At 61.0% G+C, this 115343-nt stretch carries 100 protein-coding genes, 4 tRNA genes and 1 riboswitch (2 of these 105 running past the window's edge); of the genes, 43 read left to right on the top strand and 61 right to left on the bottom strand.

The window, feature by feature from the left end; genetic code table 11:
• From DKK66_RS13465 to DKK66_RS13485, 5 genes are all read right to left on the bottom strand, one after another.
• On the bottom strand, positions 1 to 1892 hold the 5' portion of the coding sequence (locus tag DKK66_RS13465; RefSeq protein WP_131358935.1) for a PAS domain-containing hybrid sensor histidine kinase/response regulator. The gene continues 883 nt to the left of window position 1, outside the view; 1892 of the gene's 2775 nt are visible here — the first part of the coding sequence; it begins with the start codon at positions 1890 to 1892; the stop codon falls past the left edge of the window.
• 75 nt (positions 1893 to 1967) lie between these two features.
• Positions 1968 to 2336: a response regulator gene (locus tag DKK66_RS13470; protein WP_062790120.1), complete on the bottom strand. Its 369-nt coding sequence runs from the start codon at positions 2334 to 2336 to the stop codon at positions 1968 to 1970.
• Positions 2333 to 4021, bottom strand: coding sequence for an ATP-binding protein (locus DKK66_RS13475; RefSeq protein ID WP_165494176.1), 1689 nt, complete (start codon positions 4019 to 4021; stop codon positions 2333 to 2335). The genes DKK66_RS13470 and DKK66_RS13475 overlap by 4 nt, the downstream gene beginning before the upstream one ends.
• A 264-nt stretch (positions 4022 to 4285) precedes the next feature.
• On the bottom strand, positions 4286 to 5107 hold the full coding sequence (locus DKK66_RS13480; RefSeq protein WP_131358942.1) for a hypothetical protein: 822 nt from the start codon (positions 5105 to 5107) through the stop codon (positions 4286 to 4288).
• Between the two features lie 408 nt (positions 5108 to 5515).
• Positions 5516 to 7105 (bottom strand): EAL domain-containing protein, encoded by a 1590-nt coding sequence (locus DKK66_RS13485; RefSeq protein ID WP_207389783.1) that lies wholly within the window; start codon positions 7103 to 7105, stop codon positions 5516 to 5518.
• 694 nt (positions 7106 to 7799) lie between these two features.
• On the opposite strand from DKK66_RS13485, the gene DKK66_RS13490 reads away from it, so the two are divergent.
• A complete protein-coding gene (locus DKK66_RS13490) occupies positions 7800 to 9767 on the top strand; it encodes a lipopolysaccharide assembly protein LapB (RefSeq protein ID WP_131358945.1) in 1968 nt (655 codons plus the stop codon).
• Between the two features lie 1571 nt (positions 9768 to 11338).
• Positions 11339 to 12007 carry a BRO family protein gene (locus DKK66_RS13495; RefSeq protein WP_131358948.1) on the top strand — a complete coding sequence of 223 codons (669 nt, stop codon included), beginning with the start codon at positions 11339 to 11341 and terminating at the stop codon, positions 12005 to 12007.
• On the opposite strand, the gene DKK66_RS13500 is transcribed toward DKK66_RS13495, so the two are convergent.
• The 3 genes from DKK66_RS13500 to DKK66_RS13510 form a co-directional block, all read right to left on the bottom strand.
• Positions 12004 to 13191: a DUF1501 domain-containing protein gene (locus tag DKK66_RS13500; protein WP_131358951.1), complete on the bottom strand. Its 1188-nt coding sequence runs from the start codon at positions 13189 to 13191 to the stop codon at positions 12004 to 12006. The two genes, DKK66_RS13495 and DKK66_RS13500, sit on opposite strands and share 4 nt — an antisense overlap.
• A 21-nt stretch (positions 13192 to 13212) precedes the next feature.
• Positions 13213 to 14655, bottom strand: coding sequence for a DUF1800 family protein (locus DKK66_RS13505; protein ID WP_242673495.1), 1443 nt, complete (start codon positions 14653 to 14655; stop codon positions 13213 to 13215).
• A 108-nt stretch (positions 14656 to 14763) separates the two neighbouring features.
• Positions 14764 to 15099 (bottom strand): hypothetical protein, encoded by a 336-nt coding sequence (locus DKK66_RS13510; protein ID WP_045846113.1) that lies wholly within the window; start codon positions 15097 to 15099, stop codon positions 14764 to 14766.
• A gap of 179 nt (positions 15100 to 15278) precedes the next feature.
• A riboswitch (TPP riboswitch) is annotated at positions 15279 to 15370 on the top strand.
• Positions 15371 to 15426: 56 nt separating this feature from the next.
• Between DKK66_RS13510 and DKK66_RS13515 the strand changes: the two genes are divergently transcribed.
• The 4 genes from DKK66_RS13515 to DKK66_RS13530 are packed head-to-tail and all read left to right on the top strand — an operon-like array spanning position 15427 to position 19502.
• Positions 15427 to 16434, top strand: a complete 1008-nt coding sequence (locus DKK66_RS13515; RefSeq protein WP_045846112.1) for a thiamine ABC transporter substrate binding subunit — start codon at positions 15427 to 15429, stop codon at positions 16432 to 16434.
• Positions 16434 to 17003 (top strand): GNAT family N-acetyltransferase, encoded by a 570-nt coding sequence (locus tag DKK66_RS13520; protein ID WP_052693866.1) that lies wholly within the window; start codon positions 16434 to 16436, stop codon positions 17001 to 17003. Before DKK66_RS13515 ends, DKK66_RS13520 begins: the two co-directional genes overlap by 1 nt.
• Complete coding sequence (locus DKK66_RS13525; protein ID WP_131358960.1) at positions 17000 to 18547, top strand: iron ABC transporter permease; 1548 nt, start codon at positions 17000 to 17002, stop codon at positions 18545 to 18547. The genes DKK66_RS13520 and DKK66_RS13525 overlap by 4 nt, the downstream gene beginning before the upstream one ends.
• Before the next feature lies 1 nt (position 18548).
• Positions 18549 to 19502 (top strand): ABC transporter ATP-binding protein, encoded by a 954-nt coding sequence (locus tag DKK66_RS13530; protein ID WP_131358963.1) that lies wholly within the window; start codon positions 18549 to 18551, stop codon positions 19500 to 19502.
• Positions 19503 to 19510: 8 nt separating this feature from the next.
• Here the strand turns inward: DKK66_RS13530 and DKK66_RS13535 are convergent, their stop codons facing one another.
• The 3 genes from DKK66_RS13535 to DKK66_RS13545 form a co-directional block, all read right to left on the bottom strand.
• A complete protein-coding gene (locus DKK66_RS13535) occupies positions 19511 to 20020 on the bottom strand; it encodes a YbaK/EbsC family protein (RefSeq protein ID WP_131358966.1) in 510 nt (169 codons plus the stop codon).
• Between the two features lie 102 nt (positions 20021 to 20122).
• The gene (locus DKK66_RS20700; RefSeq protein ID WP_131358969.1) at positions 20123 to 21247 is read right to left on the bottom strand and encodes a methyl-accepting chemotaxis protein; all 1125 of its coding nucleotides are present in this window, start codon (positions 21245 to 21247) and stop codon (positions 20123 to 20125) included.
• A gap of 245 nt (positions 21248 to 21492) precedes the next feature.
• On the bottom strand, positions 21493 to 21981 hold the full coding sequence (locus tag DKK66_RS13545) for an Lrp/AsnC ligand binding domain-containing protein (protein WP_045846107.1): 489 nt from the start codon (positions 21979 to 21981) through the stop codon (positions 21493 to 21495).
• Positions 21982 to 22116: 135 nt separating this feature from the next.
• On the opposite strand from DKK66_RS13545, the gene DKK66_RS13550 reads away from it, so the two are divergent.
• The 3 genes from DKK66_RS13550 (at position 22117) to DKK66_RS13560 (ending at position 25140) form a co-directional block, all read left to right on the top strand.
• Positions 22117 to 23427 carry a D-amino acid dehydrogenase gene (locus DKK66_RS13550; protein WP_131358973.1) on the top strand — a complete coding sequence of 437 codons (1311 nt, stop codon included), beginning with the start codon at positions 22117 to 22119 and terminating at the stop codon, positions 23425 to 23427.
• Positions 23428 to 23431: 4 nt separating this feature from the next.
• Positions 23432 to 24499, top strand: coding sequence for an alanine racemase (alr, locus tag DKK66_RS13555; protein ID WP_131358976.1), 1068 nt, complete (start codon positions 23432 to 23434; stop codon positions 24497 to 24499).
• Between the two features lie 227 nt (positions 24500 to 24726).
• Positions 24727 to 25140 (top strand): hypothetical protein, encoded by a 414-nt coding sequence (locus DKK66_RS13560; RefSeq protein ID WP_131358980.1) that lies wholly within the window; start codon positions 24727 to 24729, stop codon positions 25138 to 25140.
• 231 nt (positions 25141 to 25371) lie between these two features.
• Here DKK66_RS13560 and DKK66_RS13565 read toward each other — a convergent pair whose 3' ends face one another.
• Both DKK66_RS13565 and DKK66_RS13570 read right to left on the bottom strand, forming a co-directional pair.
• Positions 25372 to 25980: a response regulator transcription factor gene (locus DKK66_RS13565; protein ID WP_131358983.1), complete on the bottom strand. Its 609-nt coding sequence runs from the start codon at positions 25978 to 25980 to the stop codon at positions 25372 to 25374.
• Positions 25977 to 28622: a PAS domain S-box protein gene (locus DKK66_RS13570; protein ID WP_131358988.1), complete on the bottom strand. Its 2646-nt coding sequence runs from the start codon at positions 28620 to 28622 to the stop codon at positions 25977 to 25979. Before DKK66_RS13570 ends, DKK66_RS13565 begins: the two co-directional genes overlap by 4 nt.
• Positions 28623 to 28832: 210 nt before the next feature.
• On the opposite strand from DKK66_RS13570, the gene DKK66_RS13575 reads away from it, so the two are divergent.
• A complete protein-coding gene (locus DKK66_RS13575; protein ID WP_131358991.1) occupies positions 28833 to 30014 on the top strand; it encodes an ABC transporter substrate-binding protein in 1182 nt (393 codons plus the stop codon).
• Positions 30015 to 30019: 5 nt separating this feature from the next.
• Here DKK66_RS13575 and DKK66_RS13580 read toward each other — a convergent pair whose 3' ends face one another.
• Entirely contained in the window at positions 30020 to 30895 is an 876-nt protein-coding gene (locus DKK66_RS13580; protein ID WP_131358994.1) for a pirin family protein, read from the bottom strand.
• Between the two features lie 63 nt (positions 30896 to 30958).
• Complete coding sequence (locus tag DKK66_RS13585) at positions 30959 to 31813, bottom strand: pirin family protein (RefSeq protein ID WP_131358997.1); 855 nt, start codon at positions 31811 to 31813, stop codon at positions 30959 to 30961.
• 125 nt (positions 31814 to 31938) lie between these two features.
• Here DKK66_RS13585 and DKK66_RS13590 point away from each other — a divergent pair, with 125 nt between their 5' ends.
• Positions 31939 to 32859 (top strand): LysR family transcriptional regulator, encoded by a 921-nt coding sequence (locus DKK66_RS13590; RefSeq protein ID WP_131359002.1) that lies wholly within the window; start codon positions 31939 to 31941, stop codon positions 32857 to 32859.
• 54 nt (positions 32860 to 32913) lie between these two features.
• On the opposite strand, the gene DKK66_RS13595 is transcribed toward DKK66_RS13590, so the two are convergent.
• The 5 genes from DKK66_RS13595 to DKK66_RS13615 all read right to left on the bottom strand — a co-directional run bounded on the left by DKK66_RS13595 (position 32914) and on the right by DKK66_RS13615 (position 34179).
• The gene (locus DKK66_RS13595; RefSeq protein WP_062789410.1) at positions 32914 to 33585 is read right to left on the bottom strand and encodes a GntR family transcriptional regulator; all 672 of its coding nucleotides are present in this window, start codon (positions 33583 to 33585) and stop codon (positions 32914 to 32916) included.
• 166 nt (positions 33586 to 33751) lie between these two features.
• Positions 33752 to 33827: transfer RNA gene (locus DKK66_RS13600), tRNA-His, on the bottom strand.
• A gap of 50 nt (positions 33828 to 33877) precedes the next feature.
• A tRNA-His gene (locus DKK66_RS13605) sits at positions 33878 to 33953 on the bottom strand.
• A 53-nt stretch (positions 33954 to 34006) separates the two neighbouring features.
• A tRNA-Arg gene (locus tag DKK66_RS13610) sits at positions 34007 to 34083 on the bottom strand.
• Between the two features lie 19 nt (positions 34084 to 34102).
• Positions 34103 to 34179: transfer RNA gene (locus DKK66_RS13615), tRNA-Pro, on the bottom strand.
• A gap of 261 nt (positions 34180 to 34440) precedes the next feature.
• Between DKK66_RS13615 and folD the strand changes: the two genes are divergently transcribed.
• From folD to DKK66_RS13630, 3 genes are all read left to right on the top strand, one after another.
• A complete protein-coding gene (gene folD, locus DKK66_RS13620; RefSeq protein WP_045846097.1) occupies positions 34441 to 35292 on the top strand; it encodes a bifunctional methylenetetrahydrofolate dehydrogenase/methenyltetrahydrofolate cyclohydrolase FolD in 852 nt (283 codons plus the stop codon).
• A gap of 156 nt (positions 35293 to 35448) precedes the next feature.
• The gene (gene purU, locus DKK66_RS13625) at positions 35449 to 36312 is read left to right on the top strand and encodes a formyltetrahydrofolate deformylase (RefSeq protein ID WP_062789409.1); all 864 of its coding nucleotides are present in this window, start codon (positions 35449 to 35451) and stop codon (positions 36310 to 36312) included.
• A 9-nt stretch (positions 36313 to 36321) separates the two neighbouring features.
• The gene (locus tag DKK66_RS13630) at positions 36322 to 36927 is read left to right on the top strand and encodes a hypothetical protein (RefSeq protein ID WP_207389784.1); all 606 of its coding nucleotides are present in this window, start codon (positions 36322 to 36324) and stop codon (positions 36925 to 36927) included.
• A gap of 260 nt (positions 36928 to 37187) precedes the next feature.
• On the opposite strand, the gene DKK66_RS13635 is transcribed toward DKK66_RS13630, so the two are convergent.
• The 19 genes from DKK66_RS13635 to recA all read right to left on the bottom strand — a co-directional run bounded on the left by DKK66_RS13635 (position 37188) and on the right by recA (position 56110).
• Positions 37188 to 37544 (bottom strand): co-chaperone YbbN, encoded by a 357-nt coding sequence (locus tag DKK66_RS13635; RefSeq protein WP_231588836.1) that lies wholly within the window; start codon positions 37542 to 37544, stop codon positions 37188 to 37190.
• Positions 37545 to 37550: 6 nt separating this feature from the next.
• On the bottom strand, positions 37551 to 38024 hold the full coding sequence (locus DKK66_RS13640) for an NUDIX hydrolase (protein WP_131359005.1): 474 nt from the start codon (positions 38022 to 38024) through the stop codon (positions 37551 to 37553).
• 161 nt (positions 38025 to 38185) lie between these two features.
• Positions 38186 to 39013, bottom strand: coding sequence for an undecaprenyl-diphosphate phosphatase (locus tag DKK66_RS13645; RefSeq protein WP_045846094.1), 828 nt, complete (start codon positions 39011 to 39013; stop codon positions 38186 to 38188).
• Between the two features lie 52 nt (positions 39014 to 39065).
• A complete protein-coding gene (locus tag DKK66_RS13650) occupies positions 39066 to 40136 on the bottom strand; it encodes an alginate lyase family protein (RefSeq protein WP_131359008.1) in 1071 nt (356 codons plus the stop codon).
• Positions 40137 to 40248: 112 nt separating this feature from the next.
• The gene (locus tag DKK66_RS13655; protein ID WP_131359011.1) at positions 40249 to 40872 is read right to left on the bottom strand and encodes a YecA family protein; all 624 of its coding nucleotides are present in this window, start codon (positions 40870 to 40872) and stop codon (positions 40249 to 40251) included.
• 71 nt (positions 40873 to 40943) lie between these two features.
• The gene (locus DKK66_RS13660; protein ID WP_062789405.1) at positions 40944 to 41678 is read right to left on the bottom strand and encodes a proteasome-type protease; all 735 of its coding nucleotides are present in this window, start codon (positions 41676 to 41678) and stop codon (positions 40944 to 40946) included.
• Positions 41679 to 41724: 46 nt separating this feature from the next.
• Positions 41725 to 42513: a transglutaminase family protein gene (locus tag DKK66_RS13665; protein WP_131359014.1), complete on the bottom strand. Its 789-nt coding sequence runs from the start codon at positions 42511 to 42513 to the stop codon at positions 41725 to 41727.
• A gap of 37 nt (positions 42514 to 42550) precedes the next feature.
• Positions 42551 to 43483 (bottom strand): alpha-E domain-containing protein, encoded by a 933-nt coding sequence (locus DKK66_RS13670; RefSeq protein WP_131359017.1) that lies wholly within the window; start codon positions 43481 to 43483, stop codon positions 42551 to 42553.
• Positions 43477 to 44922: a circularly permuted type 2 ATP-grasp protein gene (locus DKK66_RS13675; protein WP_131359021.1), complete on the bottom strand. Its 1446-nt coding sequence runs from the start codon at positions 44920 to 44922 to the stop codon at positions 43477 to 43479. Before DKK66_RS13675 ends, DKK66_RS13670 begins: the two co-directional genes overlap by 7 nt.
• A gap of 359 nt (positions 44923 to 45281) precedes the next feature.
• Positions 45282 to 45644 (bottom strand): roadblock/LC7 domain-containing protein, encoded by a 363-nt coding sequence (locus DKK66_RS13680; RefSeq protein ID WP_045846088.1) that lies wholly within the window; start codon positions 45642 to 45644, stop codon positions 45282 to 45284.
• A 49-nt stretch (positions 45645 to 45693) separates the two neighbouring features.
• Positions 45694 to 46329, bottom strand: coding sequence for a peptidase M23 (locus DKK66_RS13685; protein ID WP_231588835.1), 636 nt, complete (start codon positions 46327 to 46329; stop codon positions 45694 to 45696).
• The gene (locus DKK66_RS13690) at positions 46329 to 46871 is read right to left on the bottom strand and encodes an ATP/GTP-binding protein (RefSeq protein ID WP_045846087.1); all 543 of its coding nucleotides are present in this window, start codon (positions 46869 to 46871) and stop codon (positions 46329 to 46331) included. The genes DKK66_RS13685 and DKK66_RS13690 overlap by 1 nt, the downstream gene beginning before the upstream one ends.
• Before the next feature lie 18 nt (positions 46872 to 46889).
• A complete protein-coding gene (locus DKK66_RS13695; RefSeq protein WP_131359024.1) occupies positions 46890 to 48341 on the bottom strand; it encodes a hypothetical protein in 1452 nt (483 codons plus the stop codon).
• Positions 48342 to 48353: 12 nt separating this feature from the next.
• A complete protein-coding gene (locus tag DKK66_RS13700) occupies positions 48354 to 49871 on the bottom strand; it encodes a hypothetical protein (RefSeq protein WP_131359026.1) in 1518 nt (505 codons plus the stop codon).
• A gap of 11 nt (positions 49872 to 49882) precedes the next feature.
• Positions 49883 to 50650 carry an MBL fold metallo-hydrolase gene (locus tag DKK66_RS13705; protein ID WP_045846084.1) on the bottom strand — a complete coding sequence of 256 codons (768 nt, stop codon included), beginning with the start codon at positions 50648 to 50650 and terminating at the stop codon, positions 49883 to 49885.
• A gap of 333 nt (positions 50651 to 50983) precedes the next feature.
• The gene (locus tag DKK66_RS13710; RefSeq protein WP_131359029.1) at positions 50984 to 51724 is read right to left on the bottom strand and encodes an ABC transporter substrate-binding protein; all 741 of its coding nucleotides are present in this window, start codon (positions 51722 to 51724) and stop codon (positions 50984 to 50986) included.
• 96 nt (positions 51725 to 51820) lie between these two features.
• The gene (gene alaS / locus DKK66_RS13715; RefSeq protein WP_131359040.1) at positions 51821 to 54454 is read right to left on the bottom strand and encodes an alanine--tRNA ligase; all 2634 of its coding nucleotides are present in this window, start codon (positions 54452 to 54454) and stop codon (positions 51821 to 51823) included.
• A gap of 135 nt (positions 54455 to 54589) precedes the next feature.
• Positions 54590 to 55048, bottom strand: coding sequence for a recombination regulator RecX (recX, locus tag DKK66_RS13720; protein WP_062789400.1), 459 nt, complete (start codon positions 55046 to 55048; stop codon positions 54590 to 54592).
• A 15-nt stretch (positions 55049 to 55063) separates the two neighbouring features.
• Positions 55064 to 56110, bottom strand: coding sequence for a recombinase RecA (recA, locus tag DKK66_RS13725; protein ID WP_045846081.1), 1047 nt, complete (start codon positions 56108 to 56110; stop codon positions 55064 to 55066).
• 160 nt (positions 56111 to 56270) lie between these two features.
• On the opposite strand from recA, the gene hrcA reads away from it, so the two are divergent.
• The 6 genes from hrcA (at position 56271) to recR (ending at position 61984) form a co-directional block, all read left to right on the top strand.
• The gene (hrcA, locus tag DKK66_RS13730; RefSeq protein WP_045846080.1) at positions 56271 to 57287 is read left to right on the top strand and encodes a heat-inducible transcriptional repressor HrcA; all 1017 of its coding nucleotides are present in this window, start codon (positions 56271 to 56273) and stop codon (positions 57285 to 57287) included.
• Between the two features lie 31 nt (positions 57288 to 57318).
• Entirely contained in the window at positions 57319 to 58362 is a 1044-nt protein-coding gene (mltB, locus tag DKK66_RS13735) for a lytic murein transglycosylase B (protein WP_131359044.1), read from the top strand.
• A gap of 75 nt (positions 58363 to 58437) precedes the next feature.
• Positions 58438 to 60390 (top strand): DNA polymerase III subunit gamma/tau, encoded by a 1953-nt coding sequence (dnaX, locus tag DKK66_RS13740; protein WP_131359047.1) that lies wholly within the window; start codon positions 58438 to 58440, stop codon positions 60388 to 60390.
• Position 60391: 1 nt separating this feature from the next.
• Positions 60392 to 60730, top strand: a complete 339-nt coding sequence (locus DKK66_RS13745; RefSeq protein WP_045846077.1) for a YbaB/EbfC family nucleoid-associated protein — start codon at positions 60392 to 60394, stop codon at positions 60728 to 60730.
• Between the two features lie 174 nt (positions 60731 to 60904).
• Entirely contained in the window at positions 60905 to 61309 is a 405-nt protein-coding gene (locus tag DKK66_RS13750; RefSeq protein WP_131359050.1) for a GFA family protein, read from the top strand.
• Between the two features lie 45 nt (positions 61310 to 61354).
• Complete coding sequence (recR, locus tag DKK66_RS13755; protein ID WP_045846075.1) at positions 61355 to 61984, top strand: recombination mediator RecR; 630 nt, start codon at positions 61355 to 61357, stop codon at positions 61982 to 61984.
• An 18-nt stretch (positions 61985 to 62002) separates the two neighbouring features.
• Here recR and DKK66_RS13760 read toward each other — a convergent pair whose 3' ends face one another.
• From DKK66_RS13760 to DKK66_RS13790, 7 genes are all read right to left on the bottom strand, one after another.
• Positions 62003 to 63382 carry a PLP-dependent aminotransferase family protein gene (locus tag DKK66_RS13760; RefSeq protein WP_165494177.1) on the bottom strand — a complete coding sequence of 460 codons (1380 nt, stop codon included), beginning with the start codon at positions 63380 to 63382 and terminating at the stop codon, positions 62003 to 62005.
• 26 nt (positions 63383 to 63408) lie between these two features.
• Positions 63409 to 64749, bottom strand: coding sequence for a cytochrome c oxidase accessory protein CcoG (ccoG, locus tag DKK66_RS13765; protein ID WP_131359057.1), 1341 nt, complete (start codon positions 64747 to 64749; stop codon positions 63409 to 63411).
• 201 nt (positions 64750 to 64950) lie between these two features.
• Positions 64951 to 65580, bottom strand: coding sequence for a MarC family protein (locus DKK66_RS13770; RefSeq protein ID WP_062791510.1), 630 nt, complete (start codon positions 65578 to 65580; stop codon positions 64951 to 64953).
• A gap of 124 nt (positions 65581 to 65704) precedes the next feature.
• Positions 65705 to 67621 carry a cation-translocating P-type ATPase gene (locus DKK66_RS13775; RefSeq protein WP_207389785.1) on the bottom strand — a complete coding sequence of 639 codons (1917 nt, stop codon included), beginning with the start codon at positions 67619 to 67621 and terminating at the stop codon, positions 65705 to 65707.
• Positions 67618 to 68661, bottom strand: coding sequence for an SPFH domain-containing protein (locus tag DKK66_RS13780; RefSeq protein ID WP_131359060.1), 1044 nt, complete (start codon positions 68659 to 68661; stop codon positions 67618 to 67620). The genes DKK66_RS13775 and DKK66_RS13780 overlap by 4 nt, the downstream gene beginning before the upstream one ends.
• Entirely contained in the window at positions 68658 to 69635 is a 978-nt protein-coding gene (locus DKK66_RS13785; protein ID WP_207389786.1) for an SPFH domain-containing protein, read from the bottom strand. Before DKK66_RS13785 ends, DKK66_RS13780 begins: the two co-directional genes overlap by 4 nt.
• Before the next feature lie 10 nt (positions 69636 to 69645).
• Positions 69646 to 71625: an SPFH domain-containing protein gene (locus DKK66_RS13790; RefSeq protein WP_165494178.1), complete on the bottom strand. Its 1980-nt coding sequence runs from the start codon at positions 71623 to 71625 to the stop codon at positions 69646 to 69648.
• Positions 71626 to 71716: 91 nt separating this feature from the next.
• On the opposite strand from DKK66_RS13790, the gene DKK66_RS13795 reads away from it, so the two are divergent.
• Positions 71717 to 71953 carry a hypothetical protein gene (locus DKK66_RS13795; protein WP_131359066.1) on the top strand — a complete coding sequence of 79 codons (237 nt, stop codon included), beginning with the start codon at positions 71717 to 71719 and terminating at the stop codon, positions 71951 to 71953.
• A 4-nt stretch (positions 71954 to 71957) separates the two neighbouring features.
• On the opposite strand, the gene dapE is transcribed toward DKK66_RS13795, so the two are convergent.
• From dapE to DKK66_RS13815, 4 genes are all read right to left on the bottom strand, one after another.
• Positions 71958 to 73088 carry a succinyl-diaminopimelate desuccinylase gene (gene dapE, locus DKK66_RS13800; protein WP_045846068.1) on the bottom strand — a complete coding sequence of 377 codons (1131 nt, stop codon included), beginning with the start codon at positions 73086 to 73088 and terminating at the stop codon, positions 71958 to 71960.
• Positions 73085 to 73435, bottom strand: a complete 351-nt coding sequence (locus DKK66_RS13805) for an ArsC family reductase (protein ID WP_131359070.1) — start codon at positions 73433 to 73435, stop codon at positions 73085 to 73087. Before DKK66_RS13805 ends, dapE begins: the two co-directional genes overlap by 4 nt.
• A gap of 13 nt (positions 73436 to 73448) precedes the next feature.
• Positions 73449 to 74606: a PilT/PilU family type 4a pilus ATPase gene (locus DKK66_RS13810; RefSeq protein WP_131359073.1), complete on the bottom strand. Its 1158-nt coding sequence runs from the start codon at positions 74604 to 74606 to the stop codon at positions 73449 to 73451.
• Positions 74607 to 74747: 141 nt separating this feature from the next.
• Positions 74748 to 76427 carry a long-chain-fatty-acid--CoA ligase gene (locus tag DKK66_RS13815; RefSeq protein WP_045846065.1) on the bottom strand — a complete coding sequence of 560 codons (1680 nt, stop codon included), beginning with the start codon at positions 76425 to 76427 and terminating at the stop codon, positions 74748 to 74750.
• A 307-nt stretch (positions 76428 to 76734) separates the two neighbouring features.
• On the opposite strand from DKK66_RS13815, the gene rimP reads away from it, so the two are divergent.
• From rimP to DKK66_RS13905, 18 genes are all read left to right on the top strand, one after another.
• On the top strand, positions 76735 to 77163 hold the full coding sequence (gene rimP / locus DKK66_RS13820) for a ribosome maturation factor RimP (RefSeq protein WP_045846116.1): 429 nt from the start codon (positions 76735 to 76737) through the stop codon (positions 77161 to 77163).
• Between the two features lie 51 nt (positions 77164 to 77214).
• Positions 77215 to 78693 (top strand): transcription termination factor NusA, encoded by a 1479-nt coding sequence (nusA, locus tag DKK66_RS13825; protein WP_045846064.1) that lies wholly within the window; start codon positions 77215 to 77217, stop codon positions 78691 to 78693.
• A gap of 39 nt (positions 78694 to 78732) precedes the next feature.
• Positions 78733 to 81699, top strand: a complete 2967-nt coding sequence (gene infB / locus DKK66_RS13830) for a translation initiation factor IF-2 (protein WP_131359076.1) — start codon at positions 78733 to 78735, stop codon at positions 81697 to 81699.
• Positions 81700 to 81832: 133 nt separating this feature from the next.
• Positions 81833 to 82252 (top strand): 30S ribosome-binding factor RbfA, encoded by a 420-nt coding sequence (gene rbfA / locus DKK66_RS13835; RefSeq protein WP_131359081.1) that lies wholly within the window; start codon positions 81833 to 81835, stop codon positions 82250 to 82252.
• Positions 82249 to 83172 (top strand): tRNA pseudouridine(55) synthase TruB, encoded by a 924-nt coding sequence (gene truB, locus DKK66_RS13840; RefSeq protein ID WP_131359084.1) that lies wholly within the window; start codon positions 82249 to 82251, stop codon positions 83170 to 83172. The genes rbfA and truB overlap by 4 nt, the downstream gene beginning before the upstream one ends.
• 80 nt (positions 83173 to 83252) lie before the next feature.
• Entirely contained in the window at positions 83253 to 83522 is a 270-nt protein-coding gene (gene rpsO, locus DKK66_RS13845; protein ID WP_045845302.1) for a 30S ribosomal protein S15, read from the top strand.
• A gap of 182 nt (positions 83523 to 83704) precedes the next feature.
• The gene (pnp, locus tag DKK66_RS13850; RefSeq protein ID WP_045845301.1) at positions 83705 to 85852 is read left to right on the top strand and encodes a polyribonucleotide nucleotidyltransferase; all 2148 of its coding nucleotides are present in this window, start codon (positions 83705 to 83707) and stop codon (positions 85850 to 85852) included.
• 369 nt (positions 85853 to 86221) lie between these two features.
• Positions 86222 to 87436, top strand: coding sequence for an aspartate aminotransferase family protein (locus DKK66_RS13855; RefSeq protein ID WP_045845300.1), 1215 nt, complete (start codon positions 86222 to 86224; stop codon positions 87434 to 87436).
• A gap of 108 nt (positions 87437 to 87544) precedes the next feature.
• Positions 87545 to 88564 carry an arginine/ornithine succinyltransferase subunit alpha gene (gene aruF / locus DKK66_RS13860; protein WP_131359090.1) on the top strand — a complete coding sequence of 340 codons (1020 nt, stop codon included), beginning with the start codon at positions 87545 to 87547 and terminating at the stop codon, positions 88562 to 88564.
• An 11-nt stretch (positions 88565 to 88575) separates the two neighbouring features.
• Positions 88576 to 89610: an arginine N-succinyltransferase gene (gene astA / locus DKK66_RS13865; protein ID WP_045845298.1), complete on the top strand. Its 1035-nt coding sequence runs from the start codon at positions 88576 to 88578 to the stop codon at positions 89608 to 89610.
• The gene (gene astD / locus DKK66_RS13870) at positions 89607 to 91067 is read left to right on the top strand and encodes a succinylglutamate-semialdehyde dehydrogenase (RefSeq protein ID WP_131359093.1); all 1461 of its coding nucleotides are present in this window, start codon (positions 89607 to 89609) and stop codon (positions 91065 to 91067) included. The genes astA and astD overlap by 4 nt, the downstream gene beginning before the upstream one ends.
• A complete protein-coding gene (gene astB, locus DKK66_RS13875; RefSeq protein ID WP_131359096.1) occupies positions 91064 to 92410 on the top strand; it encodes an N-succinylarginine dihydrolase in 1347 nt (448 codons plus the stop codon). The genes astD and astB overlap by 4 nt, the downstream gene beginning before the upstream one ends.
• A gap of 717 nt (positions 92411 to 93127) precedes the next feature.
• The gene (locus DKK66_RS13880; protein ID WP_131359099.1) at positions 93128 to 94057 is read left to right on the top strand and encodes a branched-chain amino acid ABC transporter permease; all 930 of its coding nucleotides are present in this window, start codon (positions 93128 to 93130) and stop codon (positions 94055 to 94057) included.
• Between the two features lie 17 nt (positions 94058 to 94074).
• On the top strand, positions 94075 to 95157 hold the full coding sequence (locus tag DKK66_RS13885; protein ID WP_131359102.1) for an ABC transporter ATP-binding protein: 1083 nt from the start codon (positions 94075 to 94077) through the stop codon (positions 95155 to 95157).
• Positions 95158 to 95160: 3 nt separating this feature from the next.
• Positions 95161 to 95931, top strand: coding sequence for an ABC transporter ATP-binding protein (locus tag DKK66_RS13890; protein ID WP_131359106.1), 771 nt, complete (start codon positions 95161 to 95163; stop codon positions 95929 to 95931).
• Positions 95928 to 96638, top strand: coding sequence for an ABC transporter ATP-binding protein (locus DKK66_RS13895; protein WP_045845292.1), 711 nt, complete (start codon positions 95928 to 95930; stop codon positions 96636 to 96638). The genes DKK66_RS13890 and DKK66_RS13895 overlap by 4 nt, the downstream gene beginning before the upstream one ends.
• Positions 96639 to 96653: 15 nt before the next feature.
• Positions 96654 to 97445, top strand: a complete 792-nt coding sequence (locus DKK66_RS13900) for a YdcF family protein (protein ID WP_131359109.1) — start codon at positions 96654 to 96656, stop codon at positions 97443 to 97445.
• A gap of 33 nt (positions 97446 to 97478) precedes the next feature.
• Entirely contained in the window at positions 97479 to 98231 is a 753-nt protein-coding gene (locus DKK66_RS13905) for a molybdopterin-binding protein (protein ID WP_131359112.1), read from the top strand.
• Between the two features lie 62 nt (positions 98232 to 98293).
• On the opposite strand, the gene DKK66_RS13910 is transcribed toward DKK66_RS13905, so the two are convergent.
• The 7 genes from DKK66_RS13910 to DKK66_RS13940 all read right to left on the bottom strand — a co-directional run bounded on the left by DKK66_RS13910 (position 98294) and on the right by DKK66_RS13940 (position 106532).
• Positions 98294 to 99385, bottom strand: a complete 1092-nt coding sequence (locus tag DKK66_RS13910) for a polyamine ABC transporter substrate-binding protein (RefSeq protein ID WP_131359115.1) — start codon at positions 99383 to 99385, stop codon at positions 98294 to 98296.
• Positions 99386 to 99553: 168 nt separating this feature from the next.
• Positions 99554 to 100444: a 3-hydroxyisobutyrate dehydrogenase gene (gene mmsB / locus DKK66_RS13915; protein WP_131359118.1), complete on the bottom strand. Its 891-nt coding sequence runs from the start codon at positions 100442 to 100444 to the stop codon at positions 99554 to 99556.
• Positions 100445 to 100468: 24 nt separating this feature from the next.
• Positions 100469 to 101590, bottom strand: coding sequence for an enoyl-CoA hydratase/isomerase family protein (locus tag DKK66_RS13920; protein ID WP_131359121.1), 1122 nt, complete (start codon positions 101588 to 101590; stop codon positions 100469 to 100471).
• Positions 101591 to 101601: 11 nt separating this feature from the next.
• Entirely contained in the window at positions 101602 to 102384 is a 783-nt protein-coding gene (locus DKK66_RS13925; RefSeq protein WP_062790491.1) for an enoyl-CoA hydratase, read from the bottom strand.
• A 487-nt stretch (positions 102385 to 102871) separates the two neighbouring features.
• A complete protein-coding gene (locus tag DKK66_RS13930) occupies positions 102872 to 104032 on the bottom strand; it encodes an acyl-CoA dehydrogenase family protein (protein WP_131359125.1) in 1161 nt (386 codons plus the stop codon).
• Positions 104033 to 104132: 100 nt separating this feature from the next.
• Positions 104133 to 105635 carry a CoA-acylating methylmalonate-semialdehyde dehydrogenase gene (locus DKK66_RS13935; RefSeq protein WP_131359128.1) on the bottom strand — a complete coding sequence of 501 codons (1503 nt, stop codon included), beginning with the start codon at positions 105633 to 105635 and terminating at the stop codon, positions 104133 to 104135.
• Positions 105636 to 105680: 45 nt separating this feature from the next.
• Positions 105681 to 106532 (bottom strand): 3-hydroxybutyryl-CoA dehydrogenase, encoded by an 852-nt coding sequence (locus DKK66_RS13940; protein ID WP_131359133.1) that lies wholly within the window; start codon positions 106530 to 106532, stop codon positions 105681 to 105683.
• 144 nt (positions 106533 to 106676) lie between these two features.
• Between DKK66_RS13940 and DKK66_RS13945 the strand changes: the two genes are divergently transcribed.
• A complete protein-coding gene (locus tag DKK66_RS13945; RefSeq protein ID WP_045845282.1) occupies positions 106677 to 107069 on the top strand; it encodes a MerR family DNA-binding transcriptional regulator in 393 nt (130 codons plus the stop codon).
• A gap of 35 nt (positions 107070 to 107104) precedes the next feature.
• On the top strand, positions 107105 to 108292 hold the full coding sequence (locus DKK66_RS13950) for an acetyl-CoA C-acyltransferase (RefSeq protein WP_131359136.1): 1188 nt from the start codon (positions 107105 to 107107) through the stop codon (positions 108290 to 108292).
• A 73-nt stretch (positions 108293 to 108365) separates the two neighbouring features.
• Here the strand turns inward: DKK66_RS13950 and DKK66_RS13955 are convergent, their stop codons facing one another.
• The 3 genes from DKK66_RS13955 to dsbD all read right to left on the bottom strand — a co-directional run bounded on the left by DKK66_RS13955 (position 108366) and on the right by dsbD (position 113058).
• A complete protein-coding gene (locus DKK66_RS13955) occupies positions 108366 to 109478 on the bottom strand; it encodes an AI-2E family transporter (RefSeq protein ID WP_131359139.1) in 1113 nt (370 codons plus the stop codon).
• Positions 109479 to 109611: 133 nt separating this feature from the next.
• On the bottom strand, positions 109612 to 111009 hold the full coding sequence (locus tag DKK66_RS13960; protein WP_165494179.1) for a methyl-accepting chemotaxis protein: 1398 nt from the start codon (positions 111007 to 111009) through the stop codon (positions 109612 to 109614).
• Between the two features lie 264 nt (positions 111010 to 111273).
• Entirely contained in the window at positions 111274 to 113058 is a 1785-nt protein-coding gene (gene dsbD, locus DKK66_RS13965) for a protein-disulfide reductase DsbD (protein WP_131359145.1), read from the bottom strand.
• A 164-nt stretch (positions 113059 to 113222) separates the two neighbouring features.
• Here dsbD and DKK66_RS13970 point away from each other — a divergent pair, with 164 nt between their 5' ends.
• Both DKK66_RS13970 and DKK66_RS13975 read left to right on the top strand, forming a co-directional pair.
• The gene (locus DKK66_RS13970) at positions 113223 to 114017 is read left to right on the top strand and encodes an alpha/beta fold hydrolase (RefSeq protein WP_131359147.1); all 795 of its coding nucleotides are present in this window, start codon (positions 113223 to 113225) and stop codon (positions 114015 to 114017) included.
• 234 nt (positions 114018 to 114251) lie between these two features.
• Positions 114252 to 114926, top strand: coding sequence for a methyltransferase (locus DKK66_RS13975; RefSeq protein WP_131359150.1), 675 nt, complete (start codon positions 114252 to 114254; stop codon positions 114924 to 114926).
• Here the strand turns inward: DKK66_RS13975 and DKK66_RS13980 are convergent.
• Positions 114923 to 115343, bottom strand: the 3' portion of a protein-coding gene (locus tag DKK66_RS13980) for an MgtC/SapB family protein (RefSeq protein WP_131359153.1). It continues 872 nt past the right edge of the window; the window shows 421 of its 1293 coding nt (coding positions 873-1293); the start codon falls outside the window, past its right edge; its stop codon occupies positions 114923 to 114925. The two genes, DKK66_RS13975 and DKK66_RS13980, sit on opposite strands and share 4 nt — an antisense overlap.

Genomic DNA, 115343 nt, shown 5'->3' on the forward strand with positions numbered 1-115343 from the left:
TTCATCGGCTTGTGCAGCACGGCAATGCCTTGCTGGGCCAGGCTGGTCTTGCGCTGGTTGTCTTGTCCTTGCAGGCAGACCACCAGCGGGATGCCTTCCACCGCCAGGGTTTGTGCTGCCTGCTCCAGCGTGGCATCCGGCAAGGGTTCCACCAGCAGCAGCACATCGGGCTTGCTACCGGCGGCATCCAGTCGGCGCAGGGTTTCCAGCAGACTTGCCAGGCTGTCGGCGCAGTGGTGCGGTATGGCCCAGCTGTCCAGATAGTGATGCCACGGGGATTGCTGACAGGCATTGTCGCCAGCCAGCAGCACCAGGTGCTGGTCAAGCTGCGGGCCTGCCAAGAGGCAGCTGTCACCCTTGATGGCATGCAGCGGGATGCTGATCCAGAATTCCGAGCCTTGGCCCAGCGTGCTTTCCACCCCGATGCTGCCACCCATGGCCTCGGCCAGCCGTTTGCAGATGGCCAGTCCAAGGCCGGTGCCGCCGTATTTGCGCGTGGTGGAGCTGTCGGCCTGGGAGAAGGGCAGGAACAAGCGGCTTCTGGCCTGATCGGACAGGCCGATGCCGGTGTCCTTGACGCACAGCCGCAGCTGCTTGTCGTCATCGCTGCCTTCGACGGTGGCGGAAACCAGCACCATGCCCTGTTCGGTGAACTTGATGGCATTGGACAGCAGGTTCAGCAGGATCTGGCGCAAGCGGGTAGGGTCGCCTTGCAGGCTGTCCGGTACTTCCGGCGTGGCAAAGCTGGCCAGGGTCAGGCCCTTGCCATGTGCCTTGTTGGCCAGGATGTCCACCGTGCCTTCCAGCAGCTGGCGCAGGGAGAAATCGATGGTTTCGATTTCCAGCCCGTCAGCTTCAATCTTGGAGAAGTCCAGGATGTCGTTGATGATGGACAGCAGGGTGTCGGCGGACATCTTGATGGTGCGGGCAAAGTCGGATTGCTCGGCATCCAGCGGGGTGTCCATCAGCAGGTCTATCATGCCGATTACCCCGTTGAGCGGCGTGCGGATTTCATGGCTCATGGTGGCCAGGAATTCGCTTTTGGCCCGTGCGGCGGCTTCGGCTGCGCGCGTGGCCTGCAGCATTTCCTGTTCGCGCAGGCGCAGGGCGCTGACATCGGCAAAGGTGGTGACACTGCCCACCATCTGGCCTTCCAGCAGCAAGGGAGTGTTGCTCACCCGCACCGCCACCATGCTGCCATCCTTGCGGAAGAACACTTCATCGCTGGAGTGATAGGTACTTTTCTGGCGCACTGCGTCGTAGATCGGGCAGTCTTCCACAGACAGTGGCGCACCGTCAGCACGGTGGTGGTGAATGTGCTCGTGCACGTTCTTGCCGTGCAGCTCTTCCAGCTGCCAGTGCAAGATGCGTTCGGCCTGCTGGTTCATGTAGGTCAGCAGCCCGTCCGTGTCCATGGCGATGATGCCATCGTCCATATTGTCCAGCAGGGTGGACAGCCACAGTGCCTGTTTCTTTTGTGCGGTCAGATCGCGCAACACCACCTGCACACCATGACCGGGCAAGGGAAAAAAGCAGGCCTGCATCGACAGTGCCTGGCCCATGCGGTCGTGCATCACCAGCGCAATGGCTTGTGGTGTCTGGCCTGTTTGCAAGCGTTGGCACTGGGTGCGGAATGCCGTGCGGCTATCCTCGGCCAGCAAAGGGTAGATGTTGAGCGCGCCCAGTTCCGACGCGCAATAGCCCAGGCTTTCCAGCCAGGCTTGATTGGCGTGCAGCAGTTGTCCGTCCTGCCGGCAGGCGAGTATCAGGTCGCCCAGTTGCTCCAGCTGTTGCAAGGCGGCTTGCTGAAAGTCGAAACCTGCCGCCGGTGCAGGTGCCGGGCCGGTTTCGGCGCGTGTTGTGGTATCGGGCTGTCTGTTTTGTTCTTGCACGGCCAGCGGTGCTCCACCTGGGTTTATCAGGCAAGGGTTGTCATGGTTATTCTGCGGGTGTTTGCCAGCACAACATCACTTGATGCTGTCCAGCGCCGCCACCAGGCTGTCGCGGGTCAGCGGCTTGGTGACAATGGCGTTGAAGCCCGCTTGCAGAATGGTTTGTTGCTCGTCGCTCATGGCGTGTGCGGTGTAGGCAATCAGGTGCAGGTTTTGCCAGCGCGGCTCCTGACGCAGTTGGCGGCACAGTTCGATGCCGCTCATGCCCGGCATGCTGATGTCCAGCATCACACAGTGGTAATCGTGCTGCTGCAGATGTTCCAGTGCTTCGAAGGCGCTGGCGGCCTGATCGGTCTTCCAGCCCATGCGTTGCAGAAACAGGCCTGCCACCTTGCGATTGATTTCGTCATCATCAACGACAAGAATGGTGTCCAGCTTGCTCATGCTTGTTTCCCTTCCAGCGGAATGCTGACGTGAAATACTGTTCCCACGCCGACTTGTGATTCGAAACTGACCTTGCCTTCCATCAGCCGCACCAGCTCCTTCACCAGTGCCAGCCCCAGGCCGGAGCCGCTTTGCGCCCGGGTGAGGAAGGCTTCTGCCTGACGGAATTGCTCGAATACCAGTTGTTGCTGGTCCGCCGGAATACCGCAGCCGGTATCGCGGATAGCCAGCTGCAACTGGTGGGCGCTCACCTTGGCCGTCACCTGTATGCTGCCTTGTTCGGTAAACTTCACTGCATTGTGCATCAGATTGTTCACCACCTGCGTCAGTTTGGTCTGATCCAGCCGGAAGTGTTCCGGGCAGCCAGCGGCCTGCTGGTAGTCAAATTCCAGCTGCAAACCCTTGCCTTCCGCCTTGGGCCGGAACAACTCCACCGTGTCACGCAACATCCGCGCCAGATCCACCTCCACCATTTCCATCGGCATGCGGCCGGCCTCGATGCGCGCCATGTCCAGAATGGAGTTCACCAGCGTCAGCAAATGCTGGCCACTCTTGTGGATCATGCTGGCGGTTTCCAGATCCCCCGGGTCACTCAGGGTGGCTTGCAGGAATTCCGAGCAGCCCAGAATGCCGTTGAGCGGGGTGCGCAACTCGTGCGACATGTGCGCCAGGAATTCCGACTTCATGCGGTTGGCCGATTCGGCTTGCGCCTTGCTGTTTTTCAGCCGTACCGCCATCTGGTACATCACGAAACCGGCGGCACAAATCAGCAGGCTGACTACACTGGCCACCAGGAAGTAAGCGTTGCGGTGTTCGTAGTAGTCGGCCATGGCTTCGCTTTCGCCCACTCCCATCAATACGGCAAGCGGATAGCCTTCCACCGCACGGAAGCTTACGGTGCGCTGAATCTGGTCGATGCTGCTCAACTGCTGGTACTGGCCGTGGTCCTTGCCCGGCCATTGCCTGAACAGCCCGCTGGTGTGGATGTCCATGCCGATGCCGGAGCTGCCTGCGCTGGTACGGGCCCGGACAATGCCGTCCTGGCCTACCAGGGTCACCACCCCGGTCTTGCCCAGGTGGAGGTCCTTGTAGAAGCTGGTGAAGTAGAAGGGGTCGACCGATACCACCACCACACCGCCAAAGCTGCCATCCGGCTTGTTGATGCGGCGGGTGAATTGCAAGGACCATTTCTTGGAAGCACGGCCCTTGACCGGCTTGCTGATGAACAGCTGGCCATTGTCCTGGCCGATATGCACCTTGAAGTGTTCCCGGTCACTCAGGTCAACCCGCTTGAAGTTGGGCACGCTGGACATTTCCAGCATGCCGTCCGGGCCGATGATGGCAATCTGCACAAACAACTGGCTCTGGATGATGCCCTGCTTGATGTAGTGCGGCAGGTCCATCTTGTTGCCTTCGGACTCGTACTCGTACTTCAGGAAAAGTACCGACTGGTCCACCGCGCGGATGGTGCGCGAAATGTGTTCCTCGAACACCCGGACCAGGTTTTCGCTCTGGCGCTGCATTTCGCGCTGGCTGCGTACCTTGTCGGTATTCACCTGCCACAACACCGCGCTCCAGATCATGGCAATCAGGAACAGGCTGAACAATGGAATCATCCATTCCAGGTTCAGCACGCCAAGCCCGTGCTCAAACAGCCGGGTAACGCCCCGTTTCTCTTGTTTCATCTCTCTCCCGCCCGCAGTATCCGCAGGCAACCAGAATCTTGTTTTATCCATCTGGCAGGTACTGCAAGAACCGACAGGTAAACGTCACCCTGTCCTGATGCCTTGCTGTCATGCGCTGTGTGATCTGGTTTGCACCACGGTATGTTTTTCAGCTTTGCGGCATGCTACCTCGCCTGCTGTATGGCGTACTTTGACATAAGGCATGCTCCTGTCTTTTATAGGATTCATCTTTAAAAACCGACAGGAATTTCAAGCAATGACTATTTAAATCACCGCCCACAAGGCCAGCATCACCCCGATGATCAGCACGCCCATCAGGATTTGCGAGGTATTGCGTTCCTTCTGCAGGGCCGACTTCATACTGCTGTGCGCAGCCTCCAGCCGATTGACCTTGTCCTCCAGCGCCACGCGCGACTCGTCCTGCATGGCCAGCGATTGCAGCATGGCTTCGCCGCCCACCTCCTGGATATGGTCCTTGTCCCACACGCCCAGCAAGCGGTTGATCTTGTCCTTGAAAAACAGGCCGGTGCGTTGCGCTGCATCCTGCCAGTCAAACTGGAAACCCTGGCTGGCGTAAAAGGCGTTGCGCCGCAGCTTTTCTTCTTCGCTGGCATTACCGGTAATGGCAATCAGGCCAGGGCTGATGGCGTAGTCCGGGTAGGCGCCCTTGACCCAGGTGATGGTCTGGGCAAACAAAAAGGTATCCAGCCCGAGGTTCTGAAAAGCCTCGGTGCAGTTGATGCCGTTTTTGGGGCCGAAGGTAACCGAACGGCTGGGGTGGTCCACCCGCACCCAGGCGCAGTTGTAGGCAACGTGGAAGCGGGCATCGTCATTGGCATAATGCTGCCACTGGCTGCCTTCTATCCTGGCAAAACCACGAAATTGCAGTCGGAAGAAATCTGATTGACTTGTCATGGCACGGCTGCGATGCAGGATGCCATAGACCGGTGCCGAGCCTGCGGTCAGGGTAAGCACGGATTCCCCCAGCGGCATGGCCAGGGTGGCGAGGGTATTCTCGCTTTCCGGGGCGCGCAGCTCGGGCTCGGGCGGCGGGGCCGGTTTACTGGTATTGGCAGGCGTGTTCATGCGCTAATCATAGCGTACTCATGCAACAGCGTTGTGCAGGAAATCCTGAAATCGGTGCATGAAGGGCGTGCTATTGGTGCGGCGCAGCAAAAATTGTCTGGTTTTACTGACGATTTATCCCGAAAAAAGCTGGCACGGTGTTTGCATAGTGGTAGGGGCATACCCGGTGGCGCCGGGTTTGCGAGTGAGTCTGTCCCGTTGCAATCTGCGGCTTTAATCGTGCATCAAGCCAGGCCTGGGCAATTTGCCCAGGCCCTTTTTTTGTCTGCATATGGCTGCAATGCTTCGCCAGTTCTCCACCGTGTTGCTGGCTGCCAAGCGCCATCAACCGGATAACAAGGTCCTTGCATCTGGGCCCGGCAATCGCCGTGCTTGTCTTTCAGGTGGAAAAAGCCTTATCCCGCTGCGCTAGCAAGAGGCGCTGGACTGAAGTTTGTGCAGCTGCTGTTCCAGCGCCACCACGCGCAGTGTCAATTCATGCTCGGTCGTGACATCGGAAATGATGCCGTACCAGGCCAGCACCTCGCCTTGTCCGTTCAGTGATGGAAAGGCACGGCTGCGCATCCAGCGCCAGCTGCCATCCGGCCACAAAATGCGGAATTCAATCAAAAACGGCTGCTTGCTGGGCAGGTGCTTCAGCCAGGTTTCGCGTACACGCACCCGGTCATCCGGATCCATCCGCGCCAGCCAGCAAGCGTGACGTTCCTGATAACTGGCATCTGCCGGGCAATCGACGAATTCACCCATATAGTCAACCAGCCCGTCGCAATTGGCGCGCCAGGTGACATTGGGGCCCAGCTCCAGCACTGTCCGGAAGTGGGTTTCGCTTTGCCGCAACTGGCTCTCTGCCTCTACACGGCTGGTAATGTCCACCAATACCAAGGACACACCCAGCGGAAGTTGCTGGGCATCGACAATGCGCTGATGGGCAATCAGGAAAGTCGTACCGCTGGGTTGATGGCGGTACTCGGTGGTTTCACAGACTTCACCCGCCATCACCCGCACCAGCACCGCCATCAGGTTGGGGGTCATTTCATGGCCGAATATCTGGCTGGCCGGCTTGCGCAGAATGTAGTCCAGCTCCACACCCAGATAGTGGGCCAGCAGCTGGTTGGCACTGACAATGCGCATCTGGCAATCGATGAAGCACAAACCAACCGGGGAATCTTGGTACAGCGCTTCCAGCTGGTGCAGGCGCTGGAAGGGCGACAGGTCCAGCGTGGTCTGGGTTGGCTCCACGCCCCATTGCTGCAACAACTGCAAGGCTTGTGCCGCTGGCACCGCAGGGGACCACAGAAAGCCCTGTCCGGCATCGCAACCCAGTTTGCGCAGTACGGCGGCCTGTTCCGTGCTTTCCACGCCTTCGGCCACCACGGTGAGCCCCAGGCTTTGGCCAAGCCCCAGCACGGCAGTCACGATCCGCAGCGATTGCGTATCGCTGCTTAAGGCCGCCACGAAACTGGCATCAATCTTCAGTTCATCAAACGGTAGTGAATTCAGCCGGGTCAGACTGGAATAGCCGGTGCCAAAATCGTCCAGCGACAGCGCCATGCCGTGTCGTTTGAGGTCATCCAGCACCTGCTGCACCGAGGCGTTATCGTGGAACAGCTCGCTTTCGGTGATTTCAATCACCACCCGTGACAAGGGAAAACCACTGCTACCCACGGTGTTAAGCAGGTCGCTCACCAGTGTCGGTAACAAAAACTGGCTGGGTGCCAGGTTGAATGCCAGCGAGAACTGACCCGGCCAGCTTGCCGCCACGCGGCAGGCTTCGCCCATCAGTTGCAGCAGCAGGGCATGCAACATGCCGCTGCGCTCGGCCAGCGGAATGAAAATGGCAGGGGAGACGCGTCCATATTGCGGTGAGTCCCAGCGCGCCAGCACCTCGAAGCCACAAACGTGTCCGTTGACCAGATTCAACTGGGGCTGGAAGGCGGGCCAGAATTCACCAGCCGCCAGGCCATGCCGCAAGGCGGCTTCGGATACATTGTCGGTCACATTATCTCCCCGTTCTTCCTCTGCAGCGTGAGGACGTGAGAAACCACAGCATCATCAAAGTATTCTATGGTAATTGACTACTTTACGTGAGCTTGATTGAGCGGTGGGACGGTGACGTATTTGAATCATGCATCGGGCGGTTGTGGAGCAGGGGGAGCCCGCTTCGGTGCTGACTCACTGTCCGGTCATTCCTGTCATCTTCACCATCACAGTAAAACAGGTTGTATCCGCTAATGCGGATGGTGATTTGGATGCCGCTTCCGCGCGGCGGACGGGAATGAGGGCTTGCCTGGCCAAGCCCTCATTCACCTCCAAGGCCACCCCACAAGCATGGCCTGCGGCTACCCGACAGGGCCCGACCGGTGCGAGGCGCGCCTGAACTCGCGATTTGCTAACGTCAAATCGCTCAGACATTGCAGGCGCTTAAAACCTCGCCCCGGCCACCCATCGGCATGCTTGATGGGGCCCAGTGGGCGCGTTGGTGCGGTGCTTGCGGTAGCGAAGTGCGGTGTAGATGGGGTGCTGATTTAGGCTAGGGATATGTTAATGCCATTGTGTTAGTGTGACGGGTGTCGGCCAGAAGCGGCTATTGATCGATTTTGCACAGACCAGAAATTTATGAGCTGCATTAAGCGAATGCTCTTAAATGGCGATATTTACTTCTTGTTCGCGGTCATATCTTCACAAACAATCCATGTTCAAACGCATCCTCTCCGCCTTGAGCGGCAAAAAATCTCCCTCATCTCAGGTGGCATCTGTTACCCCCGCTCCTGAGGCTAATAACGAACCCATTACGGTCTATGACGCCTACGGTCGTGAAATCAATATCACGCGCAGCGAGTGGCGCGACAAAGTCTTCCTGCCGAACCTGCAATTGAAATGGAATGAAGCAGGTGAAATTTATAACCTGATCATCTCTGGTCTTAATGATGGTTTCGCGGTAGACCTGCTGCCGGCAACTGAACGTTTGCTGGAGATTGACGACATCCCCGAGCGCAGCTACACGATCCGCGGCATCGTGTTAATGAAAAACGGCCTGTTAAACGAAGCAGAAGACGTGTTACGCACAGGAATAACCAAAGCTGGCGAAACTGCTACTCTGCTGACAAATCTGGCCAAGGTATTTGCCGAACGTGGCAATCAGACCCGAGCAGATGAAATCCTCTGGCAAGCGCTAAAAACCGATCCGAATTTGGAAAATGGCCTGCTCTGGTGGGCCTCTGTCCAGCGAGAGCGCGGTGGCGAAGCTGGTTATTTGCAGGCGCTACATAGTGTCGCAGCGCTGCCCGGTAGTTGGCGCGCGAAGCTATGGTTGGCCCGCCATCATCTAGAACGCGAGGAGACCCAAGCAGCCCGTGCACTATACGTCCAAGTACTGACAGATGGCCTGTATGATGGCAGCTCGCTGATGATGATCTCTGGCGACTTGGGTAATAACGGGCAGATTCCGCTGATTTTGGAGCTGATCGGCCCAATCTACGACGAACACAAACACGACCCAATGGCAGGTCTCAACCTGCTGAAAGCCTGCCTTGAGCTCGGCAAGGTGGATGAAGGTGATGCTCTACTCTCCCGTATGTATGCGCTGGGCTTGGTGCCTTTCAAGCAGTACCTCGACCAATTCGCACAAGCCTTTCAAGAAATGCGCGAGCAGGCTGCACAAAGCATGCCGGTTGATCCGGATAATCTGAAAGTCACCACCCTTGCCCTGAGTCAGCCAATATGGCACTACGGCCTGCGCAATGCGGACTGGCTCTTCGCGCAGAAGCCTGAAAATGCGCCGAAAGTTGGATTCTTCGCACTTTCAAAAATCATGGATGGCAGCGAACGCGTCGAATCTCAACGCGAAGACGATCTTGGCCGCCTCTCTCGGGCCATCCCGCTTTATCTAGCTGAGGCTGTACATTACTGGAGCGACTATGCGACTAGCTGCTACATCATGATCGTTGAAGGGGGCGGGCCGGTTGTATCGGGAGGTGAAAACGATGGTAATGCACTCTTCGACTTCGTGCCGCCCGAGATGAAGTATTTCGTAACCGGGGAAATTGGCAGTTCCGGTGAGGGTGATGCCATTCAATGGCAGATTTCCCTGAGTCTCTGGGACTGCAGTACCCGCGCTAAACAAGCCAGCGAAAGCGGCAAGGCGACTCAGGCAGAACTCGGGGCCATGGTACTTAAACTGGAGAAGCGTCTGTTGACCCGTATCGGCCTCAAGCGTGAGCAAGCACTGGATACCTTCTATCAACACCCCAACGCCGAGGTTATGCTGGTTTATCTGACCGAGCTTGGACAGGCATTCATGCTGACGCTGCTAGCTAACAAGCACGTGCCCAAGTCCGGCTTGTGGGGCGAGCGCGCCATGCTCGAATGGCCGCTCAATATGGCGCTTCATTGGCCTACGGTAGAAATACCAAAGCTGATGTATTTTTCCGGGCTGGGCAAAGCGCTCGATTACAAATCCGACGTACTTCCCGAGTACAAGGAACGCAGCATGCAGTTGCTTCGTGAAGCCGAGAGGTCGAACAGCCACGCAACACGACTGGCACCACTGGTGTGGAAGATATTCGGCATGTCGGACGAGCTTCAAGCACATATGGACGCTCAGTCGACTGATGCCACCCCGGAATATCAGGCGTGGCTGCAAAGAGTGTCAGAGCAATAGAGAATCGTCTGTCTCGCAGGGCAGACCAACTCGCTTCACTTCAAATTTTGAATGACAGCTTTCTGCAAGCTCGACAGTCTTCAATCGGTCGAAAGCAGAATTTTCACATTCAGTAGTTTTGATTCGGCACACGAAGCCACCCACATTGCTTGATTTTCCACCGCACCAACGCGCCCCTTGGCCCCGTCAAGCATGCCGACGGGTGATGCTGCTGCGGTTTTAAGCGGCTGGCTGTCTGAGCGATTGGACCTTAGCCAATCGCGAGTTCCAGCCGTGCCGCAGCAGTGTCAGGTCCCGGAGGGCAGCCGCAGGCCATGCTTGCTGGGGTGGCCTTGGAGGTGAAGGAGGGCTTGGCCAGGCAAGCTCTCCTTCCCGTCTGCCGCGCGGAAGCGGCAATGCAAAACATCATCCGTGTGAGCGGATACTTGCTTCGGTGCTCACCACCTTAAAGCCAACAAAACTCAAAGCAAAATCAACTTCGCGGGTCTCGCCCCGCCGTCGAGGTACTTTCTTTTGCTTCGCCAAAAAAGAAAGTACCCAAAGAAAAGGCGACCCGCAGCGCGTCGAATTCCCGCCCCAGCCGCACCGCTCAGGGCGCGGCCGGAACTTGCGGCGCGCTAGCGTCGCGCCGCTGCGGACAGCCGACCGCTTAAGACCCTGAGCGGCACGTCTGCGTCGGCTCGCGCTGACGGGACTGTGCCAGCTCCGACAGGTGTGTCAGAGAAGAAAATGGCTGTGCTGTTTTTGGGATTTTATTTGGCGCTGGACCAACAGCGGCGGAACGCTTTCGAATAAACGCATTTTCCCAGCTGGAAAGCCACCGCACCGATGCGACCCTTGGCCCCGTCAAGCATGCCGACGGGTGGCGCTGCTGCGGTTTTAAGCGGCTGGCCGTTTGAGCGATTGGACCTTAGCCAATCGCGAGTTCCAGCCGTGCCGCAGCAGTGTCAGGCCCCGGAGGGACGCCGCAGGCCATACGATGTGGTTAGCTTTTCCGTAGTGGGGATCTTTGGCCAAGCAAAGATCCCTTTCCCGTCTGCCGCGCGGAAGCGGCATGTAAATCATCATCCGTGTTTGCGGATGCAAAACCCTGTGATTTCCGCTGCGTAAGCTGGATGCATCTGGTCGGATCGTGGCGGAACGCCCCGGTAATTCCGGGGCTTCCGCCCTACGGACTGGTACTTTGCCAACGCCATGTGCGGTGAGGATTTTTCCTGCAAGGTGCAGGCATGTGCCCGGAGGTGTCAGCGGTAAATCCGAAACGCTGACATACCTGCACATCTTGCCAGTGTTTGCGGCGGTCCTTACCCTTGTTCTCCTGTTGTCAGGTTCTTAGTCTTGGCCTCCTGTGCGTAACAACACAGCATGGGTTTGGCGACCCTGGCATATGGCAGGCAACTGCTCCGGTAGTTGCTTGTTGCACTCGTGTACCTTCATGTCTTCAATGGCGGGCCGGGTGGGGAGACCTTACGGTCTGCCGGGTCCATGTGCCGGTTCGCCAGCCCCGCTTTGGCTTGCCACCCGTCTGGCGAAGGATGGCAATGACTCGTCTGCCACATGGAGCTTCTGACATGAAAAAAGCACCGCCTCTCCGTAGTACCTCCCCGCCCATCCAGTTGCGCTTCAACAAGAAAACCCTTGGTGTCTTTCCATTGGCACAAGGCCCGCGCTTTGTCGCGGCCGATATCGCCAAACTGCTCAAATACCGGGATGAAACCGCCCTGCAAACCGCGCTGGGCAAGAAGGCCGGTTGCCTGCTGACGCCCGCCAGCGGCCCGGCCCTGCTTACCCTGAGCGAAACAGAACTGCGCGATGTCCTGCGCACGTGTGGCAAACCACAGGCCCAACCGCTGCAACACTGGCTGGAGCACACCCTGCTGCCGGTCTTGCACAAGGACATGCCGCCGGGCCACGACAAGCTGCAACTGGCTTATGCCCTGGCCGATGAAGCGGCGCGGCAGGTGGGGCAGGCGGTGTGGGAATCGGTATTGGCAGGGGAGGCGGAGTGGCAGCAGTCGCGCTGGCTGGTTTCCCTGCACTATCAGGCCGAGCAGGGGCAGCGCAGGCCATCCGGCAAAACGGTGGCCTTGCAGACCGAGGTCAGCACGCTGGCGGCTTTGGCTGAGCGCGTGGCGGCGGGCGGGACGCTGCCGGTCAGCACGCGCGAGCTGATCAAACTGGCGGCAGCTTGCCATTTGCGCCTGGCCGAGCGCATGCAAAAGCAGGCGCTGCGGGCTTAGGCGCGTAGCAGCGGCAGCCGGCCAAAGCGCTGGCCGAACAGGCTGGTGGCGTCTTTCCCCCACCAGTCCTGCACCACGGTGCTGTACAGCTGGCGGAAGTCGATGGCGTAGGGCAGGTTGCCGTCGGTCAGCCCGGCCAGCGGGGCGGTCTGGCCGTACAGGCCACCCTTGACGCGTCCACCCAGCAGGAAGTGGCTGTTGGCGGTGCCGTGGTCAGTGCCGCGATTGCCGTTTTCGCGCGGGCGGCGGCCAAATTCGGCATAACTCAATACCAGGGTGTCGTCCCAGCGGCCTTGGGCCTGCATGCGGGCTTTGAGCAGGGCCAGGCCGTCGGCCAGTTCGCCCAGCAGGCGGGCCTGGGTGGGCTGCTGGTTGCCGTGGGTGTCAAAACCGGTAAGGGTGATGCGCGCCACGGCTATACGGGTGCCGTTTTGCAGGATATCAGCCAGGGTGTTGATGGCCTGGGCAAAGCCGCCGACTGCTTTGGGGGGCGCGGTGGGGGCGTCGGCCGGGTTGGCTGGTGGTTTCATCACCGGTTGTTGCAGGGCGCTGGCGGCGGTGCGGATGTCACCTTCCACTTTCAGGATGTGGGACAGCGCGCTGCTGTGCGCGCCGGCTTGCTGGTCCGCTGCCAGCTTGGCCTGCCGGGCAAAGTCTTGCGGATTGTTCAGCACCACGGCGCGGGCACCACCATCCAGCGGGCCCAGGTTCTGGCTGGACAGCACCACGCCATCGGCAGCAAAACCGGGCGGGGTGGGCTGGCTGCGAAACAGGCGGGTGAGCCAGCCTTCGCCCAGATACTGGTTGCTGGCCGAGGCGGTTTCCCAGATTTCGATGGAACGGAAGTGGGACAGATTGGGTTCCGGGTAGCCTACGCCTTGCAGCACGGCCACTTCCTGCTTTTGCCACAGTGGCAGCAGGCTTTGCATGGCCGGGTGCAGGCCCACTTGTTCGCTCAGTTGCAGTACTTGCGGGCGGGCAATGCCGATGCTGGGGCGCAGGCGGTAATAGTCGTCGCTGTTGTAAGGGATGACGGTGTTCAGCCCGTCATTGCCGCCCTTGAGTTCCACCAGTACCAGCAGACGCTGGTAGCCGGCCGGGGCCAGTGCATAGCTGAGATTGGGCAGTACCGATACCAGCAGGCCGGCACTCATGGCTTTGAGAAATTCTCGGCGTTGAAACATGGCAGTGTCCTTGTGGGCGGTTCAGTGCACCTGGTAGGCCGGGTCCAGCAGCAGCGGGGCAATGGCTTGGGCACCATTCATGTCGGCTGGCAGCGGCTGGGCAGGGGGCACGGCCAGCAGCAGGCGTGTGGCATCGGCAGCAGTGTTGACGTGGTAGATGGCGGCCCATTCGTCCGGTTGCAGCTTGATGGGGCGCAGACCGGCCTGCACCAGGCGGCGGATGCGGGCTTCGCGGCCACGTTGTTCGTCCATCTGGCCATCGGCCATGACAAAGCTGTTGCGGATGGGAGCGGCGTCGTGGCTCAGGCGGTCGAGAAACTGTTTGCGGGTGAGCAAGGTGGTGCTGTTGATCCAGCTATCGCCACCGGGCCAGCCCTTGACATTGGGCGGGTTGAACACGTCCTGCCCCAACTGGCGGTTAAGTCCGGCCAGCGCGCGCCAGTCCGGCGGGGTGAGGTCGAAGGTCACCAGCGTGCCCACGGTCAGTTCCACCGGCGATTTCACCAGCTGGCCCTGGCTGTTCCAGAAAGCAGGGCTCAGCAGCATGGCACGCAGCAACGGGCGGATTTCGTAATTGTCGCGGTAGAACAGCGCGGACAGGCGCTGGATGTCGGCCTCGTTCGGAGTGGGGGAAACCAGGTATTTCCACAGCTTGAGGGTGACAAAGCGGGCGGTTTGCGGCTTGCGCAGCAGCATGTCCAGCACGTCGTCGCCATCAAAATTGCCTTGCTGGCCAAAGATGGTCTTGTCGCCGTTGTCATGCAGGTTCGGCCGGTAGACAAACTGGAAGTCCTTGTCCAGCGACCAGCCGGTAAAGGCGCGGGCGGCTTCGCGGATGTCCTGTTCGCTGTAATGGCCTTCGCCCAGGGTGAACAGTTCCATCACCTCGCGGGCAAAGTTTTCATTGGGCTGGCCCTTGCGGTTATTCACCGTGTCCAGGTAGCGCATCATGGCCGGGTCGCGCGCGATGGCGTGCAATAGCTGGCCGAAGTTGCCCACCGCCTGCTTGCGCAGCAAAACATTCTGTTGATATATCAGCTGCGGCACGCCCACCTTGTCCAGGCCGGAAACAAGATGGTTGTGCCAGAACAGGGTCATTTTTTCGGTCAGCGGGCTGGGGCTGATGCGCATTTCTTCCAGCCACCAGCCGCGCAGTTCCAGCGCATGTTCGTTGCGCTCTTTTTGCAGGGCTTTCTTTTCGTCTTCAGTCAGATTGGGTTTGCCCGGTCGTTCAAACGGTTCGTTGACCCAGGCGGGCGGGGCGGTGAGGGCGGTATAGCTGACGTGATCGAGCAGCCGGTCCACCGCCTGCTGGCGACTGAGCGGTGCATACAGGGCAATTTGCGCCGGATTGGCCCCGAAACCGGTACGGGACAGCAAATGACGCGCACCAGCCTCGCCGATGCCGGCCCAGGCTTGCAGCGGCAGCATGGCAAGCAGAAGCAGACGGATGACAATGTTCACGGATGGCCTCGCAGCAAAAACCGGCCCGCAACACGGCCTGGTAGCTGCTGCCAGTGCTGTGGGGGACGGTAAGAATGGGCTGGCGGGCGGCCAGCCCATGGCTGGATTTTACTTGCCGATTTCCTTGCTGACCGTGTTTTCTTCCTGGTTCAGGGTTTTTTGTTCCTGCTTGGTAATGTGGCCGTGGTGCAGGCGGGCATCGGCACGTTCCTGCTGGCGGATGGCGCGGTCTTGCTGGTGCAGTTCGTGTGCTTGTTGCTTGCTGATTTCACCTTCCTTGCGTTCCTGATGGATGCGCTTGTCCTGATTGGCCAGACGGTGGTTCACTTCGGCGCGGCGCGGGTGCTGTTTTTGCCATTCGGTTTCGGCCGATGCGCTGGCGGACAGGCTGGCGAAGGTGACGGCGGACAGGCTGATCAGCATGATGCGGGTAGACAGTTTCATGGTGGTACTCCCTGGGTTATCTGTTGTTGCTGCGGTTGAACAAGCGTGCTGTTGTTGTGAATTCATCATGGCGGGAAAGTGTGTACAATCCATTGTTTGTTGGCGGCAGGGTGTTAATTTTCGTGAAAAACGGGTAACGCCTTGTAAGCGGACATGTCGGCAGGTATCTGAAGGATGCCGCCAATCACCAGGGGTGCCCCGCGCGGGCTGAGAAACACCCTAGAACCTGAACTGGATAATGCCAGCGGAGGGAGCGTGATGCAGAAGGCCAACCCGTCTGTTGTTTCGCTTGCTCCTGCGATTGCGCTTTGTCGCACGGAGAATGTCATGCAATTGTTCAAAACCACCACCTTGCTGGCCGCACTGCTGGCCGCAGGACTGTCCCACGCTGCCGAGTTGCGCGTACTCACCCATAGTTCTTTTGCCGTGGCCAAGCCGCTGCTGGCCGAGTTCGAGAAGCAGAACGGCGTCAAGCTGAGCATCATCAAGGCGGGGGATGCCGGGGAGATGGTCAACAAGCTGATCCTGACCCGCGCCAACCCGATTGCCGACGTGGTGTACGGCATCGATAACACCCTGATTGGCAAGGCCGAAACTGCCGGTGTGCTGCTGCCGATGAGCGACAAGGGCGGCGCGGTGTCGCTGCCCGGCGCGGTGAGCATCGATTACGGCTATGTCACGCTCAACTACGACAAAGCCTGGTTTGCCAAAAAGCAGCTGCCGCTGCCCAAAACCCTGGATGACCTGACCCGCCCGGCCTACAAGGACCTGCTGGTGGTGGAAAACCCGGCCACCTCCAGCCCCGGCCTGGCATTCTTGCTGTCCACCATTTCCGCCATGGGCGAAGCCAAGGCCATGGCCTTTTGGGGCAAGCTGCGTGATAACGGGGTGAAGGTGAGCAAGGGCTGGACCGAAGCCTATTACACCGACTTCTCCCGCAATGGCGGTGCCCGCCCCATCGTGGTGAGCTATGCCACCAGCCCGGCGGCGGAAGTGTTCTACAGCAAGGAAAAACTGACGGCCTCGCCGACCGGTAACCTGTTGCTGCCCGGTGCCGTGTTCCAGCAAGTGGAAGGCGCGGCGCTGGTGAAGGGCGGCAAGGAAGCGGCGCTGGCGCGCAAGTTTGTTGAGTTCCTGCGTTCGGACGCGGTGCAGAAGGATATTCCCACCAGCATGTGGATGTACCCGGTACAGCCAGGCATCGCGCTGGACCCGGTATTCCAGCATGCGGAAAAACCGACGGCGCACACCACGCCGGATAGCCGCCAGATTGCCGCCAAGACCACCGCCTGGGTAGGCAAGTGGACCCGCATCGTGTTGAAGTCCGGCCAGTAATGCACACCAGCCCCCCGATTGCCGACATCCTCAGCCCGCGGCTGATCCTGCGTCATCTGACGCCGGACATGCTGCGGGCCTGTATTGATGCGCGCCTGGCCGAGGCGGCCGTGGCACTGGGTAGTGAGGTGCCGCTGGACTGGCTGGAAGAAGCGGCCGTGATGTCGCTCCGGCTGGAGCAGATGGCCAGCGAGCCGGATTACGCGCCGTGGTCGATGCGCGCCATGCTGCTGCGCGAAACCGGCCAGCTGGTAGGGCATATCAATTTCCATACCTGCCCCGGTCATCCTTATCTGGCCGGACGCGGTGATGTGGAGCTGGGCTACACCGTGCTGCCGGCATTCCGTCGTCAGGGCTATGCTACCGAAGCCTTGACCGCCTGTGCCGACTGGGCGGTACACACCGCCGGGGTAAAGCGTTTTGTCTTGTCCATCAGCCCGGACAATCTGCCCTCGCAGCAGCTGGCGGCCCGGCTGGGCTTTCGCTGGCTGGAGCGGGTGGAAGACCCGGAGGACGGCCCGGAAGACGTGCTGGTGGCCGACTGGCCTTTCCAGCAGGACCATGCATGACAGCGCGCCGCCGTACCCTTGCGCTGGCGCTGTTGCCGCTGGCCTTTCTGCTGCTGATGTCCATCCTGCCCTTGCTGCGTTTGCTGCAAGAGGGGCAGGGGCAGTTTTCTGTTGGCCTGCTGGCCGATTCCTACCTGCAATGGCGTATTGTCTGGTCCCTGCTGCAAGCGGCCGCCAGCTGTGTGGCCGCGCTGCTGGTGGGCCTGCCGCTGGCCTGGTGTCTGGCGCGCTATCAGTTTCCGGGACGCCGCCTGACTCTGCGCCTGCTGATGCTGCCCTTTGTCATGCCCACGCTGGTGGCCGGCATGGGCGTGCTGGCGCTGTTCGGCCCGCAAGGCTTGCTGGGTATCAATCTGCAGGACACGCCCTGGCTGCTGCTGTACGGCAATCTGTTTTTCAATCTGCCACTGGTGATTCGTGCCGCGTGTGAAGGCTTGTCGCTGATACCGGCCAGCCGGATTGCCGCTGCGCGCACGCTGGGTGCCACGCCGTGGCGGGTGTTCTGGCGGGTGGAGTGGCCGGCGGTGCGGCCCTGGTTGTGGTCTGCGTTGTGTCTGGTGTTTTTGTATTGCTTCTCCGGTTTTGGTCTGGCGCTGCTGCTGGGCGGACAGCGTTATGCCACGGTGGAGGTGGAAATCTACCAGTTGGTGGCTTACGAGCTGAATCTGGCCGATGCCGGTGCGCTGGCCGTGCTGATGCTGCTGGTGACCGGGCTGATGGCCACGTTGTATGCCTGGCTGGAACGCAGCCTGGCCGCACCGCTGAAAGTGGACCCGCTGCCGCCGCGCCCACCGCAAGGCGCACAATGGCTGCAACTCTTGGCGGCACTGGCGGTGCTGCTGCTGTTTGGCGGCTTGCCGCTGCTGGCCGTGCTGTGGAAGGCGGCCCAGGCCTTGTGGCTGTTGGGGCCGGAAATGCTGGCGGATGAAGATGTGCGTCTGGCCTTGTTCAATTCGGCCCGCTTCAGCGCACTGGCGGTGCTGCTGGCGGCGGGGCTGGGCTGCCTGCATGCGCTGGCCGCGCGCACCAGCCTCGCTTTGCGGGCCTTGGCTTTTCTGCCCTTCATCGTGTCGCCGGTGTGCCTGGCGTTTGGCCTGTTGCTGCTTTATCCGCAATGGACGGCCAGCCTGGCCTTGCTGCTGGCCACCTATGCCTTGCTGGCCTATCCCTTTGTGGCGCGTAGCCTGGCCGGTGCGCTGGACAGCCTGCCGCCGCATTGGCCGCAGGCGGCGCGCAGTCTGGGCGCATCACCGCTGCGAACCTTTACCCGTGTGCTGTGGCCCTTGTTGCAACCGGCTTTCCGCCGGGGCCTGGCCTTTGCTGCGGCCACCGCGCTGGGCGAGTTTGCCGTCACCCTGTTTTTGTCCCGGCCGGAGTGGCTGACGCTCACCACACTGATTTACCAGCGGCTGGGTCGGCCCGGGCCGGATAACGCCGCGCTGGCCATGTTGTTGTCCGCCGTGCTGATGCTGCTGGCCTTGCTGGCGTTTGTGGCGATCGAATGGCCATCGGCCGCCGAGCGCCCATTGAAGAAGGAGTCCTGAGATGCTGCAACTGGATCGTGTTTGCAAGCGCTTTGGCGACAAGCTGGTGGCCGACAGGCTGAGCCTGCAACTGGCCAAGGGCGAGGTACTGGCCTTGCTGGGGCCGTCCGGCGGCGGCAAAAGCACCATGCTGAAGATGATTGCCGGGCTGGAGCCGGTAGATAGCGGCCGCATGCTGTTTGACGGGCAGGACCTGGCTGCCGTGCCGGTGGAGCAGCGTGGCTTTGCGCTGATGTTTCAGGACTTTGCCCTGTTTCCGCATCTGGATGTATTAGGCAATGTCTGTTTCGGCCTGCGTGAGCGCGGCCTGGCACGCGCGGCGGCACAGCAGCAGGCACGTACCTGCTTGCAGCAACTTGGTCTGGCCGGTATGGAAACCCGCAAGGTGTGGACCTTGTCCGGCGGCGAGCAACAGCGCGTGGCACTGGCGCGGGCGCTGGTGACGGCACCACGGCTGCTATTGCTGGACGAACCGTTTTCCAGTCTGGATGCCGACTTGCGCCGCCAGTTGCAGCTGGAATTCCGCCAGCAATTACAGCGCCAGCGCATGCCTGCCATTCTGGTGACCCACGACCGGGAAGAAGCCTTTGCCCTGGCCGACCGCGTGGCCGTGCTCAAGGATGGTCGCATTGTGCAATGCGCCAGCCCGGCGCAACTGCTGGCGGCACCGGCCACGCCCTGGCTGGCGCGCTTCATCGGCTATGAAAACGTGTTGGAGGAGGGGGTGGTGCCGGAGCAGGCCCTGTGCCTGGGCGCGGACCAGCCGCTGGCACAGGTGCAACGCATCATCCAGCTGGCGGACGGCGTGCGGGTGACGGTGGCCAGCAGGGACGGGGAGTTGACGCTGACCCTGTCAGCGCGAGAGCTGGCGCGCTATGGTGCCAACTTGCAGGTAGGTGGCACGCTGGCGGTGGGCATAGACCGCAGCGCCATGCTGCGTTACGCCGTCGCCTGAGCAGCAGCCTAGCTGGTGGCCGTCGCGCTGAGCGTGCTGGCACTGCCGCTATCGGCGCTGGGCTGGCACACATCCACCCAGCGGGCGTCGGTAATCTCGGCCATCAGTGCCGGGGTGATGCGTACCGCGCTGTGAATGGCCCCGGCTGCCGGAAGAACCTCGTCAAAGTCGCGCAGCGAGGCATCCATATATACCGGTAGCGGCTGGGCCAGGCCAAACGGGCAGACACCGCCTACCGGGTGGCCGGTCAGCTCCACCACTTCTTCCACGGCCAGCATCTTGCCCTTGCCGAAGGCTTCCTTGAACTTGCGGTTGTCGATGCGCGCATCGCCACGGGTGACCAGAATGATCACCTCACCGCCATTCAGGCGAAAAGACAGGGTTTTGGCAATGCGCCCCGGCTCCACGCCGTGGGCTTCGGCGGCCAGCGCCACGGTGGCGGTGCTGACTTCCAGCTCGATGATGGGAATATCCAGATTGCGGGCGGCAAAAAAGTCGCGGACGGATTGCAGGCTCATGGGGCAAACGGAGAAGGTTGGGATGGCACATCACACTAAACGCTGACTGGCTGGCTGGCAAGTCGTGCGCGGTGTCATCCCCGCTGGCTTGTCGGCAAGGCTTCAGTGGCTGGCGATCTCTGCCAGCTTGTCGCTGATGTCCTGCGCGGTGGCGGCTTGTTCTTCTGCGGCATTGGCAATTTCGATGACAAAATCGCGCACATGGTTGATTTGATCGACAATGTCAACAATGGCGGCTTCGGCTTCGGCAAAGTCGCGCTCGGTGGCTTTTACCTGATCGCGCCCCTTGTCCATCGAACTGATATTGCTGTGCACTTCCTGCTGGATATCCCGGATCATGCTGCCGATTTCCTGCGTTGCCTTGGTGGTGCGCTCGGCCAGCTTGCGCACTTCATCGGCCACCACGGCAAAGCCACGGCCCATTTCCCCGGCACGGGCCGCTTCGATGGCGGCGTTCAGCGCCAGCAGGTTGGTCTGGTCGGCAATGTCCTTGATCACGCTGACGATCTGGCCAATGGTTTCCGATTGCTTGCCCAGCGAGCCCAGATTGTCTGCTGTGCCGCTCACCAGCTCGCTCACAGCCCGCATGGCAGATGAGTTGTTTTCAATCATGCTCTTGCCCTTGCGTGCCCGGTTCAGCATTTCATTGGACGAGTCCGAGGCGGATGCCGTGCGTACGGCGACCATTTCGATGGTGGCCGTCATGGCCTGGACATTGCCGGAAAGCTCGCCAATGCGTTCTTCCAGAAACAGGCGACGCTGGTCATTGGCATCGCGCAGCCTCTGGGCTTCCACTTCGGCTGAAATGTCCTGGAAACTGGCCATGAAACAGAGCAGCTTGTTGTTGTCCTGTGCATCCCAGATGGGAAACACCTTGGTCTTGAAGGTGACGCCGGCCACCGGAATCAAGGCTTCATGATGGGTAATGCGCTGTGCGGCAATGTCGTTCAGGATGCGGCGGATGCGTTCCGGGTCGCGGTGAAACTGGTGAATGCTGTGCTGGAAGGCGTTGTTGACATCAACCCCGGCACGGAATTTCTCGTTCATTGCGCTGCGGTGATGGGCCAGTACATCCCGCGCGGTGCGGTTCATGTAGAAGATGACGTTATCGGCGCTGGTATCAGCCAGCATGATGAGGTTGTCCACATGGTCCAGCATGGCCGTGAACTGGTAGAGCTGCTTTTCGCTGTCCTGCTGGGCCTGATTCTTGTTGCCGAATCCGAACATGATGCACTCCTGTCAGTGGGGTCCGCCAAGCGCTTGTGCCGGCCATGTGTAGCGGCAGGAGGGCAAGCGCAAGTGCTGGAGGACTGAATGCAAAAGGGAACGAGCCAGGTTTTACCGGGAAACCAGAAAAATTAATCAGGTATAAACGGCGGGATGCTTGAAAAGCAAGAATGATTATCATCTCCTTCCCACAAGTACAGGTAGCCCGCCCGAGGGGCGGGACTTGTGGACCGGCAAGGCAGGGATTACTCCGGCAGGGCCAGCATATGGGTTTCCTTGACTTCTTCCATTACCACATAGCTGCGTGATTCATTGGCATTGGGCAATTGCAGCAGGATTTCTCCCAGCAGCTTGCGGTACATCGACATGTCCGGAATACGGGCTTTGATCAGGTAGTCGTATTCACCGGATACCAGATGGCATTCCAGGATTTCCGGGATGTTCTGGATTTCACGGCGGAAGGCGTCAAAGATATTGCCCGACTTGGCCGACAGCTTGATCTCCACGAATACCAGCAGTGACGCGCCCATGGCATGCGGGTTCAGCCGGGCGTAATAGCCTTCGATCACGCCGTCGCGCTCCAGTCGCCTTACCCGTTCGGTGCAGGGCGTGGTGGAGAGCCCCACCTTTTCCGCCAGCTCCGTCATGGCGATGCGGCCGTTTTTCTGCAACCATTTCAATATCTTAAGATCGATCTTGTCCAGTTCTCTGGCGTGCGTGTGTTTTACTTTCATGATTCACTATCAAAGTGTAATTTCGCAGGAAAATAGAATGTGACTTTGTATTAATTTGGTGAAAAAAACTGCATTGAAATAAATATACTACACAAAATCACTAAGCGCATGATGCGCGGCACGGAGAAAGAGGAAATGAAGGTAATCGTTCTGGGTGGTGGCGTGGTGGGTGTATCCACTGCATGGTATCTGGCCAAGGCTGGTGTGGACGTGACTGTTCTGGAGCGTCAGGACGGTGTGGCACTGGAAACCAGCTTCGGCAATGCAGGCCAGATTTCCCCGGGTTATTCCGCACCGTGGGCGGCTCCCGGCATCCCGACCAAGGCCATCAAGTGGATGTTCCAGCGCCATGCGCCGCTGGCCATTCAGCCGGATGGCAGCGTTTACCAGTTGCAGTGGATTGCCAAGATGCTGGCCAACTGCAATGAAAAATCCTACGCCATCAACAAGAGCCGCATGATGCGCCTGGCGGAATACAGCCGCGACAAGATCAAGGAACTGCGCGCCGAAACCGGCCTGGATTATGAAGGCCGTCAGGGCGGCACCCTGCAGCTGTTCCGCTCGCAGGCACAAGTGGAAGGCATGGCCAAGGATATCGCCGTACTGAAAGAATGCGGTGTGGACTTCAATGTGCTGGACCCGGACGGCTGCGCCCGTGTGGAACCGGCACTGGCCAAGGTAAAGCACAAGCTGACCGGCGGCCTGCAACTGCCGAACGACGAAACCGGCGACTGCAACCTGTTTACCAGCCGTCTGGCCGAACTGGCTGCCGCCAAGGGCGTGAAGTTCCGCTTTGGCGTCAACATCAGTGCCATCGAAACCCATAACGGCCGCATCACCGGCGTGCGCATCGGCGACGAAATGCTGACTGCCGACCACTACGTGGTGGCGCTGGGCAGCTACTCGCGTGACCTGCTGCAAAACCTCGGCATTGATATTCCGGTATACCCGGTCAAGGGCTATTCGCTGACCGTGCCGATCACCAATGCGGCCATGGCACCGGTTTCCACCATTCTGGACGAAACCTACAAGGTGGCCATCACCCGTTTCAACGACCGTATCCGCGTGGGTGGTATGGCCGAGCTGGCCGGTTACAACCTGGACCTCAACCCGCGTCGTCGTGAAACGCTGGAGATGGTGGTGGGCGACCTGTACCCGGATGGTGGCGACATTCCGGCAGCCACCTTCTGGACCGGCCTGCGTCCGATGACCCCGGATGGCACGCCCATCATCGGTGCCACCCGTTATGCCAACCTGTCGCTCAATACTGGCCACGGCACGCTGGGCTGGACCATGAGCGCCGGTTCCGGCAAGGTGCTGGCCGACCAGATTGTCGGCGTACAGCCGGAAATCAGCGTGGACGGCCTGTCCATCCAGCGTTACGCCAAGCAGGGCGAAACCCTGGTTGTGCCGATGCACTCCCGCACCGCCAACGCAGGGGCCTGAGCGCATGCGCCCGCTGATTGCCAGTATCCGTCTGGACAAGCTGCGCCATAACTACCTGCTGGCCAAACAGCAGGCCGGTGGCCCGACTCTGGCGGTGATCAAGGCCAATGCCTATGGCCACGGCGCAGTGCGCTGTGCCCAGGCACTGGCCGATGTGGCCGACGGTTTTGCCGTGGCTTGTCTGGAAGAGGCCATCCAGCTGCGCGAAGGCGGGGTGACCTTGCCCATCGTGCTGCTGGAAGGCGTGTTCGAAGCGGCCGAACTGGCCGATGTCGAACAGCATGATCTGTGGTTTGTGGTGCAAAGCCAGCAACAGCTGGAGATGGTGCTGCAGGCCAATCCGGCCAAGCCTTACACCGTGTGGCTGAAGATGGATTCCGGCATGCATCGCGCCGGTTTCTTCCCGCAGGACTACGCTGCCGCGCATTGCAAGCTGATGGCCAGTGGCAAGGTAGGCAAGATCGTCAAGATGAGCCACTTTGCCCGTGCCGACGAACCGCAGTTGTCTGCCACCCATGCCCAGCTGGAAGCGTTTGACAGCGTATGCCGCTATCTGTCCGGCGAGGAGAGCATTGCCAACTCAGCAGGCATCCTGTGCCACGAACGCTCGCACCGCCAGTGGAACCGCGCCGGCATCATGCTGTACGGTGCCTCGCCGCTGCCGGCCGGTTTCGATCAGGGCGCTGCCTTGCAGCCGGTAATGCGTTTGAGCACCCGCGTGTTTGGTGTGCGCGAACTGGCCGCTGGCGAACCGGTGGGCTATGGCGCCAGCTTTGTCGCCGAGCGTCCCACCCGCGTGGGCCTGATTGCCTGTGGTTATGCCGATGGCTATCCGCGTCTTGCTTCCACCGGCAGCCCGGTGGCGATTGATGGCGTGCGCTCGCGCGTGATTGGCCGCGTGTCGATGGACATGATGACGGTGGACCTGACCGATCTGCCGCAAGCCGGCATCGGCAGCGAGGTGGAGCTGTGGGGCGACACCATCCACATCAATGAAGTGGCGGCCCAGGCGGGCACCATTTCCTACGAAGTGCTGTGCAATGTGAAACGCGCACACTTTAGCTACGACTGATTTTCCTTGTGCTTTGTGTAGTACTTTGTCTCTCGCCCGGCGTTGCCGGGCATTTTTTTGCCTGCCGCGCATTATTGCACTTGTCATTGCCCTGTGACATGCTGCCATTTAATGACAAATAAATTTAAATCACCTGTGCTGCCACTCACTGCGTTTGGGCTATGGCTGGCGGTGCTTATGGCCGGCCTGTCATTGTCAGCAGGGCGGATCGCAATGAATACGGGGGCATGATGCGTCTGGCCAAATGGAATCTTTTTATACCGGTACTGGTACTGGGCGAGTTGGTATTCAGCACGGTGCTCTTTGTTTTGGGGCCGCTGTCCTACCTGCTGGTGTTTATTGCCGTGCTGGTACTGTTTGCCAAACACGAAGTTTCGCCCCTGGTCCGGCAACCGGCGCGTGAACAGCGCTATCGACGTGGGCATTGGCTGCTGGCCAGCATGAATGTGCTGGTAGTGCTTGCCCTTGGCCTGCCGTCGCTGCTGTCGGCCTTGTTGCATGACCAGAACATGATGATGCTGATGTGGTATTCCATGCTGCTTTATCCCATTGCCCCTCTGGTATGGGCGATCGGCCTTGTCATGGTGTTGAGTTCGCGCGCAGTCCCGCCTGGTGCGGCGCTGCCTGGGAGTCCGGAGTGAGGGTACGGGCAAAAAAACACCCCGCCAGTCTGACTGGTCGGGGTCTGCAGGGTCAGAGCCAGGCTCCGACGGAGGGTTAACTTTCACCCCATGTCAACGCCGTGCAAGCGCAGCCTGCATCCGCGGTCAAGGGTGCGGAAACAGGCAGGGTGAACTGAGATGTTACGCAATGGAAAGCTCTGTTTCCATTAGGGATTATCCTGATTCCGCAGGGCTGCCCCGGACCAGCCTCTAGCGATTGGCCATCACCGCCTGTACCAGGTCGGCAATCGAGCGCACTTTCATCTTGTCCATCATCTTGCCCCGGTGGGCTTCCACCGTCTTGATGCTGATGCCCAGTTCGTCGGCAATCACCTTGTTCATCTTGCCTTCCACCACCTTGTCCAGCACTTCGCGTTCGCGGATGGTGAGCGAGGCCAGGCATTCGGCAAAACGGTCGCGCGCGGCACTGCTGGCCTGCTGCTGCTGGCTCAGTGCCAGTGCGCTGTCCACGGTATTGAGCAGGGCCTGCTGGTTGAACGGCTTTTCCAGAAAATCATGCGCGCCACGCTTGACCGCCTGCACCGCCATCGGCACGTCGCCATGGCCGGTGATGAAGATGACCGGCCAGGGGTTGTGGCGGGCGCTGAGTTCATCAAACAGTTCCAGTCCGCTCATGCCGGGCATGCGGATATCCACGATCAGGCAACCGGCACCACGCGGCTGGAAGTCTTCCAGCAGTGCTTCGGCACTGGCATGACAGGAAATGGCGTAGTCGTGGCTTTCCAGCAGGAAAACCAGCGAGTCACGGAATGCTTCGTCGTCATCGACGATGTGAACCTGGGGAGAGCTGGCACTCATGTTTCGGACACCGGTAGCGTGAATCGGAAAATACTACCACCACCGGGCTTGTCTTCCACCCACAATTGGCCTTCGTGGAACTCGATGATGGTGCGGCAGATATTCAGGCCCATGCCCATGCCTTCTGCCTTGGTGGTGAAGAAGGCATCGAACAGGCGTTCTTTCAGGTCCAGCGGCACGCCGTGGCCGTGGTCGCTGATGGCCACTTCGATGCGGCGCGGGTTCAGCTGGCGCGCTTCCACATGCAGCACGCGTTCGGCCGGGGTGCAGTCCTGCATGGCTTCGATGCCGTTCTTGATCAGGTTGAGCAGCACCTGTTCCACCAGGATGGGGTCGACATAGAGTGGCGGCAGGTCCTTGTCCAGCCGGATGTCGATGGTGGCGGCCTGACGGCGGGCTTCAATATCGGCAATGGCCAGCGAGGCTTCGATGATGTCGGTGAGCTGGCAGGTCTTGCGGTCCGGCTCGCTTTGTTTGACAAATTCGCGGATGCGGCGCACCACGGTGCCGGCGCGCTCGGCCTGGGCGGTAATCTTTTCCATCACCGGCAGCAGCGCTTCCGGCGTGGCCTTGCCCTGGCGGATGCGCTCGATACAGCCTGCCTGGTAGTTGGCAATGGCGGATAGCGGCTGGTTCAGTTCGTGCGCCAGGGTGGAGGCCATCTCGCCCATGGTGACCAGGCGCGAGGTGGATTGCAGCTGCTGCATCTGCTGCTGGTAGCGTTCTTCGGCGTCGTGCTGCTGGGTGGTGTCGGTGAGAATGGTCATGGAGACAATGCGGCCATTCACCCAGCGAATGCTGCGGCGGCGCATGGAAATCCAGCGCGAGGGCGGGTCCATCCACACTTCCATGTCCACGTCGCGTGCGCTGCGCATCAGCTCCACCAGCCGCAGGTCGCAATAGCCCAGCTGGCTGTCGGCGGGCTGGTCCGGCGTGAACCACTGCTGATAGCGCTGGTTGCAGAATAGCAATTCCAGCGATGCCGGGTCCACCACGGCCACGGCAGCGTCCAGTCCTTCGATGACGGTGACAAAACGGTCGTGCGAGGCTTCCAGCCGGCGCTGGGCTTCCAGCCGCTCGGTGATGTCGGTCAGCACCGCCATCCAGCCGGTATGGTGGCCGTGGGCGTCGATCAGCGGCGAAGCCAGGATGTGGGCGTCGAATACTTCGCCATTCTTGCGTTGCAGGATGGACTGGAAGCCCTCCGGTGGCGCTTCGCCTGCCAGCGTGTCTTCCAGGTCGCGCCGGTTGCCTTCGCTGAGTACCCCTTGCCGCCAGTAGGGGTAGGGGGCGGCCTGGCCGATCAGCTCCTGCTCGCTATAGCCGGTGATGGCACAAAACGACGGATTGACATAGGTGATGCGGCCTTGCAGGTCGATGGCGCGGATACCCACCACCAGTGAGTCTTCCATCGCCTTGCGGAAGGCGGACTCCTGACGCAGCGCCTGTTCGGCCTGTTTTTCTGCCGTGATGTCACGGCCGGACACATAGGCCACGCCGCTGTCTGCCAAGGGACTTAGCGCCCACACGATCCAGCGCACCTCGCCTGATTTGGTGAGGATGCGGGTTTGCACAAAGCGGTCAGCCCCGCCGGTATCAAACAGCCGCTCGAAGCTGTCGCGTGCACTTTCACGTTCTTCGGGCAGCAGGTAGTTGAGGAAGGACGTGCCCAACAGTTCGTCTGCGCTATAACCCAGCCCTTTTTCAAAGGCCGGGTTCAGTTGCAGGATGGTGGTGTCGCGCCGCACCACGCCCAGCATTTCCTGCGACAGCCGGTATACCCGGTCTCGTTCGCGTTCTGCTTCCACCCGGCCACGGATATGACGGTTGAGGCTGAGCAGGCTGAGCAGGGTGAGCAGTACCATGCCGGCAATCAGCCCCAGTTGCAGCAGCCGGGCCTGGGTCATCGCACCCTTTACCGGCCGGGCGGTAATCACCAGCCCGGTGCCGGGCAGTTCCAGTTTTTCTGCCACGCCGCCGCGCAGGCGGCTGACGGCATTGGCGGCAATGGTTTTGCCGTCGCGGGTTTGCAGTTCCAGCTGGTATTTTTCGCTGAACCAGGCCGGTGGCAGGCGGCGGACCACATTGTCGGCATCGAACATGGCCACCAGCATGCCGTTGAACTGGCCGTTCTGGTACAGCGGGATATCCAGTTCGTAGCGCCAGCTGCCGTTGCTGCGCTGAAACGGCGCACTGTAGGCAAAGCGCCCGTTCTGCTGGGCCAGCTTGAAAGCGGCCGGTGCCTGGATGCTGGCGCCGGGGGAGAGCGGGCCATCTTCGTAGGGGGCAGTCCAGCGCAGGATGCCGTGACTGTCGCTGCGCGCCAGCGCCAGCATTTCCGGGGTATTGGCCAGCAGTTGGGAAGCCTGGGTCTGGAAGCCGGCTTCGTCGGTTTCACCGCTACCCATGCTGCGCGCCAGGTCGGTCAACTGGGCCAGATTGTCTTCCAGCTTCAGTTGCAGGGTTTGTTCGGCCCACAAGGCATCGCGGGCCAGATTGCTTTTTTGCTGCTCTGCCTCGCGCGCGTCCAGCGTCCACAGCATCACGCCCATGGTGAGGAAGAACAGCACGATGGTGGTGTTGGGAAACAACTGATACCAGCCACTGCGTTTGCGTAAGGCGTAAAAGCGGGGTGTGCGCATAGGAAGGCGGTAGGCTAGAGGTGGCAAAAGCCAGCAATACGTACTGGCCGGTATGATTTTCTCCAGTTTACGACAAGTGGGAGAACCTGACTGTAAGGGTTGGCCCGCAGTTGTGGCGCTTGCTGGTGCAAATTCGCGTGCTACTTGAGTCCATACCCTTGCCGGGGGTAATCTCGCGGCTGGTTTTGATCAGGTAGGAAGACAAGCGGCATGCGCAGCATCAGCATCATCTGTGGGATAGGGTTGGGCCTTTTGTGCAGCCTGGTGCTGGCTGCACCACAACCCATCCGTATTGGTGTGCCAGGCGCCTTTACCGGCGGTTCTGCCCCCATGGGCCTGAGCATGCGCAACGGCATCCGTCTGGCCGCGGCCGAAATCAACAAGGCCGGTGGTGTGCTGGGGCGGCCCATCGAGCTGGTGGAGCGTGACGATGGCGGCATCCCGGCGCGTGGCATCAAGGTGGCGCAGCAATTGCTCACCCAGGACCGGGTGGTGGCGGTGGTGGGCTTCGTCAATACCGGGGTGGCGCTGGCGGCCAGCAAGAACTATCAGGATGCGCGGGTGCCGGTGATGCTGGCGGTGGCCACCGCAGCCATCTTGACCCGGCAGTTTCCACTGCATGGCAATACCGACAACTATATTTTCCGGGTGGCGGCAGCGGACGACCTGCAAGCGCCCTTGATTGTGCGCGAGGCGGTGCAGCGTTCGGGTTATCGCAAGCTGGCCATTTTTGCCGACAACACCAATTACGGCTATCAGGGCCTGATGGAGCTGGAGCGTGCGCTGGGGCAGAACGGCCTGAAGCCCAGCTATGTGGCGCGCTTCAACCTGCAGGAGCGGGACATGGCCAATGCACTGTTGCAGGCACGCAATGCCGGCAGTCAGGCCATTCTTACCTATGCCATCGGCCCGGAACTGGCCGAGCTGGCCAATACCATGTCACGCATGGACTGGAAAGTACCCATCATCGGCAGCTGGACCTTGTCCATGTCCAACTTCATCGATAATGCCGGCCCCAATGGCGAAGGCGCGCGCATGGTGCAAAGCTATATTCCGGCCGAAGATGACACCCCCAGACGGCGGGACTTTCTGGATGGCTACCAGTGGTTGTTCCACACCCGTCGCATTCCTTCACCACCTTCGGCAGCGCAAGGCTATGACGGCATGAAGCTGATGGCCGAAGCCATCCGTCAGGCCGGTTCGCTGGATGGCATTGCCATTGTGCGTGCGCTGGAAAACCTGCATCAACCGGTGGCCGGAGTGATCACCACCTACAAGCAGCCATTCAGCCGCAACGACCACGAGGCGCTGGAGCTGAACGTACCGGTGATCGGCAAGGTGGAACGTGGCCGGGTGGTGTATGCCTACCCGGCTGACAAACCGCACCAGTAAGCGCCTCAGCCGCGTGCTGGCAGCGGGATGAACTCAGTTTCGCCCGGCACCGGAGCAAAGCGCCCTTGCTGCCAGTCGTCCCTGGCCTGACGGATGCGCTCCAGCCGGGTAGAGACGAAATTCCAGTCCAGAATGCGGTGGGCGTCCGGCGTGGGACCGGCCAGCAAGGCGAGGCGGCTGGGTTCGCGGGCAGTCAGGCGCAGCGGTGTGGCCGTGTCCGGCAGCAGGCCCAGTTCGCCACTGGCCAGGTTTTCATCGCCCAGGCTGAGGCTGCCGCTGGCCAGGTAAATACCACGCTCGGCAAAGCCCAGCGGAATGTCCAGTGTTGCGCCGGCATCCATGTCCACCACGGCATACAGTGCGTCACCGGGAAAGGCTACCGGTGCGCTGCGGCCCCAGGCATGGCCCACTACCAGTTGTATGCGGCTGCCATCCTGTTGCCATGAGGGCAGGGCGTCGCGGTCGTAGTGGATGAAGGCCGGTTCGCATTCTTCCAGTGCCACCGGCAAGGCCAGCCACAGTTGCAGGCCTTCCACCGGGGTACCGCTGCTGCGGATGTCCTCCGGAATGCGTTCCGAATGCACGATGCCACGCCCGGCAATCATCAGGTTGGCCGCGCCCGGCTCAATGCGCTGCACGCTGCCCAGGCTGTCACGGTGCATCAGCGCGCCGCTGAACAGATAGGTGAGGGTGGCCAGGCCGATATGCGGGTGCGGCCGCACATCGTTGTCGCGTTGATCCAGATTGAAATGGGCCGGGCCCATGTGGTCCAGAAAAATGAAGGGACCGATATGACGGGCAGTGCGGCTGGGCAGCAGGCGGCGCACCGGAAAGCCGATATCGCTGACCTTGGCGCTGATGCGTTCGCTCCATGTATTCATGGTGTGGGCTCCTGCTGACAGGGCCGCCGCCGTGAGGGCGACAGCCACTGTCTGTGTGTTGGTTCAGAAACGACCGTTGCGGAAGTCGTCAGCCGCCGCTTCCAGTTCGGCGCGGGTGTTCATCACGAACGGTCCCCACTGGGCAATCGGCTCGTTCAGGGGTTTGCCGGCCACCAGCAGGAAGCGCGCTGGTGCGTCACTGGTCACGCGGATGCCACCGGCAGCCGCATCATTGGCCAGAATGGCCATCTGGCGCTGCTTGACCGCCTGGCCGTGACTGCCAGCCTCCAGCTCGCCCTGATAAACATAGATGAATGCATTATGGCTTGCCGGAATGGAGAGGAATTCTTCCTGTCCGGCGGCCAGATGCACGTCCAGATACAGCGGCTCGGTATCCAGACGCTGGATGGCAGCGGGCTGGTTGGCCACGCAACCGGCAATCAGGCGCAGGCGGCTGCCGTGCCCGGTTTGCAGTTCCGGAATTTCTGCCGAAGGAATATCCCGATACCACGGGTCCATCATCTTGTTCTTGGCCGGCAGGTTCACCCACAGCTGGAAGCCATGCATCAGGCCGTCTTCCTGCTCTGGCAGCTCGGAGTGAATCAGGCCGCGTCCGGCGGTCATCCACTGTACACCGCCCGGCCCTAGCAGGCCTTCCTGCCCGGTGCTGTCGCGGTGGCGCATGCGGCCATCGAGCATGTAGGTGACGGTTTCGAAGCCACGGTGCGGGTGGTCCGGGAAGCCGGCAATGTAGTCATCCGGATTGTCCGAGCGGAATTCGTCCAGCATCAGGAAGGGGTCCAGCCGGCGTTGCAGGTCGTGGGTCAGTACCCGCAACAGGCGGACACCGGCACCATCGGAAACCTCCATGCCATTGATCAGGCGTTCCACTTCGCGGCTGATGTTGTGCGTGCTCATCTTGCATCTCCTTGTCGGGGCCGGCGCTGCTGGGCCTGGCCGTTGATCATGGACTGCATTATTGCAGTGGAAATTTGAATAAAAAAGCGCAAAAATCAGTAGTAATCAATCTGAAAATCAAATAAATGAAACAAGCCAGAACTACCTGGGAGCAGTGGCAGGTCTTGCAATGCATTGTCAGTGAAGGCGGTTTCGCCCAGGCAGCCAGGGCCATGCACCGCAGCCAGTCATCGGTCAGTTATATGGTGGCGCAATTGCAGGAGCAGCTGGGTGTGCCCTTGCTGCAGGCACAAGGACGGCGCATGGTGCTGACATCGGCAGGCGAAGTGCTGCTGCGTGATGCACAGAACGTGCTGGCGGCATCATTGCGGCTGGAGGAGAAGGCGCGTTCCTTGCTGCAAGGCTGGGAGGCCGAAGTGCGGCTGGCGGTGGACAGCCTGTTTCCCACCCCGGCGCTGTTGCCGGCGCTGGGGCAGTTTGCCGGTCATTGCCCCAGTACCCGCCTGCAAATGCACGAGGTGGTGATGTCCGGCGCGGATGATGCGCTGCATGGCCAGCAGGTGGAGCTGGCGGTGGCGGGGCGGGTGCCGCAGGGTTTTCTGGGTGACTGGTTGCTGGAGGCGGAGTTTGTCGCCTGTGCTGCGCCGGACCACCCCTTGCACCGGCTTGGTCGGGCGCTGGAAATGGAAGACTTGCAACAGCATGTGCAAGTGGTATTGCGCGATTCCGGCCAGCGCCAGCCGCGCGATGAAGGCTGGCTGGGTGCCTGGCAGCGCTGGACGGTGTCGCAACCGGAAACGGCCATTGCCGCGGTGGAGCAGGGCTTTGCCTTTGGCTGGCTGGCCTGGCACCGCATTGCCCCTGCGGTGGCGGCGGGCAGATTGCGGCCATTGCCGCTGGCGCATGGTGGTTTGCGCAAGGCGGCCTTGTATCTGGTGCTGGCCGACCCCTCGCAGGCGGGTCCGGCTACCTTGCAGCTGGCCGACTGCCTGCGGGCCGAGGCTGAGCGCTGGCGCGATGCTTATCAGCCGTATCAGCCAAGCTGAAAGCAAAACGACCAGCGCAAGGCTGGTCGTTGTATGGTGCTAACGCAGGCGGCGTTAATGGCCTTGCTGGCCTTGCAGATAGTGCTCCAGCGCATGACCGGCCGACAGGATGTGAAAGCGGATGAATTCCGCAGCTTCTTCGGCGGCACCTTGCTTGCACAGTTCCAGCAGGCGGGTGTGTTCTTCGTGCGCGCGTTCCATGGTGCGGGTGAACAGGATCTGCATCCGGGTGTAGCGGTCGGTCTTGTTGTGCAGCTGTTCAATCAGCGCCAGGGTATTGGGGCGCTTGGCGGCGCGATACAGTGCCAGGTGGAAGCGCGAGTTGAGTTCGCCCCAGTGGCGGACGTCATTTTTTTGCAGCGCCAGCTCGAATTCGTGCAGGGTTTGTTCTGCCAGCACGATGTCGGCCGGGGTCTGACAGGGAATGGAGGCCTTCAGCACCGCACTTTCCAGCATGGCGCGGATTTCCAGCAGTTCCAGCACGTCTTCCAGCGACAGCTTGGACACCACGGCGCCCTTGTGGTCGATGATCTGGATCAGTCCTTCGGCTTCCAGCTGACGCAGGGCTTCACGTACCGGCACCCGGCTGACGCCGTATTCGTTGGATAGGGCTTCCTGGCGCAATTGCTGGCCATCAACAAACTCACCCGAGAGTAGGCGCTGGCGAAGCGATTCGGTTACGGCACTGGTCAGCGTCTGGCGCTTGATCGGCTGCAGGGTAGTCATGGTTTTTTAGGATCTGTCAGTCAATCGGATAAATGCAAATGGATTCGATTATACGGTGCTTCCATTGTCAGACAAGAGGGGATCGCGATGCTTTTTGTCGCAAATGTGAAAGATTTTGCCATTGGAAAAGAAAAACCCGGCCAAAGCCGGGTTTTTCTTGCAAGACTGGGGTGGATGATGGGGCTCGAACCCACGACAACAGGAATCACAATCCTGGACTCTACCAACTGAGCTACATCCACCGCCGAAGCGGGTTGACTTGCCAGCCATGGGCTGACCGTCTGAAAGAAGGTGGGGTGGATGATGGGGCTCGAACCCACGACAACAGGAATCACAATCCTGGACTCTACCAACTGAGCTACATCCACCACAGGGTACTGCATTCTACTACAACTGCCAGTGACTACAAAAACTGGGGTACTGGCGCGCCCGACAGGAATCGAACCTGTAACCCCCGGCTTAGAAGGCCGGTGCTCTATCCAGTTGAGCTACGGGCACTCACTTATCGGGCTTTTTCTGGTCGGGGCGGCGGGATTCGAACTCGCGACCCCCTGATCCCAAATCAGGTGCGCTACCAGGCTGCGCTACGCCCCGACGACAGAGACCGCAACTATACGGATAGGCCCTTTTGCTGTCAACACCGTCTTGCAATCTTTTTTTGTCCGCCACCTGCTTGCCCGCTGCGGCAGGATGGCCAGCGTGCAGGAGAGTCTCGACTAACTTCATGATAAATAGATGCTTATTGTGTGAATTTTGCTTTACGTGAAATTATTCCTAATGTATTTTTGTAGTTTCGTAAAAAGCCAAAAAATGAGAAAATTGCCGCCTCTTTTCAAGTTCCATACGGAATCAGGCATGGCGGCGCAACTCATTGATGGTAAGGCAGTAGCAGAACAACTCATCGCCAAGGTAGGCGAAGGCGTGAAACAGCGTGTGGCGGCAGGCAAGCGTGCCCCCGCACTGGCAGTGATCCTGGTTGGCAACGACCCGGCATCCAGTGTCTATGTAGGCAGCAAGAAGCGTTCTTGCGAAAAAGCAGGCATCCGTTCGGTTGCCTACGATCTGCCGGCTGAAACCAGCCAACAGGAATTGCTGGACATCATTGACACCCTGAATGCCGATGCCACCGTGGATGGCATCCTGGTTCAGCTGCCGCTGCCCAAGCAGATCGATCCGCAAGCCGTGATCGAGCGCATCGATCCGAAGAAGGATGTCGACGGTTTCCATCCCTATAATATGGGCCGTCTGGCCATCAAGATGCCGCTGCTGCGTCCGTGCACGCCGCGTGGTGTGATGACCCTGCTGGAAGAATACGGCATCGACCCCAAGGGCAAAAAAGCCGTGATCGTGGGTGCATCCAATATCGTTGGTCGTCCGCAGGCGCTGGAAATGCTGCTGGCACGTGCCACGGTGACGGTATGTCACAGCGCCACTGCCGACCTGGCACATGAAGTGGCCCAGGCTGACATCGTGGTGGCGGCGGTGGGCATTCCCGGCTTCATCAAGGGTGAGTGGATCAAGCCCGGTGCCGTGGTGATTGATGTGGGCATCAACCGCCTGGATACCGGCAAGCTGGCTGGCGATGTGGAATTTGCCACCGCTGCCGAGCGCGCCAGTTTCATCACCCCGGTGCCGGGTGGTGTCGGTCCGATGACCGTGGCAACGCTGTTGCAGAATACGCTGGATTCGGCCAATCTGAACGCCTGATCCCGTCACCGGCAACCAGCGCCACAGGCTGCAGGGAGTAGTCATCCCTGTGGCGTGTGGCGTTTGTCTTTTGCCGGATGGTGACGGCGACGCGGAATTGGCAAGTGACAGCCGCAAGGCTGCCGTTGATCATGTAATGACAAAGAGACTGTAATAATGAGCAATACCCGTCAATCGGCCACGCTGCTGATCAGTGCGCCGGACAAGAAGGGCCTGGTAGCGGCCCTGGCCAATTTCCTGATGACTTACAACGCCAACATCATGCATGCCGACCAGCATCAGGATACCAGCGAGAACCTGTTCCTGATGCGTATCCAGTGGGAGCTGGACGGCTTTACCCTGCCGATGGATGCGTTTGCCGCTGCGTTCCAGCCGATTGCCGCCGAGCACAACATGACCTGGAAGGTTTCCCTGTCCAGCCGCAAGCCGCGCATGGCCATTTTCGTATCCAAGTACGAACACTGCCTGGTGGATTTGCTGCACCGCTGGCGCATTGGCGAACTGAACTGCGACATTCCGCTGGTGATTTCCAATCACGAGGATTGCCGCCGTCTGGTTGAGTTCAACGGCATTCCCTTCCATGTGATCCCGGTGACGCGCGAGAACAAGGCCGAGGCCGAGGCCGAACAGTTCCGCCTGCTGGAAGAGGCTGGTGCCGATTTCATCGTACTGGCGCGTTACATGCAGGTACTGTCCGGTGAGTTCGTCAAACGCTATCCGGACCGGGTGATCAACATCCACCACAGCTTCCTGCCGGCATTCGATGGTGCCAAGCCGTATCACCGCGCCTTTGCCCGCGGTGTGAAGCTGATTGGCGCGACCAGCCATTACGTGACGGAAGATCTGGACGAGGGTCCGATCATCGAGCAGGAAGTCACCCGCATTTCGCACCGTGACGATGTGGAAGACCTGATCCAGAAGGGCCGCGACCTGGAAAAAGTGGTGCTGTCCCGTGCCGTGCGCTGGCATGTGGATGACCGCATCCTGTCTTACAGCAACAAGACCGTTGTTTTTGACTGAGCCGGCATCATGCACCGTCTGATTGATGATTTGCTGGGGCTGCTGCGTTTTCGCGTTGGTCCGCTGGAGCAATACCAGTATCCGCGCTGGATGCCGGCCCTGTTGCTGACGGTCCTCGGACTGGTGGCTAGCGGCGGCACCGGTGAGCTGGGCAATAACGTGCTCGGCCGCATGCTGTTCATGCTGATGTTTACCTGGCTGGAAACCTTGCTGTTCACCCAGTTCATCACGGTGTGGTTGCGGCTGGCCAAATGGCGGCCTGAGGGTTCGCTATTCGGCCTGATCGTATTGTGCAACAGCCTGCAGTTTATCGAGCCGCTGACCAGCTGGTTGCCGGACGACGCGGCTCTCGGTGCCGATCTGGCACTGTCCCTGCTGACCATCGCCCTGATGGTGAACAGCATGGCGGTGGTGTCCGGGGTTGCCCGGGTACGCGTGCTGCTGGGGGTGATGCTGTTTGCTCCGGTGGCCATGCTGACGCTGGCAATCAGCCTGCAAATGGCCAGCAGCATGGGCTGGGTCACCATTCCGCAGGACATGCTCAGTGCGGTGGGTGAGGTGTCGACTCCGGCAGACACTGCGCCGGCAGGTGGCAAGGGCAGTAGCGACCTGTAAGGTGCATCTGACCATTTGCCAACGACAAGGGCTGCCCACTGGCAGCCCAGGCTGCTGACAAAGTAATTTGCTGAGATTTCAGCGGACCCGGCAAAGCCGGGCCTTTCGACTAACTCTTGGATTCCGCAGCCTTCCCATCTATTCCCTATCCCCCCGCCCTTACCCGGCCAATTGAAGAAGGGGTGCCTCGCTTTCTGAAAGGAAAGCGAGAGGGGGGGCAACAACAAGGGCTGCCCACGGGCAGCCCTTGTTGCTTTATTTCAGGGTTCTTCGCTCGCCGGTGCGGCCAGCAGTTGTTCCAGCGCAGTGTTGATGGCCTGGCGTTGCATGGGGCTGTGCAGCTGGCCGTGATACTGGCCGTCGACAAACAGCAGTAGGGTGGGCAGGTGGAAAATGTCGAAGGCGTGCGCCAAAGCCATGCTCTCTTGCACATCGACATAGGCCAGCTGTTGCAGGCAGTCAGGTTGCCAGCTGTCCAGCAGCTGGTGCCAGGCGCGGCATGCAGAGCAGCCGGGCTGGCCAAACAGCACCAGCGTATTGCCGGGCAGGCTTGCCAGCGTGTGATGAAAACCGAATTCGTCCAGCTGTAGCCAGCGGGCGCTGTCCATGCCGGACATGGTGGTTCAGTCTACCTTGGCGATATAGCGCGCCAGGCCCAGAATGGCGCGCAAGGCCTGGCCCTTGGCGGTTTCTTCATTACGCAGCCTGGCATAGCGGCGCAGGATGGCGCGGCTTTCCACGAACAGGTCCAGCTCGGTATCCGGCGAAGAAACCAGCGCAATCCGTTCGATTTCACCTTGCGGGCGTGCCTGACCCTGCGCAATGCACAGGTAAACCTTGTGGGCATTGTGCGGTGTGATGTGGTCGAACAGGTAAAGCATGGAGTTGATGCGCAGCCCGGTCTCCTCGCGGATTTCCCGGATCAGTGCCTGGGAGCGTAACTCGCCCCGGTTGGCCTTGCCCCCCGGCAGGTTGTAGCGGCTGCCACGCGCAGCGGTAACCAGAACGCCGTCGGGCAATTCGATGATGGCGGTGGCACGTCTTGCCAGATCAGCCGGCAGGCGTTGATCGGGCTTTTTGTCGTCCTGATTTCTCATGCGTCTCGATATAACAGATACGGGCCGCAAATGGCGGCCCAGTTCTGTCGACTATTCTAATGGAAGCCCTTGGCCGGGACAAACAGTCAATGCGTCTTAATGCCTGTCCAAGCCGGTTTGACAGCATGAACTGCAATGTATTCCAGAAGCTTCCGCAGGACTCAAAGCCAGTGCAGTGCCAGTCCACCCAGGCCCAGCAGCAGGCAATACCAGCCAAATGGCCGCAGCGATTCGATTTCACTTTTCTTGAAATAGCGCATGAGAAACCAGGTGCTGGCATAGGCACAGGCCCCGGCCAGCAGCCCGCAGCTCAGTAACAAGCCCCAGGGCTGGGCATGACCGCTGTGCGCCAGCTTGGGGACTTCCAGCACCCCGGCGGCCAGGATGATGGGGGTGGCCAGCAGGAAGGAAAAGCGCGCAGCCGCGGCGTGGTTCAAGCCATGTGCCAGGCCGCTGAGCAAGGTGACGCCGGAGCGGGAAATGCCGGGCAACAGGGCCAGTGCCTGCCCGCTGCCAATCTTGATGGCACCCATCAGACTCAGTTCATCCAGTGTCCTGGCGTTGGCTGCCTGTTGTTTGCGGTCACCCCACAGCAGGAGCAGGCCGTTGATGCTGAGAAAAACCAGCACCGCCGTGGCACTGCTGAACAGCACGCGCAATTGCTTTTCCAGCAGCAGTCCCAGCAGGCCGGCCGGAATGGTGCCGGCGACCAGTCGCCACATCAGCCTTGCTTCAGCATTGCTGTTGCCGCCACGCGCCCGGATGAAGCCGGTGATGAGTGCGCGCCAGTCACGGTGGAAATACAGCAGCAGGGCAAGGGCGGTGCCCAGGTGCAGCATCACCATGAAGGGCAGGAAGTCAGGATGACTGCGATTGAGAGACCAGTGCAGCCAGTCCGGAATCAGGATGCCGTGTCCCAGGCTGCTGATCGGAAACAGTTCACTGACCCCCTGGATGACTGCAAACAGCAGTGCTTCAACAGGATTCATGGTTTAGCGGTGGTGGGGTAAAAAAGATGGCCAGTTTTACCAGATGAAAATGTCAGTTTGATGACGTGTCATTGAGCGCACTGCCCCAGCATTGGGTGATCCAGTCCGGCAGGTGAGGGCCGGTCAGCAGTGGGGTGTCGTAGTCGGGGGAGAGCCGTGAGGCCAGTGCATACAGTTTGCGACTGGTGGCGGCCTGCCAGTTGCCGGCAAAGCCGGGCAGCCCGGCTTCGCGCCGGATGAAGTCGAAACGGACTTGGGAGTGAACGAACTCCTGATGTTGTAGCCGGCCTTCGGCATAAGGGCGCAGCCAGTCCAGCGCCAATTGCAGGCTGCCACCGGAGGCTGCCTTGTCGTGCAGCCAGTCCTGCTGCCACTGCCGTGCGGCAATGGCGGCGCGTACCAGCGGTTCCAGATCGTAGGTGACATAGTGCAGGGCATCGCGCTCGCGGTAATCCAGCGTTTCACCCTGGGCATTGATATTACGCTCCAGATGCTGGCGGAACAGCTCGGTGGCGGCTTTTTGCAAGCCGGCATCCTGCAGGGCCAGGGCCGACAGGGCGATCAGCTTGATGCGGTGGCTGTTCCAGTTGTTTCTGAAGGTAGCCCCCAGTGGCTGTCTGGCGGTGCGGATCCGTGTCACATAGCCCTCGGCCAGCTGCCGCAATAGCTGCCGTGTCTGCGTGGCAGTGGTGACGGGTAGCTGATTGGCCGTGATGGCATAGGCGTCAATCAGTGCTTCGAGGTCGGTTTCGTCGATGGGGTTGAAGGAGGGCTGATAAACCCGTGTCCAGGCATCCAGCTGGCGTGCCACGGCATCCAGATAGCGTTGCTCGCCGCTGCCTTGCCAGGCCAGCGCCAGGTCGCGCATGCGGATCCAGTCCTGCTTGGCCTTGACGCTCTGATCGAAAATGCCCTGATGCGGCAGGGTGCCTTCGGTATGAATGTGCGGCAAGGGAGCGGGCGTTTGCCTGAGCGCGGCTTCCGCCCTTTGCAGCAAGGAGGGTGCAGCCTTGCCGGCCATACACCAGGCAGTCGACGGGCTGGCAGAGGCCATGCCTGTCCCGGCAAGCCAGCACAGCAGCATGCTCAGGGAGATGGGCAGTGAACGCCAGTAAGTCAGCATGTCTGGAGTCTGGCAGCAGCTGGCGGTGGCCAGCCTGCATGCACGCAGGGCCGTCAAGGGTGGAGATTTGCTGAGTCTAGCAAATATTTACACTTGCTGCGGCACTGAGCGTTCAGTGTTCCGGGTCGAGGGCGTCCTGTTCCAGATCGGCTTCCATCTGGGCGCGGATGGCGGCAAAAAACTGGTGGATTTCCTGCACGGCAGGGGAGATGGCGGCCAGCCATTGTTCGCGCTGGTTGCTGTCGCTGTTGTCGATGTAAGGACGCATTTCCGGGTCCGGGTGGCGTTCGAAGGCCAGCGCCATGATGGCTTCCAGCGCACCAGCATGTTCGGCATCGTCAAACAGCAGGTTCCAGTCGTCCTGCTGCAGCTGCATGCCTTCGACAAAGCCCTCGGCCCAGTCATTGCCGTGCACCACGCCCTGTTCGTCCGCATCCAGCCAGGGCTGGAATTCCGCGCCCTGTTGCAGGGTGTGGGCGATGTCCAGCCAGTGGCCCATCAGCAGGGCGACAAATTTTTCCAGATCCTTTTCGCTGCGGAATGCCTGCTCGTCATCAAAGGCATCACCCAGAATCAGCGGCAGGCATTCGGTGGGCTTGATGGCTTCCGGGCCGCACAGCAAGGCGGTGAAGAAACCGTCCAGCTTTTCCAGGTTCATGCACTGCAGGCGTGCAAAGCGTTGCAGGGTGGTGGACAGGCGCTGGTAGTCGGCCTCGGTCAGCGGAGCGTGTTTCATCGGCGGGTCTTTCGGTGTCAATGCGACATTATCGCTGATCGCGGGCCGGACTGCCCATCTCCCTGTCGCGCTCATTCCTTCCAGCGCATCGGCGGCAGCGCGGCAAAGGCTTCGCGCAAGGCCTGGCCCCAGCCGGTGTGCAGCTGCTGGAAGTAGGGGTCGTGCTCGGTAATGCGCTGGTGGATGCCGGGGCCGAAGTCGTCCTTGTCGTATACCAGCATATCGATGGGCAGGCCGACTGACAGATTGCTCTTCATTGTCGAGTCAAAGCTGATCAGTGCGCATTTGGCGGCGTCTTCCACCGGGGTGTGGTAGTTCACCACCCGGTCGATGATGGGCTTGCCGTACTTGGCTTCACCAATCTGGAAGTAGGGCGTGTCCTGCGTGGCTTCGATGAAATTGCCCTGCGGGTAGATGTTGAACAGGCGCGGTGCCTCCCCACGGATTTGCCCGCCCAGGAGGAAGGAACAGCCGACTTCGATCTTGGACTGGCTGAGGGTGGGGCCATCGCGCTCGACAATTTCACGCAGGGTATCGCCTACCAGGCAGGCGGCATCGTACATGGACGGAACATTCAGGATGTTGCGCTCGCTGCTGCTGGCACTGGCGCGCTGGCGCAACAGGCTGACCACACTTTGGGTGGTGGCCAGATTGCCGGCGGACAGCATCACCAGCAGGCGCTCGTCCGGTTGCTGGAAAAATTGCATCTTGCGAAAGGTGGACACGTGGTCCACCCCGGCATTGGTGCGGGAGTCCGAGGCAAACAGCATGCCGGACGCAAGATTCATGGCGACGCAGTAAGTCATGATGCAGCTACTTGTGTGGTGGAGTTGAATCAATCTAGCTGCTGTGTCACTGGCCGTCCAGCCAGACGCGCGCCTGGGCGGTCATGCTTTCGGTGCCACCGCCAAAGCGCACGCCGCGTACCGGGCAGGCATCCAGATAATCCATGCCGATGGCCAGCTTCAGGTGATGCTCGTTGGCTGCCACGGCATTGGCCACATCAAAGCTGTGCCAGGCCCCGTCCACCCAGGCTTCGGCCCAGGCATGGCTGGAAACATGGTCTGCCGCATGCGCGGGCGAGTAGACATAACCGCTGACATAGCGCGCCGGAATGCCCAGCTGGCGGGCGCAGCTCAGAAACACATGGGTATGGTCCTGGCATACGCCGGCACCTTTGGCGAAGGCCGCCGCCGCCGGGGTGTGGCTTTGGGTTTCGCCGGGCAAGAAGGGCATGTGCTCGCGAATGCCTTCCACCAGCGATTGCAGCTGAGCGAGGCTGGGCGTTGGCTGGCGGTAAGCGGCGGCAAAGCGGCACAGGGCTTCGTCCGGTGTGGTCAGTTCGGTCTGGCGCAGGAAGAACAGCGGCGGCAGGTCGTCGCTCAAGGGCGCGGTGTCGTCGGTTTCCACTGTGCCGCTCACCTTGATGCGGATTTCCTGGTGCGGGTAGTCCAGGGTAAGGACGTGCAGGATATTGCCGTAGCTGTCGGTGCTGCGGTGCGCGGCCACCGGCAGCTCCAGCTGCCAGTCCAGAATCTGCAGGCCGTTGCCGCCTTGCGGTGTCAGGCGCAGGTATTGGGTGCTGTGACGTACCGGGCTGTCGTAGCGATACAGTGTTTCATGGCTGATGGCGAGTCTCATGGCTATCCCTTTCTGTATGATGCGGACCGGTCTGCGCTCAGGCAGCTTCCAGATAACTGTGGTGGATGGTGTTGCCCAGCAGGATGATGTCGTCAATCAGGCTGTCCAGTGTCTGTTCCAGCCCGTCGGCAAAGATGTCCTCGATGCTGCTGTAGGTCAGCCGCGCCTGGATTTCACTGGCGCGCCGCCGTGCACTGCGACCGGCATGGCCTTCGATGCGGCCCAGCACCTTGTTGATTTCGCCAAAGCAGGCGCGCAGGCTGCGCGGCATGTCGTGGCGCAGGATCAGCAGTTCGGCCACCCGTTCCGGGGTGATGCTGTCGCGGTAGATGTCGCGATAGGCCTCGAAGCCGGACACCGAACGCAGCAGTGCCGCCCACTGGTAGTAGTCGAGGATGTTTTCTGCTTCCGGTTCGTTGTCACTGATCTGCTTGGTCTTCACGTTCAGGATGCGCGCGGTGTTGTCGGCGCGTTCGATGAAGGTGCCCAGGCGGGAAAAGTGGAAGGTGTCGTTGCGCAACATGGTGCCGTAACCTGCGCCACGGAACAGGTGCGAGCGTTCGCGCACCCATTCCAGAAAGCTGGACGCGCTGCGGGTATCCAGACCGCGGGCATGCCATTCACGCATTTCCAGCCAGGTGCCGTTCACCTGCTCCCACATCTCGGTGGTGATTTTCACCCGCACCACATGGGCGTTTTCCCGCGCATTACGCATGCAGTTGTAAATGCTGCCCGGGTTCTCGCTGTCCAGTGCCAGATAGTGCAGCACGGCTTGCGGCGTGGGCGTGTGGTGACGGCGCAGAAAATCCGCCGTGCTGCCGGTGACATCCAGCGGTACCAGCAAGTCGTCCTGCGAGGACGCATGCAATAGCGACATCTGCAAGCTGACATCCAGCAAGCGCGCGGTGTTTTCGGCGCGTTCCATATTGCGTGCCATCCAGTACAGGCACCCTGCCATTCGGCTCAGCATGTGATGTCCTCCTTCAGGATCCAGGTATCTTTGGTGCCGCCGCCTTGCGACGAGTTGACCACCAGCGAGCCCTCGCGCAGTGCCACGCGGGTGAGGCCGCCGGCCACCAGCTGCACTTTCTTGCCCGACAACACAAAGGGGCGCAGGTCGATATGGCGCGGCGCAATGCCGGATTCGACAAAAGTAGGGCAGGTGGACAGGGACAGCGTGGGCTGGGCAATGAAGTTGGCCGGGTCTTCCAGAATGCGCAGGCGGTAGGCTTCGATTTCCGCCTGGGTGGAGGCCGGTCCAACCAGCATGCCGTAGCCGCCGGCACCGTGGACTTCCTTCACTACCAGCTCGGACAGGTGATCCAGCACGTAGGCCAGGTCGTCCGGCTTGCGCAATTGCCAGGTGGGCACATTGTGCAAAATGGGTTCCTCGCCAAGATAGAAGCGGATCATGTCCGGCACATAAGGGTAGATGGACTTGTCGTCCGCCACGCCGGTGCCCACGGCATTGCATACGGTGACGCGCCCTTCGCGATATACCGACATCAGGCCCGGCACGCCCAGCATGGAGCCGGGGTTGAAGGCCAGCGGGTCCAGATAGGCATCGTCCAGCCGGCGGTAAATCACGTCCACCCGCTGCGGGCCGGAGGTGGTGCGCATGTAGACATAACCGTTCTTGACGAACAGGTCCTGCCCCTCTACCAGTTCCACCCCCATCTGGCTGGCCAGGAAGGCGTGCTCGAAATAGGCGCTGTTGTACTGGCCGGGGGTGAGTACCACCACCGTGGGGTTGTCCACCTCGGCCGGCGAGACCGAGCGCAAGGTGTCCAGTAGCATGTTGGGGTAGTGTTCCACCGGGGTGATGTCGTGGCTGGCAAACAGCTCGGGGAACAGCCGCATCATCATCTTGCGGTTTTCCAGCATGTAGCTCACGCCGGATGGTGTGCGCAGATTGTCCTCCAGCACATAAAAACCACCGTCGTTGTGGCGGATGATGTCCACCCCGGCAATGTGGGCGTATACCTGACGTGGCAGGTCTATGCCCTGCATGGCCAGCTGGTAGCCCGCATTGGTGAGGATCTGCTCGGGCGGGATGATGCCGGCCTTGAGGATGTCCTGGTCGTGATAGATGTCGTGCAAGAAGCGGTTGAGCGCCGTTACCCGCTGGATGCAGCCTGCTTCCAGGGTTTTCCACTCGCTGGCAGAAATGATGCGTGGAATGGTGTCAAACGGGATCAGCCGTTCCGAGCCGCTTTCGTCGCCGTATACGGCAAAGGTGATGCCCACGCGGCGAAACAGGGTGTCAGCCTCGCTTTGCTTGTCGCGCAGCCAGGCCAGAGGCGCCTGGTTCAGCCAGTTGGCAAAACGCTGGTAGGACGGGCGGGTATCTTGCCCGGGCATCAGCATTTCGTCGTAGTGGGTGTGGTCTAGCGGTGTAATCCGGTGCATCGCGCATTCCCCCTTGTTGGCTTGTAAAGGGAGTAAGGCAATAAGCGTGCCCAGAAATGCCGGGCAACCGTCATTTTGACCGTGACCCAGGCAGGGCGCAGGTCTGAAGCAGGTAAAACGCTGGACGGGCAGGTGGGGGGATATGGCGCTGACCGCAGTTTTTCAGCGCGGCATTGAAAATTGATTGATTAATGCTGCTGTAAAAAATACGGAAAGATGGCAGTGCTGCACCTTAATGACACACGGGTGCAAACTGTGGTGCAGGCTGTGGCTGAGAATGGTGCAGGGCGGTAGAGTCCGCGCGGGCGATGCCGGGGCAGGCGGGCGTGAAGGCCACCTGCCACCGGCTGCCGGTGTGATCAGAGGATTTCGGCGATATTGCGCGCGGCGCGTTTGGCATCGAGGAAAATCAGGCCCAGCTTGGCTTCACGCCGGGCAATCACGGTGAGTACGGCATCCTTGCCGGCGTAACTCATCAGGATGTAGCCGTTGTCACCCTTCACCATCACTTGTTCCAGTTCGCCGCGTGCCAGTTCCTTGGCGGTGCGCTCACCCAGTGACAGCATGGCGGCGGCCATGGCGCCTACCCGGTCTTCATCCACATCCTGTGGCAGCAGGGCGGCCATGGTCAGGCCGTCGGACGAGATGATGGCCGAGGCTTCGATATCGGCCGAGGCACCGTTGAGGTCACTCAGGATGGATTTGAGCATTTGTTCACGCATGGTTTTCTCCAGGGGGTATTCGGTGGCCCGTGTCGGGGCGGGTGCTTGTTCAGGCGTAACGACGGCTGAGCAACTCGATCAGCGTCACGAAGTGTTCGTCTTGCAATTGCGGCGTACCGCCGATGACCAGCACGAATGACTGCTGGCCCACATGCAAGGGGAAAAAGCCCAGTTCGCTATGACCTGCCGGATTGCTGACGGCCCAGGCCAGGCTGTGGATGTTGAGATTGTTTTTCAGCAGCAAGCCATGACGGCGGTTGAGCGACATGATGTCGCCGGCCAGTGCGGCTATTTCCTCGGCCGACTCGTGGTGAAAACCCGCGGTGGCGTAGTACAGGCCGTTGTCGTCGGCCAGCAGCGCCCGGCCGGTATCGGACAGCGCCGCCAGCAGGGTGGGCAGCTGGCTTTCCAGATTCACCGCCAGCGTGGGGCGCGGCTCGGTGGTGCCGTGGACAAAATCCAGTCTTTGCAGGCGATACAGGGTTTCCAGCCCGCGTTCCAGATTGTTGTCATGCCATTCGGCCAGCAATTCGGTGGTGAGCGGAACCGCATGGCCCAGGCGCAGGATATGGGTGAGCAGCACGCGCGCGGCATCCTGGTCCGGGCTGGATACCGCGTAGTAGGCCCCGGCCGGACTGGTGATCGGGTACAGCGCATCCTTGAGCGAGAGGTGGTCTGACATCATCAGCTTTCCAGCCCGGGGTCGATGGAGAACAGCAAGGCCAGCACCAGCTTTTTGACGTCCTCCCGGGAGCGGGCGTCAATTTCGAAAATGGGCGGGCGCATATCGAATTTTTCCAGCAGCGCGGCATAGGTTTCGATGCTGGGGGTGGCGCGCACATCGGTCTTGGTGACGCCAATCACCAGCGGCGCCACTTTGAGCATGTCGCGGAAGGCGTTCAGGAAAAACTGCAGGTCTTTCACCGGATTGGCGCGGGTATTGTCCAGCAGCAGGATCAGCCCGATACCGCCATGGCTGAGGATGTCCCACATGAAGTCAAAGCGTTCCTGCCCCGGCGTGCCGTACAGATGCACCTTGGTGGCCTCGTCCAGCATCAGTACCCCGTAGTCCAGTGCCACGGTGGTGGTGTCCTTGCGGTTGAGTGTCATGTCGGATGCACGGGCATCGGTGGTGACCGGCGCAATATCGCTGATGGCAGCAATGGCGGTGGTTTTGCCAGCGCCTACCGGGCCGGCAAAGATGATTTTGTTATCGTAAGCTCGCATGGATAAGGGGTTTCCTGGTTACAGGCCAATGACTTTTTTCAGCAGGCGTGACAGCAGGCTGCCACTGCCTGGTGCGGTCTGGATGCTGGCCGGGGCCGCATCCGCCGGAGATACGGCGGCAGCGGCTTCCTTGCGTGGCGGTGGGCGCACCGGTTCGGTGCTCATTACCTGCAAGGTGGTGTTGCGATTCGGCAGATCCAGGATGCCTATGCCATAGGCGGCTGCCAGATAGTTGAACAGATGCTCCGGCGGCACTTTCAGCAAGCGGGTGATCAGCTTGAGATTCACCGGGGTACGCGTCAGAAAGGCGGTGATGCGCATGGCTTCCGGAATGGGGGCCAGCCGCGTCAGATTGGGCCAGTAGCGCAGACGGATGGGGGTGTCGGCGGAAATGCCACGCATCAGCCGCCCCTGACAGGTCCAGATGGCGAGCTGCCAGGCCAGGGTTTGCGGGCGGATTTCCTCGGCCCTGGCGGGGACGGTGCTGTCGTTCCAGGCTTGGTGGTCCACTTCCTGGCTGGTGTGGGCGCATAGCGCTTGCAGGCTATCCAGCGGCTGCAGCAGCCAGGCCTTGTCCTGGGCTGCTTGCACAATCAGCACCGGCACCTCACGCACGCGTACCACCGCATTGCTGCGCTGGCGCAACAGGCGTGCCACCAGGCCGAACAAGCCGGCATGCGGGTCGAAGCGGGCATAACTGATGATGTGCGGCTCGGCATGGGCGGCCGGCTGAGTGGTGCTGGTGTGATGCGCGCTCGCCGGCGGCAGCATGCTGCGCACCACATCATCATGCTCATGTGCCAGCGCGGTTTTGTCCTCTGCGGATGCGGTCTCCGCCTCGGGCTGTTCATCCGGCAAATCCATCAGCTGCGGCAAGTCGGATGTAGCCGCGCTATGGCTTTCCTGCTGACGCGCGGCGGCCTCGGCGCGGTGGGCAGCCTGTGACTGGCTGATTACCGCGTCCAGCGTGGGTGCCACGCTGGCTACATAGGCCGCGGCATCGCTCACCGGGGTGTGGCCGCTGATGTCTGCCTGGCTTGTTGTCCTGGACGGAGCGGCAGCGTTATGCGCTGGGCGCTGTGCTGCCGGCTGCTCCGCCATGCTGCGCAACGGGCTGGTTTGCGGCGGCTGGCGTAGCAGCTCGCGCATTTGCGGAAACAGGGTTTCAATGCGGATAGGCTTGCGCAGCACGGCCGCAGGGGCATCGCTGGGTGGCGTGGTAGTGACAATCAGCGCCGGCAGGTGCGGGTGTTCGGCACGAAAGTCATGCCAGGCATTCCAGCCGGTGATGCTGTCGACATCGACAATGGCCAGGTCAGGATTCAGGCCCGGAGCCTCGTCCAGCAGCTGGTAGTGTTGATGCGAGTGGTGCATGCGGAACGCCATACGGAATACCGACAGTTTGCGGGTATCCATGCCCACCGGCATGACGGTGATGGAGCGGGCTTGTGCAGTGTTGCTGGGCATCATGGTCTGGTTTTCTCAGGCCGCAAGACGTTGCTGGTTGAGGCGTTGTTTCATGGTTTGCACAAACTGGCCCAGCATGGCGGTGATTTCGATGGGCGGGCAGGCCAGCTGCTCGCGCACTTGCCGGGTCAGTGAGGTAAAGCGCGCCAGATCGCCCAGATGCTCGTACAGCTTGAGCAGCGGCGGGTAGAGCGTGGCATCGGCCGGGTTGGCCAGCACCGCTGTTTCCAGTGTCTGGATGGCCATGTCGATCTGGCCGAATTCGACAAACTGATCGGCTTCGGCCAGCACATCATCCAGCACCTGTCCGGCCTGTTGCGGCTGACGGACCAGCAGCAGCGGCACGCGCGGCGACACGGGGGCCGGGGTGCTGACATAACCCATGCGGCGGCCGATTTCCTCCAGTGCCATGCGGTCTGGCTGAGCTTCCAGTGCCAGCAGCAGCGGGTGCTCGCCCAGCCGGTAGCCCAGTTGCAGCAACTGTTGTTTCAGATTGAGCCCGGCGTTGCCAATGGCCACGTGGAATTGCCACAGATAGCGGCAGAACAGGGACAGCTTGCGTGTCATGTAGCAGGCACGCAGGGTGTCGATCAGCCGGGACAGCGATACGCCTTCTTCTGCGGCCATGCTTTGCAGGGCGGGCAGGGCGGCGGCCGGTTCGTGGCAGGCCAGCAGGATGCTGGCCTGGCGGGCGGGTGGCAGCAGGGTGGTCAGTGTGGCCAGTTCGCGCGGGTTTAGCGCCGAGAGTTCTGTGCGGCCTTCCACCAGCGGGACGCGTGGTAGTTGTGCGGCAATCTGCACGGCTTCGCTGGTGGATACCACCGGCTGGTCCGGTGTCTGGCCGACGGCGCGCAGCAGCAGTTCTTCATGGCTGTGCTGGGGCAGATGATCGCCCAGTTGCTGGTTGACCGCGTCAATGCCCATGCCCAGCCGGCTTTCGGCCACCACCCGCAGCGACAGGTTTTGCGGGTCTTCCTGCAAGCCCAGGAATACGGCGTCGGTCAGTTGCTGCCGGTCCAGCAGGCTGCGTTCATGCAGGCGTTCGAGCATGTCGCTGTAGTCATCAATCCAGCGCAGGCTGAGATAAAGCTCGGACAGGCGCTTGAGCTGGCTGGGGGCATTGACCGAGCTGCCGTCCACATAGCTGCGCAGGGCCAGGGCGGCCTGTTCCAGATAACCGAACTGCAAGAACACCTCGACCTCGGCCAGGATGTCCAGGTCGTCCACGGCATAGGACAGGGTCTGCTCGCCGTCATCTTCGTTGTCGGCTTCGCTGTCAGCGGCGGTTTCGGCCAGCACATCAGCTTGAATGGCGGGCTGGGCTGCCGCCTGGGGGCGCGGCTGGCGGATGACGGCTTCCGGCAGCAACTGCGCTGTTTGCGGCGGCGTGTAGCCCGGTGCCGGGCTGGCATCGGGCTGGCGGCGCAAGAGAACCACCAGCAGCATGCCAACCAGCAACAGCAGGACGACGCTGGCGGCCATGGCTTCTGGCGATGCGCTTAATTGGGCAAGCAAGGTGCTAAGGGAGTCCATGGGAAGGTGGCTCAATCCAGCGTGTAGTCGGCAGCGGTAATCAGGTCGGTACCGCACTCCAGGGTTTCGAACCAGTCGAGGAAGCGTTTGACCATGTCCTTGCCCTTGAACGAGCCGCCGTGCTGCGGCACGATCCACTCCACATCCAGCTGGCGAATCATGTTCACCCACAGGCGGCAGGCCTTGTTATTGGTCATGTAACGCTTGTGGAAGCCCAGCATGTGGCTGTCGATCAGGTGGGCGTCGAAGTCGCTTACCGGTTTGCCGGCATCGTGACCATCCATCAGCGAGGCACCGATGTCGCCGGAGAACAGGATTTTGCTGATCGGGTCGTACACCTGGAAAAAACCGACGGTGTGCAGGTAATGCGCCGGAATGATCTTGAGAGTGGATTCGCCCAGGGTGATGTCCATGCCGCGTGGCGGAATGGGAATCAGCCGGCCTTCGGTGGCACCGCGGATACAGAAGTGCGGCAAGAAGCGCACCCATTCCTGGGCAATGATGATCTGGGCATCGGTGATCAGCAGCCAGCCGTTGGCGGAGGCGATGATGTCCGGGTCCTGGTGGGAGGCGAAAATGTAACGGGTGTGCGATGGCAGGAAGTAGTCAGCCAGCTCGGCAATCAGGTGCTTGTAAGTCAGGTTGCCACCCGGGTCCAGCAGCATGCCGTCGCCTTTGTCGATGATGGCAAACTGATTGGACTGAATGCCTTCTCCCTGTACCAGCTCGGTAAATGCAACGCACTTGTGATTACCATCATCATAAAGCACCAGAGCCATGGCTGTTCCTTGCGTGAAAATTGCCGCCCGGACGTGGTACGCAGAAGGAAAGAAGCCGATTACGGCAAAATCCGCAGCTGTCTGCTTGTCAACGTCATTGGGACTTGTGAGAAGCTGTTTATTATTTTCATTTGGCTCTAAACGGTTTTGATATGAGTCAACAATGGCATAAATGCATGCTGAATATTTGAATGGAATATAAGTTTTGCGTGCCAGGTGAAATGTGGAAGCAGATTCAAAGACTTCCAGAAGCAGATGGGCTGGCTGGCCTATGGGCAATGGCAGTCGGCGCGCGTGGGGCGCTGTCCGGACTGGCAGGCAGTAATGCGTGGTTCAGCGCAGTTTGAGCGTGTGGATGGCTTCGCTGATGGCTTGTAGCAATTGCGGGTCGCTCGCCGGGTTGGCGGCCAGGTACAAGGGGTCGCCCTGTGGCAGGGTGAATACCGCGTCAAACTGCTGCTCGGGCAGTTTCAGCCGTGCCAGCTGGCTACGTAGCTGATCCGGGTCGGCTATCAGCAACTGGGCCGCTCCGCTTTGCAGCAGGCGCGGACACTCTTGCTGGCTGTTGGTGATGATGTACTGGCTGTTTTCCTGGAAACCGGCCTTGGCCAGGAATTCTTCTTGTACATCATGATTGCCCACGCACACCTTGCAGCAGTTTTTCACTTGTTCCAGGCTCTGCGGCGTAATACCGGTTTCGCCGTGCAGTCGGTAGAACACGCGTTGCATGTAGGCTATCTGCCCCAGCCAGATGAACTGGCTTTCGCGGCTGCTGGTACGGGCAATGGAGTAGATCAGCGTGTTGGGTCGGGTAGCGGCGATGCGATAGGCACGTGCCCATGGCAGCACTTGAAAATCTGCTTTCAGGCCAGCGTGCGCCAGGATGTCCTTTACCAGACGCGTGCTGGGGCCGGAGACATTGCCCTGGCCATCGACGGTGCTAAGCCAGGACGAGTTTTCGGTTACCACCAGCAAGCGTTCGGCTGCACTGGCAGGCTGGGCCAGCAGCGCCGATAGCAACAGTATGGCACCGGCGTGGGACAGGCAGGACAGAACACGGTGGATGACTGACATGGTGGGACTCCGGCAATCACATCAGGAATGAGTACACTATAAACGACAACAGCCGCCGGCTTGCACCGGCGGCTGTTGTCGTTGAAACAAGGCTTGTTACAGCTTGCCTTCCAGCCAGGACGGCAGGCTTTCCAGCGCTGCGGCCAGGTTCTCCGGCTGCGTACCGCCAGCCTGAGCCATGTCCGGACGGCCACCGCCCTTGCCGCCTACTTGCAGGGCAACCTGATTCACCAGTTCACCAGCCTTGACCTTGCCGGTCAGGTCCTTGGAAACACGGGCAATCAGGCTCACCTTGCCGTCGGCCACGCAGGCCAGCAGCGCCAGGCCGCTTTCCAGCTTGTCCATGACCTTGTCGCTCATGTCACGCAAGGTGGCAGCATCGATGTCGTCAATCTTGCTGATCAGGCAGGCCACGCCATTGATGCTTTGCTGTTTGCCGGCCAGCAGCTGGTCGAGCTGACCCAGTGCCAGTTGGCCCTTCAGCTGCTGAGCCTGTTTCTGCGCGGCCTTCAGTTCGGCCTGCAGTTTTTCCAGCTTGGACAGCAGTTCGCCCGGCTGTGCCTGGGCGATGGCAGCGGCGGCTTTCAGTTCGCCATCCTGTGCCTGTACCAGCGCTACCGCACCTTCGCCGGTGACGGCTTCGATACGGCGCACGCCAGCAGCTACGCCGGTTTCGGCGATGATCTTGAACAGGCCGATATCACCGGTGCGCTGTACGTGGGTACCGCCGCACAGTTCGGTGGAGAAGTCGCCCATTTTCAGCACGCGCACGGTGTCGCCGTACTTTTCACCAAACAGGGCAATGGCACCGGCCTTGATGGCGTCGTCGTAGGACATGTGGCCCACGCTGACTTCCACGTTGTGGATCACCACGCGGTTGACGATGCGCTCCACTTCGGCCAGTTGCTCGGCGGAAACCGGTTCGTTGTGGGCAAAGTCGAAGCGGGCACGTTCCGGGTTCACCAGCGAACCCTTCTGCGCCACGTGTTCACCCAGCACATGGCGCAGGGCGGCATGCAGCAGGTGAGTGGCAGAGTGGTTGCGTGCGGTGGCGGCACGCTTGTGCAGGTCGATGGTGGCGGTGACGCTGTCGCCAACCTTCAGGCTGCCACGGGCCAGACGGCCCTTGTGACCGAATACCGCAGCCTGCACCTTCTGGGTGTCGGCCACGTCGAACAGTGCAGCCACGCCGCCCTGGGCAGAGATTTCACCCACATCGCCCACCTGACCGCCGCCTTCGGCGTAGAAGGCGGTATTGTCCAGCACCACGATGCCTTCGTCGCCGGCGTCCAGCTGCTGTACGGCTTCATTGCCCTTGTACAGTGCCAGTACCTTGGCATCCACGCTGCTGGATTCATAGCCGTTGAATACGGTGTCGGCACCGCTGTAGTCGACATTGCCGGCCATCTTGAAGGACGAAGCGGCACGGGCGCGTTCGCGCTGGGCTTCCATTGCCTTGTCGAAGCCGTCCTGATCCACTTCCACTTCGCGTTCGCGGCAGATGTCGGCGGTCAGGTCCAGCGGGAAGCCGAAGGTGTCGTACAGCTTGAAGGCGGTTTCGCCATCCAGCACCTTGCTGTTGGCTGCCAGTGCGGTTTCCAGCAGGGCCATGCCCTTGTCCAGGGTTTCGGCAAAGCGCAGTTCTTCCTGGCGCAGGGTGTCTTCGATCTCGGCCTGCTTCTGGCGCAGTTCCGGATAGGCCTGACCCATTTCCTCGGCCAGGTCGGCGACCAGCTTGTGGAAGAACAGACCCTTCTGACCCAGCTTGTAACCGTGGCGGATGGCACGGCGGATGATGCGACGCAGCACGTAACCGCGGCCATCGTTGGACGGAATCACGCCGTCGGCAATCAGGAAGGAGCAGGCGCGGATGTGGTCGGCAATCACCTTGAGCGACGGCACGTCCATGCTGAAGGGCACGCCGGTTTCACGCGCAGCGGCTTTCAGCAGGTTCTGGAACAGGTCGATCTCGTAGTTGGCGTGTACGTGTTGCAGTACGGCCGAGATACGCTCCAGGCCCATGCCGGTATCCACCGACGGTTTCGGCAGCGGATGCATGGTGCCGGACTCGTCGCGGTTGAACTGCATGAACACGTTGTTCCAGATTTCGATGAAGCGGTCACCGTCTTCTTCCGGGCTTCCCGGCGGGCCGCCCCAGATGTGGTCGCCGTGGTCGTAGAAAATTTCGGTACACGGGCCGCAGGGGCCGGTGTCACCCATTTGCCAGAAGTTGTCCGAGGCGTAGGGCGCGCCCTTGTTGTCGCCAATGCGGACAATCTTGTCAGCCGGAACGCCGATTTCCTTGTTCCAGATATCGAAGGCTTCGTCGTCGGTGGCGTACACCGTCACCATCAGCTTTTCCTTCGGCAGTGCCAGCCATTGTTCGCCGGTGAGGAATTCCCAGGCGAAGTGAATGGCGTCGCGCTTGAAGTAATCACCGAAGCTGAAGTTGCCCAGCATTTCGAAGAAGGTATGGTGACGTGCGGTGTAGCCGACGTTTTCCAGGTCGTTGTGCTTGCCGCCGGCGCGTACGCATTTCTGGCTGGTGGTGGCGCGGGTGTAGGGGCGCTTGTCAAAGCCGAGGAACACGTCCTTGAACTGGTTCATGCCGGCATTGGTAAACAGCAGGGTGGGATCTTCCCACGGTACCAGCGAGCTGGAGGCTACTACCTGGTGGCCTTTGGAGGCGAAGAAATCCAGGAATTTCTGTCGAATTTCGGAGGTTTTCATGTCGTTTTCGTCGAGATTGAATACGTTGGTAGCGGCGTGGGACAGTGTCTTGCGGCCATTACGGTCATGCCCGATTGTGTCAAGCCATGGCAAGGCTGGCAAGGGTCATGGCGTGGCGATGAAGCCTGTGCCGTGCTAGTCCTCGTCAGCCCAGGGGAAGTCGTCTTCGTCACGGCCTGCCATCACCTGACGGATGACACCCATGCCAAAGCCGCGTGCCGCCAGAAAGCGCATCTGTTTCGCCCTTTCCTGCGGCGTGGTGGCCACGCTGCCAAACTTCTTTTCCCACTGTCGCCGGGCCAGGGCCAGGTCGTCACGCTCGGCCAGGGCATCGGCAATGTCTTCCTGTGCTACACCGCGCTGGCGCATTTCCTGCTGCAGGCGGCGGGTGCCGTATTTCTGGCCCTTGATGTCGGCAAATTGCCGGGCAAAGCGGCTGTCGGACTGCCAGTTGCGCTCGGCCAGTTCGTCCAGCAGGGTGGCCAGCTGTTCCGGGCTTTCGGCAAACGGCGCGAGCCGCCGCTCCAGTTCCCGCCGTGTGTATTCGCGGCGGGACAAGAGATCGACGGCTCGCGCCTTCAGGCTTTTTTCCATCAGCCGTTCGCGTGCTTATACGTCCAGTACGTCGTCAGCCAGCTCTTCGTCGTTCTCGGTGATTTCCACCTTGATGCCGACGGCTTCGCGGATCTTGCCTTCGATTTCCTGCGCGATGGCCGGGTTGGACTTCAGCCATTCACGGGTGTTGTCCTTGCCCTGGCCGATCTTCTGGCCGTTGTAGGCATACCAGGCACCGGATTTTTCAATGAAGCCGTGCTTGACGCCCAGCTCGATGATTTCGCCTTCGCGGCTGATGCCTTCACCGTACAGGATGTCGAAATCGGCCTGACGGAACGGCGGCGATACCTTGTTCTTCACTACCTTGACGCGGGTTTCGTTACCGATCACCTCGTCACCCTTCTTGATGCCGCCGACGCGACGGATGTCCAGACGCACGGAGGCATAGAACTTCAGTGCATTACCGCCGGTGGTGGTTTCCGGGTTGCCGAACATCACGCCGATCTTCATGCGGATCTGGTTGATGAAGATCACCAGGGTATTGGTGCGCTTGATGTTGGCGGTCAGCTTGCGCAGTGCCTGGCTCATCAGGCGGGCTTGCAGGCCGACGTGGCTGTCACCCATTTCGCCTTCGATTTCGGCCTTGGGTACCAGTGCGGCCACCGAGTCGATCACGATGACGTCAACACCGCTGGAACGCACCAGCATGTCGCAGATTTCCAGCGCCTGTTCGCCGGTGTCCGGCTGGGAAATCAGCAGGTCTTCCACGTTGACACCCAGTTTCTGGGCGTAGATCGGGTCCAGTGCGTTTTCTGCGTCGATGTAGGCGCAGGTGCCACCCAGTTTCTGGGCTTCGGCCACGGCCTGCAGACACAGGGTGGTTTTACCGGAAGATTCCGGGCCGTAGATTTCCACGACACGGCCGCGCGGCAGACCGCCAACACCCAGTGCCAGGTCCAGGCCCAGCGAACCGGTGGATACCACTTGCAGGTTTTCGTTGATCTGGTTGTCGCTCATCCGCATGATCGAACCCTTGCCGAACTGCTTTTCGATCTGGGCAAGGGCTGCCGCCAATGCGCGGCTCTTGTCTTCTGACGCCATGCTGTCTCCAATTGCGTGTAGTGGAATCGATAGATGGGGGATTATCGCACAAAGGCAAGAGCCGACAAATGCGAAAGACGGCTTGAAATGACACCAATACACGCAACATGGTATTGATGGAGAGGCTGGCCGGAATCGCCCGGTCAGGTAAAATGAGAGCATGATGAACGAGCGCGCACAACGTCTGCTGAAAACGCTGATCGAACGCTATATTGCCGATGGTCAGCCAGTGGGATCGAAAACCCTGTCCATGCTGTCCGGCATGGAACTGTCATCTGCATCCATCCGCAACATCCTGGCCGACCTGGAGGGCATGGGGCTGATTGCCTCGCCGCATACCTCGGCCGGACGCGTGCCGACGGCCAAGGGCTATCGCCTGTTTGTCGATCACCTGCTCACCATCCAGCCGCTGGAAGAGCTGGCCATGCGCGAGCTGGAAAGCAGCCTGCAGCCGGACAGTCCGCAGCGCATTGCGCAGGCGGCATCCACCTTGCTGTCCGATCTCACCCATTTTGCCGGGGTGGTGGTGACGCCGCAGCGCTCTGATGTCGCTTTTCGCCAGATCGAATTCCTGCGCCTGTCCGAGCGGCGCATCCTGATGATCCTGGTGACGCTGGATGGTGATGTGCAAAACCACTTGCTCACCACCGAACGCGATTACAGCCCGAGCGAACTGGTGGAAGCCGGCAATTTCATCAACCAGCATTATGCCGGCCAGGGCCTGAGTGCCATCGCCAGCCGCGTGGCGGTGGAGTTGCGCGAACTGCAGGGTAACATCACCGAACTGATGTCGGCCGCGGTGCGCTTTGGCCAGAGTTCGCTGGGCAGCCCCAGCGACGCGGTGGTGATTGCCGGCGGCATGAATCTGCTGAATGTGCGCGACTTGTCCGAAGACCTGTCACGGCTGCGCGAACTGTTTGCCACTTTCGAGCGCAAGACCGAACTGCTGAAGCTGCTGAACCAGGGGCAGGATGCTCAGGGCGTCAATATTTTCATCGGCGAGGAATCCGGCGTGATGACGCTGGACGAATGCTCGGTGGTGACCGCGCCCTACAGCATCAACGGCATGGTGGTGGGCACGCTGGGCGTGGTCGGCCCCACCCGCATGGCCTACGAACGGGTCATTCCCATTGTCGACATTACTGCGCGGCTGGTTTCCAGCGCGCTCTCTTATTAAGCCGCACTGGCGGCAGTACACGGAATTTCCGATGAAACGATTCTTGATGGCCGCCGCCCTTGCCGGTGGCGTGGTGTCTTCTGTGGCGCAAGCCGATGCCGCCTTGCTGGGCCGGGCAGACGTACAGCGCTATATCGACGAGCAGGTGGCCAGCGGCAGCTTCAACCGGCCCGAGCTGGAGGCGGTGTTTGCCAATGTGGAACTCAAGCCCAACATCATTGCCATTCTGGACAAGCCGGCGACATCCCGGCCTTGGTATCAGTTTCGCGGCAGCTTTTACAACGAGCGCCTGCTGAAAAACGGCGTGGCTTTCTGGCAGCAGCATGCCGCCACCTTGCAGCGTGCCGAGCAGGTGTATGGCGTGCCGCCGGAAATGGTGGTGGCCATTCTGGGCATTGAAACCAATTACGGCCGCAACACCGGCAGCTTCCGCCTGGCTGATGCGCTGACCACCATTGCCTTCAACTACCCGCGCCGTGCCGAGTACTTCCGTGGCGAGCTGACCGAATTCCTCAAGCTGTCCAAGGAAGAGGGTATCGACCCGCTGACGCTGAAAGGCTCTTATGCCGGAGCGATGGGCCTGCCGCAGTTCATGCCGTCCAGCTTCCGCAAGTGGGCGGTGGATTTTGACGGCAGCGGCCACCGCGACATCTGGAATAACGTCGACGATGCCATCGGCAGCGTGGCGCATTACTTCCAGCTGCAAGGCTGGCGCCATGGCGACGACATCGTCATCCCGGCAGCAGTACAACCGGGCGTGGATCTGAGCAGCCTGGTGGCCGACAAATTCAACCTGCACCTGACAGTGGGCGAACTCAAGGCACGCGGCGTGCTGCCGCAGGCCCAGGTGGCGGACAATGTGCAGGCGGTGCTGGTGCCGCTGGAAACTGCGCCGGGTGTGACGGAATACTGGCTGGGGCTGAACAATTTCTATGTGATCACCCGCTACAACAAGAGCACCCTGTATGCCAAGGTGGCGCAAGAGCTGGCAGCCGAGCTGCGCCTGCGCTACCTGAATGCCCAGGCCCAGTCAGCAGCACAGCCCGCTGCCGACAGCGTGAATCCGGCCCAGTAAGGCCAGCCAGACCGGCAGGCGGCAACTGTCAAAAGAAGTCGCCTTGCCGGCCGATTGCCATTAAAATCCGCCCCCATGAGCTATCAAGTCCTTGCCCGCAAGTGGCGCCCCAAACGCTTTGCCGACCTTGTCGGCCAGGAGCACGTGGTGCGCGCCCTCTCCAATGCCCTGAAAGAAGAGCGGCTGCATCACGCCTATCTGCTGACCGGCACCCGCGGGGTGGGCAAGACCACCATCGCACGCATTCTGGCCAAGAGCCTGAACTGCGAAACCGGCACCACGGCCGAGCCTTGCGGTGAATGTTCTGCCTGTCGCCAGATCGACGCAGGCCGCTTTGTCGACCTGCTGGAAATCGACGCCGCTTCCAATACCGGCATCGACAATATCCGCGAAGTACTGGAAAACGCGCAGTACGCGCCCACCTCCGGCCGCTTCAAGGTGTACATCATCGACGAAGTGCACATGCTGTCCAAGAGTGCCTTCAACGCCATGCTCAAGACGCTGGAAGAACCGCCGTCCCACGTCAAGTTCATCCTGGCCACTACCGATCCGCAAAAAGTGCCGGTGACGGTGCTGTCGCGCTGCCTGCAGTTTTCCCTGCGCAACATGACGCCACAGCAGGTGGCAGGCCATCTGGCCCATGTGCTGCAAGTGGAAAACGTGCCGCATGAAAGCGCCGCCCTGGCCCTGCTGGGCCGTGCTGCAGCAGGTTCCATGCGCGATGCGCTGTCGCTGCTGGATCAGGCCATTGCCTATGGCATGGGCGAGGTGAAGGAAGACGGCGTGCGCGCCATGCTGGGCGCGGTGGACCGTCGCTACCTGTTCGTGTTGCTGGATGCGCTGGCCGCCGGTGATGGTCAGCGTTTGATGGCCGAAGCCGAACAGCTGGCGCAGCGTGGCATCGGTTTTGACAGTGTGCTGGCCGAAATGGCCGTGCTGTTGCAGCAACTGGCCATGGCACAGACCGTGCCCACGGCCATTGCCGACGACGAACCCGAACGCGAAGCATTGTTTGCGCTGGCCAGCCTGATTGCCCCGCAAGACGTGCAGCTGTACTACCAGATTGCCATTCATGGCCGCAAGGATCTGGCGTTGGCGCCGGACGAACATGCCGGTTTCAACATGAGCCTGCTGCGCATGCTGGCCTTCCATCCGGTCAACGCCCAGCCTGAGAGTGCAGCCGCGCCGCGCAGCAATGCCGCACCTGCCGCACATCGCCCGGCACAGGCCCCGGCCAGTGCGCCGGCGGCGGTAACTGCGGCCGAGCCCGGCAGCGACGGTTCTGCCGCTGCCCGTGCCTTGCTGGCAGGCCTGGCCAATCGCAAGCCGGCCAGCCGTCCGGCCGAGCAGCAAGCTTCCCCGGCGGCCGACGCCGACCCGGAACCTGCGCCCCGGCCTGAGCCTGTCGCACCGCCACCCGCGCCGGTGGAGGCAGTAGCCAAACCGCAAGTTGCGCCTGCTGTGGTAGCGCCGGTTGCTGCATCCGCGCCTGCGGAAGAGACGCCTGAAGCTGAAGACCAGGCCAGTGAGCAAGACAGCGAACTGGAAACCGCGGCGCCGTGGGACGATGCCGACGATGCGCTGCCTGCCTATGCCATGGCCGAAGAAGCCGAACTGGCGGAAACGGTGGCCTATCAGTTTGATGGCGACTGGAGTGCGCTGGTGGGCTTGCTGGGTACCCGTCTGGGAGCCGCCCGCATGCTGGCACACAATGCCGTGCTGAAGAACTGGAGCCAGTCGCGACTGGAACTGGCCGTGCCGGACAGCTTCCGTCACATGGCCACCCGCGACTATCAGGAAAAACTCAAGGCTGCGCTGACCGAACAATTCGGTCAGCCGGTCGAACTGGTGGTGACAATCGAGGAACTGGGGCTGGAAACACCGGCCATGCAGGGTGCCCGTCATCGTCAGGAACAACTGGCCCAGGCCCGACAATGCCTGGAAAACGATCCGGTCATCCAGCAACTGGTGCGCGAAATGGGCGCCACGCTGGTGGCGGAAACGATTCAACCTTTGCAGGAGTTGTGACATGTTCGGTAAAAACGGTATCGCTGGTCTGATGAAGCAAGCCCAGCAAATGCAGGAAAACATGAAGAAGGCCCAGGAAGAACTGGCCACCGTGGAAGTGGAAGGCCAGTCCGGTGCCGGTCTGGTGAAAATCGTCATGACTTGTGCTCACGATGTGAAGCGCGTGTCCATCGACGACAGCCTGCTGGACGATGCCAAGGAAGACAAGGAAATGCTGGAAGACCTGATTGCCGCCGCCGTCAACGACGCGGTACGCAAGGTGGAAGCCACTTCCCAGGAAAAAATGTCCGGCTTTACCAACGGCCTGAACTTGCCGGCCGGCATGAAACTGCCGTTCTAAGACCCGCTCATAAAACCCCCGATTCTGCGTTGCGCCGACTTGCCGTACTCACTGTACTGTCTGCGTCGGCGCGCCTTGACTCGGGTGCTCTGCGAGGTTTTGTTAGCGGCTCCAAGCCCCTTGCAACTGGCGGGGCCCGCCAATGATTGACAGCCTGTGGGAGTGGGAGTCGGCATGGAGCAGGTATTGCAGGGACGTTGTCTGTGCGGGGCGGTGCGCTATCAATGCCATGGCCGCCCCTTGAGCGTGACTTACTGCTATTGCAAGACCTGCCAGCTGGCCAGCGGCGCACCGGTGTACCTGGGGGCGCTATACCCCGCCGGTGCCGTGCGCTGGCAAGGCAGCACCACCGCTTACCGCTCCTCAGCGCTCGGCCTGCGGCATTTTTGCGGGCAGTGCGGTTCCACCCTGTTTTATGAATGCACCGATGGCAGCGGGCGGGTGGAAATCACCATTCCCACGTTGGAAACGCCAGCGGTATTGCGGCCTGACTGTCATGAATGGACGTCCAGTGCCATTCCCTGGTTTCACCTGGACGACGACCTGCCGCGTTACCCGCAGGGCGCGCCGGACGACTGATGCCTTGCCTGTTCCTCTTTGCCAAACCCGTATTCCGGATTGCCGATGAAAAACCCACCCGCGCTTGAACAACTGATTGCTGCCCTGAAAGTGCTGCCCGGTGTCGGCCCCAAAACCGCCCAACGCATGGCTTTCCATTTGCTGCAACGGGACAAGACCGGGGCGGACAAGCTGGCGCGGGCGCTGGATCGGGCGCTGAACCATCTCACTCATTGCGAACGCTGCAATACCTTCAGCGAAACCCCGTTGTGCAGCATCTGTGCCGACCCGGAGCGCAGGCCGGACCAGCTGTGCGTGGTGGAAATGCCGGCCGACCTGATGACGCTGGAGCAGGCCAAATGCTATCAGGGCCTGTATTTCGTGCTGATGGGGCGTATTTCGCCGCTGGACAATATCGGCCCCAAGGAAGTGAACCTGGACAAGCTGATGGTGCGGGCGCTGGACGATGTGGTGGAAGAGGTGGTGATTGCCACCAATTTTACTGCCGAGGGCGAAGTCACCGCCCACATGATTGCCGAGCTGCTCAAGGGCCGCGGCCCCAAGGTGTCGCGCATTGCGCGCGGACTGCCGGTGGGCGGCGAGCTGGAATATGTCGACCTGAGCACGCTGGCGCAGGCGGTGTACGAACGCAAATCGCTGACCGCCCAGTCCGACCCGTCCACCCCGCCGGGCTGAGCGTCACGCCAAGCCCCGTCACTCCATGGCTTGCCGCAGCAGTGCGCCTAACAGGGCAACGCCCTCGCGCTGGTGCAGCGGGTCGAAAAAGCTGAAGTTCAGCCGCAAGGCATTGGCCGCTACCGGGTGCGGGTAGAACAGCGTGGCGGGTGCGTAATGTATGCCCTGTTCGATGGCCAGCGGCAGCAAGGCCGCACAGTCCAGTCCTTCGGGCAACACCACCCACTGGAAATAGCCGCCCTCGGCGCGCAGCAAACGGCTGCCCGCCGGAAAACTCTCCATGATTTGCTGCACCATGGCATCGCGCCGCTGCCGCAGGCTGGCACGCAGCCGGGTCAGCATGTCGCCGTGCTGGCCGGTGGCCAATAGCCGTGCCAGCGCCATCTGGCTGGGCAAGGGCGTGCCCAGCGAGCTGCACAGCTTCAGCCCGCGCACGGTGTCGCTCAAGCGTCCGGCTGCAATCCAGCCTACCCGGTAGCCCGGTGCCAGCGATTTGCTGAACGATGAGCAGTGCAGCACCGTGCCACTGCGGTCAAAAGCCTTGAGCGGGCTGGCCCCCTGTTTGCCGAAGTACAGCTCGCGGTAGGTGTCGTCCTCGATAATGCACACCCGGTATTGTTCGGCCAGCGCCACCAGCGCGCGCTTTTGTGCTTCCGGCATCACCAGGCCGGTGGGGTGCTGGAAATTGGCCATCAGCACGATGCCGGCCGGGCGTTGCTCGCGCAGCGTTTCTTCCACTGCGGCCAGGTCCAGGCTGCCTTGTTCGGACAGGGCGGCCGGCAGGATGGCAATGCCCAGATGGCGTAGTTGTTCCAGCGCTGCCGGGAAGGCTGGCGTCACCACCACCATGCTCTGGCTGCCGGAGGCGCTGACTGCCGCGCGCATGGCCAGGGTGAGTGCTTCCATGCCACCGCAGGTAATCAGCAGCTCGTCCCCCGCCAGCGCAATGCCCTGACTCAGATAGTGCAGCCCCAGCTCGCGGCGCAGGCCGTCAAAACCTTCCAGTGGTGTGCTGGACAGGGCATCGCGGTAGTCCTGCAAGGCGCGGCCCAGCGCCCGGTTCATCGGTGTGGTGTTGATCAGCGCCGGGTTGATGAAGGGGCAGCCCCAGGGCATGGGCAGGGCGGTGGTCAGGTGTTCCATGCGCAGGGTTTGCGGCGCTGCGGTTTCGGCCGGTGCTGCGCGTGTTGCCGGTGGACACACGCGGAAGCCGGAGCGCGGCAGCGCCTGCAGCAAGCCCTGCCGCTCCAGCTCGGCATAAGCGCGCTGGGCGGTGGTCAGGCTGACGCCATGGTCCTGGCACAGCTGGCGCAAGGAGGGCATGCGGTCACCGGCGCGCAGCTGGCCCTGTTCGATGGCGTGGCGGAACAATTGCGCCAGTTGCTGGGTTTTGCTCATGGACTGATTACTCGCGGATGGGGTGCTCATTCGCCGATAAAGCTGCTTTTTTCCTGCAGCACATGCGCCGGTTGCGCCAGCGAACGAATGACAAAACGGATGTCATTGGCCCCGCGGGCTGCGTTTTCAGGTGCTACCTGCACCCGCACGCCGATGGTTTCGGTGGCGGTGGCGGCCAGGCTGACTGTCGGCGTGGCCGCTATCAGCCGGATGCCGGGCAGGCCTTCCACGCTGATGGCCAGGCGCTGGGCAGATTCGCTGCTGTTGATCAGCCGCACACTATAGCTGTTTTCCAGCCAGCCATCGTCGGTTTCCCGCACCAGGCTGGCACGGTCGCGCAGGATGTCGGCCTTGAATGGCAGGCGCTGGGTAAAGCTGAACACCGACAGGCTGATGATGCCCAGCAACAGGCTGCTGTAAAACAGTACGCGTGGCCGCTGCCATGCCGGTTTGCTGTGTTGCCTGCCTTCCAGTGCGGCCTCGCTGGTGTAGCGGATCAGCCCGCGCGGGGCGTGCAGCTGGTCCATCACCTGGTCGCAGGCGTCGATGCAGGCTGCGCAGCCGATGCACTCGTATTGCAGGCCGTTGCGGATGTCGATGCCGGTAGGGCAAACCTGCACGCAGATGCCGCAGTCGATGCAGCCTCCGGCGGATTTGTCGGCCTGCTTGCCGCGTGGTTCGCCACGGCGGGCATCATAGGAAATGATCAGCGTGTCACGGTCGAACATCGCACCCTGAAAGCGGGCATAAGGGCACATATGGCTGCACACCTTTTCGCGTAGCAGTGCGGCCAGCAAATAGGTGAAGGCCGCGTAGAACAGGATCCAGAACACTTCCCACGGCCCGGCCTGACCCTGCCACAGATTGCTTGCCAACTCGCCTGCCGGGGCAAAGAAGGCCACTAGTGAAAAACCGGTCCACAGCGAAAACAGCAGCATCAGGCTGTGGGCCAGCCCCTTTTTCAGCAGCTTGCCGGCGCTGTTGGGGGCGGCATCCAGCTTGCGTCTGGCCTTGTGGTCGCCCAGCACCAGCCGCTCGATCCACAGCATGATCTGGGTATACACCGTTTGCGGACAGGAATAACCGCACCACAGCCGCCCGGCCAGCGTGGTCCACCAGAACAGGCCCAGTGCGCTGACCACCAGCAGGGCGGCCAGATAGACAAAGTCCTCCGGCCAGAAGCTGGCACCGAATACGAAGAACTGGTGGCGTTCCAGGTCAAACAGCACCGCCTGGCGATGATTCCATTGCAGCCATGGCAGGCCGAGGAAAACCAGCTGGGTGAGGATGACCAGTGCCACGCGGATGTTGTTGAAACGGCCACTGGTCAGGCGGGGGTAAATCTTGATGGGGACGGGCTGGCTCATGCTGCGGGCTCCGGAAGGATAACCCGCTCTTTTTAGGCGCTGTCACCATGACAGACAATGCACAGATCAAGCTGGTTTTATCAGTACAGATTTTTATTTTATCTATAAAAACAAAGGCTTGATTTGTATTGCATCCGGGTGGCGCTGCCGCTGATGCATACAGTTTCGGTACAGCTGTTTGCGCCAGATCAAACCGCTGGCTTAGCGCGTCAGCTGCGGGAACAGCCGGTACAGGCCATCGACGATGATCTCGACAGACACCGCCGCCAGCAGCATGCCCATCACCCGGTTGACGATATTGATGCCGGTCTGGCCCAGCAGGCGGCTGATGGGGGAGGCCAGCACCAGCGCGCCATAGCAGGTAATGGCTACCAGCAGGCTGCTGATCAGCAGATACACCACCTGCACCCAGGAATGGGCGGTGGAGGCATAAATGATGACGGTGGAAATGGTGCCGGGACCGGTGAGCAGCGGAATGGCCATGGGTACTACTGCGATATTGGTTTTGGCTTCGGCCTCGGACTGCTCTTCCTTGGTGGTCTTGGTAGGAGCCGGCTTGGCATTCATCAGCGCAATGGCAATCAGCATCACCAGCAAGCCGCCACCTACCTGGAAGGAACCGATGCTGATACCGAGAAAGCGCAGCAGGGTTTCGCCCACCACGGCAAACAGGCACAGCACCACCGCCACCGCCAGTGTGGTGGTCTTGGCTATGCGCTTGCGTTCCAGCTGACTGGAAGTCGGGGTCAGGCTGATGAAGATGGGAATGGCCCCCAGCGGGTTGACCAGCACCAGCAGGGCGACAAAGATTTTGGCGATTTCGAGTTCCATGGTGCATCCATGCTAGGGCAAAGCCGTGGGGCTGACATTCAGCGGCGGGACACAAAGCTGCAGGCTTGCGCCAGCGCTGGCATGCGGTTCATGCAGCATAGCCCTTGCCGCACTGCATTGCCGCTCAGCCCTTGTGCGTGACGGCGGACAAGGGCTCGTGAAAGCGCAGCAGGCGTCCGGCATTGGCCATCACCAGCAAGGTGCTCAGATTGTGCAGCACAGCCGCCAGCAGCACGCCGGCACTGCCCAGCAGGCCAAATGCGGCCAGCAGGGTGAGTGCCACCGCCCAGCCGAGCCCCAGCACCACGTTTTGTGCCAGTACCCGGCGGCACAGGCGGCTGAGCCTGATGGCGGTGGCCAGGCGGCGCAAATCATGGCTGATCAGCACCACATCGGCAGCGGCCACGGCAATATCGGCTGCGCTGGCTCCCATGGCCACGCCAACCGCACCGGCCTTCAGCGCCAGCGAGTCGTTGATGCCATCCCCCACCACCAGCGGGCGGTAACCGGCGCTGATTTCTGCCTGTACTTCCTTGAGTTTGCCGGCAGGCAGCACCTGCGCCACCACCCTGTCCATGGCCAGTGCCTGTCCTACCGGCTCCGCGGCCTGCCGGTGGTCGCCGGTCAGCAGTATTTGCCGTTGCAGGCCCAACTGGCGCAGTTGCTGCATGGCCTCGGCGGCCTCGGCGCGCGGGCTGTCGGCCAGATGGAACCAGGCCAGCAGGCGGCCATCCAGCGCCAGCCCGGTCAGCGAGGCAGTGCTGCGTGCAGGCCGTTCACCAGGCACGCCCATTTGCTGCAACAGGGCAGGGCGGCCCAGCAGCACCTGCCCCCAGTCACTGTCGGCCTGCATGCCCATGCCGGGCAGTTCCTGCACATTGCGCAAGGCGGGCGCGGGTTGGTCGGTGGCGAGGGCGGCCAGCGCGCGGCTGACCGGGTGGGTGCTGCAGGCGGCCAGCCCGGCAGCCAGCCAGACTGCTTCCACCGGGCTGTCGTTCACCAGCGTGTCCACCGACTGCACTGCCAGCTGGCCGCTGGTGAGGGTGCCGGTCTTGTCGATGACCAGTGCGTTGACATCGGCCAGCTCTTCCAGAAAGGCTGCGCCGCGAATCAGCACGCCATGGCGCGCAGCCACCGCCACCCCGGCCACGGCAGTGGAGGGAGCGGCCAATACCAGCGCGCAGGGGCAGGCAGCCACCAGCACGGCCAGCATGGCCTGGCTGTCGTGGCTGACAAACCAGCACAGTGCGGCAATGGCCAGCACCAGCCCCATATAGGACGCCGCATGACTCTCCACCAGCCGGGTGACTGGCGGTTTGGCTTGTTCGGCCTGTTGCATCAGCGCACTGATGCGCCCCAGTGCCGATTGTTCGCCCACCTGGCTGACTTCCAGTTGCAGCAGGCCTTGCAGATTGACCGCACCGGCATACACCTGGCTGCCGGGTACGACATCCTGTGGCAGGGCCTCGCCGGTGATGGCCGAGGTGTCCAGGCTGGATTGCCCGCTTACCACCATGCCGTCGGCCGGAATGCGCTCGCCCGGTCGTACTTCCACCCGGTCGCCGCTACGCAGCTGGCTGTTGTCGACTTCTTCCAGACTGCCGTCGGGCCGATAGCGGCGGCTGCGGCTGCTGGTAAGGCTGGCCAGCGCGCGGATGGCTTCTTGTGAACCCAGCAGGCTGCGTTCTTCCAGCACATGGCCCAGCACCATCAGGATGGGTAGCAGGGCGGCGCTGAGGGTGTCGCCACTGGCCCAGGCACCCAGCATGGCCAGTGCCACCAGCAGGTCGGTCATGCCGTGCAGGTCCGGGTGTTGCAGGCTGTGCCAGGCGGCACGCAGCAGCGGTACGGCCATCAGCAGCGCGGCGGCGCTGGTCAGCCATTGGGCGATGATCTGCCCGTCGGGAATCAGGAAATGCCAGATACCAGCCAGCAGCAACAGGCCGATGGCCAGCAAGGCCAGTTGCAACTGACGGGCGCTGCGCTGTTGTTCGGCGGCATCCAGCAAGCCGTGATGGGGATGGGGACAGCACTGGCTCACGGTCGGACTCCCGGCACAATCACCCGGCCACTGCTGTCCGGGTCCATGGTGGTGACCTGGCCTGCCTTGGCCAGTACCTGCTGGATCTTGTCCTGATACAGCTGGCGCAGCAGGGCAGGCCCGTCCGGCTGTTGCATGCGCGGTGCCAGCGCCAGGATTTCGCTGGTTTCATTGCGGGCCTGGGCCAGCCGTTCGTCGGCACGGGCGTGGGCACTGTTCAGGATGGTGCTGACGGCGGCGCTGGCTTGCTGTTGTTGCCGGGCGGCGGCGGTCTGGGCTTGCGCCAGTTGCCGCTCGACGGTCTGGTCGGCGGTCAGTACCGCGTCAAAGGCAGCCTGGGCGGCATGTGGCAGGCTGGAGGTGAGGTCGATACGGGCGACTTGCAGGCCAAGCGGCACACCACGCTGGCGCAGTTGCTGCAGCCGCTGGTTGACCGCTTGCACCAGTTCGCCACGCAGCCGCTCGCGCAGTTCGGCCTGCTGGCTGGAGGGCTGGTTGCTGCGGGTCACCAGAATGCTGTCCAGATCGCGGCCTGCACTCAGCTGCAAGGCGGCAGCGCTCACCATCCGGTCCAGCGCGGGCAGGGCCTGTTCACCTTGCCGGGCGTAAGCGGCGGCATCGTCAATGCGGTAATACACGGTGGCATTCAGCTGCACCACGCCCACATCGCCGGTCAGCAGATACCCGGAACCGGCCAATTCGTCACCCATCTGTTGCAATGATGTCCCGGCACCATCCAGCGCCAGCGCATGGGCATTGCGGCTGAGCCCTTCTACCTGCCGTTGTTGCAGTCGTTCGGTAGCGGGCAGCCAGATGATGCTGTCGATGGGGCTGGGCCAGGCCAGCAGCAGCCCTGCGCGCTGTACCCGGTCGATGGCGCCAAAGTGCAGCACCACCGCCTGGCTGTCGGCCGGCACCGGCCTGACATGCGCAGTCAACCAGCCAAGGCCGGCCAGCAGGGTGATGGCCAGCAACAGGCGGTAACCCAGACGCAGCGACTGGGCCAGTGCGCTGGCGGGCAGAGAGGTGGCCGCCATCATTTGCCCTTTGCGCCCTTGCCGGCGGCCAGCCCCGGTGGGCCATCCACCAGCGCACGGAACGGGGCGGCATCGGTACGCAATATCAGGTGGGTGCCGGAACCCACCACGCCGTTGAGGGTGTCCAGCGAGCGCAGGGTCTTGTACAGCTCCGGCGCTTTTTGCCAGGCATCGGCATAAATCCGCGCAGCCTGCACGCGCGAACCGGCTTCGATTTCGGCAGCGGCCACACTGGCATCGGCTTGCTGGATACGGGCATCGCGTGCGGCATTGGCACGGATGGCGGCGGCCTGTTCATTGCCGCTGGCAGTGCGTTCGGCGGCGATGGTGTCACGTTCGGCCCGCATCCGCGCCACGGTGGCATCCAGCGTGACAGCGGGCAGGGTCAGGCGCTCCAGCCCGACATCCACCACCTGTACGCCATAACTTTCCAGCAGCTGCGGTGTCAGTTGCTGGCGCAGTTGTTGTTCCAGCTGACTGATGCGCAACTGGCTGCGGTCGGTATTCACCAGATTGCCCAGGGCAAAGCGGCTGCTGCCGGTTTCCATGGCCGAGCCGGCAAAGGTGGCAATCTGCCGCGCCGCTTCGTCCGGCTGGTTCTGTACCGCGCGCAAAAAGCGGGTGATATGGCTGCTGTCGGCCGGAACCTGCCAGGCGACATAGCTTTGCATGATCACCCGCAGGCCATCACGGGTGCCTACATCTTGCAGGCCGCTGGAGGTGGTACGCAGGCGCAGGTCCACCGGGACCACCGTTTCCAGTGGCGGCGGCAGACGCCAGGCCAGGCCCGGCTGCAGCAATACCCGTACCGGTGCACCAAAGCGGGTGATGACCAGGGCTTCGCCCGAATGCACTTGCAACATGCAGGCGGACAGCCCGGCCAGCAGCAATACGCCAAGCGCGGCGGCGGTTTTCCAGTGTCGCCAGCCGCTGCTCGGGCTGTCGCTCGCGTGAGGGTGGTGGTGAAACAGCGCCAAATCAGGCTCCTCAGGGGTGCGTTCCCGCTATGGCGGGCGGCGGTTCGGTGGCAATCGGCGCGCCATGCAGGTCGATGGCGGGCAGGCCGGGGTTGTTGGCGGCCGGGCGCAGGTCAATGGTGGGCAGGGCACTGGCCGGAATGCGATGGTCGATGATGATGGGCTGGGCCTGATGCAGGCCTTGCTTCAGTGCGTGCAGATAGCGCTCCAGCAGGAAGGACTGCCCGCCAACACCGGCGGCCTGACGGTCGGCCTGAAAGGCAATGGCATCCACCTTGCTGCGCGCCACCCGCTCGGCAGCGCTGGCGCTGGCATCGCGTGCCGCCTGTACGGCAGCCTGAATGGCAGCGCTATGGCTGCGCACGGCCTGGGCGCGTTCCTCGGCTACACGAGCCTGCGCCAGAATGGCCGCAGCCTGCACGCCGTGATAGGCATTGGCCGCAGCCGCAGGCGGGTGAATGGCCTGAATCACCACGGCCAGCAGTTCCAGTCCGCTACCCGAGCGGTTCAGCGCCTGCTGGATTTGCTGTTGCAGCTGGCGCGAGGTATCGGCCAGAGCATCGCCCAGCAGCTTGTCCAGCTGCTGCCCGGCAAAGTAATGCAGCATGGCGCGGTCCGCCACCGCATGCAGCAGGGCGGTGGGGTCAGCCTGCTGGTAGAGTGCCAGGGCGTCGGCATCGCGCAGCCCCTGACGGTAGACCAGGCGCACATCCAGGCCAACCAGCTGGGTGCTCTGGCGCTCGCCTTGCTGGCTGGCAATCAGCTGGGTGGTTTCGGCGGCATGGTTGCCATCCCACAAATGGTTGTTGCTGGCGGCTGATACGCTACTGTCCGGGCTTTGCCAGCGCCCCTGGCTATCCTGTTGCAGGCCGCTGGCCAGCTGATGCACCACGCCATACTCCACCCGGCGCACCTTGCCGAACGGCCATGGCAAACCCAGATGCCAGCCCGCCTGCCACACCGCTATCGGCTGGCCGAAGCGTTCGTACACGCCACGTTGATCACTATTGATGGTGCTGACGCTGCTCAGCAGCCAGCCCCCCGCGAGCAGGGTCAGTGTAAAAGGTCGCATGGCACGGCCCAGGTATTGCAAGGCCCAGCTCTGGCGCAGTTCCAGCCCCAGCCCCTGTTGCAGACGGCTACGCCAGTTGCGCACACCATCTTGCCCCATCAGGCTGGCAAGCAGGCTGTTGAACGGCAGGGCGGGAGGCTGCTGGCGCTGGTAAGGCTGAAAGATTTGCCACAGCGCACGCAAGCCCAGCTCGATAGCCAGCACTGCCATCAACAGTGCACCCGCCTGTAACAGGCGCAGCAGCCAGTCCAGCCCCAGCAGCAGGCCGGCAGCGGCCAGCGCGGGCAGCAGCATGGACAGCAATACGGCACGCAAGATGGCTTGCAGCTGTGCTGCTTCCGGCCATTGTTCTTTATCCTGCAAGGCCAGGCTGCGCTCCAGCAGCAGTGTGGCAAAACTCAAAGCCAGTCCGCACAACAGCGCGGCTAACAGGCTATCCGGGTTGGGGGGGCTTTCTGGCGTGGCTTGCAATACCAGCAGGCTGATCAGCAGGGTCAGCAGGCTGGTGCCGGCTTGTTGCACTACCGCCCAGCCGGTGCGGCGGCCAATCAGCCGTCGCAGGCGTGGCCACAGCAGCCAGCGGCGCAGGCTGTATTTGCCCGCTGTGCCGTGGGTACGCGCTGTCGTGTCGGTGGGGCGGAGTTTGCCGGGTAAAAACTGCGGGAAAAGGGGCAGCGCAGTCATGGCCTGCCGCTTGCGGCGCCAGCCTGCCAGATTGCTACTGCCATACAGTGTGCCAGTCAGCAGCCACAGGCTGGCAGACAGCGACAGGCACAGCAGGCGCGCTATCCAGCCAGACAGCAGCAGTCCGGCCAGCAGGCAGGCGGTGGCCAGCAGCAGGGCCGGCAGGGCGCAGCGCCGGTAGAGCAATTCCTGCCGGGCGGCGGCATCAGCTAGGGCAGAGGGGGATGGCTTCATGGTCCTGAGACGGCGTCGGGCAGCGCCAGCGCAACTGGCCGGCAATGCTACACTACCTGCATCGCCGGATTGGCACGGGAGCAGGCAAAGCATGGATCATACACCTTACCTTGGCATGGCGTGTTGCGGCCTGATGGCAGCTGCACAGGCGGGCATGCCGGCGGCAGAGCCGCCAGCCAGTGTCCCCGCCATGCAGCAGCAGGCTCCCGCCAACAGCAGCTATCAATGCGTGAACCCGGCGCAGCAACTGCATGCCATGCTGGCGCGCTACGCCCTCAAGTGTGGCGATGCGGCCTGCCCGCTGTGCAATCCGCCTGCTGCGCCGTGAGGGCTCAGGCCAGCAGCAGCTTTTCCAGGGTGCGCTGGTAAATTTCGGCCAGCGGTTCCAGATGGGCCACTTCCACGCATTCGTTCAGCTTGTGGATGGTGGCATTGACCGGGCCAAATTCCACCAGCTCGCGCGCAATGCGCTTGATGAAGCGGCCATCGGAAGTGCCGCCGGTGGTGGACAGCTCGGCGCTATGGCCGGTGACCTGATAGATGGCCTCGCCCAGTGCATCGGTCAGTGCGCCCGGTGCGGTGATGAAGGGCATGCCGGACAGGGACCAGTGCAACTCGTAACCCAGGCCGTGCTTGTCCAGAATGGCATGCACCCGGTCTTTCAGCGATTCCACCGAGCTTTCCGGGCTGAAGCGGAAGTTGAAGCGGATTTCACACAGGCCGGGAATGATGTTGACCGCACCGGTACCGGCGTGGATGTTGGACACCTGCCAGCTGGTGGGCGGGAAGAAGTCGTTGCCACGGTCCCATTCGGTGACGGCCAGCTCGGCCAGTGCCGGTGCCATCAGGTGGACCGGGTTCTTGGCCAGGTGCGGGTAGGCAATATGACCCTGGATGCCGTGAATCACCAGACGTCCGGACAGCGAACCGCGGCGGCCGTTCTTGATGGTGTCGCCCAGCTTCTGGTCGGAAGTCGGTTCGCCGACAATGCAGTAGTCAATCAGCTCGCCACGCGCTTCCAGCGTATCCACCACCTTGACCGAGCCATCTACTGCCACGCCTTCCTCGTCCGAGGTCAGCAGCAGGGCGATGCTGCCCGGGTGATCCGGATGGTCTGCCACAAAGGCTTCAATGGCGGTAATGAAGGCCGCCAGCGAGGCTTTCATGTCGGCCGCGCCACGGCCGTACAGCAGGCCGTTGCGCTGACGCGGTTCAAACGGCGGGCTGTCCCATTGCTCTACCGGGCCGCTGGGCACCACGTCGGTGTGGCCGGCAAAGCACAGCAGCGGGCCGCTGTTGCCACGCCGCGCCCACAGATTGTCCACTTCGCCAAAACGCATCGGTTCGATGACAAAACCCAGTGCATGCAGGCGTTCGGCCAGCAATTGCTGGCAGCCGGCATCGTACGGGGTGACGGAATCGCGGCGGATCAGCTCGCAGGTCAGGTCCAGGGTCTTGCTCATGCGGCAAACTCCTCGGCCCATTGTGCTTCGTTGAAACCCACGCTGACCTTGCCCGGGCGTTCCAGCACCGGACGCTTGATGATGGAGGGCTGCGCCTGCAGCACGGCAATCGCGCCTTCAGCGGTGGCGGCCTGGGCTTTCAGTTCGTCGGACAGGCCGCGCCAGGTGGTGCCCTGGCGGTTGATCAGCTTGTCCAGCCCCACCGCGGCGATCCAGGCTTGCAGCTGGGCTTCGGTCACGCCCTGCTTCTTGAAATCGTGAAAGGCAAAGTCGATGTGATGATCGGTCAGCCACTGGCGGGCTTTCTTGACCGTATTGCAATTGGGAATGCCGTAGAGGGTAATCATGTTGTGTGCTTGCTTATAAATCCAGGGTGAATCCGTCAAAGCTGGTGGAGGCTTTGTCTGGGTCTTGCTTGTCCTGCGGCGGGGCTACAGCCTTTTGGGCTTCTGCCTGCTTGCTTTGGGCGTGGTTGATCAGCCAGTACAGGTTGGTGGGCGAGTCGGCATTTTTCAAGGCATCGTCCAGCAGGATGCGGTCTTGCTGGTACAGGCGGAACAGCGACTGCTCGAAGGTTTGCGCGCCTTCGCTCATGCTGTTTTCGATGGCCTCCTTGATCTGGTCGATTTCACCATTGCGAATCAGCTCGGCGATATGCGGGGTATTGATCAGGATTTCCAGGGCCGGAATCTGCTTGCCATCCTTGGTGGGGACCAGGCGCTGCGAAATCACCGCGCGCAATGAAACGGACAAGTCCATCAACAGCGCGTTGCGGCTATCGGTGGGGAACAGGCTGATCACCCGGTTGAGCATGTGATAACTGTTGTTGGCATGCAGCGTGGACAGGCACAAGTGGCCGGACTGGGCGTAGTTGATGGCATGCGTCATGGTTTCGGCATCGCGGATTTCGCCAATCATCAACACGTCCGGCGCTTCACGCATGGCGTTCTTCAGCGCGTTTTCGTAAGAGAAGGTATCCACGCCGATTTCGCGCTGGTTGACGATGGATTTCTGGTGGCGGTAGACAAACTCGATCGGGTCTTCCACCGTCAGGATGTGGCCGGACTGCGTCTGGTTGCGGTGTTCCAGCAGGGATGCCACGGTGGAACTCTTGCCGCTGCCGGTGGCCCCCACCACGATGATCAGCCCGCGCTTTTGCTGCACCAGCGTCTGCAGGGTATCGGGCAGGTTCAGCTCGGCCAGCGACGGAATGCGCGGCCGGATGAAGCGCACCACCATGGCTACCGTGCCGCGCTGCCTGAAAATGTTCACCCGGTAATTGCCCAATCCTTCCACCAGCCGGCCGAAGTTCATTTCCAGCTCGCGCTCGAAGGTGGCGATCTCGCCATCATTCATCAGGCTGTAAGCCAGTTGGCGAACAATATCAGCCGACAGCGGCTTGTCGTTGATGGGCAGGGTGACGCCATCAATCTTGATCTGCGGCGGCGCTTCTGCCGTGAAAAAAATGTCACTGGCTTGTTTGTCGGCCATCAGCTTGAAAAATGGCAGCATCAGCATGGTCGGGTTTTCCAATCCGGTATTCAGTGTGGCGGCTACACAAAGTGCATGGTCTTTTTATAGCGCTATTGTGCCTGCTCCGGGCCGCAAGCGACAGCCAATAACAAAAAAGCCCGCATCAGCGGGCTTCTGTTGGGTGGCTCAGGCCTGTTTGCCGACTTCCTGGTCGCGCAGGGCGCGACGCAGGATCTTGCCGACATTGGTCTTGGGCAGCTCCTGGCGGAACTCCACGCTGCGCGGCACCTTGTAGGCGGTCAGGTTCTCGCGGCAATGCTGGATCACGGCTTTTTCCGTCAGGCTGTCATCCTTGCGCACCACGAACACCTTCACCGCCTCCCCGGACTTGTCATCCGGCACGCCGATGCAGGCCACTTCCAGCACAGCCGGGTGGCTGGCCACCACGTCTTCCACTTCATTGGGATAAACATTGAAGCCGGATACCAGAATCATGTCCTTCTTGCGATCCACCAGCTTGACGTAGCCTTCCGGGGTGACCACGGCCATGTCGCCGGTAGCCAGGAAACCGCGCGAGTCAATCACCTTGGCGGTTTCGTCCGGGCGGTTCCAGTAGCCCTTCATCACCTGCGGGCCCTTGATGCACAACTCGCCCTGTTCGCCTTGCGGCACGGCCTGGCCATCGGCACCGCGGATTTCAATGTCGGTGGACGGAATCGGCAGACCGATGGTGCCGTTGTAGGCCTGGATATCCAGTGGATTGATGCAGGCAGCCGGGCTGGTTTCGGTCAGGCCGTAGGCTTCGGCCAGGGTGACGCCGGTCAGTTGCTTCCATTTGTCGGCCACGGCCTTTTGCACCGCCATGCCGCCACCCAGCACCAGACGCCAGCTGGAAAAGTCCACCGACTGGAAGTCAGGGTGATTGAGCAGGGCATTGAACAGGGTGTTGACCCCGGTCATCGCCGTGACGCGGTATTTCTTGATTTCCTTGATGAAGCCCGGAATGTCGCGCGGGTTGGTGATCAGCACATTCAGTGCGCCCAGCTCGGTGAAGATCATCAGGTTCGCGGTGAGCGAAAAGATGTGATAGAGCGGCAGGGCGGTAATGATGATTTCCTCACCCTCGCGTGCCACCGGTTTCACCCAGGCACCGGCCTGCAGCATGTTGGCAATGATGTTGCGGTGTACCAGCATCGCCCCTTTGGAAATGCCGGTGGTGCCGCCGGTATATTGCAGGAAGGCGATGTCCTCGTGGCCGATGCTGACCGGGACAAAGCGCTGCGCTGCGCCGGCTGCCAGTGCGTCGTTGAAGCGGGTATGGCCCGGCAGCTTCCAGGCCGGCACCATCTTCTTGATGTTGCGCACCACGAAATTCACCAGCAAACGCTTGGGGAAGCCCAGCATGTCACCGATGGAGGTCACGATGACATTCTTCACCTTGGTGCGCTTGATCACGTCTTCCAGCACGCTGGCAAAGTTTTCCAGGATGACGATGGTTTCCGCACCCGAATCATTCAGCTGGTGTTCCAGTTCGCGCGGGGTGTACAGCGGGTTGACGTTCACCACCGTGCCACCGGCGCGCAAGGTGCCGAATACTGCCACCGGATATTGCAGCAGATTGGGCATCATCACGGCAACGCGATCGCCCTTTTTCAGCTGCAAGGTGTTTTGCAGATACGATGCAAATTGCTCGGTCAGTGTTTGCAGCTGTCCATAGCTGAGGATCTTGTCCATATTGGCCATGGCAGGACGGTCACGGAATTTGTGAACGCTGCGATCAAACACTTCGACAATCGACTGGAACTGATTGATGTCGATCTCGTGTGCTACCCCTGGCTGGTAATTCTTTAGCCAAACCTTTTCCATAAGTAGGGTTTCTCCATCGTGCTGATACGAGAGTGCCGCGCCGGCATCGCTGCTGTGGCGAGCATCTTCTATATAATTGTTTCTGAATTTTCGAATGGGTATTGCGCCCATTCCTATGTACCCGAACTTCGTCAGGTTGCAGCTAATTTACAGTATGTGAAAAATGCACGCAAAGCACAGGCCGATGCATGTCGGGGTGGCGGGTAGGGCCTTGACAGGCTTCGGTTTTCTTTTTTGCAGGAATGGGTTACAATCGCGATGTTTAGGGATGGGCGTTTCGCCCATTTTTTATTTGTGGAAAGAAGCAATGGATGTACGTTTGCTGCTGGAAAACACCCTGCCAGGTCTAGGCTACGAGCTGGTCGATTTTGAAATGACCCAGGGTGGTGGTTATCGCGTGTTTATGGACAAGCCAGGTGGCGTCACGGTGGAAGACTGTGTGCTGGTCAGCAATCACCTGACCCGTCTGTTCATGGTTGAAAACGTCAATTACGAACGGCTCGAGGTTTCCTCCCCGGGGCTGGATCGTCCTCTGAAGAAAGAGGCGGACTTCGTGCGCTTTGCCGGACAGCTTGCCAAGATCAAGACGCGCATGCCGGTCGAGCAGCAAAAGAAGTTTGCCGGTCGTCTTGTCGGGGTTGAAGATGGCGCGGTCAAGCTGGAAGTGGATGGCGGCCGCATCGTGGCAATTGCCCTGACCAATATCGACAAAGCCAGGCTCGAGCCTGAGTTTTGAGCGCGGATAGGTCCTGTTGCCGCGCATAAGGACAAAAATTCGGAGGAATGCATGAGTCGCGAGATTTTGTTGCTGGTTGATGCCCTGGCAAGCGAGAAGAATGTCAGCAAGGATGTGGTTTTTTCCGCCCTTGAAATGGCACTTGCTTCGGCAACCAAAAAGAAGTTTACCGATGACGAAATGGATGTGCGTGTCGAAATCGACCGTCACACCGGGCAATACCAGACTTTCCGTCGCTGGACGGTGGTGCAGAACGAGCTGATCGAAAACGAGAGCCGCGAAATCACCATTACCGACGCGCGTGATGATGATCCGCGCATCGAAGTGGGTGCAGTGATCGAACAACCGATGGAAGCCGTCGAGTTTGGCCGTATCGGTGCCCAGACTGCCAAGCAGGTCATCCTGCAACGCATCCGCGACGCCGAGCGTGAACAGCTGCTGAACGAATTCCTGCAGCGTCGCGAACACCTGATCACCGGCACCATCAAGCGCATCGAACGTGGCAATGCCATTATCGAATGCGGCAAGCTGGAAGCCGTACTGCCGCGCGATCAGATGATTCCGAAGGAAAACCTGCGCGTGGGCGACCGCGTGAAAGCCTTCCTGCTGCGCATCGACCGCATGGGTCGTGGCCCGCAGCTGGTGCTGTCGCGTACCTCCAGCCAGTTCCTGATCAAGCTGTTCGAGCTGGAAGTGCCGGAAATCGAAGAAGGCCTGCTGGAAATCAAGGAAGCCGTCCGCGATGCCGGCCTGCGCGCCAAGATTGCCGTCAAGGCCAACGATGCCCGTATCGACCCGCAAGGCACCTGCATCGGCATGCGCGGTTCCCGCGTCCAGGCCGTGACCCAGGAGCTGGCAGGCGAACGCATCGACATCGTGCTGTGGGCACCGGAACCGGCACAGTTCGTGATCAACGCGCTGTCCCCGGCCGAAGTGAACCGCATCATGATCGACGAAGACAACCACAGCATGGACGTGGTGGTCGAGGAAGATCAGCTGGCACTGGCCATCGGCCGCAGCGGTCAGAATGTCAAGCTGGCAGCCGAACTGACCGGCTGGTACCTGAACATCATGACCGTGACTGAAGCCGAGGAAAAACACCAGGCCGAAGACGCGCAGTTGCGTGATCTGTTTGTCACCCACCTGGGTGTGGACGAAGCCACCGCCACCGTACTGGTGCAAGAAGGTTTTGCCACCCTGGAAGAAGTAGCGTATGTGCCGATTTCCGAAATGCTGGAAATCGACGGTTTTGACGAGGAGTTGGTGAATGAGCTGCGCAGCCGTGCACGTGACGCCATCCTCACTCAGGCCATTGCGTCCGAAGAGAAAGTCGAAGGTGTATCCGAAGACCTGAAAGATATCGAGGGTCTGGATGCCGAGCTGGTTCGCAAGTTGGCCGAGAACGGCGTGTCCACGCGTGATGATCTGGCCGACCTGGCCGTTGACGATTTGGTGGACATGACCGGCATTGAAGCTGAAGCTGCACGTGCAATCATCATGAAAGCGCGCGAACACTGGTTCAACCAGTAAGGCTTCTTCGGGAAGTATTTACGGAATTTGGGAAGACGCATGGTATTGACGAATGTAAAACAGTTTGCCGGTGAGCTGAACCTCACGCCTGAACGATTGCTGGAACAGCTTCGTGCAGCGGGTGTGGCCAAGCGCGCGCCGGATGATACGCTCTCCGAGCAGGATAAATCCCAGCTTCTTGACTACCTGAAGCGTTCGCATGGCGCGCGTGATGAGTCGCGTATCACGCTGACTCGCAAGTCCACCAGTGAAATCAAGACTGCGGACGGTAGTACGGTAAAAGTTGAAACACGCAAGAAGCGTGTAGTGGTGCGTCCGGAAGAAAGCCCGGCTGCTGCCGCTGCTGTTGTTGCACCCGAGCCGGCTGTTGCTGCGCCGGCCCCGGCTGCCAAGCCTGTTGAAGTGGTTGCTGCCCCTGCTCCGGCGGCAGAAACCAAGCCGGTTGTTGAAGTGAAACCGGAAACCAAGCCGGAACCGCAAGTAAAGGTTGAACCCAAGGTGGAATCCAAGCCCGCCGCACCGGCCGCCCCGGTTGCGGAAGTCCCGGCCAAGGAAGCTGCACCTGCTGCCAAGCCGGCACCGGCTGTGGCACGTACCGTAGCCTCCATCCTGTCGCCGGAAGAAGTAGCCGCGCGTGAAGCTGAAGAAAAGCGCCAGGCTGCTTTCCGTGCCCGCCAGCAAGAGCTGATGCGCGAAAAGATCGAACGCGAAGAACGTCGTCAGGCTGCGCGTCTGGCTGCACAGCAACCGGCACCGGCTCCCAAGCCGGTAGAAGCACCGAAGCCGGAAGTGCGCAGCGAAGAGCGCCGTGATGACCGTCGTGACGAACGTGGTCCGCGTCCGGCTGGCGACAACCGTGGCCCGCGTCCGGCTGGTGACAACCGTGGCCCGCGCCCGGCAGGCGACAACCGTGGCCCGCGCCCGGCTGGTGACAACCGTGGCCCGCGCCCGGCAGGCGACAACCGTGGCCCGCGTCCGGCTGGTGACAGCCGTGGCCCGCGTCCGGCTGTTGCCGCTGCACCGGGAGCCCCGGTGGTACCGGCAACCGTAGCCGGTCGTCCGGATGCCAAGAAGGGCGGCGGCGCCAAGAAAGGCAACGAGCGCTGGGAAGAAGGCAAGAAGGGTGGCCGTGGTCTCAAGACCAAGGGCGGCGATGCCGGTAATGACTGGAAATCCCGCGGCGGCAAGGGCAAGCACAAGCAAAACAACCAGCATGCCTTCCAGGCTCCGACCGAGCCCATCGTGCATGACGTGCTGGTACCGGAAACCATCTCCGTGGCCGATCTGGCTCACCGCATGGCCGTCAAGGGCGTTGAGGTGATCAAGGTCCTGATGAAGATGGGCATGATGGTGACCATCAACCAGGTGCTGGACCAGGAAACCGCCATGATCGTGGTGGAAGAGATGGGCCACAAGCCGCGTGCGGCACAGGCGGACGATCCGGAAGCCTACCTGGAAAAACCGGAAGGCGAAGAAGTGGAAGTGGCCGTACTGCCGCGTCCGCCGGTCGTCACCGTGATGGGTCACGTCGACCACGGTAAAACCTCGCTGCTGGACTACATCCGTCGCGCCAAAGTGGCCGCGGGCGAAGCCGGTGGCATTACCCAGCACATCGGTGCCTACCACGTGGAAACCCCGCGCGGCATGATCACCTTCCTGGATACCCCGGGTCACGAAGCGTTTACCGCCATGCGTGCCCGTGGTGCCAAGGCCACCGACATCGTGGTGCTGGTGGTGGCTGCCGACGACGGCGTGATGCCGCAAACCATCGAAGCCATTCACCATGCCAAGGCTGCCAAGGTGCCGATGGTGGTGGCGGTCAACAAGATCGACAAGATGGGTGCCAACGCAGAGCGCATCCGCCAGGAGCTGGTATCCCACGAAGTGGTGCCGGAAGACTGGGGTGGCGACACCCAGTTCGTCGAAGTGTCTGCCAAGCAGGGCACCAATATCGACGCGCTGCTGGAAGCCATCCTGCTGCAGGCTGAAGTACTGGAGCTGACCGCTCCGGTTGACGCTCCGGCCAAGGGCATCATCGTGGAAGCCCGTCTGGACAAGGGTCGTGGCCCGGTTGCCACGCTGCTGGTTCAGTCCGGCACCCTGAAGAAGGGCGATGTGGTACTGGCTGGTACGGCATTCGGTCGCGTTCGCGCCATGATCGACGAAAACGGCAAGGCCATCGAAAGTGCCGGCCCTGCCATCCCGGTGGAAATCCTGGGTCTGTCCGACGTACCGCAAGCCGGTGAAGACGCCATGGTGCTGACCGACGAGCGCAAGGCGCGTGAAATCGCCCTGTTCCGCGCCGGCAAGTTCCGTGACGTACGCCTGGCCAAGCAGCAAGCCGCCAAGCTGGAAAACATGTTCGCCCAGATGGCCGATGGCAGTGGCGAGGTGCAAACCTTGTCCATCATCATCAAGGCCGACGTACAGGGTTCCTACGAAGCCCTGGCCGGCAGCCTGCAGAAGCTGTCCACCGACGAAGTGCGCGTCAGCATCCTGCACTCCGGCGTGGGTGGTATCTCGGAATCGGACATCAACCTGGCGATCGCTTCCAAGGCCATCGTGATCGGCTTCAACACCCGTTCCGATGCCGCAGCGCGCAAGCTGGCCGAAAACGAAGGCGTGGACATCCGTTACTACAGCATCATTTACGATGCCGTGGACGAAGTGAAAGCAGCCTTGTCCGGCATGCTGGCTCCGGAGAAGAAGGAACAGATCCTGGGTACCGTCGAGATCCGTCAGGTGATCCCGGTCTCCAAGGTTGGCAACATTGCTGGTTGTATGGTGACCGACGGTCTGATCAAGCGTACCGCTTCGATCCGCCTGATCCGCAACCACGTGGTGGTGCACACCGGCGAACTGGACTCGCTCAAGCGCTTCAAGGACGACGTGAAGGAAGTGAAGCAGGGCTACGAATGTGGTCTGATGCTGAAGAACTTCAACGACATCCAGGAAGGCGACCAGCTGGAAGTGTTCGAAATCGTGGAAGTGGCCCGCTCGCTGTAAGCGGCACTTTCCCGGCGAGTGCAGTGCAAGCCATGGCTTGCCGGCGCTCGCCTTTTGCATTCAAGGCGGCTGACTGCTAGTCGGATACATCCGACTATCCGTTGGCCGCTTTCATGACTACAGGATGGAAATCATGGCCAAAGCCAGAAAAGGTTTCTCCCGCGCCGACCGCATTGCTGAACAGATTCAGCGCGAGCTGGCCGAACTGGTACGTACCGGTCTGAAAGACCCGCGTGCCGGCTGGATCACCATTACCGCCGTGCATGTGACGCGTGACTATTCCCACGCCAAGGTGTTCTACACCGTGATGGACGAAAAGACCCGCGAAGTCAGCCAGGAAGCGCTGGAGCACTCCGCCGGTTACCTGCGTTCCGAACTGGGCCGCAGCATCAAGATGTTCACCACGCCGCAACTGCACTTTGTCTACGACGAATCGGTATCGCGCGGCATGCACATGACCAGCCTGATCAACCAGGTAGCCAAGGAAGACGCGGAAAAATTCGGTCAGGTCGATGCTGCTCCGGCCGCAGATGAAGAAGGTAGCGCCGAATGAGCAAGCCGCGCAGCAACCGCCGCCAGATTGATGGCGTGCTGCTGATCGACAAGCCCTACGATATTTCCAGCAACAACGCGCTGCAAAAGGCGCGCTGGTTGCTTAATGCCGCCAAGGCAGGGCATACCGGCGTGCTGGACCCGCTGGCCACCGGCCTGTTGCCGATGTGCCTGGGGGAGGCCACCAAGTTTTCCTCCTATCTGCTGGATGCCGACAAGGGCTATCGCGCCACCGTACGCTTTGGTGCCGCCACCAGTACGGGGGACATCGAAGGTGAAGTGGTGCGCGAATGCCCGATTGCCTTTGATGAAACCCGCCTGCTGCAAGTGATGCAGCAGTTTGTCGGCGAGATCAGCCAGGTGCCGCCGATGTATTCGGCGCTCAAGCACCAGGGCAAGCCCTTGTACGAATATGCGCGCGAAGGTATCGAGATAGTACGGGAGCCGCGCAACATCACCATTCACTCGCTCCGACTGGTCAGCTTTGATGGTGTGGAAGCGGTAATCGACGTGCTGTGCAGCAAGGGTACCTATATCCGCACGCTGGCCGAAGACATTGCCATTGCGCTGGATTGTGCCGCCCATCTGACCGGTTTGCGTCGTACAACGACTGGTGGTTTCCAGCTGGCCGAGGCGCACACGCTGGCCGATGTGGAAGCGCTGGACATGGCTGGTCGCGAAGCGCTGCTGTTGCCGGTCGACGTATTGGTGCAACACTTTCCGGCGCATACGCTGGATGCGGCCAGCGTCGGGCGTTTTATTCACGGACAAGCCGTGCGTTTTGTCGGCGAGTGTGCGAGAATGACGCGCTTTCGTGTTTACAGCGATGTGGATGCGGAGTTTCTGGGTCTGGCCGAGTTGCGGGATGATGACATGCTGCACCCGATCAGACTCCTGGCTGTCAAACAGGCAGCCTGCTAGCGAAGTGCGGATGGGTTGGGAAACCGGCTCGCTGCACTTGTCGGATCGCAAGATCCTTACCTGATTTGGAGTTACCCAAAATGGCAATGACCGCCGCCCAAAAAGCAGACATCGTTAAAAGCTTCCAGCACAAGGAAGGCGATACCGGTTCGTCCGAAGTGCAAATCGCACTGCTGACCGCCCGTATCAACGATCTGACCCCGCACTTCAAAGCCAACACCAAGGATCACCACAGCCGTCGTGGTCTGCTGAAGATGGTGAGCCGTCGTCGTCGCCTGCTTGACTACCTCAAGCGTACCGATGCTGACAGCTACCGCGCTCTGATTGCCCGTCTGGGTCTGCGCAAGTAATTGGTTCAGGTTTGAAAAAGTCGCAGCGAGTCTGCGACTTTTTCACGCTGGCCTTCAAGCACGCTGTATTACTGTGACAACGGGGGGAGCCTCTAGAAATTTTGATCGAAACCGGTCCGAATTTTTAGGGGTTCCCGTTGTGTTTTCAGCTTGAAAAAACAATTTTGACTAAGGGATGCCCTGTGTTCAATAAAATTACCAAAACGTTTCAGTATGGTAACCAGACCGTTACCCTGGAAACCGGCGAAGTAGCGCGCCAGGCTTCCGGCTCCGTTATTGTTTCTGTTGATGAAACCGTGGTTCTGGTCGCCGTTGTCGGCGGCAAAAATGTCAAGCCGGGCCAGGATTTCTTCCCGCTGACCGTAGACTATCTCGAGCGTACCTACGCTGCCGGTAAAATCCCGGGTGGTTTCTTCAAGCGCGAAGGCAAGCAGTCCGAGAAGGAAGTGCTGACCAGCCGCCTGATCGACCGTCCGATCCGCCCGCTGTTCCCGGAAGGCTTCTACCACGACGTACAGATCGTGGCTACCGTGCTGTCGCTGAATCCGGAAGTGGATTCCGACATCCCGGCCATGATCGGTGCTTCCGCTGCGCTGGCCATCTCCGGCCTGCCGTTTGCCGGCCCGATTGGTGCTGCCCGTGTGGGTTACGCCAATGGCGAATACATCCTGAACCCGACCAAGACCGAACTGGCCACTTCCGAAATGGATCTGGTGGTTGCCGGTACCGAGCGTGCCGTGCTGATGGTCGAGTCCGAAGCCAAGGAACTGTCCGAAGCCGTGATGCTGGGTGCCGTGGTATTTGGTCACGACCAGATGCAAGCCGCCATCAAGGCCATCAACGAACTGGCTGACGAAGTGAACCCGGTGATGTTCGACTGGACTGCTCCGGCCAAGAACGAAGAGCTGATCGCCCAGGTACGCGGCATTGCCGGTGCCAAGCTGGCTGATGCTTTCCGCCTGCGCCAGAAGCAAGCCCGCACCGTTGCCATCAACGAAGCCTGGGCCGACGTCAAGGCTGCGCTGATCAACGAAGATACCGACACCCTGCTGGCCAACGAAATCAAGGGCATCTTCAAGGGTCTGGAAGCTGAAATCGTCCGTGGCCAGATTCTGGCTGGCGAACCGCGTATCGACGGTCGCGACACCCGCACCGTGCGCCCGATCAGCATCCGCAGCAACGTGCTGCCGCGCACCCACGGTTCCGCCCTGTTTACCCGTGGCGAAACCCAGGGCCTGGTGGTAACCACGCTGGGCACCAAGCAGGACGAGCAGATCATCGACGCGCTGGCCGGTGAATACACCGAACGCTTCATGCTGCATTACAACTTCCCGCCGTACTCCACCGGTGAAGCCGGCCGCATGGGCCCGCCGAAGCGTCGTGAAATCGGTCACGGTCGTCTGGCCAAGCGTGCCCTGGTTGCCGTACTGCCGCCGGAATCCGAATTCGGTTACTCCATGCGCGTGGTTTCGGAAATCACCGAATCCAACGGTTCTTCCTCCATGGCTTCGGTTTGCGGTGGCTGCCTGTCGCTGCTGTCCGCTGGCGTGCCGCTGAAGGCCCACGTTGCCGGTATCGCCATGGGTCTGATCCTGGAAGGTAACCGTTTTGCCGTGCTGACCGACATCCTGGGTGATGAAGATCACCTGGGCGACATGGACTTCAAGGTAGCCGGTACTGCCGAAGGCATTACCGCCCTGCAGATGGACATCAAGATCCAGGGCATCACCAAGGAAATCATGCAGGTTGCCCTGGCACAAGCCAAGGAAGGCCGCCAGCATATCCTGGGCCTGATGAAGGAAGCCGTGGAAGGCCCGCAAGAGCTGTCCGCCCACGCTCCGCGTCTGTACGTGATGAAGATCAACCCGGAGAAAATCCGTGACGTGATCGGCAAGGGCGGCGAAACCATCCGCTCCATCACCAAGGACACCGGCACCGAGATCAATATCGAGGAAGATGGCACCATCACCATCGCCTCCATCTCCGGTGAAGGCGCCGAGGCTGCCAAGAAGCGTATTGAAGAAATCACCGTTGAAGTTGAAGTGGGCAAGATCTACGAAGGTACCGTAGTGAAGATCCTCGACAACAACGTCGGTGCCATCGTTTCCATCCTGCCGGGCAAGGATGGTCTGGTACACATTTCCCAGATCGCCAACGAGCGCATCAAGAATGTGTCCGACTACCTGAAAGAAGGCCAGGTTGTGAAGGTCAAGGCCATCGAAATGGATGATCGCGGTCGCATCCGCCTGTCCATCAAGGCACTGCTGGAAGACGAATCCAAGGTTGCGCGCGAAACCGCCGACTCCTTTGGTCTGAAGACCCAGCAGTAATTCCTGGCAATCTGCCAAGCAAAAGCCCGCAGCAATGCGGGCTTTTTTGCGTCTGGCGGCAAGGAAGGGATGCCGGTGTGAATGTCGCGATTACGGCAGGCATGACGCATGCTGCGCAGCATTTTGACCGCCAGATGGCGGCTGTGGCGACGATTTGTTTTGCAAGATACTGAAAATGAAGGTGAAAATGGCGGTTTGACGGGTTTGAGATAGGTCAAGTAATTTTATAAGCAGATGTCGCAAACCGGATATGGGTTGGCCGGAAGATTCGATTAGAATCATTTCAAGCGTATTAAATCATAACAATGCCGTTTACTGCCCCGGACAGCAGGCAGAAACGGAGGACCAAGCAGGAAGGGAACTATAAAGATGAGCAATTCGATCACCCGCGCTGATTTCGACCAGGTCATGGTCCCCAACTACGGCCCGGCTGCCTTCATTCCGGTCAAGGGCCTGGGATCGCGAGTCTGGGATCAGGATGGTCGTGAATTCATTGATCTGGCTGGCGGTATCGCCGTGAATTCGCTGGGCCATTGCCACCCGCAACTGGTGGCTGCGCTGACCGAACAGGCTGGCAAGCTGTGGCATGTGTCCAATGTGTTCACCAACGAGCCGGTACTGAAACTGGCTCATGCGCTGACTTCCGCCACCTTTGCCGATCGTGCCTTCTTCTGCAACTCCGGTGCCGAGGCCAATGAAGCCTGCTTCAAGCTGGCACGCAAATATGCCGCCGATCATTTCGGTCCGGAAAAGAACGAAATCATCTCCTGCAAGAATTCCTTCCACGGTCGCACCCTGTTTACCGTGAGCGTGGGTGGTCAGCCCAAGTACACCGAAGGCTTTGCCCCGGTACCGGCCGGCATCCACCATTTCGAGTTCAACAATATCGACTCCCTCAAGGCGGCCATCAGTGACAAGACCTGCGCCGTGGTCATCGAGCCGGTGCAAGGCGAGGGCGGCGTGCTGCCGGCCGACAAGGCCTTCTTGCAAGCTGCGCGTGAACTGTGCGACCAGCACAATGCGCTGCTGATTTTCGATGAAGTACAAACCGGTGTGGGCCGTACCGGCTCGCTGTACGCCTATCAGGAATACGGCGTGACGCCGGACATCCTCTCCAGCGCCAAGTCGCTGGGTGGCGGTTTCCCGATTGGTGCCATGCTGACCACAGACAAGATTGCCCAGAGCTTCTCGGTCGGCACCCACGGTACCACTTACGGCGGCAACCCGCTGGCCGCCTCGGTTGCCCTCAAGGTGATCGAAATCGTCAACACCCCGGAAGTGCTGGCCGGTGTACGTGCCAAGAGTCAGCGCCTGCGCGATGGCCTGAATGCCATCAACGACAAGTACAAGGTATTCAAGGAAGTCCGTGGCATGGGCTTGCTGCTGGGCTGCGTACTGACCGATGCCTTTGCCGGCCGTGCCAAGGACTTCGTCAACGCTGCCAGCAAGCATCAGCTGTTGCTGCTGGTTGCCGGTGTCAATGTCGTGCGCATGGCACCGTCGCTGGTGGTGGAAGACCGCGACATCGACGAAGCGCTGCAGCGTTTTGATGCTGCCGTGGCCGAACTCGTCGCCGCCAAGTAAGCCCCGTTTTTTCCCGCAAGAGACACCACAGCCAGGCTTTGCCGTGGCTGTGGGTACGGCTGCGCCCGCGAAACGGCGCAGCGGCTTACCCCCCAGAGGGAGGTTTCCATGTTTATCGTGCGCCCAGTCCGCACTGCCGACTTGCCCGCCATCGAAAGAATGGCCGTAGCCAGTGGCATCGGTGTGACCAGCCTGCCCAACAATCGGGACAAGCTGTTCGAACGGATCCAGCAGTCCTCATCGTCGTTCGAGTTTGAAGCCACTGCAGAAACCGGCAGCGAATACTATATGTTCGTGCTGGAATCCGCCGGCGAAGTGGTGGGTACTGCCTCCATCAGTGCCTGTGCCGGTTTTGACGAGCCGTTTTACAGCTACCGCAGCGAAACCTTCGTGCATGCCTCGCGCACCCTCAAGGTGAATAACCGGGTGCATGTGCTCAATATCTGTCACGACCTTACCGGCATGGTGCAGCTGTGCGGCTTCTATGCCGATAGCGTGCTGGAGCCGCTGGCCGCCGAACTGCTGTCCCGCGCGCGCCTGCTGTTCATCGCCACGGCACGGCAGCGCTTTGGCCGTCGCATCATTGCCGAAATGCAGGGTATTCATGATGATGCCGGTCAGTCGCCGTTCTGGAACGCTATTGGCCGCCGCTTCTTCAATATGGATTTCCTGCAGGTGGAACAGGCTTTCGTCGGCCACAGCAAAACCTTTATTGCCGAGCTGATGCCCAGCTATCCCATCTATGTGCCCTTGCTGCCGGATGATGCGCAAAACGCCATTGGTCAGATCCACGCCAATTTCGAGCGTCCCTGTCAGCTGCTCACCACCGAAGGTTTCGAGGCAGACAACTATATCGACATCTTTGATGGTGGCGCGGTGCTGACTGCCGAGCTGGACCGTCTGCAAACGCTGGAGCGCAACCGTTGTCATCCGGTGGAAGTGGCCGCCAGTCTGCCGGCCCAGGCCAGCATGCATCTGGTGTGCAACCAGCAGGTAGGTGACTTCGTGGCGGCAGCCATCCGCGTGGCCATTGTCGATGGTGTGGCCTTCATCAATCCGGATGCCGCCCAGGCACTGGGTGTAAGCAGCGGCGACACCGTGCGTGTGGTCGGCTTGCAGCAAGGCTGAGGAGAGAGAGCATGATGATTATCCGTCCGATCGCACATAGCGATCTGCCCGGCCTGATGAATCTGGCACGCAGTGCCGGAGTCGGCCTTACCTCCTTGCCGGTGAACGAAGAACGCCTGTCGCGTCGCATCAGCCGTTCGGTACTGTCCTTTGCCGGTGAGCTGGACCGTGCCGACCAGGGCTATGTATTCGTGCTGGAAGACAGCGAAACCGGCCAGGTTGGTGGTATCTGCGCGCTGGAAGCCGCTGTTGGCCTGAAAGAGCCCTGGTACAACTACCGCGTGGGCACCATCGTGCACGCCTCGGACGAACTGGGCGTGTACTCGCGTCACGAAACCCTGTTCCTGTCCAACGACCATACCGGTTATTCCGAGCTGTGCACCTTGTTCCTGCATCCGGATTTCCGCGCCAACCGCAATGGCGGCCTGCTGTCCAAAAGCCGCTTCCTGTTCCTGGCGCAATTCCCGCAGCTGTTCGGCAAGACCGTGGTGGCGGAAATGCGCGGTGTATCCGATGCGGATGGCCGCTCCCCCTTCTGGGAAGGGCTGGGGCGTCACTTCTTCTCCATCGATTTTGCCCAGGCGGATTACCTCACCGGCGTCGGCCAAAAGGCTTTTGTCGCCGAGCTGATGCCCAAGCACCCGGTGTATGTCGATTTCTTGCCGGCTGATGCCCAGGCGGTAATCGGCAAGACGCACGACAACACCCGCCCGGCCGTGGCCATGCTGGAATCCGAAGGTTTCCGCTACGAAGGCTATGTCGACATCTTTGATGCCGGCCCTACCGTGCAAGCCTATACCAGCGAAATTCGGGCGGTGAAGGAAAGCCGTACCGTGACCGCCCGCGTACTGGACCCGCTGCCCGAAGGGGAGCGTTGCCATTATCTGGTTTCCAATCAGTCGCTGACCGGTTTCCGGGTGATTCTGGCACAAGCGCCAGCCCCCACTCATGAATTCTGCCTGACGCCGGAACAGGCGCAGGCCCTGAACGTGCAGGAAGGCGACCACGTACGCTGCGTGGCACTGTCGCCCAAGGAGAACGCATGACCACTTTGTATATCAATGGACAATGGCTGGCCGGTGCCGGCGCAGACCTGAGCAAGACCAATCCGGCCACGGCGGAGCTCATCTGGCAAGGGCAGGGCGCCGATGCCGCGCAGGTTGATCAGGCTGTTGTGGCGGCACGTCTGGCCTTCAAGTCCTGGGCACGCACTGCACTGGACGAGCGCATTGCCATCGCCCGCCGCTTTGGCGAACTGCTGACGGCCAACAAGGATGCGCTGGCCACCATTATTGCCAAGGAAACCGGCAAGCCGATGTGGGAAGCGCTGACCGAAGTCACCACCATGGTCAACAAGGTGGAGATTTCGGTGAAGTCCTATCACGAGCGTACCGGCGAGCGCGCCGCGCCCATGGGGGATGCCCAGGCGGTGCTGCGTCACAAGCCGCATGGTGTGGTGGCCGTGTTCGGCCCGTACAACTTCCCCGGCCATTTGCCCAATGGCCATATCGTTCCTGCCCTGCTGGCCGGTAACTGCGTGTTGTTCAAGCCGTCGGAACTGACACCGTGGACTGCACAGGAAACAGTGCGTCTGTGGGCGGAAGCGGGCTTGCCGGCCGGAGTGATTGCCCTGCTGCAAGGTGCGCGTGAAACCGGCATCGCACTGGCCGGCCACAAGGGTATCGACGGCCTGTTCTTTACCGGCAGCTCGGCCACTGGCGAACTGCTGCACCGCAATTTCGGCGGTCAGCCGGACAAGATTGTGGCCCTGGAAATGGGTGGTAACAATCCGCTGATCGTGGAAGACGTGGCCGATATCGATGCCGCCGTGCATCACATCATCCAGTCCGCATTCGTGTCGGCGGGACAACGCTGCACCTGCGCGCGTCGCCTGCTGGTGCCGCAAGGTGCGTGGGGTAATGCGCTGCTGGCCCGTCTGGTGGAGGTCACTGCCAAGCTGAAAGTGGGGCAGTACGACGAACAACCGGCACCATTCATGGGTGCGGTAATTTCCAATGCCGCCGCCGAAGCCTTGCTCAAGGCCCAGGCCTGGCTGCTGGAAAACGGTGGCAACAGCCTGCTGGAAATGCGTCGCCTGACGCCGGATGCCGCCATCCTGTCGCCCGGCATCATCGACAGCACTGCGGTGGAGCGCCCGGACGAAGAATTCTTCGGCCCGCTGCTGCAAGTCATCCGCTATGCCGATTTTGATGAAGCCATCGCCATTGCCAACGATACCCGTTTTGGCCTGGCTGGTGGCGTGCTGTCGGATAGCCGCGCGCTGTACGAACGCTATCTGCTGGAAAGCCGCGCTGGCGTGGTCAACTGGAACAAGCCGCTGACTGGTGCTTCCAGTGCTGCTCCGTTTGGTGGCATCGGTGCCTCGGGCAACCATCGCCCCAGCGCCTACTATGCCGCGGATTACTGCGCTTACCCGGTGGCCTCGCTGGAGTGCGACAGCCTGACCGTGCCTGCCCAACTTTCTCCGGGGATTACACTGTGAACGCCTACGAAGTGAATTTTGACGGCCTGGTTGGGCCGACACATAACTACAGCGGCCTGTCCTTTGGCAATGTGGCTTCCACCAGCAATACCAAGGCAGTGTCCAATCCCAAGCAGGCAGCCCAGCAGGGTCTGGCCAAGATGAAGGCGTTGCACGACCTGGGCTTCAAGCAGGGCGTGCTGGCCCCGCACGAGCGCCCGGACGTGGCCAGCCTGCGCCGCCTGGGTTTTTCCGGTACGGATGGCGAAGTGGTGGCGCGTGCCGCCAAGGAGGCCCCGGCCATTCTGGCGGCAGCCTCGTCCGCTTCCTGCATGTGGACGGCCAATGCCGCTACGGTCAGCCCGTCTGGCGATACCGCGGACAAGAGGGTGCACTTTACCCCGGCCAATCTGAACAACAAATTCCACCGTTCCATCGAGCATCCCACCACGCGCCGTCTGTTGCAGGCGATGTTTGCCGACGAACAGCACTTCATGGTGCATGAAGCCCTGCCGGCGCAGATGCACTTTGGTGATGAAGGTGCGGCCAACCATACCCGCTTCTGTGCGGAATATGATGCTGCCGGGGTAGAGTTCTTCGTATTCGGCGCAGCGGCATTCGATGGTCGCTACCCGGCCCCGCAGCGCTTTCCGGCGCGACAGACGCTGGAAGCCTGCCAGGCCGTGGCGCGCCTGCATGGTTTGTCGGAATCCGGCGTGGTGTATGCCCAGCAGGACCCGGCCACCATCGATGCCGGTGTGTTCCACAACGATGTGATTTCGGTGGGTAACCGCAATGTGCTGTTCCACCATGAAAAGTCTTTTCTGGAGCAGGGCAGGGTGCTGGAAGAGCTGTCACGCAAGCTGGCGGCCGTGGGTGGGCAGTTTGTACCGGTGGAAGTGCCGGATGCCGAAGTGAGCGTGGCCGAGGCGGTGAAGAGCTATCTGTTCAACAGCCAGCTGCTGTCCAAGCCGGATGGCAGCATGATCATCGTGGTGCCGGAAGAATGCCGCAACGTCGAGCGTGTGTGGAGCTATCTGCAAAAGATGAGCAGCAGCGGCGGCCCGATCAATGAAATCCGCGTGTTCGACCTCAAGCAGTCGATGCAGAATGGCGGCGGCCCGGCTTGCCTGCGGTTGCGCGTGGCGATGTCGGCCAGCGAGATTGCTGCAGTCAACCAGGGCGTGCTGATGAGCGATGAACTGTTCGCGACGCTGAACGCCTGGGTGGAACGGCATTACCGCGATCGACTGAATGCGGATGATCTGGCCGACCCCTTGCTGCTGGACGAATGCCGCACGGCGCTGGACGAGCTGACGCGCATCATGCGGCTGGGTTCGGTTTACCCCTTCCAGCTGGCCTGAGCCAGATCATGCATCAGGGCAGGGCGATGTCTTCATTCCGGTCAGTCGCCCTGTTTCTGTCTATATATAAAGCCACCTGCGGGTGGCTTTTGTGCTGTTATGGGGCGCTGCTGCATTTTTTGCCACATTGTGGGGCAAATTTCCCGTTTTCAGCGCCAAAAAACTGGCCCGACTCTTGCTATAGAGGCCGCAAGAAACTGTTTTGTCTGTACTGCTTGCTTAATGATGTAGTGAGCCGACAAAAATTTTGCAGGGATGCGGTGTGTTCAGTCGGGCGGACGATTGTATCCCGAAGATTGTATACATTCGAATGAGTGCGAAAATTCTGTGTTCGCATTGGAATGCGAATGAACATTTCTTTTCGGTTGCGAATATTTTCAAGGGGAAACATGTCAAAAATGTGAAAATGCAGGCTTTGCCAGGTGTGTTCTCGCGCAGTGAAGATATCCGATATTATCTTGCTGCAGCGCAGTAGTATACTTGAGGAAAAGTCAATAAAATCAATAACTTGCAATAATCTTAAATGATTTGCCTTTTTGCTGTTTTTCACCGGTTTTTCAGATTGACAGTCGATTGAATCCACACGCATAATCCGTGCGGCTGTCAGACAGAAACCAGGAAAATGGTTCGATACGACAGGCAACAACTACAGGTGGCATAAGAAGAGGGGAAGCCCTACAAGCTGCTGGGTCGTTTAAATCAAAGGAGATCTCCCACGTGGACATTTTTTTCCAACAGATCCTCAATGGTCTGGTACTTGGTAGCATCTATGCGCTGATCGCGCTGGGTTACACCATGGTGTACGGGATCATGGGGCTCATCAACTTCGCCCATGGCGAAGTCGTGATGATTGGTGCAATGGTTTGCATTACCGTCGTTTCTACCCTGATGCACTCGGGTGTGGACCTTCCAGGCTGGGCTATCGTGCTGATCGGCACGCTGGTTGCCATTCCGGCTTGCGCCTTGCTGGGCTTTGTCATTGAACGGGTGGCTTACCGTCCGTTGCGTGGCGCTCAGCGTCTGGCTCCGCTGATTACTGCGATTGGCTTGTCCATTTCGCTGCAGCAGATTGCCATCCTGATCTGGGGCCGCAACTACATCCCGTTCCCTGACCTGCTGAATGCAGACACCGTCAGCATCATGGGTGCCAGCATTACCAAGCTGCAAATCATGATCGTGGTGCTGTGCCTGGTGCTGATGATCGGCCTCCTGGTTGTGGTTGAGAAAACCAAGCTGGGTCGCGCCATGCGTGCCACCAGTCAGAACCCGGCCGTGGCAGGCCTGATGGGTGTCAACGTCAACACCATCATTTCCGCTACCTTCATGCTGGGTTCCGCCTTGGGTGCGATTGCCGGTGTAATGGTTGCTACCAACTATTCCCAAGCTCACTACTATATGGGCTTCATGATCGGCCTGAAGGCGTTTACCGCTGCGGTGCTGGGTGGTATCGGCAATCTGGGTGGTGCAGTGGCCGGCGGTATCCTGCTGGGCATTATCGAAAGTCTGGGTGCCGGTTATATCGGTCAGCTGACCGGTGGCTTCCTGGGTTCCAACTATCAGGACATCTTTGCCTTCATGGTGCTGATCCTGGTGCTGATTTTCCGTCCGTCCGGCCTGCTGGGCGAAAAGATGGCTGACCGCGCCTGATCCGGGGGAGAAATAACATGAGCAAGGCATTTGATTCCAAACAAATCGGGCTGTTCATCGCCAGCGGCATTGCCCTGTGCGTACTGCCCTTCGTGGTAGGCGGCGCGCTGGGTAATTCCTGGGTGCGTATCGTCGACTTCGCGCTGTTGTACGTGATGCTGGCACTGGGCCTTAACATCGTGGTGGGCTTTGCCGGCCTGCTCGACCTGGGCTTCATCGCCTTCTATGCCGTGGGTGCCTATACCTACGCATTGCTGGGTTCGCCGCACTTCGGCATTCACTGGCCCTTCTATGTCACCATTCCGCTGGGTGCGCTGTTTGCCGCCTTCTTCGGTATTCTGCTCGGTACTCCGGTACTGCGCCTGAAGGGTGACTATCTGGCCATCGTGACGCTGGGTTTCGGTGAAATCATCCGTATCTTCATGAACAACCTGAACGCGCCGGTCAACATCACCAACGGCCCGCAAGGTATCAACCTGATCGACCCGATCCGCGTGGCCGGTGCCGACCTGGGTTCGCCGATCAACCTGTTCGGCATGTCCCTGCCGCCGGTCTATCTGTACTACTACCTGTTCCTGGTGTTGACCGTCATCGTGGTGATCATGGCTTCCCGCCTGCAGCACTCCCGTATCGGCCGTGCCTGGGTTGCGCTGCGTGAAGACCAGATTGCCGCTTCGGCCATGGGTATCAACATCCGCAACATCAAGCTGCTGGCCTTTGCACTGGGTGCGCTGTCCGGTGGTGTGGCTGGTGGCCTGTTCTCTGCCTTCCAGGGTTTTGTATCGCCGGAATCCTTCAGCTTGCTGGAGTCCATCATGATCCTGGCCATGATCGTTCTGGGTGGCATGGGTAACATCGCCGGTGTGATCCTGGGTGCTGTCGTGCTGACCATTGCGCCGGAAATCCTGCGTGACGTGATTGGCCCGCTGCAGATGAAGACCATGGGTCGCATGCTGATCGACCCGGAAAACGCCCGCATGCTGCTGTTCGGCATTGCCATGGTGGTGATGATGCTGGTTCGTCCGGAAGGCATGCTGCCGTCCAAGCGCCGCAAGGCTGAATTCAAGGACGCCAAAGAAGCGGCTGCGCAGAAAGGTTAAGTCATGGCTGAAGTACTGCTGAAAATCGAAGGCATCAACAAGCGTTTTGGCGGTCTGCACGCACTGAGCGATGTCGGCCTGACCATCAACAAGGGTGAAATCTACGGTCTGATCGGCCCGAACGGTGCCGGCAAGACCACGCTGTTCAACGTGCTGACCGGCCTGTACGTGCCGGACGAAGGTTCCTTCACCTTCGACGGCCACAACCTGTTCCAGGCCAAGCCGCACGTGGTGGTGAACGCCGGTATCGCCCGTACTTTCCAGAACATCCGTTTGTTCGCGGAAATGACTGCGCTGGAAAACGTGATGGTGGGTCGCCACATCCGTTCCAAGGCCGGCGCACTGGGCGCGGTACTGCGTGACCGTCGTACCCGCGAGGAAGAAAAGGCGATTACCGCCAAGGCCTGGGAACTGCTGGAATACGTAGGTATTGCCGACGTGGCCGACGAACGTGCCCGTAACCTGTCCTACGGCCACCAGCGTCGTCTGGAAATCGCCCGCGCGCTGGCCACCGAGCCCAAGCTGCTGGCACTGGACGAACCGGCTGCCGGTATGAACCCGCGTGAAACCGAAGAGCTCAAGGAGCTGATGAGCAAGATCGCCAAGAGCGGTACTACGGTTTTGCTGATTGAACACGACGTCAAACTCATGATGGGTCTGTGTGACCGTATTGCGGTGCTGGATTACGGCAAGAAGATTGCCGAAGGCGTTCCGGAAGAAGTACGCAAGAACCCGAGAGTGATTGAAGCTTACCTGGGAGCGGCACACGCATGAGCCTTCTGGAAGTTAAAAACCTGCAAGTGGCTTACGGCGGCATTCAGGCTGTTCGTGGCGTGGATTTCCACATCAACCAGGGCGAGCTGGTCACCCTGATCGGTGCCAACGGTGCCGGCAAGACCACCACCCTGAAAACCCTGATCGGCATGGTGAAGCCGTCCGGCGGCAGCATCACTTACGATGGCAAGCTGAACGGTACCATTCCGTCCCACGACTATGTGCGTCATGGTCTGGTGATGGTGCCGGAAGGCCGTGGCATCTTCAGCAAGCTGACGGTGGAAGAAAACCTGCAAATGGGTGCCTACTACCGCAATGACAAGGCGGCCATCCAGAGCGAAATCGAGCGCGTGTACGAACTGTTCCCGCGCCTGAAAGAGCGTTACAAGCAGCTGGCCGGCACCCTGTCCGGCGGCGAACAGCAAATGGTGGCCATGGGCCGTGCCATGCTGTCCAAGCCCAAGCTGCTGCTGCTGGATGAACCATCCATGGGCCTGGCGCCCATCATCGTGGAAAAGATCTTCGAGATCATCCAGATGATTGCCAAGGAAGGCGTGACCATGCTGCTGGTGGAGCAGAACGCCAAACTGGCCCTGGAAGTGTCCCAGCGCGGTTATGTGATGGAAAGCGGCCGTATCACCATGGGTGGCCCGGCGCGCGAATTGCTCGACGACGAACGCGTGCGTAACGCCTACCTCGGCGAGTAAGCAAAAGAGTCTTCAATGACAGCAACGATTAGCCCCGAAGTACTGGTCCACCAGCTCTTCGGGGCCTTTTTATTGCCCCCGCTGCTTTTCATTCTCCCCATCGCCCTGGGGCTGTTGCTGCGCCGCCGTGCGCCTGCCATGGGGGCCAGTCTGGTATGTGTCGGCCTGCTGCTGGCCTATCTGTTGTCCATCCCCCGTACTGCCATGTGGCTGAATGGCGGACTGGAGCGCTACCCCGTCGTTTCCACGGCCCAGCTGCAACAGCAACAGGCCATCGTGGTGCTGGGCGGCGGCAAGAAACCGGCTCCCGAATATGACCGTAACGAACCGAGTGCCGATACCCAGACCCGGCTGCGCTACGCCGCCTTTCTGGCACGGCACACTCATCTGCCCCTGCTGGTGACCGGTGGCTCGCCCTATGGTGGCGAACCGGAAGGCGAGGTGATGGCGCGAACCCTGCAACAGGACTACGGCCTGTCTGTACGCTGGGTGGAAATGCAGTCCAATACCACGCTGGAGAACGCCCGTTACAGTGCACTCATGCTGAAAAAGGCCGGTATCAGCCGTATCGTGCTGGTCAGCCAGGGCTGGCATCTGCGCCGCGCGCTGCCGTTTTTTCAGGCCCAGGGCCTGAATGTGCTGCCTGCACCCACCGGTTTTGTCCGTTATGATGGCGCAGGGCTGGCCTGGTATCTGCCCACCGGGCGGGCCATGCAGGAATGCCATTCCGCCTTGCGCGAATGGCTGGGCATTTTCTTTTACTCGGTACAAGGCTGGTTGCACGGCAGGGCCACGCAGCCGGATTGATGCCGGGTCAACTCCGAGCAAGAGGTGTGAAGCGTGAACGTTGCAGCCATCATCATCGGCGATGAATTATTGTCCGGCAAACGGCAGGACAAGCATTTGCAATCCCTGATCCGCATTCTGGCGGCGCGTGGCCTGAGCCTGGCCGCTGCGGAATACGTGGGTGACGACCCGGCACGCATCACCGCAGCCTTGCAGCGTGCCTTTGCCAGCGGCGAACTGGTGTTCAGTTTTGGCGGCATCGGTGCCACCCCGGACGACCACACCCGCAGCTGTGCCGGACAGGCGCTGGGCTTGCCGCTGGAGGTTCACCCCGAAGCCGGTGCGCTGATCGAGGCACGCTTTGGCGAGGATGCCTATCCGCACCGCATCAATATGGCGATGTTCCCGTCAGGCAGCCGCATCATCCCCAATCCGGTGAACCAGATTGCTGGTTTCTCGCATGGTGATGTGCATTTCGTGCCGGGCTTTCCCGCCATGGCCTGGCCGATGATCGAATGGGTGCTGGATAGCCAGTACCGCCATCTGTTCAACGACAGTCCTGATGTGGAAGCCGGGGTGATTGCGCTGAATGCGCGCGAGGGCGACCTGATCACCCTGATGCAGGATTTCAGCCAGCGCTATCCTGCCCTCAAGCTGTCCAGCCTGCCCAGTTTTGGCAACGAAACCATTCCGCAGATGCACATCGACTTCGGCTTTACCGGCCAGCGCCAGCTGGTGGAAATAGCCATTGCCGAATGGCGCAAGGCACTGACGGCGGCGGGGTATACCTTGCAAGAGCGCGCTTGAACTGACCTGTGGCACATGCAAAAAGGGGCTTTACGCCCCTTTTTGTTTTGCTGGACCTTGCCTCAGCGCCCGGTTTTCAGCTGTGTCCACAGCCGGTTTTGCAGCCGCATGATGTCAGCCGGTACCGGTTCCAGCAGGAACAACTTGTTGATGAGGGCTGGTGGCGGGTAGATGGCCGGGTCGTTGGCAATCTCCGGTTTCACGAACTTGCGCGCCGCCGCATTGGCGGTGGGGTAGAACACGGTATTGGTGATGCCGGCGTTCACCTGTGGAGTTTGCATGTAGTTGATCCACTGCAGTGCGGAATCGACATTCTTGGCTCCCTTGGGAATCACCATCACGTCAAACCACAGTGGCGCACCGGTCCGGGGAATGTAATAGGCCAGCTGGTAGGGGCGTTTGGCTTCGGCGGCGCGGGTTTTGGCGATCACCACGTCACCGGAGTAGCCCAGTACCATGCAGATATCGCCATTGGCCAGTTCATTGATATAGCCGGACGAGCTGAAACGCTTGATATAGGGGCGGATTTTTTGCAGGGTCTGGAAGGCCGCCTGATAGTCGGCCGGGTTGCGGCTGTTGGGTTGTTTGCCCAGATAGTGCAGGGTGGTGGCGAACACGGCCTTGGCATCGTCCAGTACCGAAATGCCGCAGCCTTTCAGTTTTGCCGCTTTTTGCGGGTTGAACAGATTGTCCCAGTCGTCCAGCGGCGCGTCCTTGCCCAGTAGCGGCTGTACCTTGGTCAGGTTGTAGCCCAGGCCGTCGGTGCCGTAGGCCCAGGGAACGCCATACAGATTGCCCGGGTCGGCACCGGCTATCTTGGCCATCAGTGCCGGGTCCAGATTACGCAGATTGGGCAGCTTGCTCTTGTCCAGCTTCTGGAAGGCCCCGGCCTGAATCTGCTTGGCCATGAAGTCCGAGGTGGGGGTGACGATGTCGTAGCCGGAGCTGCCGGTCAGCAGCTTGGATTGCAGGGTTTCATTGCTGTCGTAGTTGTCGTAGCGCACCTTGATGCCGGTCTGTTTTTCAAAGCCGGGAATGGTGTCCTTGGCAATGTAGTCGGACCAGTTATACACATTCAGCACCCCGGCGGCGCTGGACGCCTGGCTGGCAGCGGCCAGCAACAGGGCGGAGGCAAGCAGTTTTCTGGTTTTCATGGCTGGTTTCCTGAGCGGTTATATACGTCGTCATGAAAGACCTTGGACTATTGCTGTCTGGCATGGTTTCGCTACGCGCATGACAACCGTCCAAACTGCCCTGAGTGAATAGGCCGGATGCAAAAAAGCCCGGCATAAAGCCGGGCAGGGACAGACAAGAAACCGGATTCAGTCTTGCGGATGGAAATACTGCAGGATGCTGGAAAAATCCAGCTGACCATTACCGGCAGCCGCATGGTTCTCGTACAGATTGCGCGCCAGCGTGCCCAGTGGTGTGGCGGCATGGCTGTCCAGCGCGGTGGTTTCGGCCAGGCCCAGGTCTTTGAGCATCAGCGCCGTCATGAAGCCGCCGCTGTAGCCACGGCTGGCCGGGGCGGTTTCCATCACGCCGGGCCAGGGGTTGTACAGCTCCAGCGCCCAGTTGCGGCCGGAGCTCTTGCTCATGATGTCCGACAGTACTTTCGGGTCCAGCCCGTTCTTCACCCCCAGCGCCAGCGCCTCGGCGGTGCCTGCCATCAGGATGCCCAGCAGCATGTTGTTGCAGATCTTGGCGGTCTGGCCCGCGCCGTTGCCACCAGCGTGGAAAATGTTCTTGCCCATGGCCTCCAGCAACGGGCGTGCTTCGGCCAGATCGGCCTCGTCACCGCCGACAATAAAGGTAAGCGTACCGGCAGCGGCCCCGGCGGTGCCACCGGAAACCGGCGCGTCCAGCATGCGCAGGCCAGCTGCAGTGGCAGCATCGGCCACCTGGCGTGCATCGCTGGCGGCAATGGTGCTGCAGTCAATCACCAGCGTACCCTTGGGCAGGCTGGCAAACAGCCCTTGCTCGCCCAGATACAGCGCCTGCACATGCTTGCCGGCCGGCAGCATGGAAATCACCACGCTGGCGCCTTGCACGGCGTCCAGCGCGCTGCTGGCGGCACGGGCACCGGCGGCTTGCAGCCTGGCCAGTGCGTCGGCGGACAAATCGAAAGCGGCGACGCTAAACCCCCTGGCCACCAGATTGAGCGCCATCGGCCCACCCATATTGCCCAGTCCGATGAAGGCGATGTGTGTCATTGTCTCTCTCCTCTTTTGTTGTACTTAAGGCAAGGTGGCCAAAGGGTGCTGCTCTGCCGGCCACGGTGCCACAAAGTGGCTGTCCACCCACGCCTGCGGGATGTCGGCCAGCTGGCGGTAGTGCCATTGCGGTTGCCTGTCCTTGTCCACCAGCAGCGCGCGCACGCCTTCGCGGAAGTCCGGTTTGTGGCAGAAGTTGAGCGACAGGATCAGCTCCATGCGCAGTGCTTCGGCCAGCGACAGGTGACGGGCGCGCTGAAAGATTTCCCAGGTCACGGCGGCGGACACCGGGCAGCCGTGACGGAAATTTTTGGCCGCACTGGCCAGCCAGTCGTCGTCGAACTGCCAGCTGCCCAGGGCATCGGCCACGCTGGCGAGGTCGCCCATGCTCATCAGCTGATGAATGGTCAGCAGATTGGGGGCGACATTGGACGCTGGCAGGCTGCTGCGCGTGGCGTGTTCCAGCTGGCTGAGCAGGGCGGAAACCTGGGCGCTGCGGGTGGCGCTGTCGGTATCCCAGTATTGCTGTTGCAGCTGCTCCAGCAGCTGCGGCCAGGCGTCGCTGGCCAGCACGTGGTCGGCCAGATTACAGATCAGCGCATCATGCGCATTCAGTGGCGCGCCGGTCAGGCCGAGGAACAGGCCGACGCGGGCTGGCATGCGTTGCAAAAACCAGCTGCCGGCCACGTCCGGATACAGGCCGATGGTGATTTCCGGCATGGCAATGCGGGTGGCGCTGGTGGCCACGCGGTGGCTGGCCCCGGCCATCAGGCCCAGTCCGCCACCCATCACGATGCCATGCCCCCACACGATGAGCGGCTTGGCATAGCAGTGGATGTGGTAGTCCAGCGTGTATTCTTCGCGGAAGAAGGCCAGCGCCTGCGGCTGCGGGTGGCTGTCGTCGCTCAGCAGCGCTTCGCGCAGGGCGCGCACATCGCCACCGGCGCAGAAGGCCTTTTCGCCAGCACCGCGCAGCAGTACTGCGGCGATGCCGGAGTCAGCTTCCCAGGCGGCAAGCTTGGCTTGCAGCAGGCGGATCATCTCCAGCGTCAGCGCATTGAGCGATTTTTCGCTGTTGAGGGTGGCAATGCCGATGCGTTTGCCATCGGCACAGCGGCGTTCTTCAAACAAGACAACATCGGGCATGACGACTCCTGTCAGCGGTTGTGCCATTGCGGGCTGCGCTTGGCCAGAAAGGCCTGCACGCCTTCTTGCTGGTCGGCGGTATCGAACAGTTTGATGAACTGCTCGCGCTCGTGAATCAGGTTATAGCCGGGCGGTTCGATGCGTGCGCGCTGCACCAGCTGTTTGCACACCTTGACCGAGGAGGGCGACTGGCGCGCCACTTTTTCCGCCAGCTTGAGCGCGGCTTCCAGCGCCTGGCCCTGGCCGACCACTTCTTCCACCAGGCCGATGCGTTCGGCGGTGTCGGCATCCACCCGCTCGCCACACAGAATCATGCGCTTGGCCCAGCCTTCACCCACCAGCCACGGCAATTGCTGGGTACCGCCAGCGCAGGGCAGCAGGCCGACTGCGGCTTCCGGCAGCGCCATTTGTGCCTGGACTTCGGCAATGCGGATGTCGCAGGCCAGCGCGCATTCCAGCCCGCCGCCCATGGCATAGCCGTTGATGGCGGCAATGCTGACGCCACGGAAAGCGGCCAGCGCCTCGAAGGCCTCGCCGAACAGCATGGTCATTTCGGTGGCCACCAGCTTGTTGCCGTCGGCAAACAGATTGAGGTCGGCCCCGGCGGAGAAGAACTTGCTGCCGCTGCCGGTGATCACCAGTGCGTAGATGTTGTCGTCCGCGTTCAGGTCTGCCACCAGTTGCTTGAGCGCATTCAGGCTGGCGCGGTTCCAGGTGTTGGCCGGCGGGTTGTCGATGGTGACCTGGGCGGTGTGGCCGCGTTTTTCCACTTGCAGATGAGCGTAATGTGTCATGGCGTTCCCGATCATTGGTAAGTAGTATCTACAGTCTGTATACGATCTTTGCTGTCCTGAATCCGCTGCGCGGATGCCGGTTTGGTTTGCCGGGGCTGCCCGGCGGCAGGGAGGGGATATTTGCGTGGCCAAATATCCCCTCCACCCCTAAAGGCCACCCCGGCAAGCCTGGCCTGCGGCTGCCCGCCGGATCCTGTCAGTCCCGAGGCGCGGCTGAACTCGCCCTGCGCTAGTGTCGCAGGGCTCAAACATGCAGCCGCTTCGACCCGCTAACAAAACCCCCGCTCCAGCGTTGCGCCGCCTTGCCGTACGCCATGTACTGTCTGCGGCGGCGCGCCTTGGCCCGGGTTCTCTACGATGTTTTGTTAGCAGCTCTTAATACCTCGGGCCTGCCATCCGGCGGCAGGCTTGATGGGGCCGTGGCTGCGTCGTCAACATCAATCCTGTATTGCAACATGCACCACACAAACAGGGTGCATGGAGGTTCTCAACGGAGGTTCTCCAGCGCGCCGTCCTTCAGCAACTGCCGGGCGACGATCATGCGCATCACCTCGTTGGTGCCTTCCAGAATCTGGTGCACGCGGACATCGCGTACATGGCGTTCCAGCGGGAAGTCCTTCAGGTAGCCATAGCCGCCAAACAGCTGCAAGGCATTATTGGCGACATTGAATGACAGATCGGTGGCAAAGCGCTTGGCCATGGCACAGTAGGCACTGGCGTCGGTGCTGCCGCTGTCCAGCTTGAATGCCGCCAGACGTACCATCTGGCGCGCGGCCACCAGCTCGGTCAGCATGTCGGCCAGGCGGAACTGCACGGTCTGGAAGTCGGCCAGCGGCTGGCCGAACTGCTGCCGCTCCTGCACATAGCGCTGGGCGGCATTCAGTGCGGCCTGGGCAGTGCCGACGGCGCAGGTGGCGATATTGATGCGGCCGCCATCCAGCCCCTTCATGGCATAGGCAAAGCCCATGCCTTCCTCGCCCAGCAGGTTGCCTGCCGGAATTTCCACATTGTCGAAGGTGGTGGCGCGGGTGGGCTGGCTGTTCCAGCCCATTTTCTTTTCCTTCTTGCCATACTGCACGCCGGGTGCGTTGGCGGGCACCACAAAGGCCGACACGCCTTTGGGGCCGGGGCCGCCGGTACGGGCCATCACCACCAGCACATCGGTGCTGCCTGCGCCGGAGATGAACATCTTGCTGCCGTTCAGCACATAGACTTCACCCTTTTTCTCGGCGCGGGTCTTGAGCGAGGCGGCATCGGAGCCGGCACCCGGCTCGGTCAGACAGTAGCTGCCTAGCACTTCGCCGCTCACCATGCGCGGCACCCATTCCCCGGCCAGCGTGGCGCTGCCGAAGCTGGCAATCATCCAGCTCACCATATTGTGGATGGTGAGATAAGCGGCGGTGGAGGTGCAGCCGGCGGCCAGTTCTTCAAACACGATGGCCGAATCCAGCCGCGACAGGCCCAGCCCGCCGTGGCTTTCCGGGGTGTACAGGCCGAGAAAGCCCATGTCACCGGCTTCGCGGATGGTGGCGAGCGGGAAGGTTTCTTCCAGGTCCCATTCGGCAGCGAACGGGGCCAGGCGGCTGCTGGCAAAGTCGCGCGCGCTGTCCTGGAAGGCCAGTTGCTGTTCGTTGAGTGCAAAGTCCATGTCGGTTTCTCCTCTTGCAGCAGCCGGGCCGGTGGGGGATGGCGGCCTGCTGCTGTCTTGTTTTATCTGACGTGAATCGGTCTGCCTTGATCAGTGCAACTCAGCGCAGCGAAATGGTGGTGTGCACCTTGCCGCTGCTGGCCTCGTCGTCGAACCAGCGGCTGGTGACGGTTTTGGTCTGGGTGTAGAACAGGATCACCTGCTTGCCGTAAGGGCCGAGGTCGCCCAGTTTGGAGCCGCGCGAGCCGGTAAAGCTGAACAGCGGCACCGGCACCGGAATCGGCACATTGATGCCGACCTGACCGACATCGATGTCCTCCTGGAAGCGCCGTGCGGCAGCCCCACTCTGGGTGAAGATGGCAGTGCCGTTGCCATTGGGGTTGGCATTGATGATGGCAATGGCCTCATCCAGCGTGTCCACACCCAGCAGGCACAGCACCGGGCCAAAGATTTCCTGCCGGTAAATGGCCATGGCGGTGGTGACGCCAGAGAAAATGGTGGGACCGACAAAGTTGCCCTCCGGGTAGCCATCCACTTGTACTTCCCGGCCATCCAGCTCCAGCACCGCGCCTTCGGCCACGCCTTGCTTGATCAGGCCAGTCACCCGTTCGCGGGCAGCGCAGGAAATCAGCGGGCCCAGGTCCGGGTTGTCCTTGCCTGCGCCCACGCGCAGGGACTTGGCCTTGGCCACCAGATCGGGAATCCAGCTGCGCGCTTCGCCCACCAGTACCGCCACGCTCAAGGCCATGCAGCGCTGGCCTGCTGCGCCGAATGCCGCGCCGGTCAGCTGGTTCAGCGCCTGTTCCTTGTTGGCGTCCGGCAGCACGATGGCGTGGTTCTTCGCGCCCATCATGCATTGCACCCGTTTGCCGGCCAGGCTGGCGCGGTTGTAAACGTGGGTGCCGACGCGGCTGGAGCCGACAAAGGAGATGGCCTTGATGTCCGGGTGGTCGCAAATGGCATTTACCACTGCTTCGCCGCCATGCACCACATTCAGCACGCCCGCCGGGATGCCAGCCTGCAAGGCCAGTTCCACCAGCCGCATGGTCACCATCGGGTCCTGCTCGGATGGTTTCAGCACAAAGGTATTGCCGGTGGCAATGGCCATCGGGAACATCCACAGCGGAATCATCGCCGGGAAGTTGAAGGGGGTGATGCCGGCACATACGCCCAGTGGCTGTTGCACGGTATAGGTATCCACGCCTCCGGCCACGTTTTCGGCGTATTCGCCCAGTTGCAGATTGCCAATGCTGGCGGCGTGTTCCACCACTTCCAGACCACGGAAGATATCGCCCTCGGCATCGGCCAGGGTTTTGCCCTGTTCCGCCGTCAGCAGGGCGGCCAGTTCCTTCATGTGTTCGCGGATCAACAGCTGGTACTTGAGGAAAATCCGTGCGCGGGTGCCGATGGGGGTTTTCTTCCAGCTGGCGAAGGCCGTTTTGGCGCTGGCGACCGCGGCCTCGACTTCCCCGGCAGTGGCCATGGGGACCCGTGCCAGCACTTCTTGCGTGGCCGGGTTGATGATGTCGCGCCACTCTTGGCTCTGCGATTCGACGAATTCACCGTTGATCAGCAGCTTGACGCTGGGAACAGCCTGTTTCATCTGCAACTCTCCTGTGCTTGGCGGCTTGTGTGCCGTCTTGGTATGTCAGTCGTAGTGATAAAAACCCTTGCCGCTCTTGCGACCCAGATGCCCGGCCGCTACCAGCTGTGCCAGTAGCGGGCAGGCGCGGTATTTGCTGTCACGGAATTCGGTATAAAGGATGTCCATGATGGACAGGCAGGTATCCAGGCCAATCAGGTCGGCCAGTGCCAGCGGGCCGATGGGGTGGTTCATGCCCAGCTTCATCACGGTGTCGATGTCTTCCGCCGTGGCCAGGTTTTCGAACAGGGCAAAGGCGGCTTCGTTGATCATCGGCATCAGGATGCGGTTGGAGACAAAGCCCGGCCCGTCCTTCACCGTCACCGGGGTCTTGCCCAGCGCTACCGCCAGTTCGAATACCTTCTGGTAAGTGTGATCGGCGGTCTGGATGGCGCGGATGATTTCCACCAGCTGCATCAAGGGCACCGGGTTCATAAAGTGCATGCCCACCACGCGTTCCGGCTGTGGCACCCAGGCGGCAATGCGGGTGAGCGAAATGGACGAGGTATTGGATGCCAGAATGGCGTCTGCCCGCACCACGCTGCCCAGTTCGCGGAAGATGGACTCCTTGATGGCCGGGTTTTCGGTAGCGGCTTCGACGACCAGATCACGGTCGGCCAGCTCGGCCAGCCGGGTGGTGGGGTGGATGCGCGCCAGAATGCCAGCGATGTCGGCTTCGGCAATGCTGCCTTTCTTCGCCATGCGTGCCAGGCTGTTGCCAATGGCGGCCAGGCCCTTGTGCAGGGCGGCCTCGCTGACATCGGCCAGCCGGACTTCAAAGCCATGCATGGCAAACACCTGGGCAATGCCGTTGCCCATGGTGCCTGCGCCAACCACGCCGATTTTTTGTGTTGTCATGTGCTGTTCTCCTGCGTTGTTTTTATCACAATAACTTGACGTTTACGTCAACGTCAATCAACAATCTGGCATCGGGGATCAAAACACGGCTGTCTGCTGCCAGCAGGCAAAGGGCAGGGCCAAAACAACAACAGGGGAACAGGCATGCAAGGCGTGACCTACAGTATCAGCCAGCTGGCGCAGGAATTTGACGTCACCACGCGCACCATCCGCTTTTACGAAGACCAGGGGCTGCTGGAGCCGCAGCGCGATGGCCAGCGCCGCATCTATACCCGGCGCGACCGGGTGCGGCTGATGCTGATTCTGCGTGGCAAGCGCATCGGCCTGTCCTTGCTGGAAATCCGCGAGCTGTTCGATTTGTACGATGCAGCCAGCAACGACGAACCGCAGCTGCGCGAATTTATCCGCATCCTCAGCCGCAAGGAACAGCAATTGCAGGAACAGCTGGACGATATCCGCGTGGTGATGGGGGAAATCAGCCAGATCCGCAGCCAGTGCGAGAAGGCACTGGGCAAACAGGCAGCATCAACACCGTAGCCGGGCAAGCAAGCCATTCAGGAAGGAACAGACAGATGCAACAGCAAGAATCGATTGTGATTGTTGGTATGGCCCGTACCGCCATGGGCGGCTTTCAGGGCATGTTTGCCAGCCAGACGGCCAGCCAGCTGGGTGCAGCTGCCATTCGCGCCGCCGTAGAGCGGGCTGGTGTGGCTGCCGAGGATGTCGACGAGGTGATCATGGGCTGTGTGCTGCCCGCCGGCCAGGGCCAGGCCCCGGCCCGCCAGGCTGCGCTGGGAGCCGGACTGCCGCTGGCGGCCGGTTGCACCACCATCAACAAGATGTGTGGCTCCGGCATGAAAGCCGCCATGCTGGCGCACGACCTGCTATTGGCGGGCTCGGCCAGCGTGATGGTGGCCGGTGGCATGGAGAGCATGAGCAATTCGCCCTATCTGATTCCCAAGGCGCGTGGCGGCCTGCGGCTGGGGCATGGCGAAATCAAGGACCACATGTTCCTCGACGGGCTGGAAGATGCCTACGACAAGGGCAAGCTGATGGGCGTGTTTGCCGAAAACTGTGCCGGTGATTACGGCTTCAGCCGTGAAGCACAGGACGCCTTTGCCATCGCCTCGCTCACCCGCGCCCAGCAAGCCATTGCCGAGGGCCGCTTCCGCGAGGAAATCACCCCGGTGCTGGTGGAGGGCAAGACCGGTACACAAGCCATGGAAATTGACGAGCAGCCGCTCAAGGCCCGGCTCGACAAGATTGCCAGCCTGAAACCGGCTTTTCGCAAGGACGGCACGGTGACAGCGGCCAATTCCAGCTCCATTTCCGATGGTGCCGCCGCGCTGGTGTTGATGACGGCCAGCGAAGCCGCCCGTCGCGGGCTCAAGCCGCTGGCCCGTTTGGTTGCGCATGCCACTCACGCGCAGGAGCCTGGCCTGTTCACCACCGCGCCGGTGGGGGCCATGCGCAAGCTGTTGGCCAGGACCGGCTGGACGGTGGGCGATGTCGACCTGTTTGAAATCAACGAAGCCTTTGCCGTGGTGACTATGGCGGCCATGCAGGAGCTGGGCTTGCCGCATGACAAGGTAAACGTGCATGGCGGGGCCTGTGCACTGGGCCACCCGATTGGCGCTTCGGGTGCGCGGGTGATGGTGACCCTGCTGTCCGCCCTGCGTCAGCATGGCGGCAAACGCGGCGTGGCCAGCCTGTGCATTGGCGGTGGCGAGGCCACGGCGGTGGCGCTGGAACTGTTGTAACTACAGCCCGTGCAACAAAAAAGCGCCCTGCAGGGCGCTTTTTTCATGGGAGCACACCGCTAGCCAAGTTGGCTTAGCGACGCTCTTCCTGTACATCACACGGCGGCTCGGACTCCTCGGTTTGCTCCGGGTAATCCTCCGGCCGCAGCCAGTGGCGGAACAGGGTAAAGCCCACGGCCAGCAGGGTAGGGCCGATGAACAGGCCCAGCAGGCCCCAGGCCAGCAGGCCGCCAATCACCCCCATGAAAATGATGGACAAGGGCATTTGTGCGCCCTGGCTGATCAGCAGCGGTTTGAGCACGTTGTCGATGGTATTGACCAGCAAGAAGCCCCATGCAACCAGGAAAATGCCCATGCCGGTCTCACCCGAGTAAAACACCCAGCCGGCAGCCGGCAGCCAGATGATCAGCGTGGGCAGCTGCGCTACCGCCACGATAAAACACAGGAAACCCAGCACCAGTGCACCGGGCACCCCGGCAATCAACAGGCCGATCACGCACAGCACGGTTTGCGCCAGTGCCGTGCCCACCACTCCGGTGGTGACGCTGCGGATGGTACGCGCAATCACCTCGGGCAATTCGTCTGCCGTGGCGCCGCCCAGCTTGCTGATGGCCAGTTCGGCAGCGTCCCACAGCTTGTCACCATTGATCAGCAACAGGCCGGCAATCACGATGGCCAGCACGATTTCCAGCATGCTCAGGCTGGCCGAAGCCCCGCTTTCCAGTGCCCACAAGGCGGCCTTGTTGATGGCCGGGCGGATTTTGTCGATAAAGCCCGGCAGGTCCAGTTGCACACTCATCCAGAACTTGTGCAGCGACTCGCCCACCAGCGGCAGGGTGTTGACCCAGGCCGGGGCATCGGGCAGGTGAATGCTGGTGAGGTCACGCGACATGGACGCCAGCTGCGGAATGGTATCGGCCAGCGTCAGCGCCATCAGGCCGATGGGAATGGCCAGCGTCAGCGACAGCGCACCCACAATGATGACCGCTGCCAGCTTGGCGCGGCCATTGAGCCGCAGGCGCAGCCGGGTAAACAGCGGCCAGGCGGAAATGGCAATGATGGCGGCCCAGGTCAGCGCACCCAGAAACGGCTGAATGACCTTGAGGCAGGACAGGATGAGCAGGCCCATCACTGCGATGCGCAACACGGCCATCACACTGATGCTGGGAAAGGGTTTGGGCGGCATGAGGAAATCCGGAGTCTGAGTGAAAAAGGCAGGCACAAAGCCTGCCCGATGGTGTGACACGTTAATGGATCAACCCGCCAACTTCAAGCCAGCGCAACGCGGGAAACCCTGTTGGCCGGGTTATCCGGCCCGTTTATCTCACCTTGACCATGATGCGCAGCACGCCCCACTGCCGGCCCTGAACCACGATGGGGGCCGAATAGTTTTTCATCAGGTCAAAGCGGCCACCACCCATATTGCGGCGGTAGGTCTGGACCAGAAAGGGCTTCTTGGTCTTCATCTGGTTGAGCGAGGTGCGGTCCAGCTGGCGCGTTCTGGCGCGGGAGTTGGCTGCATTCCATACCGGGTCAGCGGTGGGCGGTTTGGCAAATTCCCGGTTGATGATGGGGTAGTAATTGTTCATGTCGCCCGGTGTGCAGGCGATGATGTCGGGCGAGGAGTCGACAATTTCATTGCACAGCGGCCCCAGATGGCGGGCGCAGAAATCGGTGTGGCGCGTCAGGTAGTGCGGTGGCGTGATATCCGGTACTTGCTGGTACTGGGTATCGAACAGGTCATTGATGGAAATTTCGCCGCGTTGCACCGCATCTTCAAACAGTGTGGACACCTGTTTGGCCGACGCCACGATTTTCTCGATAAACGGTGTGTCCACCGTCTTGATGCCGGCTTCGGAAGTCAGCGAGACCAGATCCTCGCTCATGTTCAGCAGTGAAGCGGTATGGCCCTTGATGACTTCGATATCCTTCAGTGATTCCCGCGTGGTTTCCGCCACAACCCGGATTTCTTCTTCAATATGACGGCAGTGTTCGCGGTTACCTACCGCTTCTTCCACAATCCCGGCCACCGATTGCTTGACCTGGGCCAGGTCCTTGCTGATCTGGTCAATGCGGGTGACGGCCGAACCAATCTCGCCCGTGCCGGAACGCGCTGCCTGGGCAACCTGTGAGGCGGCGCGGCTGTTGGCAATCAGCGAATCCACCTGGCTGCTGAGCGCACTGAGCGTGGCCTGAATCATTTGCACCGCGCCCTCGGTCTGGGCTGACAGGTTCTTGACGTTATCTGCCACCACGGCAAAACCGCGACCGGCCTCGCCGGCGCGGGCCGCCTCGATGGACGCATTCAGCGCCAGCAGATTGGTTTGCTTGGCGACATCGTTGACGGTTTTGGAAACCTGGGAGACATGTTCCAGCGAGGTGAGGATTTCCGGCAGCTTGGCTTCGATCTGGCCAACACCGTCCACCAGCTCAAGAATGGCATCCAGTGCCACTTTGACGGTGGCACGGGTTTCTTCCATGCAGGTGGCCGCCTCGGTGGCATTTTTGTGGGCGGATTCGGCCGCATCGCCGATACGGGTGTTGGCCCCGGACAGCGAATGTACCGCCTCGACCATCGATGCCATTTTCTCCGTGCGGCTGGTGGCGCGCGCATGCACCGTGTCCACCCGGCCATCAATTTCCACCGATTCAATGCCCAGCCGGCCAACGCGCTCGGCCAGCGCGGTAACGGTGCGGCGCAAGGTATCTTCCGACACGGCATCTTGCGGCCCGGTCGCTACGGGCCGATCACTCTTCACCCAAAACATGAGACCCATCATTCCCCCAACATTCATCTGCGGTTTGATTTGCGGCACGCAAGTTGCTGGCATGGCCTGTCAGTACGACCCAAAATTTTGCACTGCACAATGCTATCAGAATAGCACGCAAAACAGGATCAGTAGGAACACGATTCAGGCCGTGTCCGTACTGATCCTCGATATTAGCGAGAATGATGATGACGAATGTTAATGACGTTTGGGTTACTGCAACATGTTTTGCAGTTGGCGGGCAAAATCGGCAGCCGGGGTAAAGCCGATCACCCGGCCTTTTTCCTGACCCGCCGGGTCAAACAGGATGATGCCCGGAGGGCCGAACAGACCAAAGCGCTTGAGCAGGGCCTGATGTTGCGGCAGGTTGGCCGTGACATCCGCCCGCAGCAATACGAAGCGCTGCATCAGCGGACTGACGGCGGCGTCGGGAAAGGTCTCGCTTTCCATCTCCTTGCACGACACACACCAGTCGGCATAAAAATCCAGCAGCAGCGGTTTGCCGCTGGCGCGGGCTTCGGCCAGTTTGCTGTCCAGCTCGGCCGTGCTGCTGACCGGGGCAAACACCGGCTGCTGGCTGATGCCGGCTTGTGCCTTGTTGCCTGCCAGCCATTTCAGCGGATAGCGTGGGTCGGTTTCCCCGGCCAGCGCCCCGGCCAGCTGCGCCGCACCCACCAGGAACAGCAGCAGGCCCAGGCCCTTGCCCAGCTTGTGGCTGATGTGGGCATTTCCCGGCAGGGTTTCAAATGCCTTCAGGAACACGGCACAGCCCACGCACAGCACCGCCCACAGCAGCAGTACCAGCATGGCAGGCAGGAAGGGTGTGGCCATCCAGATGGCCAGCGCCAGCATCAGCACGCCAAAGGCAGATTTCACCGCCTTCATCCAGCCACCGGCGCGAGGCAGCACGTGGCCGCCAAACGTGCCGATCAGGATCAGCGGCAAACCCAGCCCCAGCGCCATTGCATACAGCGCCGCACCACCCAGCACGGCGTCGCCGGTGCTGCCGATATAGCCCAGCGCCAGTGCCAGCGGCGGGGCCACGCATGGGCCGATGATCAGCGCCGACAGCGCACCCATGGCAAACACCGTGGCCAGCTTGCCGCCGGACAGGCGGTTGGAGGCATTGGCCAGCCGAGATTGCAGTGCCGAAGGCAGCTGGATGGTGTAGAGGTCGAACATGGACAGGGCAAACACCACCATCAGCACGCTGGCGCTGAGGATGACGGCAGGCTGTTGCAACCAGACGGTGAGCAGCGAACCGGTGAGCCCGGCGATGATGCCGATCACCGTGTAGGTGAGTGCCAGTCCCTGTACATAAGTCAGTGACAGCCAGAAGCCGCGCTGGCGGGTGATGTGCTGGCCTTCACCGGCAATCAGCGAGGACACGATGGGTAGCAGCGGATACATGCAGGCAGTGAAGGCCATGCCGATTCCGGCCAATAGAAAGCTGCCCAGCGTGGCCAGCCAGCCCTTGGCCGCCAGATTGCCGCCACTACCCGCCGGCTTTCCCGGCGTGGCATCTGCCAGCCAGCTGCTGCTGCCATTGCTGGCACTGCCGTAGGCATTGATGTCCAGATGATGGGTGTAGGGCGGGTAGCAGACGCCGGCGGTGGAGCAGCCTTGCAGTTTCACGTTCAGCTTGAAACTGGCCGGTGCACCGGCATGCAGCGGCAGCTTGATCAACTGTTGGCCATGGTAAATCACCTGCTGGCCAAAAAAGGCGTCCTGCTTGGTCTGGCCGGGCGGCAAGGCCGGGCTGCCCAGCAAGCCAGCCGGTTCGGTGCTGAAACTCAGGCGGTCACGGTAGACGTAATAGTTGTCCGCCACCTTCAGTTGCAGCAGCAGGTGGTCTGGCTGGCGTTCCACGCTGACGGCAAAGGCTTTTTCCGGTGGCAGCAGGTCTGCCTGGTTCACCGCCAGTGCGGCAGTGCTCAGGCCAAGCAGCGCAAGCAGGCGCCACAAGGGGGACAACAGGCGTAACAGGGAGTGCGGCATGATGGTGCGTTATCTGGAAGATGCAAGGGTTGACCAGCAAGGGGCCCGCCGGTTCCGTGCCGGCTGGTGGCCGCAAGCGGTTTGCCTGGTCTCGGCGGCTGGCAAAGCGCCATTTTACGGTAGTATCGACGCATAACAAATCAAAATGGGCGCAACACCACATCATGCAGGACATCATTCATTTTGCCCACGCCAACAGCTTTCCCGCGCCGGTATACGGCAAGCTGCTGCGCGCACTGGGCCAGCACTACCAGCTGGGCTGGCTGGATTGCATCGGCCATGACCCGCAGTATCCGGTGACGGACTGCTGGCCGCATCTGGTGGACGAAACCATTGCCGTGCTCAGCCGCTATGGCCAGCCGGTGATTGGTGTCGGCCATTCGCTGGGCGGCTATCTGCTGTTTTATGCCGCTATCCGCGCACCACAGCTGTTCAAGGCACTGGTGATTCTGGACTCACCCCTGATGGGGCCGCGCCGTGCGGCGCTGATCTGGCTGGCCAAGAAACTGGGCCTGATCTCCCGCATCACCCCTGGTGGCAATACCCTGGGGCGGCGCGACAGCTGGGCCAGCGTGGAAATGATGCACGACTACTTTGCCCGCAAACCGGCCTTTGCCCGTTTCGACCCGGACTGTCTGGCCGACTATGCCTTGCATGGCAGCGAAGACGACGGCCAGGGTGGGCGGCGCTTGCGCTTTCGTCCGCAGATTGAACACCGGATTTACTGCGGCCTACCGCATGATTTCCCGCGGTATCGCGGTCAACTGACCGTGCCAACCGCCTTTGTCGCCGCCAGCCGCCATGATGTGGTGCGGCCATCCGACCTGCGCTACGCACAGCGCCACTTTGGCATGCAGCTGCATGCAGTGACCGGCAGCCACCTGTTTCCGCTGGAGGCGCCACAGCAGACGGCGCAGACCATCCTGCAACTGCTGCCCGGCCTGCTGGGAGGTGGCTAGCTGCCTGCCGCGCAGGAATCATGCACTGCACAAGATCCAGTCGCGGCCGGCGCATGCTGTGTTTCCCTAGGCGCAGTTTTTGCCATGCCGCCTAGACGGGGGTGTGGTGTCCGACTGCCTTTTCGTCCCCGCAGCTTCTTCTTGCCCGACTGTCTTTCTGAAGCGCCTGCCCGTTCGATCAGAACGTTTCCTCGCAGTGCAACCCCGCTTCAATCCCTGTAAAGGCGTCCCGGCATGCCCGGCTATCTGACCAAGCAACAAACGGTGTCCGTTGATGGCACCGATTATCTTGTCCGTTCCCTGCTGGATTCCCAGCAATATTCCGACCCGCTGGGCGAAGCCGAACAGCGTGGCATTTCACCGGCCAGCTGGCCCTTGTTCGGCTTGCTGTGGCCCTCTGCCCGCGTGCTGGCCTTGCTGATGAGCAGCGAACCGCTGCGGGGTTTGCGCGTGCTGGAAATCGGTGCCGGTCTGGCCTTGGCCAGCATGGTGGTACATCGCCGTCACGGGGATGTCACCGTCAGTGACTGGCACCCGCGCAGCCCGGATTTCCTGCGGGAAAACCTGCTGCTCAACCACTTGTCACCACTGCAATATCACGCCGGTGACTGGGGTGGCAGCAATCCGGAACTGGGGCAGTTCGACCTGATCATCGGCAGTGACGTGCTGTACGAGCGGCAACAGCCCGGCCAACTGGCTCATTTTATCGATCGCCATGCCGCGCCCGGTGCAGAAGTCATCATCGTGGACCCGGACCGCGGCAACCGCGCCGGTTTCTGCCGGGAAATGGCGGCACTGGGCTATGGACATGACAGCCAGCGTGCACCGCAAAAGATGGAAAGCGGCGAGGCCTACAAGGGATGCATCGTGCGCCTGTCGCATCAGCGCCAGCGCGCATTGGCGCACTAGGTCCGCCAGCCGAGCACCAGCAGCCCGGCCAGCATGCCGCCGCTGGCCGCCAGCAGGGTGGGCAGGCAGCGGCGTGCCAGCGCACTGCCGCCCAGGCTGGCGATCAGGCTGAACTTGAACACATTGTTGGCAGTAATCGCCAGCACCAGCGTGGTGGCCACTTGCTGGCCGTCCAGCCGGTTTTCGCCAAACAGGTTGAAAGCAGTGAGCGAGATGGCGTCCACATCGTTCAGGCCGGAAATCAGTGCCACCACATACACGCCCTTGCTGCCGAACTCGGCATTCAGCCAGGCGGCGCAAAACATCACCAGCGCAAACATGGCACCAAAGCCCAGCGCCAGCTTCATTTCCGAGGGGTTGCTCAGTTGCAGCTCCGGCTGCGGCTGGCCGTTATTGTGCTGGCGCAGCTGCCACAGG

The organism is Aquitalea sp. USM4 (genome assembly GCF_004328945.1).
GTDB classification, from domain to species: domain Bacteria; phylum Pseudomonadota; class Gammaproteobacteria; order Burkholderiales; family Chromobacteriaceae; genus Aquitalea; species Aquitalea pelogenes.

Bases quoted from the DNA above. Each gene is read 5' to 3' on its own strand.
- rbfA (WP_131359081.1), top strand. From the start codon at position 81,833: ATGGCCAAAGCCAGAAAAGGTTTCTCCCGCGCCGACCGCATTGCTGAA.
- folD (WP_045846097.1), top strand. From the start codon at position 34,441: ATGGCGGCGCAACTCATTGATGGTAAGGCAGTAGCAGAACAACTCATC.
- DKK66_RS13580 (WP_131358994.1), bottom strand. From the start codon at position 30,895: ATGAATACATGGAGCGAACGCATCAGCGCCAAGGTCAGCGATATCGGC.
- astD (WP_131359093.1), top strand. From the start codon at position 89,607: ATGACCACTTTGTATATCAATGGACAATGGCTGGCCGGTGCCGGCGCA.
- DKK66_RS13520 (WP_052693866.1), top strand. From the start codon at position 16,434: ATGCACACCAGCCCCCCGATTGCCGACATCCTCAGCCCGCGGCTGATC.
- DKK66_RS13535 (WP_131358966.1), bottom strand. From the start codon at position 20,020: ATGAGCCTGCAATCCGTCCGCGACTTTTTTGCCGCCCGCAATCTGGAT.
- DKK66_RS13475 (WP_165494176.1), bottom strand. From the start codon at position 4,021: ATGAAACAAGAGAAACGGGGCGTTACCCGGCTGTTTGAGCACGGGCTT.
- dnaX (WP_131359047.1), top strand. From the start codon at position 58,438: ATGAGCTATCAAGTCCTTGCCCGCAAGTGGCGCCCCAAACGCTTTGCC.
- DKK66_RS13655 (WP_131359011.1), bottom strand. From the start codon at position 40,872: ATGAAACACGCTCCGCTGACCGAGGCCGACTACCAGCGCCTGTCCACC.
- mltB (WP_131359044.1), top strand. From the start codon at position 57,319: ATGAAACGATTCTTGATGGCCGCCGCCCTTGCCGGTGGCGTGGTGTCT.
- DKK66_RS13585 (WP_131358997.1), bottom strand. From the start codon at position 31,813: ATGAGCACGCACAACATCAGCCGCGAAGTGGAACGCCTGATCAATGGC.
- DKK66_RS13530 (WP_131358963.1), top strand. From the start codon at position 18,549: ATGCTGCAACTGGATCGTGTTTGCAAGCGCTTTGGCGACAAGCTGGTG.
- DKK66_RS13525 (WP_131358960.1), top strand. From the start codon at position 17,000: ATGACAGCGCGCCGCCGTACCCTTGCGCTGGCGCTGTTGCCGCTGGCC.
- DKK66_RS13895 (WP_045845292.1), top strand. From the start codon at position 95,928: ATGAGCCTTCTGGAAGTTAAAAACCTGCAAGTGGCTTACGGCGGCATT.
- ccoG (WP_131359057.1), bottom strand. From the start codon at position 64,749: ATGAGCCAGCCCGTCCCCATCAAGATTTACCCCCGCCTGACCAGTGGC.
- DKK66_RS13920 (WP_131359121.1), bottom strand. From the start codon at position 101,590: ATGCCCGATGTTGTCTTGTTTGAAGAACGCCGCTGTGCCGATGGCAAA.
- DKK66_RS13885 (WP_131359102.1), top strand. From the start codon at position 94,075: ATGAGCAAGGCATTTGATTCCAAACAAATCGGGCTGTTCATCGCCAGC.
- recR (WP_045846075.1), top strand. From the start codon at position 61,355: ATGAAAAACCCACCCGCGCTTGAACAACTGATTGCTGCCCTGAAAGTG.
- DKK66_RS13670 (WP_131359017.1), bottom strand. From the start codon at position 43,483: ATGCTGAGCCGAATGGCAGGGTGCCTGTACTGGATGGCACGCAATATG.
- DKK66_RS13750 (WP_131359050.1), top strand. From the start codon at position 60,905: ATGGAGCAGGTATTGCAGGGACGTTGTCTGTGCGGGGCGGTGCGCTAT.
- DKK66_RS13975 (WP_131359150.1), top strand. From the start codon at position 114,252: ATGCCCGGCTATCTGACCAAGCAACAAACGGTGTCCGTTGATGGCACC.
- DKK66_RS13665 (WP_131359014.1), bottom strand. From the start codon at position 42,513: ATGAGACTCGCCATCAGCCATGAAACACTGTATCGCTACGACAGCCCG.
- DKK66_RS13910 (WP_131359115.1), bottom strand. From the start codon at position 99,385: ATGAAAACCAGAAAACTGCTTGCCTCCGCCCTGTTGCTGGCCGCTGCC.
- recX (WP_062789400.1), bottom strand. From the start codon at position 55,048: ATGGAAAAAAGCCTGAAGGCGCGAGCCGTCGATCTCTTGTCCCGCCGC.
- dsbD (WP_131359145.1), bottom strand. From the start codon at position 113,058: ATGCCGCACTCCCTGTTACGCCTGTTGTCCCCCTTGTGGCGCCTGCTT.
- mmsB (WP_131359118.1), bottom strand. From the start codon at position 100,444: ATGACACACATCGCCTTCATCGGACTGGGCAATATGGGTGGGCCGATG.
- DKK66_RS13685 (WP_231588835.1), bottom strand. From the start codon at position 46,329: ATGATGTCAGACCACCTCTCGCTCAAGGATGCGCTGTACCCGATCACC.
- hrcA (WP_045846080.1), top strand. From the start codon at position 56,271: ATGATGAACGAGCGCGCACAACGTCTGCTGAAAACGCTGATCGAACGC.
- aruF (WP_131359090.1), top strand. From the start codon at position 87,545: ATGTTTATCGTGCGCCCAGTCCGCACTGCCGACTTGCCCGCCATCGAA.
- DKK66_RS13560 (WP_131358980.1), top strand. From the start codon at position 24,727: ATGATGCGTCTGGCCAAATGGAATCTTTTTATACCGGTACTGGTACTG.
- nusA (WP_045846064.1), top strand. From the start codon at position 77,215: ATGAGTCGCGAGATTTTGTTGCTGGTTGATGCCCTGGCAAGCGAGAAG.
- DKK66_RS13970 (WP_131359147.1), top strand. From the start codon at position 113,223: ATGCAGGACATCATTCATTTTGCCCACGCCAACAGCTTTCCCGCGCCG.
- DKK66_RS13675 (WP_131359021.1), bottom strand. From the start codon at position 44,922: ATGCACCGGATTACACCGCTAGACCACACCCACTACGACGAAATGCTG.
- DKK66_RS13550 (WP_131358973.1), top strand. From the start codon at position 22,117: ATGAAGGTAATCGTTCTGGGTGGTGGCGTGGTGGGTGTATCCACTGCA.
- DKK66_RS13950 (WP_131359136.1), top strand. From the start codon at position 107,105: ATGCAACAGCAAGAATCGATTGTGATTGTTGGTATGGCCCGTACCGCC.
- infB (WP_131359076.1), top strand. From the start codon at position 78,733: ATGGTATTGACGAATGTAAAACAGTTTGCCGGTGAGCTGAACCTCACG.
- DKK66_RS13575 (WP_131358991.1), top strand. From the start codon at position 28,833: ATGCGCAGCATCAGCATCATCTGTGGGATAGGGTTGGGCCTTTTGTGC.
- DKK66_RS13660 (WP_062789405.1), bottom strand. From the start codon at position 41,678: ATGACTTACTGCGTCGCCATGAATCTTGCGTCCGGCATGCTGTTTGCC.
- DKK66_RS13695 (WP_131359024.1), bottom strand. From the start codon at position 48,341: ATGATGCCCAGCAACACTGCACAAGCCCGCTCCATCACCGTCATGCCG.
- DKK66_RS13790 (WP_165494178.1), bottom strand. From the start codon at position 71,625: ATGAAGCCATCCCCCTCTGCCCTAGCTGATGCCGCCGCCCGGCAGGAA.
- DKK66_RS13590 (WP_131359002.1), top strand. From the start codon at position 31,939: ATGAAACAAGCCAGAACTACCTGGGAGCAGTGGCAGGTCTTGCAATGC.
- DKK66_RS13595 (WP_062789410.1), bottom strand. From the start codon at position 33,585: ATGACTACCCTGCAGCCGATCAAGCGCCAGACGCTGACCAGTGCCGTA.
- DKK66_RS13710 (WP_131359029.1), bottom strand. From the start codon at position 51,724: ATGTCAGTCATCCACCGTGTTCTGTCCTGCCTGTCCCACGCCGGTGCC.
- DKK66_RS13810 (WP_131359073.1), bottom strand. From the start codon at position 74,606: ATGCTGATGCTGCCATTTTTCAAGCTGATGGCCGACAAACAAGCCAGT.
- astA (WP_045845298.1), top strand. From the start codon at position 88,576: ATGATGATTATCCGTCCGATCGCACATAGCGATCTGCCCGGCCTGATG.
- DKK66_RS13955 (WP_131359139.1), bottom strand. From the start codon at position 109,478: ATGCCGCCCAAACCCTTTCCCAGCATCAGTGTGATGGCCGTGTTGCGC.
- DKK66_RS13680 (WP_045846088.1), bottom strand. From the start codon at position 45,644: ATGCGTGAACAAATGCTCAAATCCATCCTGAGTGACCTCAACGGTGCC.
- DKK66_RS13650 (WP_131359008.1), bottom strand. From the start codon at position 40,136: ATGCTGACTTACTGGCGTTCACTGCCCATCTCCCTGAGCATGCTGCTG.
- alr (WP_131358976.1), top strand. From the start codon at position 23,432: ATGCGCCCGCTGATTGCCAGTATCCGTCTGGACAAGCTGCGCCATAAC.
- rimP (WP_045846116.1), top strand. From the start codon at position 76,735: ATGGATGTACGTTTGCTGCTGGAAAACACCCTGCCAGGTCTAGGCTAC.
- DKK66_RS13930 (WP_131359125.1), bottom strand. From the start codon at position 104,032: ATGGACTTTGCACTCAACGAACAGCAACTGGCCTTCCAGGACAGCGCG.
- DKK66_RS13940 (WP_131359133.1), bottom strand. From the start codon at position 106,532: ATGACAACACAAAAAATCGGCGTGGTTGGCGCAGGCACCATGGGCAAC.
- DKK66_RS13500 (WP_131358951.1), bottom strand. From the start codon at position 13,191: ATGTTTCAACGCCGAGAATTTCTCAAAGCCATGAGTGCCGGCCTGCTG.
- purU (WP_062789409.1), top strand. From the start codon at position 35,449: ATGAGCAATACCCGTCAATCGGCCACGCTGCTGATCAGTGCGCCGGAC.
- DKK66_RS13780 (WP_131359060.1), bottom strand. From the start codon at position 68,661: ATGATGGCGGCCACCTCTCTGCCCGCCAGCGCACTGGCCCAGTCGCTG.
- DKK66_RS13890 (WP_131359106.1), top strand. From the start codon at position 95,161: ATGGCTGAAGTACTGCTGAAAATCGAAGGCATCAACAAGCGTTTTGGC.
- DKK66_RS13490 (WP_131358945.1), top strand. From the start codon at position 7,800: ATGTTCAAACGCATCCTCTCCGCCTTGAGCGGCAAAAAATCTCCCTCA.
- DKK66_RS13480 (WP_131358942.1), bottom strand. From the start codon at position 5,107: ATGAACACGCCTGCCAATACCAGTAAACCGGCCCCGCCGCCCGAGCCC.
- DKK66_RS13705 (WP_045846084.1), bottom strand. From the start codon at position 50,650: ATGGCTCTGGTGCTTTATGATGATGGTAATCACAAGTGCGTTGCATTT.
- DKK66_RS20700 (WP_131358969.1), bottom strand. From the start codon at position 21,247: ATGTTCGGATTCGGCAACAAGAATCAGGCCCAGCAGGACAGCGAAAAG.
- DKK66_RS13690 (WP_045846087.1), bottom strand. From the start codon at position 46,871: ATGCGAGCTTACGATAACAAAATCATCTTTGCCGGCCCGGTAGGCGCT.
- DKK66_RS13635 (WP_231588836.1), bottom strand. From the start codon at position 37,544: ATGTCCGGCATGGACAGCGCCCGCTGGCTACAGCTGGACGAATTCGGT.
- DKK66_RS13495 (WP_131358948.1), top strand. From the start codon at position 11,339: ATGAAAAAAGCACCGCCTCTCCGTAGTACCTCCCCGCCCATCCAGTTG.
- dapE (WP_045846068.1), bottom strand. From the start codon at position 73,088: ATGAGCAAGACCCTGGACCTGACCTGCGAGCTGATCCGCCGCGATTCC.
- DKK66_RS13630 (WP_207389784.1), top strand. From the start codon at position 36,322: ATGCACCGTCTGATTGATGATTTGCTGGGGCTGCTGCGTTTTCGCGTT.
- truB (WP_131359084.1), top strand. From the start codon at position 82,249: ATGAGCAAGCCGCGCAGCAACCGCCGCCAGATTGATGGCGTGCTGCTG.
- DKK66_RS13795 (WP_131359066.1), top strand. From the start codon at position 71,717: ATGGATCATACACCTTACCTTGGCATGGCGTGTTGCGGCCTGATGGCA.
- DKK66_RS13900 (WP_131359109.1), top strand. From the start codon at position 96,654: ATGACAGCAACGATTAGCCCCGAAGTACTGGTCCACCAGCTCTTCGGG.
- DKK66_RS13745 (WP_045846077.1), top strand. From the start codon at position 60,392: ATGTTCGGTAAAAACGGTATCGCTGGTCTGATGAAGCAAGCCCAGCAA.
- rpsO (WP_045845302.1), top strand. From the start codon at position 83,253: ATGGCAATGACCGCCGCCCAAAAAGCAGACATCGTTAAAAGCTTCCAG.
- DKK66_RS13470 (WP_062790120.1), bottom strand. From the start codon at position 2,336: ATGAGCAAGCTGGACACCATTCTTGTCGTTGATGATGACGAAATCAAT.
- DKK66_RS13645 (WP_045846094.1), bottom strand. From the start codon at position 39,013: ATGAATCCTGTTGAAGCACTGCTGTTTGCAGTCATCCAGGGGGTCAGT.
- DKK66_RS13570 (WP_131358988.1), bottom strand. From the start codon at position 28,622: ATGCGCACACCCCGCTTTTACGCCTTACGCAAACGCAGTGGCTGGTAT.
- DKK66_RS13700 (WP_131359026.1), bottom strand. From the start codon at position 49,871: ATGGACTCCCTTAGCACCTTGCTTGCCCAATTAAGCGCATCGCCAGAA.
- DKK66_RS13760 (WP_165494177.1), bottom strand. From the start codon at position 63,382: ATGAGCAAAACCCAGCAACTGGCGCAATTGTTCCGCCACGCCATCGAA.
- recA (WP_045846081.1), bottom strand. From the start codon at position 56,110: ATGGCGTCAGAAGACAAGAGCCGCGCATTGGCGGCAGCCCTTGCCCAG.
- DKK66_RS13925 (WP_062790491.1), bottom strand. From the start codon at position 102,384: ATGACACATTACGCTCATCTGCAAGTGGAAAAACGCGGCCACACCGCC.
- DKK66_RS13815 (WP_045846065.1), bottom strand. From the start codon at position 76,427: ATGGAAAAGGTTTGGCTAAAGAATTACCAGCCAGGGGTAGCACACGAG.
- DKK66_RS13515 (WP_045846112.1), top strand. From the start codon at position 15,427: ATGCAATTGTTCAAAACCACCACCTTGCTGGCCGCACTGCTGGCCGCA.
- DKK66_RS13565 (WP_131358983.1), bottom strand. From the start codon at position 25,980: ATGAGTGCCAGCTCTCCCCAGGTTCACATCGTCGATGACGACGAAGCA.
- alaS (WP_131359040.1), bottom strand. From the start codon at position 54,454: ATGAAAACCTCCGAAATTCGACAGAAATTCCTGGATTTCTTCGCCTCC.
- DKK66_RS13770 (WP_062791510.1), bottom strand. From the start codon at position 65,580: ATGGAACTCGAAATCGCCAAAATCTTTGTCGCCCTGCTGGTGCTGGTC.
- DKK66_RS13545 (WP_045846107.1), bottom strand. From the start codon at position 21,981: ATGAAAGTAAAACACACGCACGCCAGAGAACTGGACAAGATCGATCTT.
- DKK66_RS13640 (WP_131359005.1), bottom strand. From the start codon at position 38,024: ATGAGAAATCAGGACGACAAAAAGCCCGATCAACGCCTGCCGGCTGAT.
- DKK66_RS13855 (WP_045845300.1), top strand. From the start codon at position 86,222: ATGAGCAATTCGATCACCCGCGCTGATTTCGACCAGGTCATGGTCCCC.
- DKK66_RS13805 (WP_131359070.1), bottom strand. From the start codon at position 73,435: ATGATTACCCTCTACGGCATTCCCAATTGCAATACGGTCAAGAAAGCC.
- DKK66_RS13935 (WP_131359128.1), bottom strand. From the start codon at position 105,635: ATGAAACAGGCTGTTCCCAGCGTCAAGCTGCTGATCAACGGTGAATTC.
- DKK66_RS13510 (WP_045846113.1), bottom strand. From the start codon at position 15,099: ATGAAACTGTCTACCCGCATCATGCTGATCAGCCTGTCCGCCGTCACC.
- DKK66_RS13945 (WP_045845282.1), top strand. From the start codon at position 106,677: ATGCAAGGCGTGACCTACAGTATCAGCCAGCTGGCGCAGGAATTTGAC.